We start from the raw sequence: 82,453 nt of genomic DNA on the forward strand, positions 1-82,453 counted from the left end.
GGAGCCGGGCTCGACGCGCGAGGGACTGAGAAGGTGCGCGGGACGAGTTCCGCCCTGCGCTGCCCGAGCCGTCGATGGGTAGTCCTACCCCTATGGCCGTTCTGCGCCGCTCCGTAGGATGGCCTCGACGGTGCACAACAGGAGGAGCCCATCGTGAACCTGGACATGGCGGACGCCAACCGGCTGATGGCAGAGCTGCGGCAGACTGCGGCGGAACTGCAGCACGAACTGCGTGCGCTGGGCGACGCGTCGAAGGAACTCACCCCGGTCACGGTGGAGGATGAGAAGAAGGCCGTCAAGCTGACACTGGCCGCCAGCGGCGCCGTCGAGACGCTGGCTCTCGACGAGGACTGGCGCGACAAGATCGGCGAGGAGACACTCGGGCTCGCCGTGAGCTCCTGCTATCAGCGCGCGATCGAGCAGCGCGCCGCGCAGTGGATGGAAGCGTACTCGGAGAACGCGGAGAAGGACGCCGCCGACCCGGACGCTGCCGTGCCGGAGCCCGAGCCCGTGGAACTGGGCGATCCGAGCTCCGCCTGGGGTGCGGAGGGCCGTGAGCAGCTGCGGGAGATGTTCGATGCCGCGAACGCCGAGCAGGAGAAGTTCCTTGCGCACCACAGGCGTCGGGCGCGCGAGGAGCGCGATGGCGTGAACTCCGCCAAGACCGTCACCGTCACGCGCGAAGGCGACACCATCACCTCGGTGACGCTCGATGAGCGGTGGGTGCGGAACACCAACGACTCGGTGATCGAGCGCGAGATCGTCAGCGCGCTCAACGGCGTGATGGCGATGGCCGCGCACGACCGAGAGAACAAGTACGAGGGGTTCCCGGCGATCGCGCAGCTCGCTGAGATCGGACACAACCCCCGTGAGCTGATGCGCCGCATGGGCGCCATCCGGTGAGACAGGGAGTCTGAGACATGGGCATTCTGGACGACGTCGTCGATCTGGTGAATCCGATCGACGAGATCCGAGACTTCAACGAGAACATCCAGGAGGGCGATGGGCTCGGCGCATTGGCCAACGTTCTGGATGCGGCCACCCCCGTCGACGAGGGCTACCGGATCGTGACAGGTGTGAACGAGGCCCTGCAGGATATCGATCTGCCCGTCGGCCCCGTCGCCCCCCCGTTCGGCCCCGGCGTCGTCCCGAAGGAACCGCACGGAGGCGGAGCGCCCCCGGCGACGCCCTCGACCGGCCAGCCAGCGGGCCAATCAGCCTTTCCGACGCCCCCGCCGCAGCCCGCGGCGTCGTCGTTCGTCGGCGACGGCGAGGTCGAGGTCGACACCTCGTACCTCCGCAGGGATGCCAGTCTCTGGGAAGCCGCGGGGGGCTCCTACGGCACCATCACAACGGCCGCGGAAGGCCTGACCATCGACCCCGCCGCCTTCTCCTTCATCGGCGGCCAGGCCGCGAACGCGTACGGCACATTTCAGGCCACCATGGTGGCCCTGCTGGGCACCGCGCCCGAAGCGCACAGCGGCTTCGCCGACTCCCTCCGGCTGACGGCCGACGAGTACGACGAGAACGACGAGGACATCGCGGGCGGACACAATCCGGACGCCGACAACGTCAACTGCGACGTCCCGGGTGGCGGCCCTGGTGGCGGCCCCAGCGGCGGGACCGGCGGCGGCAGCGGGACCGGCGGAGGCAGCGGCGGCGGGACCGGCGGCGAGAGCCCGCAGGTCGACGGCTCGATCGACGGCGACGCGGGCGACGCGGCCGAGGACGCCCGGCTGGATGCTGAGGCGGACCAGCTCGACACTCGCGCCAGCGCGCTCGACCGACAGGCCGATCAGGCCGACAGGCACGCCGAGCAGGCGCAGGAACAGGTCGACGCACTCGACGAGCAGATCGACGCGCTCCAGGAGCGTGCTGCCGAGCTCGACAGCAGCGCCACCGATCTCGAGCGTCGTGCGACCGAGCTCGATCTGAAGGCCGAACAGCAGCTGCAGGCCGGCGACTCCGCCGGGGCGCTGCAGAGCCGCACGGATTCGGCCGCACTGCGCGCGGAGGCCTCTGCGCAGCGTGCCGAGGCCGCGGAGATCCGCGAACAGATCGAAGAGCTCGAGGCCGACCGCGACGGTGCCGCCGAAGAGGTCGCGGATGCCCGTGAGGATGCCGCGGAACTGCGTGACAAGGCGGCAGACCTGCGCGAGCAGGCGGCCGAGCTGCGGGATCAGGCAGCCGGTGACGGCGCCGACGGCGAGGCGGCCGATTCCTCGGGCGACGCCGCAGACGGTTCCGACCCGACTGCGGACGGTGATGTCGAAGGAGAGCCGACCCCGCAGACCGACAGCGCTGACGGCACCGACGGCCAAACGGAGACGGACGGCGACGCTCCGACGGACGACTCAGACGGAGCCGCCGCGGACGCCGAGGGCGAGACCGGCGATCCCGACACGGCGACGGACAACCCGGACGGTGCGACGGACGGGTCCGCAGACGACGCAGACGGCGACGGATCGGGCCCGCGCGCCGAGGGAGATGCCCCTGGCGACGGTGCGTCGACCCCGCAGCCCGACGGCGACAGCGCCGGCCTCGGCGATGGGGAATCGACACCCGATGACCTCATCGGCGGCCCCGAGACGATCGACGGCCGACCGGACGTCGACATCCAACCGACTCCTGCCCAGCCGGACGTCGCTGGCCCGGCCGTGCCTTCGCAGCCCGCGTCAGCTCCCGCGTGGCAGTCCCGACTCAACAGCTGACCTCAGCTCTCTCGACGGAAAGCAGACGACATCATGACACCACGCGTCAGGCCCCCGCGCGTTCCGAACGGATCCTCCTCTCCTTCTGGTTCTCCCGGCCGCTCGGACAGCGCGTTCGGAAACACCGGTTCCTCGAGCCGCCCGCACGGGAGCGGCTCGGCCGGCAGCGGACGCGACAACGGACCGGATGTCGACAGGTCGAAGACGAAGTTCCAGGAGGTCGTCGACGGCGCGAACTCGGTCATCGACATCATCAACGGCGTCCTCGAACTCGCCAGCCACATCCCGCTCATCGGCGATCTGATCGACCGGATCAACGAGCTGATCCGCAGGATGTTCGAGAAGGTCAACGAGGCCATCCAGCAGACCACCGACGTCTTCGCCTTCGTCGGCAACCCGGCCGCGCTGCGGCAGGCCGGTCGGAGCTGGGTCGACAGCGTGGGCGCGCCCGCCACCGAGGCGACGGCGGCGATCATCCCCTCGGCACTGCCCAGCACAGGGAACTGGACGGGTGCGGCTCACGATGCGTACACCGCACGCGTCGATCTGCAGCAGCCCGCCGCGGAGGACGTCTACGGCAAGTGCGTGATGGTCGACGATGAGCTGAACAAGTTCGCCGACGCGATCGTGGACTTCTGGGTGTCGTTCTCGATCGCGACGATCACGACCGCGATCGGCGTCGGGCTCGGGATCGCCCAGATCGTCTCGGTCTGGGGCGCCCCCACCGGTGTCGCGACGATCATCGCCGAGGTCGGTTTCTTCATCCTGGACGTCATCAATCTCATCAGCATCATCCTGGCGGCCAACCAGGCGGCGTCCTCGTTCATGACGACCGTGACCAATGAGCTGAGCTCGGCCGCGGCGTTCCCCGGCGGCGCATGGCCGCGCCACACGGCCTGATGATGACCGCGCCCGACCAGCCGGAGTCGGCGGCCGAGCACGGAGGCTCTGTGGTGCTCGGCTTCGGCGAGCGCAGCGAACGCATCGCCGCGGGCACAGCGTTCGTCATCGGCCGCGGGGCCGACCTATCGATCGGCGACAACCCCTACGTGCACCGACGCTTCCTCGAAGTGGCGCAGCGCGACGGCGTCTGGTGGCTCACGAACATCGGATCGGCGCTCACGGCCTCCGTGTCCTCAGCCGAAGGCGCGGCCCAGTCGTGGCTGGCGCCCGGCCAGTCGATGCCGCTGGTGTTCCGCACGACGGCGGTGATGTTCACCGGCGGCTCGACGATGTACGAGTTCTCCCTGACGCTCGAGTCCCCGGTCTACGAGGAGCCGGCCGGATGGCGCGGCGCAGGCGATGCCGAGAACGCGGCGGAGCTGCTCTCGCCCATGCAGCGCATCCTGCTGACCGCACTTGCGGAGCCGCTGCTGCGCGATGGAGACGCCGGCTCGGCCAGGATGAGGACGACCGACGAGGTCGCAGCGCGGTTGGGGTGGACACCGGAGAAGCTCGAGCGGCGGCTGGGCCGCCTGTGCGACAAGCTCTCTCGAAAAGGCGTGCGCGGTCTGCGGCGGAGTGCCGATGCGCGGCTCGGCGACGCACAGCGCTCCCGCCTGGCGGAGATCGCCGTCGGCGCCCGGTTCGTGACCGTCGTGGATCTCGAGCTGCTCACGGCGTTCGCGACCGAGGACGTCGACGTTCCGGCGGCATGACCGGTCAGCATCAGGGAACGCGTCGCGCGCGCCTGGTATACACGTAGGGTCGCGCCGCGGGGAACTGCGCGCCGGCGCACACGGTGACGACGAGGAGGACACGGATGGGCACTCCGGCCGGATGGTACGACGACGGTTCAGGGCGACAGCGCTGGTGGGACGGCGAACGGTGGACCGATCAGTTCGCACCTCCCGGACATCACGGCGCCGGAGCCGACGGATCACCGACCGCCGCACACGGGGCACCATCAGCGCCGGCCGGCACGCCCTACGCCCACCCGGCGTCGCCGGGCCATGCACCGGAGACCGCCGGCCCACGGCGATCCTCGGTTCTGGGATTCGTTGGCCTGGGACTGGCGGTGCTCGGAACGGTGCTGGCCTTCATTCCGACAGCGGTGACGTTCCCGATCGGCCTCGTGCTGCTGCTGGCCGCCTTCGTGATGTCGCTGGTCGCGGTGTTCCAGAAGGGCACCACGAAGTGGCCGTCGGTCACGGGCATCATCCTGTCGGTCCTGGGCGGCATCCTCGGCAGCATCGTGTTCGCATCCGTGCTGTGGTGGGGGGTCACGGAGGCGCTGGACGACTACCAGCCGTCACAGGAGCCGGTGCCGACGGTGACCGAAGAGCCAACGGAGGAGCCGACCGAGGAACCGGAAGAGGCGCCGTCCGCGGGCGATGATGGCGAGGACGGGCGCCCGTCACCCGAAGCGATCGGCGAGGGACTCCAAGCAGTACTCCACAGCGCAGGCTTCGTCGAGTACGACGACGTGCCTGGGTTCTTCACATGTGTGGGCCAGCACTACTACGATTCGGACCTGTCCGATGAGGCTCTGCAAACCCTCGCAGCCAGCAACGACGTGACCGGGCCGGAGCGTGACCTCGCGACGCAGGTCGGATACGACGCCACGATAGGTTGCGATTCACGCTCGTAGTCACGTGCGATATGGGGACCGCTCCCCATGGACCGGGCCGAACACGCAGAATAGGATCGTCGCGTAAACCGATTCGGGAGGGACTGGCCGATGGGGAAAGACGAACTCGTCTACGATGAGGAGTTGGCCGACCGGCAGGTGGAACTCATCACCGAGTGCTACGACGAGTTGAACGCTTGTATAGACTCGGCTGCTTTCCTCGAGAAGGGGCAGACCCCTGAGGTCTGGACCGCAGACGGGAAAGCGGTTGAACTCACTGCCATGCTCAAGGAAAAGTATCGCGTTGCCGGCCCTTGGCTCAATGACCTGTGTACGCGCCTCGACGACGCGAAGACGAACCTCAGGACCGCCATTGCCGAGACCAAAGAGCTGAATGAGCAGCAGAAGGCCGACTACGATCGTCGGCTCAGCAAGCTGATGGGGCCGAACCCACTGAAATACCCGAAGGCGATCTGAGCGGAACCGGATCATGGGACAGCAACAAGAACGGCTCGAACGGCTTCAGCAGAACCGTTCTCATCTCTATCTCGACGTCGTCCGAAGTGTGCACGCCGACCAACGGAGGTCGATGGCAGACGCTGTGGACACGACGACGTTGGGGGTCAGCAAGGCGGCAGGCCTGAAGGGGTTCGAGGGCAAACTCGGTGAGTCCATCGAGGACACGCTGCTCAAGATCCGCGCAACCCTCGAGCGGTTCGCCGACTACCAGAAGGACCTCAGCATCTCGATCAACGCCGCAAACCAGGCGATGGACGACACCGCGAGCCGCGGCAAGGCCGTTCCCGACGTCGAGCTGACGCCGGAGCAGCAGAGCACGATCGGCACAGCAGCCGGGACAGACAGCCCCGTGCACGTTTCCCCGGGCGTGACGCTCACGCCCGACCAGGCGCGCCAGCACTATCTCGACCAGGCCGAGGCGGCTCGGGAAGAGGCCGCCCGCCAGCTCAACGCCCAGCTCGACCTGCGGCTCCAGGAGATCATCGATGGGCTGCCGAAGTCGGAGTACGACCCGGACGCGCGCGCATCGGGCGGCCCCGGCGCTGACGGCACCGGCGGATCTCCCTCCGTGTACGACCCGGGTACCAGTGGCGGCGGCTACCCCGGAGGCGGTTCGGGCGACAGTCCCACCGTCAACAGCCCGGGGATCGACGGCGGCGGCACCAGCCCCGGAGGCGGCTCCGGCGGAGGGTCCGGCGGCGGCACTCTCGTGAACGACCCCGGCTCCGGCGGGGGAGGCTCAGGAGGGAGCGGCTCCGATGGAGACGGCGGCTACGACGGCCCCAGTATCCACGATCCGGGCACGAACCCCCCGTGGCGACCCGACTACGTCGGCGATCCGCCGCTCGTCGGCGACCCGCCGCGCTTCGACGACCCTCGCATCGACGGCATCACCGGCGGCGTCATCCCCGGTACCGGTGGAGGAGGCGGCGCGGGTGGTGTCGGGGGCAGCGCCGTCGGAGGCGGCGTCGGCGGAAGCGTCGGCGGCATATCCGGAGGTGTCGCCGGCGGCATCGCCGGTGGCGTGGCCGGAGGAGCGGCGCGCCGCGTCGGCGGCACCGGCGTCGGCAGCATCGGCGGCATCGGCAGCGCGTCCGGCACGGCGGCTGACGTCGGCGGAAGCGCGAACGCTCAGTCAGGAGCAGCAGGCGGCCGCGGCATGATGGCCGGCGGCATGGGCGGTGCGGCCGGGGCCGGCAGCGACAAGAAGAACCGCAGGCGAGGCCAGGATCTGGCCGCCTTCGACGTCGGCGATGAGGGTGAGACGTCCCCCGACCTGGGCGACGCCGGCGCTGCCGGACGCGCCGAGTCCGAGGGCAGGGAAGAGCTCGGCTGGTAGCAGGGGTTTCCTGCCGAGGGCCTCTCCCGCCTGCAGTTCGAGCGGGAGAGGCCCTCGACTTCGCCGCCCGCGCGTCGGTGACGCCCGGTCAGACCGAGACGACACGCACGACGCAGTCGCCGAGTTCGAGCACGAGCCCCGGCACGAGGCCGAAGCGCTGGTGCGGCGTCATCGGACCCGTCCGGCCGTCACCTGTGCGCAGAGACGAGCCGTTGCCGGAGCCGAGATCCTCGAACCACGCCTCGCCGTCGACGATGCCGAACCGACCGTGCGTGCGGGACACGGACCGGTCCCCGTCGGGCACGGCGACGAGCGCGGCATCCGGCCGCTCGCCCTCGGGAACCCTGGGCGCACGGCCGATGTAGCCGATGCCGCGGATCGGCACGATCGTCCCGTCGTGGAACTGCAGGGCGACGGTCGTCGCTGCGTTCGGCACTGGCGCGGACGGCGCCGATTCCCGCTCCGCGGGCGGATCCGCGGCGGGCGAGGCCTGCCCGTGCGGAGCCACCTGCACGACGGGCTGCGGTGGGGACGGGGCCGCTGCGGTCGGCGCCGGGGCCTCCTCCTGCGCCGGAATCGGCGCAGCGTCCGGGTCCGCGATCCTGCGGTGCAGGAGCTCGGCGTCACCGCCGAGCATCAGCGCGTCCCCCGGGACGAGGAAGGTCGGCATATGCGGGGTGAGGGGTGTGATCCCTCCGTCGGGATGACGCACGGAGACGCCGTTCGTCGAGCCGAGATCCTGCACCCACAGCCGCTCCTCGTCTATGCCGAACGAGGCATGCGTGCGCGACAGCGAACGCGCACCGTCCGGAACACGCACCAAGATTGCATCCGGGATCGACTCCGGTGCACGCGGCGCGCGGCCGATGAAGCCGAGACCCGTCACGTGGATCACCGTGCCGTCGGCCAGTTCGAACACGGGAACCGTGTTCCCACCAGGAGCCGCGACGGGAGGAGCGGGCGCCTGTTCCTTCGGCACTGCGGGCGGCGGCGGAGGAGGTGCGCCGACGTCATCCGGCGCGTCCAGCGCACGCCCCGACCGGTCTCCGACCACGCGAGCGTCGAGCATCGGACCGTCGGGCATCGGCGCGTCCCCGAGATCCGCGGCGGCTCTCCCCGTGCTGCGGACATCCAGCACGCGCGCTCCGGCGACGCCGTCGAGCACGCCGGATGCCGCGAGCCCGACCGGCAGCAGCACCGGGATCACGTGCGCCAGCCCCATCAGTGCGCTGCGCGGAAGCATGCCTGCGGCGCCCACGCTGACGCCGGCGTCGCGTCGGACCGTGCGGATGCCCATGGCCAGGTTTCCCGGCGTCGCCCCCGTATGCCCCTCCCAGATCCAGCCGATCACCCACAGTTCGATCAGCGTCACCGCGAGCAGCGGAGACGACCCCGTCACCAGCCAGACGAGCGTGCCGATCGCTCCGACGATCGCGATGTCGATCAGATACGCACCCGCCCGCTTTCCAGCCGACGCGCGCCGACCCGGTGTCGAATCCTCGCGCGAGGGCGTCGGCCGCGCATGCGACGGGGCAGGCGGAGTGAGGGTCATGAGAAGACCTCCAGGATCTGTCCGGCTATCCCTGAGCCGTACAGGAGTGCGGCCGGGGCGAGCGCGAGGAGAACAGCTTGGACGATGTCGCCCGTGCGCGACCAGCCCAGGGAACGCCAGTCCTGGGCCAGCGGCACGGCCAAGCAGGCTGCGATTCCTCCGAGGAGCACCAGCCCGAGCGCGATCGGGAGAGGACCGACCTGCAGCGCGTTCAGCAGTGCCGCGGCCGCGGCCGCGCTCACGAGGCCTCCGGTCGCCATGGCGGCGCCGCGGGACAGGCCACCGCGCAGACTGCGCGATGTCAGCAGGAAGTAGCATCCGACGCCGAGCGTTCCGCCCAGCACGCACCACGTCTCGATCGTCCGGTCGGTGAAAGCGAGAAGTGCGCAGAGTGAGGACAGCAGGGCGATCGAGCACGCGGTCACCGCTCCCGCCTCGGAACGACGACGCGCCAGCAGGGTCTGATGTGCGGCACGGTCGGCGCGCACCGGAGAGGGTTCGGACGCGGGTCTGGCGCGGATGCCCTGAGCATCACGGATCACGAACGGGGTGTCGATCAGCTCGTCGGCTGCGACGTCGAGGGCCGCACCGCGCATGTAGTGGAAGATCGGGGCCGCGCAGGCGGCCTGCACCGCGGCGACGGCGGCAACCGGGATCTCGGAGAGGAACGCGGCCGCATTGAGCACGGCGAAGACCGCCCACAGCGCCGCGATGACACCCGTCGTGCTGGCCGCCACCTCTCCGCGCACCCTGGCGCTCGCGTGTCGCGCGCACGCGGCGGTCGCTCCCGCGACGGTTCCCGCCGCGATCATCGCGCCGGCGTCCGAGAACGGCGAGAGAGCCAGCGCACCCGCCGCTGCGGCCAACGCGGGGGCGAGGAAGGCGACGTAGATGGTCCGCTCGCACACGGGCTGCGCCAGCAGGATGACCGCACCGACTGCCAGCACGGAGACCGAGACGGCGACGGAAACCGGCGACGGCGCGGAGACCGTGCCGAACAGCATCCCGAGCGCGACCACCAGCAGCAGCGCCAGCACGGTCCAGCGGGGACGAGACAGCCCGGATCTGGCGGCCTCCCGGCCCGAGTCGGAGGAACGGGCAGACGGGACGGCCGTGCGGTCGAACAGCCAGATCACCCCGCCGTCCCCCGGTGAGACCGACACCTCGCTGTCGAGGTCGATGGCGGTTCCCGACGTGGTCGTTCCGACGTACCGCTTCAGGTCGACGCCGCCGACGGCGAGCAGCTCGGCCACGGTCGAATCGCCGCGGACGACGAGATCGTGTCGGCTGCGGGCGTCCGCGACAGTGAGCCGAATTGCCTTCGCTGACACTCCCAGCCCCTCGATGATCCTCGACACGACACCGTTTCGTACCCGCACCCTGCCACAATGGTAGGCGACTCGAGGAGGGCCCGTCGTGAGCAACACCAGTACCCGTCGCGCGCCGAAGCCCCCGGCCGGCGGGCAACTCACCCTGCAGCAGGCACCGGAGCTCCCCAAACCCGAGGGCGCCTCGAACACGCTGATGATGGCGCTGCCGATGGTCGGCAGCCTCGGAGCGGTCGCCGTTCTCTCGCTCTCTCAGGGCGGCGACTCCACCCGCACCTACATCATGGGCGGAATGTTCCTGTTCATGGCGCTGTCCATGGTGGGCGGGCAGATGTGGCGCCAGAAGTCGCAGCATTCCACGAACGTCGAGAACACTCGGCGCGAGTACCTCGCCTATCTGGCTGAGACCCGCGATGCCGTCAGGGAGGTCGCCTCTCGCCAGCGCAGGTACGAGGAGTGGATGCTCCCGATGCCCGAGACGCTGCCCTTCATCGTCGAAGAGGGCTCCCGAGTATGGGAGCGGACCAACAACGACAAGGACTTCCTGGTCGCCAGGATCGGCACGGCCAGCCAGCCTCTTGCGATGACGCTGGAGGAGGCCCCTATCCCCGCCCTGGCGCAGCTCGATCCCGTCAGCGCGTCGGCGGCGCACCGGTTCGTTCTCACCCACGACCAGGTGCCTGATCTGCCCTTCGGGCTGAACATCGGCGCCTGCGCGCGGCTCGAGGTCGCGGGCGAGACCGTGCGCGCTCGGGGGCTCGTGCGTGCCCTCGTCTCGCATCTGGCGACCTTCGCCGCCCCGGAGGACCTGCAGATCGCAGTGGTCGCATCACCTGCCGAACTGCCGTACTGGGAATGGGCGAAGTGGCTGCCGCACGCCCAGTCCGACACCGTCACGGATGCGGTGGGCGGTGCCCGCCGCATCGGGGCGTCGTGGTCCGACATCGAGGGCCTCGTCGTGGACGTCCGCTCCCGCGGCCCCGCAGGCGGAGTGAGCGGCACGGTGCCGCATCTCGTGGTGATCACGGACGGCGCCCGGTTCCCGGCCGACCATCCGATCCAGGCGGAGGGCGGCGTCGACGGCGTCACCGTGATCGACATCCCACGGGAGTGGGATGAGCTGACCGATCCGTTCACCGTTCGGCTCGCGATCGACGAGGATGAGGATGAGGGCCAGGGGATCACGGTCGCCCGCCGCGGCGCGGCTGCGGTGCGCGGGACACCGGATTTCCTCGGCATCGCCTCGGCAGAGGCCGTGGCGCGGCGACTGATCGGAATGGTCGAGGCCGCCGAGGAGGACGAGTCAGGCGGCGGTCCCCGCACGATCTCCGCAGAGCTGACCGACCTGCTCGGCCTGCCCGACGTGCGCGACTTCGATCCGGAGCTCGCATGGAAGCCCCGCTCAGCACGCGACAGGCTCAGGGTGCCGATCGGTCTCACCTCGACCGGGCATCCCATGATCCTCGATATCAAGGAGTCGGCCCAGCAGGGCATGGGGCCCCACGGCATGCTGATCGGTGCAACCGGCTCGGGCAAGTCCGAGGTGCTGCGCACCCTGGTGCTCTCACTGGCGATGACGCATTCGTCAGAGGCGCTGAACTTCGTGCTGATCGACTTCAAGGGCGGTGCGACGTTCGCCGGCATGGCCGAGATGCCGCACGTGTCGGCGGTGATCACCAACCTCGGCGACGACCTGACGCTCGTGGACCGCATGCAGGATGCCATCCAGGGCGAGATGACACGGCGCCAAGAACTGCTGCGCGACGCGGGGAACTTCGCCAACGTCGGAGACTACGAGGCTGCGCGCAAGGGCGGCAGGACCGACCTCGAGCCGTTGCCAGCACTGCTGATCGTGGCGGATGAGTTCTCGGAGCTTCTGGCGGCCAAGCCGGACTTCACCGAGCTGTTCGTCGCGATCGGCCGACTCGGCCGATCGCTGCAGGTGCACCTGCTGCTGTCGACGCAGCGGCTGGAAGAGGGAAAGCTCCGCGGCCTCGAATCGCACCTGTCGTACCGCATCGGTCTGAAGACGTTCTCGGGTGCGGACTCGCGCACCGTCATCGGCGTCCCAGACGCCTTCACCCTCCCGGGAGGCGGCGGCCACGGCATCCTGAAGTCGGACGCCGAGACGCTCACTCAGTTCCGTGCCGCCTATGTCTCCGCGCCGCCGAGGACCCGCAGGCGGAGAGCGGGAGCATCAGCACAGGCTCCCGGCCCTGAGAAGCCGATCCGCGCGATCGAGGCCAAGGCCTTCACGGCCGCGCCGGTCGCCGTGCCGGAGGAGCCCGCCCAGCCGGAGGAGCCGACGCCCGAGGTGCACAGCGGTGAGCCCGAGGAGAAGCGGGTGACCTTCGACATCGCGGTCTCCCTGATGAAGGGCAAGAGCCTGCCGGCCCATCAGGTGTGGCTGCCACCGCTCGACGTCCCACCGACGTTCGATGACATGCTCGGCGACCTCGCTGAGGATCCGCAGCTCGGACTGATCTCGCCGCGCTGGCGCAAGGCGGGACCGCTCACGCTGCCGCTGGGCATCGTGGATCGACCGCTCGAGCAGCGCCGCGACAGCCTGGTGATGAGCCTCATCGGCGCCGGCGGGCACCTCGCGATCGTCGGCGGCGCCCGCACCGGCAAGAGCACACTTGCACGCAGCGTGCTGACGGGCATCGCGCTCACGCATACGCCGCTCGAAGTGCAGTTCTACATCATGGACTTCGGCGGCGGCACCTTCGTGCCGTTCGGGAAGATGGCGCACGTCGCCGGCGTCGCAGGCAGGAATCAGCCCGACGTCCTCCGGCGCATGTTCCAGGAGATCGCCGGGATCGTGGACGACCGGGAGCGGTACTTCACCGAGCACGGCATCGACTCGATCGACACCTACCGACGTCTGCGCGCCCAGGGCAAAGCCGACGACGGATACGGCGACGTGTTCCTGATCATCGACGGCTGGCCTACGATCCGCTCCGAGTTCGACGACATGGAGTTCGAGATCCAGGCGCTGGCCGGGCGCGCCCTCACCTTCGGAGTGCACCTGATCGTCACGACTGCGCGCTGGATGGACTTCCGCAACGCCATCCGGGACACGTTCGGATCGAAGCTCGAGCTGCGCCTCGGCGACACCAGCGATTCGGAGATCGACCGCAAGGTCGCCGTGAACGTTCCGCAGGGGCGCCCGGGCCGGGGCCTCGCGCCGTCGAAGCACCATATGCTCACCGCGCTGCCCCGAGTGGACGGCTCCGGCGACCCCGACACCCTGAGCGAGGGCGTCGATGACCTGATCGACCGGGTGAACCGGGCGTGGAAGGGGCCGCAGGGCCCCAAGCTGCGCCTGCTCCCGGAGATGCTCGACCTCGACGACCTGCGCCACCAGGCTATCGGCACGCCGGCCGAGAAGCAGGTGCTCCTCGGCGTCGACGAGGCGAGACTCGCGCCCACGGCTTTCGACGTCCGGCGCAATCCTCATCTTTACCTGTTCGGCGACAGCGAGTCGGGAAAGTCCGGCTTCCTGCGCGGCTTCGCGCGCGAGGTGATGCGCACGATGTCTCCCTCTCAGGCGCAGTTCTTCGTCGTCGACTACCGCAGGGCGCTGCTCTCCGAGATCCCGGACGACTACCTCGCCGGGTACTACACCGTGGCGGAGCAGGCCGCGGAGGAGCTCTCCGGCCTCGTGGAGTACCTGCGCGGCCGCCTGCCCGGCCCCGACGTCACACCGCAGCAGCTGCGCGACCGGTCGTGGTGGTCGGGCGCCGAGGTCTTCATCCTGGTGGACGACTACGACCTGGTGAACACTCAGTCCGGCAATCCGATCGCTGTGCTGCAGCCTCTGCTGGCACAGGCCGCTGACGTCGGGCTGCACCTCACCCTCACCCGTCGTTCCGGCGGCGCCTCACGCGCCTCCTTCGAACCGGTGATGCAGACCCTGCGGGACCTCGCGACCCCCGGAATCCTGCTCTCGGGCAGCCCGGACGAGGGTCCGCTGATCGGCAACGTCAAGGCGACTCCCGCGCTTCCCGGCAGGGCGAAGGTGATCACCCGCGAGCGCGGTCTGGAGATCATGCAGCTCGCCCATACACCGCCGTCGCCGCTGTAGGCTCGTCACCTCGCAGAGGGGAGGGAAGCACGCGTGGGCAGAGCTACCCATAGGCATTCCCTGCTCCGATCCGTAGGGTGTTCTCTGTCGCCGGGCATCGGCGTCACGGCCCTCAGGGCTGAAAGTACTCGGGGCCGACCAGCCCTCATATCCAGGAGGTGACCGTGGGAGACGCAGTCTCAGCAGCGGATGGTGCCCTTCAGCGTGGCGCCAGCATCGTCAATGAGTCCAAGGGCAGCATCGTCCAGGAGCTGAACGCGATCCGTAGCAAGCTGTCGGGGATCAACGCTGCATGGCAGGGGTCGGGTTCGAACGCGTTCCAGCAGTCGTTCAGCGCCTGGCAGGACAAGTCGCGCCGGATCACGAACGCGCTCGACCAGTTCGAGCAGAACCTGATCGACTCGCAGACGTCATACACCAGCACCGACGACACGTCGGCACAGGCCCAGAAGAAGTTCCTCGGCCGCCTCGGCTGACACCGGAGGGAAGCGACACCATGAACTACAAGATGCAGTTCGGAGCCGTCGAGATGGCCGGCTCCGACCTCGGCACGAGCGCAGGCAACATCGACACCAAGCTGTCCGAGATGGAGGAGGCCCTCAAGCCGCTGCAGGCGGACTGGACGGGTGAGGCCTCGGAGGCATACCTCCGCGCCAAGGCACAGTGGAACAGCGCACTGGCCGAGATGAAGCAGATCCTCCAGGAGATGGGCCGCCAGGTCATGGAGGACGCGGCCAACGGCCAGGCCAGCGAGCGGAAGAACCAGAGCCGCTGGTAGGCAGCTCCTGCACCGCCGATATCGGCGGACGCACCCCGCGGGCCGTCGCACTCGATGATCTCGAGTGCGACGGCCCGTCTCGTTTCGGCGGTCAGGAGTTCCCGAGCGCCGTCACGGCGGCTGCCAGCGCCCGCGCGACCGGCGCGAGATCCGCGTCCAGGCCGCGCGGGAACGAGAACCGGATGGCCGTGCGCGCGGTGTCCGGGTCTATCCCGGCCGCCAGCAGCACGTGCGACGGCTCCGTGCTGCCGGCTCGGCATGCCGACCCGCTGGAGGCGAGCACGCCGCTGCGCTCCAACTCGAGCAGCACCGACTCGCCGTTGACCCCGTCGATCACGAAGCTCGCGATCGACGGCAGCCGCCGCTGGGGATGGCCCGTGAGCGAGGCATTTGGAATGCGCGAGAGCACCTCGGCGACGAACGCGTCACGAATGCGCGTCACGCGCGCAGCGGCCTCGTCCCGCTCCCGCTCCGCTAGCTCGGAGGCGACGCCCAGCGCGACGGCGCCTGCGACGTTCTCCGTGCCCGAGCGCCTGCCGCGCTCCTGACCGCCGCCGTGCAGCACCGGCTCCAGCGGAACCCGACCGCGCACCGCAAGGGCGCCGGTGCCTGGCAATCCGCCGAGCTTGTGCCCTGAGATGGCGATCGCGTCGGCTCCGATGCCCGCCAGCGGCAGCCATCCGGCCGCCTGCACCGCATCGACGTGCAGCGGAACCCCGCGCGCTCGGCACGCCTCCGCGAGCTCGGCGACCGGCTGCACCGTGCCGATCTCGTTGTTCGCCAGCCCGACGGCGACAAGCGCGGTGTCATCGCGGAGCGCGCCGGCGAGATCATCCGGATCGACCAGACCGTGCCCGTCGACGCGGACCTCGGTGACGTCGAAGTCGTGCACTCTGGCCAGGAAATGCGCCGTCTCGCGCACCGAGGAGTGCTCGATCGGTGTGGTCACCAGGTGCCGAGCCCCGCGCGCGCGGGCGGCCGCGACGCCGATTCCCTGCAATGCGAGGTTGTTCGCCTCGGTGCCGCCTGAGGTGAACACGACGTCCGTGCTGCGAACCCCCAATGCCCGAGCGACCCGGCCGCGCGCGGCCCCGAGCGCGGCCCGCGCCCGCTCCCCCGCCGCGTGCGTGCTCGACGGGTTTCCCGGCTCCCCCGTGAGGATCGGAGTGATCGCCTCGAGCACCTCGCGGCGCACGGATGTCGTCGCGGCGTGGTCGAGGAAGAGACTCACGATGCCTCGATGTCGAGCCCGAGATCGATCGCGCGCGCCGAGTGCGTGAGCGCACCGACCGAGATCACATCCACTCCGGTGCTGGCGATGTCTCCGACCGTGTCGAGCGTGACGCCGCCGGATGCTTCGACGATCGCCCTCCCGGCGATGTGCACGACGCCCGTGCGCAGGTCTTCCAGCGAGAAGTTGTCGAGCATGATCGTGCCCACGCCCGCGGCGAGCGCGTCGTCGATCTGGTCGAGCCGGTCCACCTCCACTTCCACGTGGATGGTGTGCGGCAGCGCGGCGGATGCCTGCCGGAGCGCCCCGGTCGTCGTCATGCCCGTGCGCTCGCGGATCACCGCGAGATGGTTGTCCTTGGCCATCACGGCGTCCGAGAGCGAGAAGCGGTGGTTGTGCCCGCCGCCGCAGCGCACGGCGTGACGCTCCAGTGCGCGCAGCCCCGGGGTGGTCTTGCGAGTGTCGGCGATGCGAGTTCCGGTTCCGGCCACCGCGGCGACGTAGCGGGAGGTCAGCGTCGCAACGCCGCACATCCGCTGCGTCAGGTTCAGCGCGACGCGCTCAGCGGTGAGCACGGCTCGGGCCCGACCAGTCACCCGCGCGAGCTGCGCGCCGGGCGCGAAGGCGTCACCGTCGGCGACGGTGAGCTCGACCCTCGCGTCCGGATCCAACTGCTCGAATGCCGAGGCGAACACCTCCCCTCCGCTGAACACCCCGGACTCACGTGCGACCAGCTGCGCATCGGCGACCGCGTCTGAGGGGATGAGCACCTCGCTGGTGATGTCGCCCCACGGAGCGTCCTCGTCGAGTGCCGCCGCGACGACGCGTTCGATCGCGCTCCCGGTCAGCATGCCGCCTCCAGCGCAGGCTCCGGCTGGCCGAGGTCTGCCGCATCGTCGGAGCGCCAGTGCGCGCCGACGGACTCGGTGCGTGCGGACGCCGCACGCACGATCTCGGCGGCGACGTCGAGCAGGTTGCGGTCCTCGTGCTCGCGCGCGGTGCGCGGCATCGGGAAGGCCGCACGCCACCGTGCGATCGCGACGGCCGCCTCAGCCAGGCCCTTCGCATCGCGCGAGAGCCCGGCGCAGCGCCACATCAGCTCTTGCAGCGCACCGCGGGAGAAAGGCTGCGCCATCTCGATCGGAAGAACGACGTTCCCCGCGTCGCGAGAGGCGGTGGTGCGGTGCGCCGGACGAACAGTCGGCGGGATCGAGATGCCGTCGCCACCCACCGTCGTCGTGTCATCGACGATGCGTCCATGCGGATCGCCTGCGCCCGTGGCGTCTGGCCCCCGCTGGTCCTGCTGCGGGATGCAGGACCCCCTGCCTGCATCATCCGGAGTCGGCAGCGGCGCGGCGACGGACTGGGCTCCGCTCGCGCCATCCGCTGAGGCAGCCGCCGCACGTCGCGCGAGCACCCCTGCGGAGACGGTGTCGCCGCGTCCGATCGCCGCCGCGGTCCTCCCCGCCCGCGCGCCGAACACCGCGCCTTCCAGCAGCGAGTTCGACGCGAGCCGGTTCGCACCGTGCACACCGGTGCGCGCGGTCTCGCCCGCGGCATACAGTCCTGGCACGGTGGTGCGCCCGTCGAGATCGGTGACCGCGCCGCCCATCGCGTAGTGCGCTGCGGGCGAGACCGGGATCGGTGCGCGCGACCAGTCCAGCCCGCGCTCGCGCACGACGCGGTCGATGGTGGGGAACCGACGCGCCAGGTGCGCCGCGCCGAGTGCGGTCGCATCCAGCAGCACGGGCCTGCCGTCCTGGCGCGCCATGGCGCGGGCGATCGCGCGGGCGACGACGTCGCGCGGGGCGAGCTCGCCGTCCGGGTGGGCTTCGAGTGCGAACCGTTCCCCCGCCTCGTCGAGCAGCACGGCGCCCTCGCCGCGCACCGCCTCGGACACCAAGAACGGCTCCCCGACCGCGAGCACCGTCGGGTGGAACTGCACGAACTCCATATCGCGCACCGCGGCGCCCGCTCGGAGCGCGATCGCGACGCCGTCGCCGGTCGCGACCTGCGGGTTGGTCGTCACCGCATACATCTGCCCGACACCACCGGTGGCGAGCACGACCGCATCTGCCGACTCCTCCGCGATCGACCCGCCGTCGATCATCCGGATGCCGACGACTCCGCCGCCCGAGACCACGACGTCCGCGGCGAACACCCCTTCGCGCACCCGCACGCCGCGCGCGCGACACTCCGCGAGCAGCCCACGCTGGATCTCCGCGCCGGTCGCATCGCCTCCTGCATGCAGGATGCGCGGTGCGGAGTGCACTGCCTCGCGCCCGAGCAGCCGCGCCCCGTCTGCGCCGCGGTCGAAGCCGACGCCCCGCACCTCCAGGGCCGCGATCGCGATGGGCCCGCCTGCGACGAGTGCCCGCACGGCTTCCGGGTCGGCCAGCCCGCCGGACGCGCGCAGCGTGTCCTCCGCGTGGGCCTCAGCGGAATCGTCTGAACTCACGACGGACGCGATGCCGCCCTGCGCATACCGCGTGTTCGACGCGTCGGATGCTGCCTTGGTCAGCACCTCGACGTCCGCCCCGCCCTCCCGCGCCTCCAGCGCCGCGGTCAGCCCCGCGATGCCGCTGCCCACAACGACGACGCGCGTCATCGCGGCAGCGCCTGCAGCATCCGGTCCAGTGCGACTCTGGCCGGTTCGGCGACATCGCCGGTCACGCTGATCCGGTTCACGGTCTCTCCTGCGACGAGCCGCTCCAGCACCCAGGCGAGGTAGCCGGGGTGGATGCGATACATCGTCGAGCACGGGCACACGACCGGGTCGAGGCAGAAGATGGTGTGCTGCGGGTGCTGCGCCTGCAGCCGGCGCACCAGGTTGATCTCGGTGCCGATCGCGAACGTGGTCGGCTCGGCGGCCGCCTCGATCGCGCGCCGGATGTGGTCGGTCGAGCCGGATTCGTCTGCGGCCTCGACCACGGGCAGCGGGCACTCGGGGTGCACGATCACGCGCACGCCGGGGTGCTCGTCGCGGGCCTGCGCGATCTGGTCGACCGTGAAGCGGCGGTGCACCGAGCAGAAGCCGTGCCACAGGATGACGCGCGAGCCGATGAGGTCGTCACGGCTGGAGCCGCCGAGTTCACGGTGAGGGTTCCACATCGGCATCTCGTCGAGCGGTACGCCCATAGCGCGGGCGGTGTTGCGCCCCAGATGCTGGTCAGGGAAGAACAGCACGCGGCGGCCGCGCTCGAATGCCCACTCGAGCACGGTGCGCGCGTTCGACGAGGTGCACACGATGCCGCCGTGCCGGCCGACGAAGCCCTTGATCGCGGCAGACGAGTTCATGTACGTGACGGGAACGACCGGCACGCGTCCGTGAGCATCCGGCTGGTCGAGCGGGCCGAGCACGTCGGAGAGCTGCTCCCAGCAGTCCTCGACCTCGTCGATGTCGGCCATATCGGCCATCGAACATCCGGATGCCAGGTTCGGCAGCACGACGTGCTGGTCGGGTCGGGAGAGCAGATCGGCCGTCTCGGCCATGAAGTGCACGCCGCAGAACACGATCGCCTCCGCCTCCGGATGCTGTGTAGCGGCCTTGGCGAGCTGGAACGAGTCTCCGACGTAGTCGGCATGCTCGATGATCTCGTCTCGCTGGTAGAAGTGGCCGAGCACGACGGCCTTCTCCCCGAGCGTCTGCTTCGCCGCCCGGATGCGCTCGGCCAGTTCGGCCTCGCCCGCCTCGCGGTACTCGCGCGGCAGCTCGCCCTGGCGCGGCGCGTCCGTCGGGATCACATCGCCCATCGACGATCCCGGCCCGTAGCCGGGGACCTGATCGAACGACCACGGTGCGTCGGCGAGGTCGTTCGAGCACACCGATCCGCTGGAGGACCCCTCGGCGATGAGCTCGATCTCGCGCGCGACCGAAGCGTCGAGCGGTGTGAGGGTGATCCTGGTGGCGGGCATGGCGACTCCTCATGGAGTTAGGGTCAGATCGACACGAAGTGTGCCCCCAGGTTAAGGTGCACCAGACCTTAACCACAAATCACCCGCGCCTGCGGCAGAAGCCAGGAGATCGCGCATCTCCTAGGAGGATCTGCGGGGTCTCCACCGAGGATCTGCGCATTCTCCGAGTTTCTGCGGTTGCCTGACCCGCCGAGGACCGCGGGGGTGCACGCCGCACCCCCGCGGTCGGTCAGCCGTACAGCTCGGGGCTGGTGCGGGCACCCACCTCCTGCTCGAACGCGTACGCGTAGCCGAGCAGGTCGGCCTCGGCGAAGTCGCGGCCGAGGAACTCGAGGTTGACCCCCGCGCCCGCGATCGTGCCGTCGGCCTCGATCGCCTGGCCCATCGGCACGGTGACCGCCGGCATGCCCGTGTTCGGGCTGAGACGCATGTTCCGTCCAAGCGGAGAGTACGGGTCAGTGCTGGGATACACCATCGTGTCGAGGTCGAGGTCATCGAGCAGGCCCGTCACGCTGACCTTGAACTCCGCGAGAGCCTGCGTGTGCGTGCCCTCCGGGCCCGCCCATTCGAGGTACTGCTGCTCGGTGATCTGCGCGCGCTGCTCGTAGGTGCGCTGACGGCTCGGAACGTACTTCCCCGACTCGAGCACCTGTTCCAGCGACCGTGCTTCGACGCCGGGATCGAGGTGCGCCTCGACGTAGGCGTCGAGGTCGTGACGGAACTCGTTCGTGCTGCCGCTGCCCTCGCCGAGCACGTCGGCGAACCAGCCCGGCTCGTCGATCTCCACGACGGTCGCTCCGCGCGCCTCGAGCGACTGCTTCGCCTCTTCCCACAGCCGCAGCGTTGTGGGGTTGCTGCCGAGCATCGAGGGGACGAACCCGACCCGGGTGCCATCGAGCGCCACGTCCTCGAGCTCCTCGGTGTACGACCGCGGCACCCGCCCCTCCTGTGCCGAGGTCACGGGGTCGGCCTCGTCGACGCCGACGACCGCGTCGAGCGCTGCCGCTGCGTCGACGACGCTGCGCCCCATCGGCCCGCCCGTGTCCTGCGACAGCGCGAGCGGCACGATGCCGTCGCGGCTGGCCAGGCCGATCGTCGGGCGCACACCGACCAGCTGGTTGTACGAGGAGGGAACCCGGATGGACCCTCCCGTGTCGGTGCCGAAGCCGATGCCCGCGAGGTTGGCGGCGATCGCCGCCCCCGTACCGCCGCTGGAGCCGCCAGCGGTCCGGTCGGTCGCATACGGGCTCGCGACCAGAAGCGACTCGCCCGCCGCCTGGCCGGCGGAGAACTCCGAGGCAAATCCGTATGCGAACTCGTCCATGCTCGCCTTGGCCAGCATCACCGCACCGTCGGAGCGCAGCCCCGACACCATGGCGGCGTCATCGGCGGTCCAGTTGTCGTCCCAGCAGCCGCAGCCGGCCGTGGTCGGCATGCCGACGGTGTCGTAGTTGTCCTTCACCGCGATGGGAACGCCCAGCAGCAGACTCGTCATACCGCTCTCGGCACGCTGCGCGTCCGCCGCCGCAGCGGCCTCGAGTGCCGTGTCGCTCACCGTGATGATCGAGTTCAGCGGCCTGCCGCCCTGCTCGACGACCTCACGGTCGTACTCGCCGATGCGATCGACGTAGGCCTGGGTGATCTCGACAGCGGTCGTGGCGCCCGCGTTCATCGCCGCCTGCATGTCGACCACGCTCGCCTCCACGAGCTCGAACGGGCCGTCGTCGTAGACCATGCGGCTCGAGATCTCCGCGAGGTCTGCGACCGTGATGACGCCGTCGTCGTCGACATCCGCTGCTGCGGCCTCACCCCATCCGGCGTCGCCCTCAGCGGTGCCGAGCAGCTCGCCGACCCGTTCGAGATCCGCCGTCGTGACCTGCTCGTCTCCCGTCAGGTCGAGCTCGGTGTAGTACGGCATCAGGATCGGGGCTGAGGCCTCGTCCGAGGTCGCCGCGGTGGCGATGCCGCCGGTCAGCGTTCCCGCCAGGATCGCCGGCACCGCCACGACAGCCGCGACCGCATATCGGCGCGCACTCGTCATCGTCTTCCTCTCCTCGCGCGTTCTGCTGCGCGTGTTCGCGTGCTCCGGCATCATCCGAGCCCCTCCCTGCGGCGGCGCACCATCACGATGCCCGCGACGATCGCCCCTGCCGCGAGTACGACGACGAAGCCAGCGCCGACGATCGTTCCGCCGGTGACGGCGAGCTCGCCGTCACCTTCGCCGCCGTCCGCTGCGGTGTCACCCGAGCCGTCCGTCGTCGTCGGGTCGTTCGTCCCGTCGGCTCCATCGGTCGCCGCCTGGTCGTCGCCGGAGTCATCCGATTCATCCGGGTTCGTCGGGTCGGCATCGGCGTCATCGGCGACCGAGATCGTCACGGGATCGACGGCCCCGAACGGCCCCTGCTCTCCCTCGGTGCCGATAAGGGCGCCGTCGTCGATCGACACAGTCGCCTCACCGGCGCGCAGCACCTCGAACGACACCGTCACCACGGTGACGTCGCCGGAGATGCCGGGTGAACTGCCGAGACGGGTGTAGGCGAGCTGCGCCGCCCCCGTCTCCTCGCTCACCGTGCCGTAGCCGCCGTCCAGGAACGCCGCTGAGTCCGTCACATACCTCAGCGCCTCGTCGTCGTAGCCCAGCTCGAACTGAGCGGCGTACACGTCGGCGGCGTCCGTCGCCGCGACGGCCACCTCGATCACGTCGCCGACCTCGCCCGTCTCCGGTGCGCTGAGTTCGACGGCTCCGACCTGCGCGGGCGCGGCGAGCGCCGGGGCGGCGCCCAACAGTACGGCGCCGACCGCGGTCACGACGCCGATCGCGGCAGCGGCGGCACGACGGCGCCGATCCTCTGGAAATGTGCATGCGCGCACAGCCCTTCCTCGATGTCCTCGCGGCACGGTTCCACACCGTCGGGGAGCGCCGCATGGATCAACTGTGGTGCGCCGAGATTTCGGAAGGGTTTCGCTGTGTGAGCAGTGTGTTTCGCGCAGCGCATCCCATCCAGGCGGCACCGCCATCGGGGCCGCCGCTGAAGAGCGACGCGGGCGCCCGCCATCTGCTGGGCCGACTCCGGCGATCCTCGCGTCGCGTGCCGGGGCGCCGTCGCGGGCTGCTATCCGCCGATCGGGCAGATCGCGTCGTCGGTGATCTGCTTGTCGTACCCCTCCGCCGACCAGGGCAGGCCGATCTCCGGCTGTTCGAATCCGTCGGCGGCGGGAGCACGCGAGGCGATCGCTGCGATCTGACGCCCCACCTTCGCCGCCGCGGAGTCGCTGCGGGAGTTGTTCAGCACGACCGCGACGGTCAGGCCCGATGACGGATCGGCCCACACGCTCGTGGCGTAGCCGAGCGTCGCCCCTTCCTGGCCGATGAGCGGACCCGCCTGATAGACACCGCCGCCGTACTGATACCAACTGGCACCGTCCGAGTAGACCGGGAGCGCGTGGTCGAAACGACCCTCGTCGTCCTCCGCGGCACCGAGCGCGAGGAGCTGTCCGTACCGTCCGAGGTCCTCGATCGTCGAGACCACCCCTGAGTCGGTGTAGCCGACGCTGCTCGACGCCTTCGAGAACTCCGTCGGAGCCGTGCAGCCGTTCTCGGCGTCTTCGGTGCTCGACCGGTACCCGGGAAGATAGTTCGTGCCGGGCGTCGCGGCCGTCGGGGACGGCAGGAAGGTGCTGCCGAGACCGTACGGCTCAGTCACGTACTCGTCGAGCAGATCTGCAGGCGCCTCGCCCGTCGCGTGGCGCAGCGCCTCGCCGAGCAGCAGGTAGCCGGCATCGGAATCGCGGAACTTCGCGCCCGGCGTTCCGCCAGCCGCGATGAGGCCCCGGGCGGCGAGCTCGCGCGGGTCCCACTCCCGCTCCGGCGTGCGCACCCAGTTGATCAGCACCTTCGCCTCGGAGCTGCCGATCCCGCTCGTGCTGTCGCACAGCTGCTGCAGGGTGATGTCCTCGGAACCCGCCAGGTTCTGCACGTACTGGGTGACCGAATCGGTGACCTCCAGCTGCCCGTCCGCCGCGAGGCCGTACAGCACGTCGCACGTCATCGCGCGGGTGACGTCGCCGATCCGGAAGGTCATGTCGGCGGTGACGTCTTCGCCGCCCTCGATCGCGGTCGACCCGAGGCCTGCGACGTACTCGCCGCCCCACGGCGCCCACACGCCGACGATCCCTCCGGTCGCGCCCGACGCCTGCATCGCCTTGGTGACGGCGGCATCGATCTGCTCGGTCATCTCCGCCGGAAGCTCGGCCGATGCCTGCTCCGGCAGCTCGACGACGTCCGCGCCACCGCTGCAACCGGTGAGGACCGCCCCGAACGCGACGATGGCCGCGATGGCGGCCGCGCCGCGCCGTGTCGTTCTGCCTCGCATCTCACTCCCTGTGCTGGAAACCCCAACGAGTCTATGCGGTCGCCCCTGAGCCGCCTGGGAGCGCACCCGACGCGCTCCGCGTCATCCGCTCACCCTCATCCGGTCGCCCTGCGTCTCCCACACCGCGCGCATGAATCGGCGCACGTCCTCGTCGACCCGGATGTCGCTCGGCCGGAGCGGCCGAGACAGATGCAGCCCGTCGAGCGAGGTCAGCCGCGACAGCGCCACGTAGGTCTGACCAGGCGCGAACGCGCCGGAGCCGAGATCGACGACGGCCCTGTCGTACGTCTTCCCCTGTGATTTGTGGATCGTCACGGCCCAGGCCAGCCGCAGCGGGAACTGCGTGAACTCGGCGACGACGTCGCGGCTGATCTTGCGCGTGTGCTGGTCGTACGCGTATCGGTACTTCTCCCACACCACTGGCTCGACGTCGAACTCCTCGCCGTCGACCTCGACCCGCACGGTGTCGCCGACGATCTTCGTGACCGTGCCGATCGTGCCGTTCACATAGCGCGGAGGCTCCCCGCCCGAACCGGCGTCGTTGCGCAGGAACATCACCTGGGCGCCGACTTTCAGCTTGAGCTTCTCGTCGGCCGGATACTGATCCCCTCGGCCGAAGTCGCCCGAGACGTCGGCTCTCGCGATCTGTTCGCGGCCGGGCAGCTGGGTGAGGTGGCGGGAGTTGATCGCGTTCACCCTGTCGTTGCGCGTGGCGAGGGTGATCACCGGGTCGCGGGGGTCGTCCGGCGGCGTGCGGGCGCCTGCGCTGTTGAGGGCGTCGGCTATCTCCTTCGTGACGCGACCGTAGCGCACGGCGTTGAGCATCGTCTTGAAGCCGTCGTCCGACTGCCTGTGGATGTGCGTGAGCTCCCTGATGTGCAGGTCGGCGCCGTGGCGTCCGACCTCGAGCACGCCGTCCTGCGCGGCGTGGCCCGCCCACACGTGCGCGTCGAAGAACCAGAACGAGCGGTAGTGGTCGTTGATGTAACGCGCTTCGTCGCCCCGGGGCGGCACAGGCGCGAGCTGGTACGGGTCGCCGAACATGATCACCTGCACGCCGCCGAACGGCTCGGCACGACGGGCGCGCGCCTGCCGCAGCGCACGGTCGATGCCGTCCATCAGATCGGCGTTGACCATCGACACCTCGTCGATCACCAGAGTGTCGATCGCGTTCAGGATCTTCCGCGTCGTGCCGTTCTGTTCGAGATCGGTGTCGGCGATCAGCCCGACCGGCAGACGGAAGAGCGAGTGGATCGTCTGGCCCTCGACGTTGAGCGCGGCGACGCCGGTCGGCGCGCAGACCGCGATCTGCTTGCCGGTGTTCGCGGTCAGGTGACGCAGCAGCGTCGACTTTCCCGTTCCGGCGCGACCCGTGATGAAGACGTGCTCCCGAGTGTCCTCGATCAGCCGGAACAGGCTCTCCTGCTCCGCGGACAGAGCGGGCGCGGTCATCCCTCCATGCTAGGGCGTCCCTCGGGCACCCTCACCGCACCTCACGTTTCGGCATCCTCCGGACGTCCCCAGGCGATATGGAAAACGCCGTCCCTAGACTGGTCGGCATGCATCAGGCCGACGTCTCCTCGTCCCGCGTCGGCGAGCCCCGCCGCTCGCGTGCGCTCGAGGTCGTCGGGTTCATCGTGGTCGGTGCGCTGCTGGTCGGGGCCATCGGGGCGGCTCTTGCATCGCTGTACCGCCAGTACTGGGGTCCGAGCGCGTTCGCCGAGCGATATGTGCACCTGATCGCCGACGGGCGCGCGGCTGACGCGCTCACCGTCAGCGGTGTCGGCGTCGACAGCGAGGAGCTCAAGTCGGCGGGGCTGCCGGGCTTCGCCCACGACGCCCTGCTGCGCTCCTCCACGGTTTCGAACGACGTCACCGGCATCCGGTCCGTGTCGGAGCTCGCTGCCGACGACGGCGTCGTCGACGTGACGCTCGAGTACCGGATGAACGGCGAGACCCATGAGACGACGTTCCGCGTGGCGCAGACCGGATGGAGCGGCCTCGTCCCGACATGGCAGTTCGCCGAGAGCCCCCTCGCCGTCATCGATGTCGACGTGCACGGGTCGTGGCGCTTCCAGGTGAACGGATTCGAGCTCGACAAGAGGCAGGTGTCGCCGGCCGGCCTCGAGGCGGAGCCCGACGACTCGATCGCGATGCTCGCGTTCGCACCCGGTGCGTACGACGTCGCCGTCGACACCGCGACCACAGAGGCGGACGCCGTGCACGTCGCCGTGACGGAGCCGCTGACCGCCACGAAGGCGGCAGTCGATGCCGCGCCGTCCGACGAGTTCCAGGACGTCATCGACGAGAAGGCCGAGTCGTGGCTGAGCGAGGAGTGCGGCTCGCGGAACGTGCTCCTGCCCGAGGACTGCCCGTACGGATACCGGCTCGACAATCTCATCGCTCCTGGCACGCAGCCGGAATGGACGATCGTCGAGTATCCCGAGATCGACCTCGTGCCGGACGGCCCGTGGTGGAGCATCCGACCCGCCGACGGCATCGCGCACATCGAGGTCGATGTGCAGTCGTACGTCGACGGCTCGATCAGCCACGTCTCCGAAGACGTCCCCTTCCAGATCGACGGCACGGTCGATCTGCTGGAAGACGGGTCAGCCCGGATCCAGATCGGCGCCCCGCTGCTCAGGTAGGCTCCCCGTCGCGAGCGGGCGGCTTCCGTCCGAGCGTGCTGCTTGTGTGCGTGCAGAACCGGCACGCTCGGCGCAGAGGGACACCTTCGGCACGGTGCGCGTCGCGGCGGCCTACCGGCCCTCACGTTCGGCATCGCGCTTCGCGATCGCCTCGAGCCTCGCGTTGTAGGCGGCGAGCTCCGCCTCACCAGTGCGGTCGGCGTGGCGGTCGGATCGGCGCTGCTGCTTCTCGTCGCTGCGGCTCCACTGGATGGCGACCACGATCGCCGTGATCACCGTCGGGATCTCTCCGATCGACCACGCGATGCCGCCGCCTGTGTACTGGTCCTCCATCGGTGTCGCACCCCAGGTGCGCCCCATCGCGCCGAACCACTCCGCCACCATCAGGCCGGACTGGCTCATGATCGCGATGCCGAAGAAGGCGTGCATCGCCATCGTCACGATCAGCGTCACGAGCCGCCCCGCATGCGGCATCCGGTACGGGATCGGGTCGATGCCCGTCAGCGACATCACGAACAGGTAGCCGGAGACGAGGAAGTGCACGACCATCCACTCATGGCCGAGATGGTCGTACAGCGCCCAGCGGAACAGGTCGGTGAAGTAGAACAGCCAGAGCGAGCCCACGAAGATGCCTGCGGCGACCAGCGGATGCGTGAGCACCTTGGCGACCGGGTTGTGCACGACCCAGAGGATCCACTCCCGGCCGCCGCGCGTGCCGTCATCGCGCTTGCGGATCGCGCGGGCGGCGAGCGTGACGGGGGCTCCCGGCACGAGCAGCAGCGGAATCGCCATCGCCAGCAGCATGTGCAGCATCATGTGCGCGCTGAACAGGTAGTGCCCGTAGGCGTTCAGCGCGCCGCTGGTGACCCAGATCAGCAGCAGCATGCCGATCACCCACAGCACCGTGCGGTAGATCGGCCACGCATCACCCCGACGGCGCAGACGCAGCACGCCGGCGAGATAGAAGGCGATGCCCAGCACACCGACGACGAGCCAGAGCGGGTCGATCTCCCATTCGGTCAGGAGCCGGATGGGCGTGAGCTCCGGCGGCAGGGCGGCCTCAGTCAGGAACTCCGCCGGGGTCTCCAGCGCCGGCGGCTGCTCGTTGAGCGGCGGCACGGAGCGGGCCAGCGCCGCGGCGGCACCGGATGCGACCCCCATCAGCGCGAGCTCGAGCGTCACCATGATCCAGAACGCACCGTTGCGCTGGGTGGCGATGAGCTTGGCACGGTACCAGGCGCCGAGCGCGCCCATCAGCAGCAGAGCGACGATCTTCACCAGCAGGATGAAGCCGTAGGTGGTGGTGAACAGCTGCTCGATGCGCGAGATCGATGCGAACGAGCGCAGGATGCCCGAGAACACCACCAGCAGGAACGCGATCAGCGCGAGTGACGAGTAGCGCTCGAGCACCGGTCGGACGCGGTCGACGCGGCTGTCCGCAGCCAGCCACGGCCGCACGATCACGACCAGGAACAGCCCACCGACCCACACGGCCGCGCCGACGATGTGAATGGCCAGCGCCGTCACGACGATGTTGTGGTCGGCGAGATCACCAGAGTGGCCCTGCGTCGCCATCGGGATCAGTGCGACTGCGGCGACGCCTGCGGTGATCAGCGTCGGAACCCAGCCGCGCACCGCGAACGCGAGCACGGTGAGTCCCGCGCCGAGGATCGTCGTGATCATCCAGGCCCTGCCGAGTTCGAGCTCGACGAGATAACGGCCGAACTGCGCCCCGAACTCCTGCCCGGCGCTGATCTGCGGCGTGAATGTGTCGAGGAAGGTCAGGAAGGTGACGGCGCCGGATGCGACGGTGAACACGGCGGCGCCGATCGACGCGGTATCGAGCGCGACGTCCCATTCGCGCTCACCCTGCCGCAGGGCGAACAGCGCCAGCACGAGAGAGCCCAGCATCACGGCGGCCGAGAGATTCACTCCGAGCTTCGCCAGCGGCAGGCTCCACCTCACGACTGGCCCCGCGTCCGCGAGCTCCGTGGCGTCGGTCGCGCCGCCGAACACCAGCGCCCACACGGCTACGGCAAGGGCCGAGACGATGAGAAGTGCCGGCCCGACGGCCCGCAGCACGCGCGGATTCACTCGACCAGCCTAGGCACCCGCACCTGCAAGCCGTCCGAACCGCAGCATCCGACGCACGTCGACGGTTCAGGTGCCCCGAATCGCGCGTCCCACGCCGCGCAACCGCAGTTCCGGGTACCGGAGCAGCCGGATGGCCGCAGGTGGCGCAGAACGGCACACCGGAAGGAGCGTGTCGGCCGCGCACAGCGGCGCCCCGCAGGCCGAAGCCTGCGGGGCGCCGCTGAAAGGAAGCCTGTTACTTGACGGCAGCCTTGAGCTTCGAGCCGGCGGTCACCTTGACGCGCTTGCCCGCCGGGATCTTGATCTCGGCGCCGGTCTGCGGGTTGCGACCCGTGCGAGCGGCCGTGTCGACCTGCTCGAAGGCGATCCAACCGGGGATCGAGACCTTCGCACCCTTGGCGACGGACTCCGAAACCGTGGTGAAGAAGGCGTCGAGCACGCCCGAAACCGCAGCCTGGCTCTGGCCGGTCGCGCTGGCGATGCTCGCAACGAGCTCGGTCTTGTTGATGGACTTGTCGGCCATGTCATCCTCCAGCGGCTCTCGGCGCCGCAGATGTGGTGGTTCGAGCCGAGGGCGATTGCCCCCGGTTGGTCTTTGGGACCGGTTTGACAGTACCAACGCACCGCGGAATTCCGCGGATTTTCGCTCGTTTTGGCCGTTTTCCCGTGGCGTGTCGCGCCTCGGTGTGACGATTGTGACGATTGTGACCGCTTCAGCTGGCCTCGTCGGGCTCCGGAATGCGGCGCAGGAAGACCACCGCGACGGCACCGACGACGAGCATGATCGCCGCACTCGAGTAGAGCATGACCAGCGTCCAGCCCGAATCGAGCATCGCGCCGCCCATGATCGGGGCGAGGATGGCGCCGACTCGACCGACGGCGAGGGCGGCGCCGACACCGGTGCCCCTGGCGGATGTCGAGTAGCGGGTGGGGGCGACCGAGTACATACCGGCGATGCAGCCGTTCACCAGCAGACCGACGAGCACGCCGAGCACCATCGCGATCGTCAGCAGCGCCGTCGACAGCACGAACACGATGATCGTGGCGGCCGAGATCAGCAGGAACGCCAGCAGCAGCTTCTCGCGCTCGACGCGGGCGGCGATGATTCCGTAGAGCACGGATCCGATCGTGCCGCCGATCGCCAGCGCCATCCCGATGTAGACGCCCTGCTCCTGGGTCATGCCCGCCTCGGTCATCAGACGGGGCGTCCAGGAGTTGACGAAGTAGAACCCGAACATGACGGTGAAGAACGCCACCCACAGCAGCACGGTGGCCACGATCACCTTGCGGCTGAACAGCTCGGACAGGCCGGACTTCCCGACAGACGGGGCGGACTCGTCGACCTGCTGCGCGAGCGTCGCCCGTGCCGGGTCGTATCCGACGCGCGCGGCGATGCGACCCAGCGCCCTGTCCGCGTACTTCGGCCGACGGGTGACGAGGAACTGCACCGACTCCGGAGTGATGAGCGCGAGGGCGATCACGATCAGCACGCTGACGCTGGCGCCGACGAAGAAGACCGCCCGCCAGCCGAACTCGGCCTGCAGCCCGTTGGCGGCGAGGCCGCCGAGGAAGGCGCCGACGCCGTAGCCGGCCGAGTACACGCCGATCGCAAGGCCGCGCCAGCGTGCGGACGAGTACTCGGACGTGATCACCGTGATGCTCGCGAGAATGCCGCCGACGCCGAGGCCGGTGAGCACGCGCCATACGCCGAGCTGCACGACGTCCTGGGACGACGCTGCGAGGAACATCCCGATCGTCGACAGCGCGGCCGATCCGACGACCGTCCAGCGCCTGCCCAGAACGTCGGCGAGCCTGCCGATGACGACCGCTCCGATGGCCATGCCGACCAGCGTCGCACTGATGACGGTGCCGAGCACCGACCCGGAGAGGCCGAATTCGTTCTCGACGTTGAGCGACACGAACGACATCGCGGCGACGTCGAAGCCGTCGTTGGCGTTGAGGAGCACGGCGCAGGCGACGATGGCCCACTGGTAGACGGACATCGGCGAATGCTCGAGATGAGAGCGCAGGTCGCGTGCGAAGGCTGTGGCGGTTGTCATGGGGGGCGAAGCCCTTCGTCGGGTGATCGGTCCGGAAGCTTCAATGCGTTCCCGGATCAGGATATACCTACACAGGTAGAGCTATGTCAATAGGTAAGCGCGAGACAGCAGAAAGGACCCGAGCACCGGCTGATCCGGGCTCGGGTCCTTGACGTCGGCTCGTGCTGAGCCTACGACTGAGTGCTTACCAGCTCGACTTGGTCACGCCGGGCAGCTCGCCGCGGTGCGCCATACCACGGAAGCGCACACGCGAGATGCCGAACTTCGTCAGCACACCGCGCGGGCGGCCGTCGATGACGTCGCGCGAGCGCACGCGCACCGGCGAAGCGTCGCGGGGAAGCTTCTGCAGGCCGACGCGGGCGGCCTCTCGCTCGTCGTCGCTCGCAGTCGGGTCGACGAGAGTCTTCTTCAGCTGAGCCCGCTTCTCGGCGTAGCGAGCCACGATCTCTGCGCGCTGCTTGTTGCGCGCGATTTTGCTCTTCTTGGCCATGATTAACGCTCCTCGCGGAACTCGACGTGCTTGCGGACGACCGGGTCGTACTTCTTGAGCACGAGACGGTCGGGGTTGTTGCGACGGTTCTTCTTGGTCACGTAGGTGTACCCCGTGCCCGCAGTCGAACGCATCTTGATGATCGGACGAATGTCCTGTGCCTTCTTCGCCATCAGAGCTTCACACCCTTCGCGATCAGGTCCTTCACGACCGAGTCGATGCCGCGGACGTCAATCACCTTGATGCCCTTGGCGGAGACATTCAGCGTGACCTTGCGGCCCAGCGACGGAACAAAGTACGTCTTCTTCTGCACATTCGGGTCGAAGCGGCGCTTCGTCTTCCGCTGCGAATGCGAGACGTTGTGACCGAAGCCTGGAACGGCGCCGGTCACCTGGCACACAGCTGCCATGGTTCTCTCCTTCAGTACCGTGGCTCCGGACGGAGCCACCCAAGATCTCTTGCCTGCGCACCCATCATCCGACCCTGATCGGGCTGTGTCCGGATGAGGATGAGCGGACTGCACACAGGAGTGCGCACAGCCAAACATCGATCTTAGCACGTCCGGCATCTGCTCGCGAACCCCGCACGGGGATGCCCTCTGCGACGCGCACACGCAGAAGGCGGGGGAGAGCCGAAGCCCTCCCCCGCCGGGTCCCGCAGCTGCGGGAAGGTGATGTCAGAGCACTCCGCCGAGGATGCTGCCGATCAGGCCGAGGATCGTCTCGAGAAGACCACTGATGATGTCCATGAAGTTTCCTTCCTCAGGCGGCGGGCCGTTCCCACCGTCCCGAACCACCATATTGGGGTACAGGCATTCTTTGGAAGACCTTTGTGAGAACTTTCTGTGACAGCGCAGTGACGACCGGCCGCTGGGGCCGGTCAGCGGCTAAGGCCCGGCGGCGCACCAGGAGACGTCGAAGCCGGGCAGCGTCGCGACCTGCTCTCCCGAGTCGATGTCGTAGACGAGCGTGTCGACCTGGGCAGGCATCGGCAGCGACATGGTGTCGTACGGATTGGATGCCAGATCCGCAGCCACGGTCGCGGCGACATAGCGCGCGCTCGGCGACAGGCAGGTCTGCAGCAGCGCCTCCGGCATGTCGACGGTGAGCACCTCGCGGGCCGCGCCGTCCGCAGCGACGAAGGTCACCTGCTGCGAAGTCGGCACCCCGTCGTCGCCGAGCACCGTGTACTGTCGCACCGAGTCGACTCCGCCCGCATCGCCCGCCGCCGAGGGCATCGGAAGCACGTTTCCGAGCAGACCGGGTTCGGGGTCAGGCGCGACGAGCGGCTTCTCGTCGCCCGTGGCGAGGTCGATCCACACCATGCCGTCTTCGAGTCGCTCCACGATCGCCGTGTAGGTGCCGCGCGCGACGGCATCGATGTCGATCGCCGACCCGAGCACGCCGGGCTCTGAGTCGGAACCCGGTTCGACGAGCACCAGCTCACCGGTGAAGTCGATCAGCAGGATGGCAGACGAATCGGGCACGAACTGCCACTTGTCGACACTGGGGACCTCTCCCGCGACGGCAACCGCAACGGGCTCATCGCCCGGTGCGCGCAGCGACGCCGTGAACAGCTGCGCCTCCCGCTCCGGCGCCTCGCCCTGACTCGCCGGCAGATCGGTGTAGGTGTAGCCGATGCGACCACCGCGCTCCGAGAGCTGCAGGTTCCGGATCGTGCCGTCACCCGGCAGGGCGAACTCCTCAGCGCCTGAGCCGTCGTCGTTCATCCGGATGAGGGACGCGCTGCCGTCCGGATCGCGGATGGATGCGACGATCATGCCGGCCGCCGAGCGGAAGTCGTCGATCTCCGGCGAGGCGAACACCGTTTCGCGGTCGGCACCGTCGAGCTCGGTGCGGTAGATCGCGTCGTCGCCCTCCGTGCGCTCGAGCAGGAGCACACTGGTCGGCGGGGTGCGGAAGTCGGTTTCGAGCGTCGCGGCAGGGCCCCCGCCCACCGCACGCACGCCGGGCACTGAGATCCGGTACTCGGTGTCGTCGTCGAGTGGGGCGGTGAAGCGCACGCCGATCTCCCGCCCCGCCGCGTCGACGGTGAAGGGCACGGCAGGCGTCACCTCCACCTGATCGTGCGAGACCTCCGCGAGCGCCTGGTTCGCGGTCAGGATGACCCTGCTGCCAGACGATTCCGCTGCAGCCTGGGGGTCGACGACCACGCTGCTCACGCGAGGGCCCTGGGTGAGGCTGACGACGGATCCGGCCGCCACCGCCGCGACGAGCACGCCGACCACGACGGCGAACGCCGCGGCGAACCGGCGCCGGCCCTTTCGCATGCGTGCCTCTCGGCGCCCGGCCGAACGCTCAGTACTCATACGGCTCATCCGGCTCATCTATCGGTGTGATCTCATCCGGGTCGACGGTGAGTGCGCCCTGACCGGTCGCCGTCACCGTGCCGGTGACCTCCACCCACTGCCCCTGCTCGAAGCTCTCATCCGCGTCGATGGGCACATAGGCGGGCTGGGCGTCGATCACGCAGTGTGTGATGACCAGGCGCCCCAAGCGGAACCCGTCATCGCCCGGGGTGACGAAACCGGTCAGCGTGACGGGCGCACCGTCGAAGGTGTCGGGGTTGGTCGACCGGGCGAACGCAGCGGCCCAGCCGCCGACGCCGAAGGAATCGGTGTCGACGGAGGCGGCGAACGTCACCTCGTCGGCCCCGGCGAACAGGGGCGCCGTTCCCGTGTCGCGCTCCAGTGCCAGCTCGACCGACAGAGAGCGCGGCGGAAGCAGCACGGCCCCCGCGACCACCGCCGTCGCCACGACGCCTCCTGCGATCGCCGCGACCCTTGCCCCTTTCTCGCGCGCGCTGGGTGCGGCATGCTCATGATCATCCGGATCGCCGTGGTCGTGGCCGTGGTCGGCCTCAGCCCCCAGCGGCAGCGCGAAGGAGCATACGGCGCCGACGAGGGCGATCAGCGCCATCGCGACCGCGAACGGCGTCTGCGCGGGATTGATGAACAGCGCGAGACGGTCGGTCACGACGAGCACCAGGGTGAACACCGCGAGCGCCGAGGTGAGCCCGACGCCGAGCCAGCGCACGCCGATGGAGCCGATGCGTTCAGACGACAAGGTTCACCCCGATTCCGATCGCGACGGCCGCGAGGATGACCACGGCGACGATGCCGGCGATCACGCGAGTCGTGTACGTCGTGCGCATCAGCGCCATCATCTTCAGGTCGACGACCGGCCCCACCAGCAGGAAGGCGACGAGGGAGCCGGGCGAGAAGGTCGCGGCGAACGAGAGCGCGAAGAAGGCGTCGACGTTCGAGCAGATCGCAACCGTGATGGCCAGCAGCACCATGGCGACGATCGACAGCACGGGGTTCGAGCCGATCGCGACGAGCAGGCTGCGCGGCACCAGCACCTGCACGGCGCCCGCGATGGCCGACCCGATCACGAGGGCTGGCATCACGGCCCGCAGCTCGACGACGAACTGGGCGATCGTGCGCGCCGCGCGGGAGCCGTGGTCGTGCGATGCGGTCTCGCAGGTCTGGGCGAAGCGGCCGGTGAGCAGCGCCTGCGGATCCGGATGCCTGCTGTACAGCCAGCCGACGAGGTTGGCGATCAGGTAGCCGCCGGCCAGCCTGGCGATCAGGATGCCGTCGTCGAAGCCGAAGGCCTGATGCGTGGTGATGATCACGATCGGGTTCACGATCGGCGCCGCCACGAGGAACGCAAGGGTGTCGGCAGGACCGACGCCCCGCATCATCAGTCCGCGCGCGAACGGGACGTTGCCGCACTCGCACACCGGGATGACCATTCCGACAAGTGAGAGCACCGCTCGGCGGGCCCATGCCGCACGGGGCATGATGCGTTCGATCACCCCTGACGGCACCCACACCTGCATCACGATCGAGAGCACGACGCCGAGCATGACGAACGGCAGCGCCTCGATCAGCACGCTGAGCGAGAGGGTCAGCCCGTCCTGCAGCCTGGTCGGCAGCGGGTCGGAGAAGATGCCGGGCGCGAACACCGAGATCCCGACGAGGCAGGCGACGGCGACGATGCCGACGACCGGGCCCTGCCAACGACGCGTGCGGGAACGCTCGGCGAGCTGGGTCATCGAGTGTCGCGCGCCGCGGCGCATGCCGCGCACAGGCCGAAGATGTCGATGACATGCTCGGCCTCGCTGAAGCCGTTCTTCGCCGCCGTGTCACGGGCCCATCGCTCCACAGCCCTCGCCTCGATCTCCACGGCCGTGCCGCAGGAGCGGCAGATCAGGTGGTGATGGTGCCCGCTGCTCTCACACGCGCGGTAGAGCGCCTCGCCCTCCGGGCTCTGCAGCGAGTCGGCTTCGCCGCTGGCGGTGAGCCCTGCCAGCGTGCGGTACACGGTGGCCAGGCCGATGCCCGTCTCGGCGTCGCGCAGCACCTGGTGCAGCGTCTGCGCGCTCACGAAACCCTCAACCTCGCCGAGCGCGCTCCGCACGCGCTCGCGCTGCCACGTGTTCCTCTGAGCCATGGAGAGAGTCTACGGCGCCCAGCTCAGATGCGGCTGGTGCCAGCGGCGCATGCCCGCCGAACGTGCACCTTCGTGCTGAAGCGGCCAGCTTGTGTGCGGACGCAAGAGGCACGCTCGAGAGCAAAGGGCACGTTCGCAAGCGTCGGGACCAGCGAGGGGTGGCGGAGGTCATCGAGATAATGCGGATTTGTTGACAGATCACCGGAATCAGGGTGGTGCGACCGGTGCAAATAATGCGCATTATCTCGTTGACTACGCACTCGTCGCCCCGCAGACTTCTGTCTCATCGCCCCAGCGCTCACAGATCGAGGAGGATCGGATGCCGCGCCATCGTTTCACTCAGGCCGATGTCGCCGCGATGGCCGGCGTCAGCCAGTCAACGGTGAGCTTCGTACTCAACGGCAGCGCCCCGGCCGGTGTGCGCATCTCGGAAGAGACCCGCAGCCGCGTGCTCGACGCCATCCGGATCACCGGCTACTCCGCGAACCCCGTCGCCAAGCGCCTCGCGGGCGGCCGCAACCAGATCCTCGGCGTCTTCACCTATGAGGCGACGTTTCCCCACGGCGGCCGTGACTTCTACGGCGCCTTCCTCGTGGGCATCGAGCACGCGGCGGAGAAGCTCGGCGTCGACATGCTGCTGTTCACCTCCGCGCGGGTCGTCGACGGGCGGCGGCAGCTCGCTCGCGACGGCTGGCAGCGCCTCGGCATCGCCGACGGCTGTCTGCTGCTCGGCCAGCATGAGGACCGCGGCGAGCTGCAGCATCTGCTCGACACCAACTATCCGTTCGTGTTCATCGGAAAGCGGGTCAGCGAGGGGCGGAAGCTGCCGTACGTCGGCGCCGACTACATCACCGCCACCTCGCGCCAGGTGGAACGGATGCTCGCGGCAGGGCACACCCGCATCGGGTATGCCGGGCCGCAGTCGGCCGACCAGCCCACGCTCGACCGCGTCGAGGGATACCGGAACGCGATGCGCGCCCATGGCCTGCCGCTGCGCTTCGTCGACGTGCACGACGTCACGGGTGCCGCGGAGGAGATCGCCGAGCGCCGCCTCACCGCGATCCTGGTCGCCCCGGAGAACTACCCGGAGGAGCTCGCAGACGAGCTCCTGGCGCGGGGACTGAACGTACCGCAGGACGTGTCGATGCTGCTGCTCGGGCAACCGCTGCACCCTCGGCACGGCGGTCGCAACTGGTCGGGCTTCGCGATCCCGCGCGAGGAGATGGGCGCACGCGCCCTCGTGCTGCTGTCTCGGATCGTCGACCAGGAGTCCCCCACGCCCCGCTCTCCCGATGGGCGGATGCAGAATGCGCCGGCACTCGATGACGACGACTTCCACCAGATGCTCGACTGCCCCGACGTCGACGGCGAGACCCTCGCCGTGGCGACCACCTCAGACAACGAAGAAGGAACCATTCGTGACCACGCGTGAACTGACCACCGACATCCTCGTCGTCGGAGCCGGGCTCGGCGGCGTCGCCGCCGCACTCGCCGCCGCAGACCGCGGTGCGAGCGTCATCCTGACCGAGGAGTTCCCGTGGATCGGAGGGCAGCTGACATCGCAGGCGGTGCCGCCTGACGAGCACCCGTGGGTGGAGGAGTTCGGCGTCACTGCCCGCTACCGCGCGCTGCGCGACGGCATCAGGGACGTGTACCGCCGCCGCTATCCCCTCACGGATGCCGCCCGCAGCAGGGCCGACCTCAACCCCGGCGCCGGATGGGTCTCGAAGCTCTGCCACGAGCCTCGCGTGGCCGTCGGCGTTCTGGAGGAGATGCTCGCGCCGCACCGGTCGTCGGGACGCATCCGATTGCTCGAGCGAACCCACGCGATTGCGGCGACGACGGACGGCGACCGCGTGACGGGCGTCACCCTCGAATCGGTCACCGACGGCGAGCACGTCACGGTCACCGCCGACTGGGTGATCGATGCCACAGAGACGGGCGAACTGCTGCCGCTGACCGGCACGGAGTACGTCACCGGGTTCGAGTCACGTGCCGAGACGGGCGAGCCGAACGCACCGGAGACCGCCCAGCCGGACAACGTTCAGGCGCTGAGCGTGTGCTTCGTGGTCGAGCACGTCGACGGCGATCACACCATCGAGCGGCCTGCCGACTACGACTTCTGGCGGGAGTACGCGCCCGATGCGTGGCAGGGCGAGCGGATGCTGTCGTGGACGGCTCCGAACCCGCGCACGCTCGAGATGAGCACCCGCGAGTTCGACCCGAATCCCGGCGACGACGTGCTCGCCGTCGACGCCGACCAGTCCCGCAGCGCGGGCGATCACAACCTGTGGCTGTTCCGCCGAATCGCCGCGCGCGACCTGTTCGCGGACGGGTTCTACGCCAGCGACATCTGCCTGGTGAACTGGCCGAGCATCGACTACTTCGTCGCGCCGGCGCTCGACGTGCCGCGCGAGACGGAGCTCGAACGCTACGACGCCGCCAGACGGCTCAGCCTCTCGATGCTCTACTGGATGCAGACCGAGGCGCCTCGCCCCGACGGCGGCGCCGGATTCCCCGGCCTGCGGCTGCGACCGGATGTGATGGGTTCGGACGACGGGCTCGCGCAGGCACCGTACCACCGCGAGTCCCGCCGGATCAGGGCCCTGACGACGATCACCGAGAACGACGTCTCCTACGCCGTGCGCGGCGACGCGGGCGCGACGCGCTACGAGGAGTCGGTCGGGGTAGGCATGTACCGGATCGATCTGCATCCCTCCACCGGCGGCGACACGTACATCGACGTGGCGTCCACGCCGTTCGAGATCCCGCTCGGCGCGCTCATCCCGCAGCGGGTGACCAACCTGCTGGCCGCGAACAAGAACATCGGCACCACGCACATCACGAACGGCTGCTACCGGCTGCACCCCGTCGAGTGGAACATCGGCGAAGCGGCCGGGCACCTCGCGGCGTTCTGCGCGGCGGAGGGCACCGCGCCGCACACCGTGCACTCCGACCCCGCACAGCTGACCGCCTATCAGGGCGAACTCGACGCGGCGGGCGTCGAGCGGCACTGGCCTGACGGTCGCGTGTACCCCTACTGAGTCCCACGCACACCCGAGAACTCTCAACGAAGAGGAGAACATCATGATCCATCCGCAATCGCGCCGCAGGCGCGCGCCGCTCGCGGTCGCAGGCGGCGTCGCGGCTGCCGCGCTCACACTGGCCGGCTGCAGCAGCTCCCCCACCGAGACGCAGACTCCCGACGAGCCGGTGGAGCTGCGCATGACCGTGTGGACGGCGGACGAGACGCAGCTCGGCCTGTTCCAGGACATCGCAGACTCCTACGTCGCCGAGAACCCGGATCTCGTATCGGAGGTGACCTTCGAGGCCATTCCGTTCGAGGAGTACACCACGTCGCTGACCACGCAGCTCGCCGGAGGCAACGCACCGGATCTGGGCTGGATCCTGGAGAGCTACGCTCCGGAGTTCGTGCAGAGCGGGGCGCTGGTCGACCTCGCGCCCACGCTGCAGGAGACCGATGGGTACGCCTACGACGACCTGTTGGAGTCGTCGCTCGCTCTCTGGCAGCAGGACGACGGCCTGTTCGCCTATCCGTTCTCGAACAGCCCGTTCGCGATGTTCGTGAACACCGACCAGCTCTCGGCCGCCGGCCAGGACGATCCGGCAGACCTGGTCGCATCCGGGGAGTGGACCTTCGACGCGGCCCGCGACATGTCCGCCGCTGCCGCTGCCGCCTCCGGCAAGCAGGGCCTCGTCGTGCGCGACTTCGACTACCAGGCGTGGGAGAACCTCGCCACGGTGTGGAACGGCTGGGGCGCTGCCCCGTGGAGCGAGGACGGCGCGCAGTGCACGCTCGCCGACCAGGAGATGGTCGACGCGATGACGTGGATCCACGATGCGACCTTCGATGACGACGCGATGCCGCAGCCCGGCACCACCGCGGACTTCTTCGCAGGTGACGCCGCGATGACAATCACGCAGATCAGCCGCGCATCCGCGCTGGACGACTCCTTCGGATGGAGCCTCGTGCCGATGCCCGCGGGACCTGCAGGCCAGCAGAACGTGATCGGCCAGGCCGGTATCGGCGTGTTCGCCAATGCCGAGCACCCCGCCATCGCCGCGGACTTCCTCGCGCACTTCACCAACCCTGAGAACGCCGAGAAGCTGGCGACGTACTTCCCGCCGCCGCGCGAGTCGCTGCTGAACTCCGAGACGCTCGCAGCGGCGAACCCGAAGCTCGGCGAGGACCAACTGCAGGCGGTCGTCGTCGACGGCATCCAGGACGCCGTGACCAAGCCGACGCACGCGAACTTCGCGAAGCTGCAGGACACCGTGCGCTCCGAGCTCGACGCGATGTGGAGCGCGGATGCCGACGTCGAGGGCGTCCTCAGCGACACCTGCGATGCGATCGCGCCCCTGTTGGAGGGCTGATACCGGATGACCACCACAGCCGCACCCGGAGCGGTCGAAGCCGTGGGGCGGGGAGGCGCGGGGCGCGCTTCCCGCCCCGCGGGTGGGCGCAGACGCGTGTCCGCGGCCAGACGGAGCGACTGGATCGTGGGGTACACGATGGTCGCACCAGCCGTGCTCGGCGCGTTAGCCTTCGTCATCGCACCGCTGGTCGCCGTGTTCTGGTTCTCGCTGCACGACTGGAACGTGCTGGCGAACACCTTCGTCTTCTCGGGCGCCGAGAACTACGAGCGGATGCTGACCGACCAGGGGCTGCACGACTCCCTGCTGGCGAGCCTCTGGTTCTCCATCGGGCTCGTCGTGCTCAACATCACGCTCGCCCTGTTCCTCGCGGTGCTGCTGAACCAGAAGCTGCCTGGCACGACGACTTTCCGCACCTTCTTCTTCTCCCCCGTCGTCGTGTCGCTGGTGGCTTGGACGATCGTATGGAGCTTCCTGCTGCAGGCAGACGGAGGCGTGAACAGCTTCCTCGCCCTCATCGGCGCAGAAGGGCCGAACTGGCTGCGGCACGACGTCACGGCGATGATCTCGGTGATCGTGGTGCAGGTGTTCAAGAACGTCGGCATGAACATGATCCTGTTCCTGGCCGCCCTGCAGGGCGTGCCGGAGGAGATCATGGAGGCCGCGCGCATCGATGGCGCACGCGCGTGGCGCCGGTTCCGCTCGATCACCCTTCCGATGATCAGCCCGACGATCCTGCTCACGTCGATCCTGACCATCGTCGGATCGCTCGAGGTGTTCGCGCAGATCGCGGTGCTCACCGGCGGCGGACCGGGCAACTCGACCACCGTGCTCGTCTACTACCTGTATCAGCAGGCGTTCCGCTTCAACGACTTCGGCTACGCCAGCGGCGTCTCCGTCCTGCTGTTCCTGATCGTCCTGGTGCTGACCCTGATCCAGTGGCAGACGCGAAAGAGGTGGGTCTTCCATGAGAACTGACGCTCCGCTGGCCGACGTCGATCCGGCCGACACCACATCCGTCGTCACCGGCTCGACCGCCCCGCCTCGCCCGGCGCGTGCGGGGAGCTCCCGCACCAAGCGGAGATGGACCACCGTCGGTCTCGTCGCCCTGCTGGCCGTGCTGAGCATCCCGTTCGTCTTCCCGACGTGGTGGATGGCGACCTCCAGTCTGAAGCCGATGAGCGAGATCCTGCGCAGCGTTCCGACGCTGTGGCCGGAGAACCCGAGCTTCGATGCGTACGGCGAGGTGTTCCGGCTGCAGCCGTTCGCGCAGCAGTACTGGAACAGCCTCTACATCGCCGTCATCGTGACCGTCGGCACCATATTGGTCGCGGCGATGGCGGGCTACGCGTTCGCCCGCATCCGGTTCCCCGGCGCGAATGCGCTGTTCCTGATCGTGCTGATCGGCCTGCTCGTTCCGAGCGAGGTGACGATCGTGCCGCTGTTCCGGCTGGTCAACGGCTTGGGCCTGATCGACACGCACTGGCCGCTGATCATCATCCCGATCTTCGGTGCTCCCGCCGTGCTGAGCGTGTTCATCATGCGGCAGTTCTTCATCAGTCTGCCGGGCGAGTTGGAGGAGGCTGGCCGGATGGACGGCCTCGGCAGGTGGGGAATCTTCTGGCGGATCGCGTTCCCGCTGTCGCGCCCCGCGCTCGCGGCCGTGGCGATCTTCACCTTCCTGAAGTCGTGGAACCTCTATCTCGAACCGATCGTCTACCTGTCGAGCAAGGAGATGTTCACTCTGCCGCAGGCGCTCACGCAGTACGTCGACGCCTACGGCGGCCCGATGTGGAACGTGCAGCTGGCCGCGACGACCCTCACGGTCGTTCCTGTGCTGGTGGTGTTCCTCTTCGCCCAGAAGCAGTTCGTGCAGGGCCTCGCCCAGACCGGTCTGAAGGGCTGAGTCGCGGCTCTCCATGCGGGCACCGGATACGAGGTGCCCGGTACTCGTCACGCCCGGATCCGGGCGCCCACCGAAAAGGAGCAGGAATGAGATCCACCATCAGACGTCTGCGCAGAGCCGCGCTGACGGTCACCGCAGTCGCCGCGGCGGCGACCGTCGCCTCGACCGGAGTGCTGCCGGCCTCCGCGACAACGGCGGCCCCGGCATCCGGCGCCGTCACCGCCTCAGAAGTGGCTCCGCCGCCCGATGACTGGCCAGAGTTCGGCTACCAGGGCATCGTCACCGACAAGCCCGAGATGGACTTCGGTGCGAACGAGTACATCTTCCCGAGCGTGTTCCATGCCGGCGCGCATCTCGAGGATCCGCTCGGCGAGTGGTATCTGTACACGGCGCCGCACGATGATCCCGGCGGCATCATCCTGATGTACGCCGACAGCCCGGAAGGGCCGTGGACGGAGCACCAGGGCAACCCGCTGATCTCGCGCGTCTGGGAGCCGCACTACAACCTCGAAGACGGCAGGCCGGGCGCGCGACATGTCTCGTCACCCGACGCGTTCTGGAACGCCGAGGAGGGGAAGCTGTTCCTCTACTTCCACGGCGACAACTCCGTCACCCGGTACGCCACCAGCGACGACGGCGTCACCTTCGAATACGGCGGCGAGGCGGTCACCAATGCGATGGGCGATGCACCCGGAACGCCGAAGGTCACGGAGTCCAGCTACGCGCGCGTCTTCGACCACCCCGATCCGGACTCGGAGTACGAGTACGCGATGTTCTACATGGCCAATGACGACGCACCTGTCGACGGCGGGCTCCGGGGCATCCGTCGCATCCGCCTCGCAGAGTCGGTGGATGCCCGCACCTGGGTCGTCGACCCGGCACCCGTCGTGGAGCCGGGGGTCGAAGAGGGCGCGAACGTGTCGGCTGCGAACATCTGGGAACACGACGGACAGCTCTACGTCATCTACCACGCCTCGAGCGGGAAGAGCTACGCACGGACGATCGACCCGACGCTGCGGGACGTCGGCGATCTGCCGATCGTGTTGCATGAGGCCAGCGGTCTGGGCACCGACGTCGGCCGTGTGGCCGCGCCGGAGATCGTCGAGGACGGCGACGAGACCTATCTCTTCTACGAGTCGGGCGATCGCCTGGGCGGCACGATCGCCTGGGCGAAGGACGGTGCCGACACCGTCGTCGAGCCGCCGTTCGGCGGGTTCCCCGCCGACGAGGACAACCCGGTGTTCGCCACCTGCGCGGCGCCGGGCTCCGACGAGTTCGAGAGCGCGCTCGGCGACGATTGGCAGCGCACGATCCGTGAAGAGCTCGCCCGTCACGAGACGACGGATGGCGCCCTGACCATTCCCACATACGAGGGCGGCGTCGCCGCCGCCCCGCTGCTGCAGCAGCCCCTCCCCACCGGCGCATGGCAGGTGACCACCACGGTGAGCCTCGACCCGAGCCAGAAGTACCAGCAGGCGGGCCTGCTGCTGTATGCCTCCGACACCGACTACGTCAAACTCGACATGGGCCGGGCCGGGCCCGGCCGGGTGACCGAGCTGGTGTCGGCAGGAAGCCCCTCGTTCACGACGCAGCAGCGCTACGACGGCTCCGAGTTGTGGTTGCGGCTGACCAGCGACGGGAAGCAGATCGAGGGCTCGGTGTCGTCCGACGGCACGACGTTCGATCGTTTGGGATCGCCGTTCGGTGCCGAGACCTCACCTGGCGTCCCCCGCTTCACGCACATCGGCCCGTTCGCCTTCCGCGGCTCGGCGACGACCGCCGAGATCACGGCGAGCTTCGACTGGCTTCGGTTCTCCCCCGACGCGGAAGCCTACGAGGAGTGCATGACCGACCCCGGCGATCCTGACGATCCGGGCACCGACCCCAGCGATCCTGACGGCCCTGGCACCGACACTGACGATACGGCTCCGACGGCGGCGCTGACGCACGCGCAGCGGATGCCCGGCCAGCAGCAGTCGGTCACCGGCAACGGCTTCGCACCCGGCGAGACCGTGACAGGAGTGATGAACTCGGATCCGTTGGAGCTGGGCGAGGAGACGGCCGACGCCGATGGCACGGTCTCGTTCGCCTGGACGATTCCGAGTGACACGGCTGCAGGGATGCACACCGTCACGCTCGCCGGCACCGATTCCGGGACGGTGAGCGCCGACTTCCGCGTGGTCGCGACCGGAGCTGTTGAGGAGGGTCGGTCAGAACCGACGGGACCCGGCGATCTCGCCGCCACCGGCACAGACCCGGCTCCCGTCTTGACGACCGCCCTGCTGCTGCTCACCCTCGGCGCCGCAGCCATGGCAGCAGGCCTCGTCCGTCGCCGCCGCAACGGCTGACACCGTCGAACGCACCCTTTTGACCGAGCGTGCCGCTTGCGTGCGTATGCAAGCGGCACGCTCGGTCACATGTGGCACGCTCGCGGCGCGGGGAACGCGCGGCTCAGGCCGTGACGGGCTGCTCGGCGCGGTGGCGGTTCCGGATGGCGCGGTCGCGGCGCCAGGCGACGACACGGCACACGACGTAGATCAGGAACGAGATCGTCGTGATGTAGGGGCTCACGGGGAGCGTGCCCGCGATGGCCAGCATGATGCCGCCGACGGCGGAGACGAAGCCGAACAGCGCTGACAGCAGCGGCACCGCGAGCGGACCGTGCATGACCTTCATCGCGGCAGCAGCGGGCGTGACCAGCAGCGCCATCACCAGCAGCGCGCCGATGATGTGCACGGCGACCGAGACGACCAGGCCCATCAGCAGCATGAAGATCATGCTGATCGCCGTCGACGGGACGCCGCGCGCCGCGGCGGAGGCCGGGTCGAGCGAGTCGAAGCGCAGCGGGTTCCACACCAGCATCAGCACCACGAGCACGGCGGCGGAGATGCCGATCAGCCACCCGAGATCAGGCGTCGTCACCGACACGATCTGTCCGGTGAGCAGGCTGAAGCGGTTGGCGCTGCGCCCTTCGTACAGCGACAGACACAGGATGCCGATGCCGAGGCCGAAGGGCATCAGCACGCCGACGATCGAGTTGCGGTCTCTGGCCTTGGACCCCAGCAGTCCGATCAGCAGAGCAGCTGCGACGGCACCGACCAGTGATCCCGCCACGACGGATGCTCCGGCGAGCAGAGCGATCGCCGCCCCCGCGAATGCCAGCTCGCTGACGCCGTGCACGGCGAAGGCCATGTCGCGCTGCATGATGAACACACCGATCAGCCCGCCTACGATGCCGAGCACGCCGGCGGCGATGATCGCGTTCGAGACGAGCTGGAGCAGGGCGCCGTAGTTCTCGAAGGACAGCACATCGCCCCACTCCAGCGACGGAACAACGCGACTGATCATGCCTCGTCCTCGTGGTTGTGCTCGGCCGCGAACTCGTGATCGTGGTGCGCATCCGCATCCGGAATGCCGACGACCACCAGACGATCGCCAGCCTGCATCACGAACACCGGAGCGCCGTACAGATCGGTGAGCACGTCGCTGCGCAGCACCTCCTTCGGGGTGCCGAGCGTGAAGCGCCCGCCTGCGATGTACAGGATGCGGTCGACATGATCGAGGATCGGGTTGACGTCGTGCGTGACGAACACCACGCTCGCCCCGCGCTCGCGCCGCTCCCGATTGATGATCGAAGTGACCGCACGCTGATTGGCGAGGTCGAGGCTCGACAGCGGCTCGTCGCACAGCAGCAGGTCGGGGCTGTCGGCGAGCGCCTGACCGATGCGCAGGCGCTGCTGCTCTCCTCCGGAGAGACGGCCGACCGGGCTGTCGGCGTAGCCTGTGGCGCCGACGGCATCGAGCAGCTCATCGACGCGCGCCCGCGTTCCCCGCCGCGGGATCGGAAGCCCGAACCTGGCCCCGTTCACGCCGAGGGCCACGAGGTCGCGGCCGCGCAGGTTCGTCTCGAGCGGGAACGGGCGCTGCTGCGGAACGTATCCGACGCGCGGATTGCCGCGGCGCACCCGCTCGCCCGAGACGCGGATCTCGCCCTCGCTGAGGCGCTGCAGGCCGAGGATGGCGCGCAGCAGCGTGGTCTTGCCCGACCCCGATGGACCGAGCACGGCGATGAACTCGCCGGGGTCGACCTGCAGATCGAGGCCCGCCCACAACTCGCGCCCTCGGAGCTCCAACCCGGCCCCTCGCACGTCGAGGACGGGGGCGCGTGAAGACATGAGAACGATTCTACCTCTGATCCTGATAACAGTTTTCATCCGAATGCAGGCCGCCGGATGCCCCTGTGCGGGAAGGTCATCCGGCGGCCCGTACTGGTCGTCAGTCGTCGAGTGCGGCGGCGAGCGCGTCGATGTTGGCCTGCATCCAGACCACGAAGCTCTCGCCCTCCGGCAGCGTTTCGGCGTACTCCACGATCGGCACACCGCCGGATTCAGCAGCGTCCTGCACGGCCGAGGTCTCGGGCCCGGCGGTCTGCGGGTTCAGCACCAGCACATCGACGTCACCGTCCTCCAGCGCCGTCGTCGCCTTGAGCAGCGTGGCGGGCGCCACCTCCTGGCCATGCTCGACGGCCTCGGCGAACCCGTCGGCCGTGACATCCTCGAGGCCCGCCGCCGCGGTGAGGTACCCGCCGACCGGCTCGGTGAACGCAGCCGTCTGCCCCTCGTGGTCAGCGGCGATGGTCTCGAGCTCGCCTTCGAGGCCCTCGAGCTGAGCGATCAGCTCGTCGGCGTTCGCCGAGAACGCATCCGCTTCATCCGGGATCAGCTCGCCCGCCTCCTCGGCGATCGCCTCGACGACGTGGATCACCGTGTGCGGGTCGTACCAGACATGCTCGTTGAAGCCCTCGACGTGGTTGTGATCGTGCTCGCCGTGCGCTTCGTCGTCCGCATGGTCGTGGTGATCGTCGGCGTGATCATGCTCAGCTCCAGCATGATCCTCGTCGTCGCCTTCGGCGTGACCGTCCCCGCCCGGGTAGTCGTGGTTGTGCTCGACGGCCATGATCGAGTGCTCGACCTCGCCTGATTCGACGAGCTCCTCCATGTAGTGGTCGTAGCCGCCGCCGTTGAAGATCGCCAGATCGGCTTCGGTCACCGCGAGCTGATCCTGCGCCGTCGCCTCGTAGTCGTGCGGGTCGACCGTCGGCGAGTCGACGATCGCACTGACATCTGCGGCATCGCCCACGATGCTGGACGCCAGGTCGGCGTAGACGCTGGTGGACGCGACGATCGAGATGCCGCTCGCGCTCTCGCTCGCTTCCGAATCACCGGATGCTGCGCAGCCGGCGAGCGCAAGCCCGGAGACGGCGACGAGGGAGAGGACAGGGAGAGTGCGACGTGTCATGCCCCCATCATACGCCTATCGATAATCGTTCTCCTAATCAGACCGACGACACCCGCACGGCACGATGACCGCCCGCGAGCCGAATTCGAGGCCGTCGCACTCCGAACTGCACAGCAACCTAACCCTGCCGCCCCTTGAAGCGCGGGTTCTGCTTGTTGATGACATAGACGCGGGCGCTCGACGACGCATGCATGACCGGCACCGAGTTCGCAGCAGGCCCGGCCGTCCGGCGTACGATCTCCGACCCTTTCCCGACCTGGGCGACGGCGTAGGGCACATCGATCTCGTCGACGCGCTCGACCTCGCCCGTGTTCTCCACAGCCCGATTCCGCGGATGCGGGAATGTCGGCGGCTCGCCGTAGCCTCGACGGTATGACGAACATCCTCCTCACCGACGCGCATGTGGATGCGCTGTTCACCGAGGAGGACGCGGACGACGGGCGCGCACTCGCATCGCGCGTGCCGGTGCGGGTGCTGCGCGCGGAGACGGGGCGCGAGTTCTCGGCGGCGCTTGTCGCTGTCGGCGCACTGAACGTCGAGGTAGAGATGCACGCCTCAGGCGGCGTCGAGCTGTGGTGCGGGCACTGCGGCGCCGGAGGGTGCGCGCACGGCGCCGCGGCGGTCGCGGTGCTCGCCGAGCACGACGAACCGTTCGGCGTCGGCGCCGTCGGCCGGCCGGAGCACCCGCGCCGTGCGCCGGAGGGCGAGCCGTGGGAGCGCACGCTGCGCGGTGTGCTCCCACCGCCGACCGACCCTGGCCGGGCGGACCCACCTGGCGAGCTGGCGCTGCTGTTCGACATCAGGGGCCATGAGCCCGACGCACCGAAGGGGCGAGGCATCGCGATCCGTCCGGCGATCCGCGGGTCCAGCGGTGCCTGGGTGCGCGGCGGCATCTCGTGGGCGCACATCGCCGAGTCCGACGATCCCGACCCGCGCTGGCGCGCACTGGCCGACATCGAGGGCATCCATTCCGGCCGGCACAACTTCGCCGCATCAGCCGATCGACTGCGCAGGGCCACCGCGCACGGCATGCTGCCTGCGTCTTCATGGAACTCCCCCACGTGGGTCAGGCTCGATGCCGCGCCGTCGCGCGGACTGTGGGATGCGCTGCAGGCGGCGTACGACGCCGGCGTCGAGTTCGTCTCGGCCTCCGGAGGGCAGGAGCCCGTCGCAGTGTCACAGGTCGCCTCCCGCGCCGTGATCGACCTGCGCATCGTCGGCGGTCGCCTCTGGGCCGATCCGACGATCATCGACCGGAGCGACCCGGATGAGCGCAGCCGTTTCCTTCCGATCGGCGCGCCCACCGTCGCGGTCGCTCGCAGCGCGGGCCGCGATGACGCCATCGCGGAGCTGCTCCCGCTCGAGCAGCCCACGACGCCGGAGTTCGACCGCCTGTACGCGTCCGGCCATCTCACGATCCCCGCCGCGCGCATCCCGGACTTCGAGCGCGATTTCCTGCCGCAGCTGCGCGAGGTCGCTCCGCTCGTCTCGAGCGACGGCACCTTCGACGTTCCCGAGCCGCCGCTGCCCGAGCTCGTGCTCGCCGTCAGGCATGCGGATCCGATGGCCCGGCTGTTCTGGGAGTGGGAGTACGCACCGGACGAGCGGCGCAATCGTGCCGCCGAGCGCGACCTGATGGATCGCGTCGAGCAGGCGGCTGGCGCCTTCGCGCACCTGCTCGCGCGCAGGCGGGCCGACCGTGTGTTCCCCGCGCGCGACCTCGACCGCGACGAGACCGTCGAGTTCCTCGCGCACGTGCTGCCGGCCATCCGGGGCGTCGAGGGCCTGCGCATCGAGGCGCATGACGAGGTTCCCGCCTACTCGTTCGCCACGGAGGAGCCGCAGATCTCGATCGGCGCCGACCCGTCGGGTGAGGACTGGTTCGAGCTGAACATCGTGGTCACGATCCAGGGCGAGCCGGTCTCCAGCAGCGCGCTGCTCACGGCGCTCTCGCGCGGGCAGACGTACTTCCGGCTGCTCAGCGGCACGGTGTTCCCGCTGACCGATGAGCGCTTCGCCCGACTGCGCGATGTGCTCACCGAGGCGAAGGCCCTCACCGACAGCCCACCGGAGCATCCGCAGCTGCCGCGCACCCAGCTCGACCTGTGGCAGGAACTGGCGGAGGTCGGCCTGCTCGACCGGCAGACCGCCGATTGGTTCGCCGCGATGCGCGAGCTGGGCGACGATCGGGTCGAGCGGCGCGACCCGCCGGCGAGCTTCCGAGCGACGCTGCGCGACTACCAGCTCGACGGGTTCAGCTGGCTCGACTTCCTGCGCAGGCACCGCCTCGGCGGTCTGCTCGCCGACGACATGGGTCTCGGCAAGACGGTGCAGGTGCTCGCCGCGCTCGAGAAGGCCCGCATCGACGAGCCGGGAGCACGCTTCCTCGTCGTGGCACCGACGAGCGTGGTCGGGCACTGGGTCGCCGAGGCCGAACGCTTCGTCCCCGAGCTGACCGCCGCCGCGATCGGGGAGACCAGCGGCAAGCGCGGCACACCTGTCACCGAGGCGATGGGCGACGCAGCGCTCGTCGTCACGAGCTATGCGATCCTGCGTCTCGACGCCGAGCAGTTCCACGATGCGGGGTTCCGCATCGTGGTGCTCGATGAGGCGCAGCAGGTGAAGAACTCATCGTCGAAGGGCTATGCGGCCGCCCGGATGCTCGGCGCGGCCACGACGTTCGTGGTCACGGGCACGCCGCTGGAGAACAACCTCCTCGAGCTGTTCGCCCTCACCACGCTGGCAGCTCCCGGCCTGTTCGGCACGCGATCCCACTTTCGCGAGCACTTCCAGCGATCGATCGAGCGCGATCACGACGACGACAGACTCCAGCGGCTGCGCGCCAGAGTGCGACCCTTCCTGCTGCGCCGCACCAAGGAGGAGGTCGCACCCGAGCTGCCGCCGAAGACGGAGCAGGTGCTCGAGATCCCGCTGCACCCCACGCACCAGCGCGCCTACGAGCGTCGCTTCCGCCGCGAGCAGCAGAAGCTGCTCGGCCTGCTCGACGACGTGAACCAGAATCAGGTGCAGATCCTCGCATCGCTCACGCGGCTGCGCCGCGAGGCGCTGCACCCCGGTTTCGGCGGCGGCTCCGGCCCGTCCGCCAAGCTCGAGGCCCTCGGCGAGCTGCTCGAAGAGATCGTCGCCGACGGGCACAGGGCTCTGGTGTTCAGCCAGTTCACCGAGTTCCTCGGGCTGGCGGCCGAGGTCGCCGACGACCGCGGCATCCGCTACTCCTACCTCGACGGATCCACGACCCAGCGGAACAGACAGCGGATGGTCGACCGCTTCGAGAACGGCGACGACCCGGCGTTCTTCATCTCGCTGAAGGCGGGCGGCACCGGCCTGAACCTCACCGCGGCCGACTACTGCATCCTGCTCGACCCGTGGTGGAACCCCGCCGCGGAGGAGCAGGCCATCGACCGCACCCATCGCATCGGCCAGTCCCGCCCCGTCATGGTCTACCGGCTCATCGCCGCCGGCACCATCGAGCAGAAGGTGCTCGATCTGCAGTCCAAGAAGCGCCGCCTGTTCGACGATGTCCTCTCCGGCACGGGAGCGACCCCCTTCACCGCCGAGGACTACCGCGAGCTGCTCGGCTGAGTCCGATCAGTCCAGCAGCAGGGCGGGCTCCTCGAGCACGGCGGCGATGTCGGCCAGGAAGCGGCTGATCTTGTCGCCGTCGACGATGCGGTGGTCGAAGGAGCCCGACACCGTCGTGACCCATGCCGGGCGCACCTCGCCGTCGACGACCCACGGCTTCTGACGGATCGCGCCCATCGCGACGATGCCCGCCTCGCCCTGGTTGATGATCGGGGTGCCCGCGTCCATGCCGAAGACGCCGATGTTGGTGATCGTGATGGTGCCGGCCTGCTGATCGGCCGGGGTCGTCTTGCCCTCCCGCGCCGTGAGCGTCAGATTCTGCAGCGCCACGGCGAGCTCACGCAGGCTGAGCTCGTGCGCGTTCTTGATGTTCGGCACGATGAGCCCCCGCGGCGTGGCCGCCGCGATGCCCAGATTCACGTAGCCGCGCACCTGGATCTCGGCACCCGATTCGGTATCGACCCACGCCGAGTTCACCTCGGGTGTGCGCTGCACCGCCCAGATCAGCGCCTTCGCGAACACCAGCAGCGGCGATACCCGCACATCGGCGAACTGCGGCTGCGCCTTCAGCCGCTTCACGAAGTCCATCGTGCGGCTCGCATCGACGTCCGTCCACACCGACACGTGCGGCGCCGTGTACGCCGACTTCACGACCCCTGATGCGGTCGCCTTGCGGACGCCCTTGACCGGGATCGCCTCATAGCGGTCGTCGGCAGGCTTCGCGGCGATCGGAATCGAGCGCTCGCGCTCCGCCGGCCACTCCGGCGTCTCGATGTTGCGGAACACCTTCGCCTGATCAGCGTGCCCCACGACGTCGTCGCGCGTGACCTCTCCGGAGGGACCGGACGGGTTCACGTCGTTCAGGTCGACGCCGAGGTCGCGCGCGAGTTTGCGCACTGGGGGCTTCGCGACGACGCCGACTGCCGATGCGACCGGGCTCTCGCGCTTCGTCTTGCGCCTGCGGGTCTGCACGTCGGCACCCGATCCGTACCCGACCAGCACCGAGCCCGAACCGGAGTCGTCCGCTGGGGCAGCGGCGTCCGGGGCCTTCTCCTCGGGCTCACCTGCGCCTGCGACATGCAGGATCGGGGTGCCCACCTCGACGGTGTCGCCCTCGCCCACCAGCAGCTCCGAGACCTCACCGGCGTACGGCGACGGCAGCTCGACGAGCGACTTGGCGGTCTCGATCTCGGCGACGACGTCGTTGACGGCGATGGTGTCGCCGGGCGCCACGTGCCACTGCACGATCTCGGCCTCGGTCAGCCCTTCACCGACATCCGGAAGGTTGTACGTCTGCATGCGCAGATCCTCTCGTCGTGGCTAGTACGCCATCGCGCGGTCGACGGCTTCGAGAATGCGGTCGGCGTCCGGCAGGTACGCACCCTCCAGCTTGGCGGGTGGGAACGGAGTATCGAAACCCGAAACGCGCAGAACCGGCGCCTCGAGCGAATAGAAGGCGCGCTCGGTCACGGTCGCGGCGACTTCGCTGCCCAGGCTCGTGAAGCCAGGAGCCTCTTGGGCGTAGACCATCCGGCCCGTCGAGCGCACCGATGTCAGGATCGGGTCGTAGTCGACGGGCGACAGCGACCGCACGTCGACGACCTCGCAGCTGACGCCCTCGCCCTCGGCGAGCGCCGCAGCCTGCAACAGGGTCGCCACCATCGCGCCGTGGCCGACGAGAGTGACATCGGTGCCCTTGCGCACCACGCGGCTCGCGTGCAGCGACAGCGCGCGCTCGGCTGCGTCGACCTCGCCCTTCTGCCAGTAGCGCGACTTCGGCTCGAGGAAGATCACCGGGTCGGACGAGCGGATCGCATCCTGGATCATCCAGTACGCGTCGTTCGGTGTCGACGGGCTCACCACGCGCAGCCCCGGCGTATGCGTGAAGTACGCTTCAGGGCTCTCCTGATGGTGCTCGACCGCTCCGATGTGCCCGCCGTACGGGATCCGGATGACCACGGGCAGGCTGAGCCTGCTCTCGTAGCGGTTGGTGAGCTTGGCCAGCTGCGTCGTGATCTGGTCGAAGCCGGGGAACACGAAACCGTCGAACTGGATCTCGACGACGGGACGATACCCGCCCATCGCAAGCCCGATCGCCGTGCCGACGATGCCGGACTCGGCCAGCGGTGTGTCGAGCACACGCTTCTCGCCGAACTCGGCGTGCAGGCCCTCGGTGACGCGGAAGACGCCGCCGAGCGGGCCGATGTCCTCACCCATCATCAGGACGCGCTCGTCGTCGGTCATCGCCTTCCGAAGACCGGCGTTCAGCGCCTTCACGAACGGCATGGTGCCCGTTTCGATCGCGCTCACGCCTCGCCTCCCTCGAACGACGCCTCGTAGTCGGCGAGCCAGCGGGCCTGTTCGTCCATCAGCGGATGCGGGTCCGAGTACACGTGCTGGAACATCGTCTCCTTCGCGGGGGGTTCGAGCTCGACTGTGCGGACTCGCACGTCGTCGGCATAGGCGGCGGCCTCGGCGTCGACCTCGTCGAAGAAGGCGTCAGCCGCACCGCGCGAGGCGAGGTAGGCGCGCATCCGGTCGATGGGGTCGCGGGCGATCCACGACTCCTCTTCGCTCCTGGTGCGGTACTTGGTCGGGTCGTCGCTCGTGGTGTGCGCGCCGAGCCGGTAGGTCACGGCCTCGATCGCGCGCGGCCCGCTCCCCGCCCGTGCCTCGTCGAGTGCCGTGCGGGTGACCGCGTAGCTGGCGAGCACATCGTTGCCGTCGATCCGCAGCGGCTCCATGCCGTAGCCGGCAGCGCGCTGCGCCAGCGGAACGCGCGACTGCACCTCGACCGGCACGGAGATCGCCCACTGGTTGTTCTGCAGGAAGAACACCTGCGGCGTGCGGTAGCTTGCGGCGAACACCATCGCCTCGTGCACGTCGCCCTGACTCGATGCCCCGTCCCCGTAATAGACCATCACGGCCTGATCGGACTCGGGATCGCCCGTACCGACGGCGCCGTCGAGGGTCTTCGCCATCGCAAGCCCCGTGGCGTGCAGCGTCTGCGAGCCGAGCACGAGCGTGTAGTTGCGCACATTGCCGTTGGCGGGGTCCGTCGGATCCCAGCCGCCGTGGCTGACGCCGCGCATGAGCCGGATGATCCCGATCGGGTCGACGCCGCGGACGGTCGCGACGACGTGCTCGCGGTACGACGGGAAGAGTGTGTCCTGCGCCCTCGCCGCGCGCACGGAACCGACCTGCGCGGCCTCCTGACCCCGCGACGGCGGCCACAGGGCGAGCTGGCCCTGCCGCTGCAGCATGGTGGCCTGGGTATCGAAGGCGCGCACCACCACCATGTCGCGGTAGAACTGCTCGAGTTCGGCGTCGCCGAGTGCCTCGATCAGGGGAAGGTACCGCTCGGCCTGCTCCGTCGGCGCGACCCGGCCGCTCGCGTCGAGGACGCGAATGAGGCCGTCGTCTGGTCCGGTGTCGTCATGCGCTGAAGTCACTCCTCCACGCTATGTCCGCGGGACCGAAACGACGGTGTGACATCCTCGACAACGCATTTCCTGATCCATAGGCGCCGATCCACACACCTATGCGCGACCGCGCATGGTGACCGGGTGTCGCGAGGGCGTCAGTCGCGGAGCCGTCGGGCGACGTCGATCACCCGGTCGATCGACTCCGCCTCGCCGACCGAGATCCGGATGCCGTCGGGGAACGCGCGCACCATCAGCGCGGCCTCGTCGAAGGCCGCGGCGACGGCGGGGTCCGCCGTGTCAAGCCAGGCGAAGTTGCCCTGCGCATCCGGGACAGGCCACCCGGCATCCCGCAGACCGGCGACGAGCCGCTCCCGGCGCGCGGCGATCTCGGCGACGCGCTCGAGCAGCTCGTCCTCGTGCTCGAGGCTCGCGAGCGCGGCGGTCTCCGCCTGCGCCGTCACCGACAGCGGGATGATCGTCGCCCGTGCCGCGTCGAGCACGCGCGCATGGCCGATCGCATAGCCGATGCGCAGGGCGGCGAGGCCGTACGCCTTCGAGAAGGTGCGCAGCACCACCACGTTCGGATTCCGCTCGAACACGCGCTCGGCGAGGCCGCCGACCGCCGCATCGTCGGTGACGAATTCGGCGTAGGCCTCGTCGAGCAGAATCAGCACATCCTTCGGCACCCTCTCGACGAAGCGCTCGAATTCGTCAGAGGTGATGATCGATCCGGTGGGATTGTTCGGCGTGCACAGCAGCACGACGCGAGTGCGATCGGTGACGGCCTCGGCCATCGCGTCGAGGTCGTGCCGACCGTCCGGCAGGTTCGGCACCTGCACGCCCTTCGCCCCGGCCACGAGGACGAGGCCGGGGTACGCCTCGAACGAGCGCCATGCGTGCACGACCTCGTCGCCTGCGCCCGCAGCGGCCTGGATGAATGCGGCCAGCAGCGAGACGCTGCCCGCGCCGGCGAGCACCTGCTCGCGCTCGACGCCGTGCCGTTCGGCGAGCGCCGCGCACAGTCGCCCCGCCGTCGCGTCCGGATAGCGGTTGATCGCCGAGGCGCCGCGCAGCGCCTCGAGCACGCCGGGCAGCGGTTCGAACGCGTTCTCGTTGCTCGACAGCTTGAACCCGCTCGGGTCGGCCTGGCGCCCCTGCCGGTACGGCGGAAGCTGTTCGATCTCGGGGCGGAGGCGGGGAAGAACGGGCTCGGTCACGCATTCAAGCCTACGACGCCAGCGTGTCTGGCAGTTCCCCGGATGCGCCTGCGCGATGACCGTGCGACATTGGTGTGATGGGATTCATCATCCGTATCGTCGTCAATGCGTTCGCCCTGTGGGTGGTGAGCCTGATCGGGTTCCTGCGCGTCACTGTGACCCCGTTCGGTGACGGGGGCACCGTCGAGCTGCTGCTCACGCTGGCGGCTGTCGCCGCCATCTTCGCGATCGTGAACACGGTGGTCGGCACCGTGATCAAGATCGTCGCGTTCCCGATCTACCTGCTCACGCTCGGGCTGATCACCTTCGTCGTGAACGGCTTCCTGCTCTGGCTGACGGCATGGATCACGAGCGGGTTCGGCTGGGGCCTGGCCGTGGAGGACTTCTGGCGAGGCGTCGCCGCCGCCATCCTGATCTCGATCATCAACGCCGTCTTCGGCGTCATCCTGCGCCCGCAGCGCAAGAAGAAGCGCTGAGCGGCGCGCCCGCGCCGAGCGGCGCTGGTCACTTCTTCACGGGTCGCTGAGCGCTGAACTCGACGAAGGTCGCATCCTCGGCGGTGCCGAGCCTCGCGAACAGCTCGTCGAGGGCGTCGAGTCGCGGGTCGCTGCTGGCGTCGATCTCTCCGGCGGTCTCGGCGTAGGCATCGAGGCGGTGGGCCGGCAGGACGAGGTCGTGGATGCCGCCGACAGGGTCGAAGTCCTTCTCGACCACGACGCCGTCCGCGGGGTTGCCGCCGTCGGCGAGCATCGGCACGACGTCGTCCGTGTGCCGCACCGACACCTGCAGCAGGTCGTCTGCCCCAGCGAGGTCGACGGGCGAACCGAAGCTGACCAGGCTCTTCACGTCGAAGCCGCCCTCGGCGGCGAGCCTCGCTCCGACCATGGCGCCCTGGCTGAAGCCGAGCTCGTGCACGGTCTCGCCCTCGCGCACCCCCGCGTCGGCGAGGGCCTGCTCGAGGGCGCTGTACGACGCGGAACGCCTGCCCAGGTACAGATCGAGATTCGAACCCCAGTCCCATGCGTCGGGCCCGCCGCCTTTGGTGCCGGCGAGGTAGACCACGTGCTCCCTGCCGCCCTCTGGCAGCTCATAGGTCTCCACTCGGATGCGCGCGTCGGTATCGCCATCCGGAATCCGCTTCGCCGCCTCCGCAAGCGTGACGGGCGCCTGCGTCGCCTCCGACTGCTGCATCGGCTTCACGTGCACGGGATCCCCCTTCCCGATCAACCTGGCTCCCATCGGCACGACACCGACCCCCATCGCCGCGATGAGCCCCCTCGCGTCGCCCATGGCATCGCGCATGTCGGGCTCCGGCAGCCCCGTCCACACCGGGGGCAGCAGCCCGTTCGCCGCGCTCCCCCACTCGTCGGCCGCCGCCTGCCCCGTGTGTGCGCGCCACGCGTTCCAGTGCCGGTTCGCCTGCGTGAGAGCCGCCGGATTGCCCTCGGCGAGTTCCTGCCACCTGGTGCGGATCCCGTCGAGAGCCGCGTCCCGTTCGGCAGTCGCCTGCGGTCCGAGCCTCACCCCGCCTGCGACCGGCGCGCCGGGCAGGGCGGTGCACGTGATCATGGTCCAGCGGAATCGCAGCTCGACGAACTCGTACGCGTCGGCCGCGTCGCGAAGATGACGCGCAAGCAGGTCGAGACGCCCTGCCGCACCGATCGCGTCGCTGTGCACATCCATCGCCCTGCCATCGGCAGCATCCGGCACGGCGCCGATCACGATCGCCGCCTCCTGTGCCAGCGCCGCGATCTCCCTCATCCGTTCCGACGCCTCGGAGACACCGGATGCCGCCGAACGGAGCGAGTCGGGATCGACGGCGATGACGGAGCCGCTCGAGACCTCGATCGTCACGAGGAGCCCTCCTCCGTCTGCGCCATCAGGCTGTGCATCACCTGCGTCGCCAGCTCGCCGACGGCGGAGATCTCGCTGATTCGGTTCCACACCTGGGCGTGGAAGTGCCCGGCGGCCTCGGACTCCCACTGCACGCTGCTCGCCGTCGCGAGCAGTGCGAGGCTGATCGCGTCGCACTCGCTCCGCACCGCGGCGAGGCGCGTCGTCGCGTAGGTGAGCGGAGAGAAGGATGTCTGCAGCATGTCTTCAGCGTTCCGGCATCCGGCCCCGGCGACCAGCCCCGACGGGCGGTTGGGGACGGATATGCACCGGCATCGGGGGCTGTGGGGGAAACGACGCTTGCGAAGTAGAATCGCTTCCGCGGCGCACGCCCGCTTCCGCACCGACCTGGAGGACATCCTGAGCGCTTTCCCGACCCAGCCCCTGAGCCCGCTCGATGGCCGCTACCAGGCGGCCGTCTCGCCCCTGGGGGAGTTCCTCTCCGAAGCGGGCCTGAACCGCGCTCGCGTCGAGGTCGAGGTCGAGTGGATCATCGCCCTGACGAACCGCTCGCTGTTCGGCACGCAGCCCCTCGACGAGGCGACGCAGTTCAAGCTGCGCGAGCTGTATACCGCATTCGACCAGGAGTCGATCGACTGGCTCGCGGCCAAGGAGGCCGTCACCAGGCACGACGTGAAAGCCGTCGAGTATCTGGTGCGCGACAGGCTCTCGCGCCTCGGGCTCGACTCCATCGCCGAGCTCACCCACTTCGGCTGCACGAGTGAGGACATCAACTCGCTCGCGTACGCGCTCACGGTCAAGCGTGCGGTGACCGACGTGTGGCTGCCCGCACTGCGCGCCATGCTGGACAAACTGCGCGCCCTCTCGCTCGAGCTCGCCGACGCTCCGATGCTGTCGCGCACCCACGGCCAGCCCGCCACGCCCTCCACGATGGGCAAGGAGCTGGGCGTGTTCGTGTGGCGCGTGGAGCGCGTGGTGCGCCGGATCGAGAACGTCGAGTACCTCGGCAAGTTCTCCGGCGCGACCGGCACCTGGTCGGCGCACACCGTCGCCTCCCCCGAAACCGACTGGCCCGCCGTCTCACGCGGGTTCGTCGAAGGTCTCGGGCTCGACTTCAACCCGGTCACGACACAGATCGAGTCGCACGACTGGCAGGTCGAGCTGTACGACGCGGCCAAGCACGCCGGCGGCATCCTGCACAACCTCGCCCAGGACGTCTGGACGTACATCTCGCTCGGCTACTTCACGCAGATCCCCGTCGCCGGTGCGACCGGATCGTCGACGATGCCGCACAAGATCAACCCGATCAAGTTCGAGAACGCCGAGGCGAACTTCGAGATCGCCGGCGGCCTGTTCGCCACGCTCGCGCAGACGCTCGTGACCTCGCGCCTGCAGCGCGACCTGACCGATTCGACGACGCAGCGCAACATCGGCGTCGCGTTCGGCCACTCCCTGCTCGCGCTGAGCAACCTGTCGGGCGGGCTCGACCAGATCGCGCTCTCGCGCGAGACGCTGCTGGCCGACCTCGACGGCAACTGGGAGATCCTCGGCGAGGCGATCCAGACGGTCGTTCGCGCCGAGGTGGTGGCGGGTCGCAGCCGGATCTCCGACCCCTATGCGCTGCTGAAGGAGCTCACCCGCGGCCACCGCGTCGGCGGCGCCGAGCTGGCCGAGTTCGTCAGCGGCCTCGACATCGGCGATGACGCAAGGGAGCGCCTGCTCGCACTCACCCCCGACACCTACACCGGCCTGGCCGAGCAGATCACCCGCACACACCTCTGACGGCACCGCTCAGGCGTGCCGGATCGCGCCAGGCTTCAGGCAGTGGCGCACTTCGGCGCTCCGGATCAGCCGCGGGCGTCGGAGAAGGACACGTCGCCGCACCGGAGCGGCCGTCTGCAGAGGAGAACGCCGCCATGGCCGTGCCCGCGGGCCGCAGGGTCAGTCGTCGTCGAGGATGACGCCTTCGTCGAGAAGCGCCAGATCGGCACGGGTGACGAGGTTCGACGAGACGGCGTACTCGACCAGGCGCGCGCGGCGGTTGGTGGCGAGCTTGCCAGGACCTCCTCGCAGACCCTGCACGCCCATCCGGTCGAGCTTGTCGCAGACGTTGTCGAGCTTGCGGTTGAACTTGCTCATCGTCCAGCCGAGCCGCTCTGCGGCGAGCGTCGACGACGGCAGCTCGCTCATGCTGACGCCGTCGCGGCGCAGCATCGGCTCCGCGAGCGCGACGATCAGCTGCTTCTGCAGCGGGGTGAAGCTGACGGGCATGACCGTGGTCTCGCCGCTGGTCTGATTCTTCACCTGCGACGAGACGGAGAACTGCGGCTCCGACGCGTGCATGCTGATCTCGTAGGTCGTCGGCCCCGCCGTGAACACGATCGTCGACTGCTCGAAGACGACCGGGATGCTCGCCCCTGGCGACAGCCACGACTGCACGGCTCCGCCCGCGCTCGACACGGTCGCCGACAGTCGCGAGCCCACATTCGACAGCCACCACAGGCTGTCGCGGAAGTTCAGCTCGAGGAACACCCGGTGCAGATACTGGTTGTCGTCGATCTCGAGGTCGGCATCGCGCCCGATCGTGAAGGAGGTGTCCGGCTGCACCTCGACCCACTCGCCCGCGAACTCGATGCGCAGCGGCCGGGCTCGGCCCGGTTCGGCAGGCACAGTGGACCGCTCGATTTCTCCGGTATCGTTCGACATGTCTCCCCCTGAACGCACTCCGCCCGTCGGCGGAATCGGTTGAGACCTGCGAACGCAGGTCTCGCCAAGGGGCATTCTATCCGCGCGCGCAGTATACTAAGCGTCCCGCGAACGGTGGCGCGTCGGCCGCTACTTCTCCGGCGTGCTCAGCCCGTCCGCATCCCGGGCCTCGTCCTCATCCGGCACCTGATCGTCGTGGCCGAGGAGCACGGGGCGGTCCACGTCCTTCTCGACATCGGCCGGATCGACCGCGAGCAGCAGCAGCGACACGCACAGCAGCACCACGATGAAGGCGATGCCGGCGACGATGCCGGCCACCGACCACGCGCGCAGCCGGTGCTCGACGGGGACGGATTCGAATGCGCCCATCGCCATAGCCGTGATGATGCCGGCGAACGCCGCACACACGAATGCGATGCCCAGCAGCTGGGCGGGGCGCATCAGGTCGCGGCGGCGGGTCTTGTCGGTCACGCGTGGTCCTTCTCGTGGTGCGTAGAGGTGGGATTCTCGGCCTCGACGGCCGGTTCGACGCGGCGCGGGGTGAACCCGGCGATCGCGAGGTAGACCGCGAGGATCGCGGTGTACCCGCCGAAGAGGCCGACCATGATGATCTGCCCCGAGAGGGTGAAGCTCTGCCCTGCCTCCTCGATGAAGTAGTCGAGGCTGTAGTTCGGCGAGACGAACGCTACGGCGACGGCGAGCACGACGCCGAGTACGCCGACGAACATGGCGTCGCGGGCGATCAGCCGGTCGCGCCCCGCCCTGCGGTCGGCGAAGCCGACGAAGAACTCGGCGATGCCCGTCGCCGCCGCCCACACGATCAGCAGCACGAACAGCAGCAGAACGGATCGCAGCGGCTGGATCGACGCCACCATGCCCGCCGCGAGATCGAGCCCGGCCAGCAGGAGGAAACCCGGCCTGCGGGTGCGGTCACCCACGAGGAACGCGGCGAGTGCGAGCACGAGTGCCGTGGTGACGACGAAGCCGGAGAACACGGTCAGCCCGATCACGTACGACTTATCGGACGAGAACGTCACCATCGCGGCCGCTGCGGCCGCCATCAGCGCGCGCACCAGCTGAACGTGCCGCGAAGTGAACGGCGCGGCGGGTGCGGAAGACATGGGCGACCTCGGGAAGCAGGGGCGTGTACTCCCCCATTCTAGTGACGCCGACTGAGCGTCCCCGGGAAGCTCACCTGACGCGTTCTGCTGCATATCGGTCACCGAAGGGACATCTGGTGTCAGGTGAACCCGCGGCGACAGCCGCCTCATCCTTTCGAACGAGACCGGAGTTCATCCATGCGGCGGATGTGGCCGTGCGGATCTTCCGGTGGACTGTAGTCATGATCGACGCGCTCCGCACCTTCACCGAAACCCTCCCCGACGCCGTCCAGTGGCTCGGGCTCATCCTCCTCGGCGCCATTCCGTTCGTCGAAAGCTACTTCTCGTCGCTCATCGGCGTCGTCATCGGCGTGCACCCGGTGATCGCGGTCGCCGCCGCGGTCGTCGGCAATGTCGTCTCGATGCTGATCTTCGTCGTCACGGCCCATGGCATCCGGACGGCGGCCACCAAGAACCGCGAGCAGAAGGAGCTCTCGCCGCGGCGCGAGAAGCTCAAGGCGCGGTTCGACCGCTACGGCGTCGCGGGAGTCAGCCTGCTCGGTCAGGCCGTGCTTCCCAGCCAGATCACGTCGGCCCTCATCGTCAGCTTCGGCGCCCCGCGCAACAAGGTGATCTTCTGGCAGATCATCTCGATCATTCTGTGGGGCGTGCTGTTCGCAGTGCTCGCCTCGCTCGGCATCGAGGTCGCCGGGCGGTTCTAGAGCACACGCACAAGGCCCCGGATGCGAGAAGCGCGCCGGACGGGAATGCCCTGTCCGGCGCGCTTCTCGTGCGGTGGTGCGTCAGCTCAGCGGCGGCACCTGGCCGTGCGGAGGCTGGGTCTGATGCGACTGCTGCCCCGGCTGGACGTACGGGTTCGCCTGCGGAACCTGGCCGGACTGCGCGTAGCCGTCCGCCTGCGGAGCCTGGCCGTACTGCTGCTGCACCTGGGCGGCGAGCTCTGCGGCCTTCTGTTTGTCCTTCCCGCGCCCCGCGATCAGCAGCGGGATGCCGATCAGCAGCAGCGGGAACGGCCCGTACACCTGGAGGACGCCGAGCCACTCTGGCAGCCCTTCGAAGCGCGTGTCGAAGAACACCGGCAGGAACAGCTGCAGATTGGACATACCGATGGTCTGGATCACCGATGCGATGTTGCGCACGAGCAGGATCACGGCGATCGCGATCAGGATGACGCCGATATTCGTCAGGATGCTGCTGTTGCTCTTCTGCCGAGCCATGGTGGTCACTCCCCGGGTGCGGCACGCGACCGTGCCGATCGAAAATGCGCCGCACCTTTCAGCGCGCTCGCAGGAACGCCACGATCCTATGAGATCTCCCGCGTCGTGTGCAGGGGCAGAACTCCCCGGGTGGCTCTCGATCCACGGCGCGGAACCGGTTCTCGGTAGTGTGAGATCCGCATCCGAACACAGGGGGTCTCATGTCGGTTGGTCTGCTCGCCGTCGTCGACGACATTCTCAGCGCCGCGCTGAAGGCATCGGCGAAGTCGGCGGGCGTCGTGATCGACGACGCCGCCGTGACGCCGCAGTACGTGCGCGGCATCCGCCCCGCACGTGAGCTGCCCGTCGTCGGCTGGATCACCGTCGGCTCGCTGGTGAACAAGTTCGTGGTCATCATCCCGCTCGCCCTGCTGCTCACCGCCTTCGCCCCGTGGGTGCTGCCGTATCTGCTGATCGTCGGCGGCAGCTATCTGTGCTTCGAGGGTGCGGAGAAGGTGCTCGAGTGGTTCGGGCTGCATCACGGTCACGCTGAGGAGGGTGCGCGCAATGAGCGCCAGCTGATCCTCGGGGCGGTGCGCACCGATCTCATCCTGTCGACTGAGATCATGCTGATCTCTCTGTCGAACCTCGACCCTGGGCTCAGCCTGTGGATGACGGTGCTCGTGCTCGCCGTGATCGCGCTGATGATGACGGGCATCGTCTACGGCGCCGTGGCGCTGCTGGTGAAGATCGACGACGTCGGCATCGCCATGGCCGGAGGCGACACGCGCCGCTGGCGACACCTCGGCACCCGCATCGTGCTGTCGATGCCGGCGGTGTTCCGCGTGATCAGCGTGATCGGCACGATCGCGATGCTCTGGGTCGGCGGTCACCTGCTGCTCGGCAACCTCGGCGAGGTCGGACTGACGTTCTTCTCCGACCTGCTGCACGGCATCGCCCACGCGCTCGAGCCGGCGGGGGCCGTCGTCGCGTGGACCGGCGAGACGCTCGCCTCTGGCCTCGCCGGGCTCGCGTGGGGACTGTTCATCGTGGCCGCAGTGCTCGCCATCGGCCGGATGATCGGCAAGCGGCCGTCGTTCAGCGAGGGCGGCGAGTCGCCGACGAAGCAGAGCGCATAGCGCGCTCCGGCTCACAGCCTCGCGAGCGCACCCCCTTTATGCCGATTGTGCCGCCGCTCACACGGGTCCACTCGCTCCGAAGGGGTACGCTCCGCGAGTGCGCCGGATGGTCGCTTGCTACGCGCGATCGTGCAGCGTGATGGTGTACCCGTTCGGGTCGGTGAAGGCGAAGGTGCGACCGAACGGGCCGTCGACAGGTTCCGACACGATGGAGTGCCCGTCGGCGACCAGCGCATCGTGGATCTCCTGCACGTTCGTCGCGTGCAGCCAGAGCGCGACTCCGATGCCCGGCTGCGGTGCAGCGGCGAGATCCGTTCCGGGAACGACCTCGCGCAGGGCGAACGCGATCGGCTTCGTGTCGAAGACGACAGCGTGCGGCGGCCCGGCCGGCGAACGGACCAGGCCGAGGTAGTTCGCGTAGAACGCATGCGTCGCGTCGAGGTCGCTCGCCTGCAGCGAGACGAAGTCGGGACCGGTGACAGCCATGATGAAACCCTTCCGATATTTGTCAGTTTTCTGACACAGAAATACTATGTCAGAATGCTGACATGAGTCAACCCGGCAACGGCGTCGATCTGGACAAGTCACTGGGCTACCTGCTCAAGGAGGCGGCGAGCGCACTTCGCACGCGCATGGACGAGGTGCTGCGGCCGCTGGGCATGAGCGTGACGCACTATGCGTGTCTGGAGCTGCTCTCGCAGCGCCCCGGCCTGTCGAACTCCGAGCTCGCGCGAGGTGCGTTCGTGACACGGCAGTCGATGAACGTGCTGCTGCGCAGCCTCGAGAGCGAGGGGCACGTGACCCGACCGGCACAGGCCGCTGTCGGGAAGGTGCTCCCAGCCCGTCTCACCCCGCTCGGCCGGCAACAGCTCGAGAAGGCGAGCCGCGCCGTCCGCGCCGTCGAGGACGATATGCTGGCCGACCTGACCGCGGGCGATCAGGCGGATGCGCTCCGGATCCTGCAGAGCATGGTCCGATCGCTGCGCGGCGGCGATCACGCGTAGTCGGGCAGAGCACGGGACGCTCACGATCTGACGCGGCCCACCGGATCGCCGCCCAGGCCGAGCCGAACTATGCGGCTTCCGCGCTGAGGGGCTGGCGCGGCCACGACGAGATCCTGCTGCGCAAGCTGGTGCACCGGCGCGCGGCGGACTGAGGCTCTGCCCTTCGCGCTCGGCGGGATGTGCCGGGTTGGGTGCCGCTCAGTCGAACCAGGCATCATGGAGAGCGTGAGCAGAGCAGCGCCTGGACGACCCCGCCTTCGGCCGGGGCGGGCGGAAGTCGAACCGCGCCAGGAGATCCTCGAGGCCGCCGCCTCCCTCTTCGCCGAACACGGCTATGCGGCGACCAGCACACGGCAGATCGCCGATCGTGTCGGAGTCAAGCAGGCCAGCCTCTACTACCACTTCAAGGACAAAGAGCAGATCCTGCTCGAGCTGCTCACCGCGACTGTGAAGCCCACGCTCGATCGAGCGGCCGAGCATCTCGCCCGCGAGGATCCCCGGACGGCTCTGCATGACCTCGCATCCGCGGATGTCGAGACGCTGCTCGCCGAGCCGCACAACATCGGCACCATGTATCTCTCGCCGGAGATCAGCGGCACGGTGTTCGCCCCGTTCCGGGCGATGCGCGAGGAGCTGACGCGCATCTACGGCTCCCTCGCGCAGCGCGTCAATCCGGAGCTCGACGCACACTTCGCCGGCAGCTGCTGCATTCAGCTGGTCGAGCTCGTCATCCGCTTCCGTCAGGACGGTGAGGACCTCGGCGATCTTCCCGAACGGATCGCCGCGGCGTGCCTGCGGCTGGTCGAGCCGCAGGATCCCGCTACACGCGCACGCTGACGGCCTCCGTCGGCTGCTCCTGCTCGCGCCGCAGACCCTCGACCACCTCGCGCTCGTCCTCGACCTCGGCCGCCCGATCGAGCGTGAGCAGCACGCCGGTCTGGCTGATCCGGATCGCGAGCAGCGCACCGATCGCCACGATCGGGATCATCGCCGCGCGCGTCCAGCGCAGCAGCGGGTCACGGTCGCTGGTTTCGCTCCGACGCACGCGGAACACGTTCCGGACGGCGACGGCCGAGGTCGCGAGGATCGCACCGGATGCGTCGGCACGCACGCACGAGCCGCTGCCATCCGGTGACGGTCACGCACAGGAGCGCCTCACCGAGCACGACGCGGGAGAAATGCAGCGATCTCGGGTCCATGGGCTCCGGCATGGCGGTCTCCTTGTGGTGGATCGGGGGGGCGGTGACGGCCGGTCAGAGGGTGTCGCGGTAGGCGCGCCATCCGCCGTGCGCGGTGATCTCCGCGGCTCCGGACAGCGCCTCAGGGGTCGCCAGGAAGCCGGGCACGCGACCGCCGTGCGACAGCTGCACGGAGCCGATGGCGAGCGGCCGCGGCACGACGGACACCACTTCTGCGAAGCCCGCGGCCGGAAGCTCCCAGAGCTCACCGGCGATCCGCGCGCCCTCCCCGCTCGTCTCGTCGAGAACGAGTCCCGGCTTGGGCGGTTCGGTCGGCAGCGCGTACAGCCGATACCTCTCATCCGACTCCGCCTCACCGATGCACACGCCTCCCGCGGCGACCAGCTGACTGTTCAGCGGCTCACCGGTCAGGTGCGCCCCGACGACGAAGAGTCTGCGCGGCGCGTCGTCGATTCGACGAGCGATCTCGGCGATCGCCTGGTCGGCGAAGGCCGGGCCGGTGAGCATGACGCCGAAGGGAAGACCGTCGACGAAGCCCGCGGGGACCGCGAGCGACGCCTTGTCCAGCAGGTTCGCGAAGTTCGTGTACTTTCCCATCCGACTGTTCGCAGCGATGGGTTCGGCGGCGACCTCGTCGAGCGTGGGATGCCACGTCGTGGTCGGCGTCAGCAGCGCGGCGCAGCCGTCCAGAGCAGCATCACCGCGCAGTCGGAGCTCGTCGAGCCGCTGCATGTCGTCGAACAGCGCGTGCGCCGTCGGCTCTGCGCCGTCGAGGATGATCCGAGCGACCGTGACGTCCAGGTCGGTGCCGATCAGATCCGCGTGCGCGGCGATGTGGGCGCCGACGGCGCTGTACCGCTCGGCGACGAACGCGCCGCCGTAGAGCAGCTGCGCAGCCTCCAGCAGCGGCGACACGTCGCGCTCCACGATCACGAAGCCGGCATGCGCTGCACGCGCGACCGCCGACTCGAACGCCTCCCTCCATCCCGCCGCCAGCCCGTCGAGCTGCTCGGGAAGCGGCACGGCGATCGTGGCGGAGGCGGGAGACGCCGCCGACGGCACCGCCTCACGAGCCAGCGGGTCGATCCCGTCTGGCTCCTCCATCAGCTCGGTCGCCTGCCGCGCCAGCGTGAGGGCGCGGGCGAAGACCGTGACGGTGTCCAGGGTCCGGCACGCCGGCACGACGCCGGTGGCCGGAACGGTGCCCTTGGTGGGTTTCACGCCGACGATGCCGTTGAGCGCGGCCGGCACCCGTCCGGATCCGGCGGTGTCGGTGCCGAGCGCGAGATCGACGACACCGAGAGCCACGGCAACGGCCGATCCGGATGAGGATCCGCCGGAGATCCGTGTCGGGTCCCAGGCGTTGCGGACCGCACCGTACGGCGATCTCGTGCCGACCAGGCCGGTGGCGAACTGATCGAGGTTGGTCTTGCCCACCACGATCGCGCCTGCCGCGCGAAGCCGCGCGACGGCGGTGGCGTCGGCGTCCGGCCGGTAGGCGTACGATTCCGACCCGGCCGTGGTCGGCAGCCCCGCCACATCGATGTTGTCCTTCACCGCGACCAGCCGCCCCGCAAGCGGAAGGGCGTCACCGGCCGCGCAGCGGCGATCGATCTCATCCGCCTCGCGGTGCAGTTCTTCGGCGCCGCGAAGCGCGATCCAGATCTCGGGTCGGTCGATCTGCTCGATCCGGTTCAGGGCGTTGTCAACGGCGTGACGAGCAGGAGAGGCGTTCATGTTCAGGCTCCGATCGCAGCGAGGATCTGGCCGGGGGCGACCTGCTGCCCCGGCGCGACATAAAGTTCGACGATGCGACCGTCGACGGGCGCGAGCACCTTCGACTCCATCTTCATCGCCTCGACGGACAGGATCGGGTCACCGGCGGTGACCGCACGACCCGGCTCAACCGACACCTGCCACACCGTCGAGGCGAGCGGCGCGTAGACCGCCTCAGCCCCATCCGGGATCACGACCTCCTCAGATGTCGGAACAGGCGCGGGGTCGTCGGTCCTGTCGAACTCTCCGGCCAGTCGCCACCGCTCCTTCTCCGCCTCGAACGCGGCCGCCTGGTGACCGCGGAACTCGTCGATGGAGGTCGCGTTCGCATCGAGGAAGCGGTTGTACTCGGCGATGGAGAAGGTGCCGTCCTCGGTCGCGAACTCACCGCGCCCCGCGTCGGTCTCCGCACGCAGCTCGAGCAGCTCGTCCGCGGTGACCGGGTACCACTCGATGCGATCGAAGAAGCGCAGCGCCCACGGATTCTCCTGGAACAGACCGCCGCGGCGGAAGCGGTTCCAGATCTGCACCGTGCGGCCCACGAACTGATAGCCGCCTGGGCCCTCCATGCCGTAGATGCACATGTAGGCGCCGCCGATGCCGACCGAGTTCTCGGCTGTCCACGTCCGTGCGGGGTTGTACTTGGTCGTCACCAGCCGGTGCCGCGGGTCCAGCGGCGTCGCCACCGGCGCGCCCAGGTACACGTCGCCGAGGCCCATGACGAGGTAGCTCGCGTCGAACACGGTGCGATAGACGTCGTCGGCCGAGTCGAGTCCGTTGATCCGGCGGATGAACTCGATGTTCCACGGAGTCCACGGGGCGTCGTCGCGCACGCCGTTCATATACCGCTCGATCGCCAGTCGCGTGGCCGGGTCGTCCCAGCTCAGCGGCAGCCGCACGGTGCGCGAAGGCACCACCAGCTCGTTCGTCGGCGGCACCTCGTGCTCGAGCTCCCGCAGGATCTCCGCCATCCGCGATGCGGTGATCTTCTCCGGATCGGTGTGCACCTGGAGCGACCGGATGCCCGGAGTGACATCGAGTATGCCGTCCGGAGCATGCTCGACGAGCGTCTGCTGCAGTGCGTGCACGCGCATCCTCATCGCCAGGTCCAGCTGCATCGGGCCGTATTCGACGAGGACGCTGCTGTCTCCGTCACGACGATAGGTCGCATCCGGTCGCTCATCCGTGGCATCGGATCGGGCGAGCACCCCGTCGTCGCCGTCGCCGCCCGAGGTGATCACGGTGAGGCTGGCGCGGTGTGCGTTCAGCACGACGGCATCGGCCTCCCTGACCGGGACGAAGCGCACGATGTCGCCCGGACGCAGCTGACCGAGCTTCCAACGGTCTCCGCTCGCGACGACGGCGGGGCAGACGAAACCGCCGAGGGACGGGCCGTCCGGACCGAGGATGATCGGAGTGTCCCCGGTGAAGTCGATCGCACCGACAGCGTATGCCGTGTCGTGAATATTCGACGGGTGCAGACCGGCCTCGCCGCCGTCGGTGCGTGCCCAGCCGGGCTTCGGTCCGATGAGACGAACGCCGGTGCGCGCCGAGTTGAGGTGCACCTCGTAGTCGGTCGAGTAGAAGGTGTCCATGTCCTGTCTGGTGAAGAACTCCGGTGCGCCGTGAGGACCCTCGGTCACTGCGATCTGCCATGCACCGGTGAGCGCCGGCCTGCGGTGCACCGGCGTCGGCCGCACCGGGCCCGCGTCGGGTTCGGCTGCCGCGCCGATCCGGAGCACGTCGCCGGCCAGCAGCGCACGCCCGCCGTGCCCTCCGAAGCCGCCGAGCGTGAACGTCGACGCGCTGCCGAGGTACGCGGGCACGTCGACGCCGCCGCGGACGGCGAGATAGCTTCGCAGGCCGGGCCCGCGTATCGCTCCCACAGCGACGACGGCTCCGGCCGCCACCTCGATCGGCTCCCACAGGTTCGCGCGCACCCCATCGACGGTGATGTCGACCTCGGCACCGCACACCGCGATCACCGCAGCGTGCGAGAAGCACAGCGTCGGACCGGTGAGCGTGATCTCGAGCCCCGGCACCGCTGCATCGTTGCCGACGGCCAGGTTCGCCTCTGCGAAGGAGACGTCGTCGAAGGGGCCACTGGGCGGCACACCGATCTGCCAGTAGCCGACACGGCCGGGCAGATCCTGCACCGTGGTCATCGTGCCGGGCGCGGTGATGTCGATGCGCGGCTCCGGGTCGTGAGTCGCATCGAGCGTGGATGTACTGTGCGATGCCTCGCGCAATGGCACATCCTCGGCGAGCTGCCGCAGCAGCCCGAGGTTGGTGACGATGCCGTCGACGCGACTGGCGTCGAGCGCTTCGGCGAGCAGATCGAGGGCGGACGAACGATCCGACGCGCGGGCGATCACCTTCGCGAGCATCGGGTCGTAGTGCGCCGTGACATCCGTGCCGGTCTCGACCCATCCGTCGATCCGGATCCCGTCGATCGGGGCCGAGCCGTATCCGGGGAAGACCGCTCGGGTGACGAGCCCCGTCGACGGCAGTGCGTTCTTCGCCGGGTCCTCGGCGTACACGCGCGATTCGAACGCGACTCCGTTCGGCTCCCAGCGCCTCGTGAACACGTCGTCCGCCAGCCCGGATGCGCCGTTGCCGGCCAGGCGCAGCATCATCTCGACGAGGTCGACGCCGAACACCTCCTCGGTCACGGGATGCTCGACCTGGAGGCGCGTGTTGACCTCGAGGAAGGCGGGCTCCTCGCGCACGGGGTCGTAGACGAACTCGACCGTGCCGGCGCTGCGGTAGTCGACGGACTCGGCCAGCCGACGAGCGGAGCGGTGCAGCAGCGCGCGCACCTCGTCGGGAAGGGCGGGCGCAGGCGCCTCTTCGATCACCTTCTGATTCCGGCGCTGCAGAGAGCAGTCGCGGTCGCCGAACACCGCGATCCGCCCCTCGCCGTCGCCGAAGATCTGCACCTCGACATGCCTGGCCTGGCTCACGAACCGCTCCAGGAAGATCCCGGCCGAGCCGAAGTTGGCCGACGCGAGCGCGGCGACGCGACCGAACGCCTCGCGCACCTCGCCGGGAGTGAAGCACGCCTGCATGCCGATCCCGCCGCCGCCGCCTGTCGCCTTCAGCATCACCGGCAGCCCGATCCGCTCGGCCTCCGCCACGGCCTCGTCCTCGTCGGCGAGCAGGCCTGTGCCCTGCAGCATCGGCACGCCCGCCCGTGCGGCGAGTTCGCGAGCCGTGTGCTTCTCGCCGAAGTCGGCGATCTGCCGCGCCGAAGGCCCGACGAATCGCAAGCCGGCGGATTCGACCGCCTCGGCGAAGGACAGGCTCTCGGAGAGGAATCCGTACCCCGGATGGATCAGGCCAGCGCCGGTGCGCACTGCGGCATCGATCACGGTCTCCGCACGCAGGTACGACTCGGCTGGCGGCGCGGCTCCGAGCCTGACGGCCTCATCCGCTTCGCGGACGTGCGCGGCGGCGCGGTCGGCGTCGGAGTACACTGCGACGGTCCGCATGCCGAGTCCCTTCGCGGACCGGATGATCCGACGCGCGATCTCGCCGCGGTTCGCGATCAGAACCGTGTTCATCGACGGCTCGTTCATGCTGCGGCCTCATCCGTCCCGGCGGAGGCAGGCCGGGAGACCACCATCCGCAGCGGTGTGGGGTTGAAGTCGTTGCACGGGTTGTTCATCTGGGGGCAGTTGGAGACGATGACGAGCACGTCGCGCTCGGCGCGCAGCGCGACGCGCTTGCCCGGCGCGCTCATACCGTCGACTATGCCGAGGCTGCCGTCTGCTTCGACGGGCACGTTCATGAACCAGTTGATGTTCGACACCAGGTCGCGCGCGCCCAGATCGTGCTTGGCGCCCTCCGTGAGGAAGTTCTCACGGCAGCCGTGCTCGTACGCCACGTGGTGGCCGTAGCGGAGCGTGTTCGATTCCTTCGAGCACGCTCCGCCGATCGTGTCGTGCCGGTCGATCTCATTGGCGACGACGGTCATCAGCGGCAGCGACTCATTCGAGCGCAGCACGGTGCCGACCCGGATGTAGGCGTTCTGCTGTGCGACGAGAGTGTCCGGTGCGCTGTAGCGATGCGCGTGGTCGTGGGCATCGAAGGCGAGGAAGTCGGCGGATTGGTTTCCACCGACGTCGACGATCGTCAGCACGGTGCCGGCGGAGACGACCGCCGACCACGAGGCGTTCGACCCCACGCGCTCGTCGAGCAGAGTCTCTCCTTCGACGGCACCGCCCGTCCAGGAGAGCACGGAGTCCGCGGCCGCGACCGCTCCGACGGGAACCGTGCTGCCGAGTTCGCCTCGGTCCGTCGAGAATGTCCTGGTGGTGCTCACAGTCCCCGCGCCTCCGCGTAGTCGATGGTGTTCAGGTAGGCCCGGTGGGACTCGGGCGATGCGTCGAACTGCGGTGACCCTTGCCCCGTGGGTTCACCGCGCCACGCGTGCACCCGGAGCGGGCCGACGATGTAGTCGGTCCGGGGGTCGATGGGATGCGCCACGTTCGCGATGAGCACGATCAGCGGCAGCTCTGCGATGAGTGTGACGGCGCCACCTGGACCGCCAGACCCCTGCCATTCGAACCCGCCGTCCGGTCCGACCCGCACGCCCTGGAAGAACGAGATGCTCGGCGGGAGATCACCCGGCCCGAGCCCGCGCTTGGCTGCCGCCTTGACGAACAGTGAGCGCCCGGACGGCGACGGCCCCTCGGGGCGAGCATCGCCGTACTTCGCAGCGTTGAGGGCATCCGTCGACGTGCCGCACAGCGCATCGTGTCTGCCGGTCGTGTCGTCTGCGACCGTCGCCAGCACGCGACCATCACCCGAGAGCAGCGGGTGCCCCGTCGAGAGGTACGCCTGCCAGGGGATCTTCACGGTGTCCGCGACGTTCAGCCGTTCCCACGGTTCGAGCGCATTGAAGAGCAGCACATGCGCATTGGCGTCGCCCGTGACGTCATCGAGCCGCACCCGCGTGCCTCGGGCGATCACTCTGTGCGTGTAGCCGCCGGGTGCGACGGTCTCCGCCCAGGTCAGTCCTGCGGGGTCGACGCCCTCCGGCGCGAACGGCGAAGACACGGCTGGCAGGTGCGGCATCCAGTCGCTCACGAGGGCGCCCCGCGCCCGTGCATCCGCCCGAGAGTTCGCCACAGTGTCCGTCACGCGCTCCGATGCCGCGGTCATCGTCGTGCGCCTTCCGGGACTCGTACGCACATGGTGCTCCCATACTCGACCTATATCTATCGTTCGATAGATATAGGTCGAGTATGGCGTCGCCCGATGTCCCCGGTGTTACCCCACGTTTCAGCTGCGTAACGCTCTCCTCCGCCCCGCGAGCGGTCCCTTCTGCGCCGAGCGTGCCCCTTGCGTGCGCACGGAAACGGCACTCGATCCGAAGGGGTGCGCTCGGCGAAACGAGGGTTGCACCTCAAGCGGCTTGAGGCGCCAGGGTGGGTGACATGACGAACACAGACGACGCACTGCTGCTCATCGGCGACGTCGCGCGCCGCACAGGACTCAGCGTCAGCGCCATCCGGTACTACTCGGATGAGGGGCTGGTCGCGCCGACGGATGAGACGGATGCGGGGCACCGGCTCTACGACCTCGACGCCGTGGCGCGATTCGAGTACATCCGCACCCTGCGCGACCTCGACGCCGGTCTCGCGCAGGTTCGCGAGGCCCTCGACGGGACGACCTCGCTGTCGGACGTTCTCGCCGCCCATCTCGACGTGCTCGAAGGTCGCGCCGCGCTGCTCCAGGAACAGCGAGCGGTGCTGCGCGCCCTCGTCCGGAACCGGAGCGGGCTGGAACGCGCACGCGTGCTGCGGCGACTCGCGACGATGTCCGACGTCGACCGCCGACGACTGATCGATGACTTCTGGGAGAGCGTCGCGTCGGGCCTGCCCGCCGGGATTCCGGATCACGCGAGCGCGCTTCGCCCCCAGCTGCCGGCGGACCCGACTGCGGAGCAGCTCGACGCGTGGATCACGCTGTCCGAACTGCTCGCGAGTGAGCAGTTCCGCGATCAGACCAGGGAGTACATGCTCGAGACGTACGGCTCGGATGTCGGCAGAGAGATGTCGAAGCCTGCGGTGCAGGAGTTCATCGCGTCGACGGGCGGCGGCCTCATGGCCAAGCTGATGGCAGCGCGCGAAGCCGGGCTGCCATCCGACGACCCCGCCGCAACGGCGCTCGCCGACGAGTTCGTCAGACAGGCGGCCGCACCGAGCGGCACCTCCGTCGACGACGTTCTGCGCACGCGCCTTGCGGACCGATACCGCGATGTCGCGCCGCTCACCGAGGGCGCACTCGACCACGACGGCTATCGCGCCACCCACGGCCGCTACCTCGAGCTCACCGCGCTCATCAACGGTCAGCCGCACCCAGATGCTGCACTGGCGGAAGTGCTCGACGACACCGGAGCCGAAGAGGAGCAGGGCGTCGGCCCGTGGCTGGCAGCGGCGATCATGGGCACGGTCGGTCTGTAGGAACCGCTCAGAGATGTCCACGACCCCTCCTCCTACACACGGATGTCCCCCGGAAATGTCCACAACACGACACGCTGGGCACGGCACCGTTTGTCCACTTCGTGGTCGACCGCCGAGGTGGCTCGCTTCAGGAGTTCTGACTCTTCGCAAGCGCCGCGCCAGCATCGTCGAGCAGCTGCTGGACCCGTGCCTGGTTCTTAAACACGTTGCCCGGATAAGCGTTATCCGGAAAGACGGCCGTCAAAGCAGCCAGGAGCAGCGTCGCCTGCGATTCCACACTTGACAGCACTTCGGCGAAGTCCGTCGAAGGATACGCGAGCTTCTTCGCGCCGACTCTTTGCATGATTAGGTGGGCGATCACGCGGCGCGCGTGAATCGCCACCCCTGCTTCAACCCCGTCAGCATCGGCCTGATGCGAGTCGAGAACCCGATCGACTTCTGCTGTGATGGCGACTGCGCGATAGAGCAGCAGTGGGTCGGTCGTCGCATTGAACAAAGCTGCGTAGACCGGCCCTTCCGAGAAGAGGCGAGATACTTCGCGCTTGGCGATGATTGCGTAGTTGATCTTCGGGTTTGCGCAAGCGAGAGCCACTGCCGCGTCGCGGATCTCGATGACCTTGCTGCGATCGCTCGAGCGCGGAATCTCGGCGGAGCGAACGATGTACTCGTAGCCGAGGACCTGGAGTTCGCGCGCGAGGCGATGCTGCTGCTCATCCAGGAATGCGAAGTCCTGGCTAGACACCTCGTTCTGAGTGTTCGCGTAGCGGGTGATGCTCTGGCCGAGTCCCTCTTCGCTCTCGGGCACCTCAATGCAACGCACGATCACGTTCGCGGTCCCGAGGTTCGCTTCAGACTCGGTCCCGCGAACCGCCCCGAGGGTGGAGACCGTCTGTGCACCGTTGACGATGCTTGCGCCGCTCAGCTTGAAGTAGCCGACATCGCGGCTAAGGCTGCCGCCAAGCGCCAACTCGATTCGACGTGCGAGGATCGTAATTCCGTTGTTGTAGTAGGCGAAGTTCTCCGGCTCATTCCGAATCGTCTGCAGGATCCCATCGTTGATGTCGGAACGCGGAATCACAACGCGGATGTTCTCAGCGAAGAGATCAGCGCCGTGCTCGCTGAACCAATCGGCTACCTGCGCTGCGCTGACCCTGCCGTAGAACATCTTCTGCGGCTCAGCTGACTTGCCCCAGTCGAGAATATTAAGCTCAATGTCAACTGACGGCCGGTCGCGCTCCGCGATTGCGTTGAAGAGTTCGGACTGCCCGAGGTGCTTGTGATGCGCCATCGGTTCCGTACCGGGGAGGTCGTTGAGGGACTCGAGAAGCTCGACGATTGGTTGCGAGACCTCGTCGCTGAGCGGTTCGGATGCAGTCGTCACCGTCACGAGGCGGATGCGAGCTCCGGGCGTCTTGAGGAGCGACTGGATTGCCATCCGCATACCCCCGCTCGCATGGACGGGTTCGTTGTCGACTCGCATGCCGAGCAATGAACGGACACCCTGAAGAAACTTCAGGACATCACCGAGCGCCATCGAGCCTGTTCCGTCCTGTCGCCACTTGGACTGGACGAATACGACTTCCTTCGCGGTAGTGTTCACGCCCACCGCATCGATCCCCCGGTCCTCGCCACCATCCGTCACCTCGACCGTGGAAGCCGATTCGTCCGCGTCGCCAGGTATCAACTCGATGGCCCAGCGGGCGAGGAGTCGTGAAAGGTTATTCACGTCGTCGAGGCTGGCAATCCAATGCTCTGCTTCATACAACCCGCGGACGTAGGTCTCGATCTGACTGACGTGGAACCTGCTCAACTGACCCTCACTCTCGCCGTCCCGAATTGACCGACGACGCTCCCTTCGGATGGAAGGCACACGCTTCAGCGCAAGCCCGCGGTCAACTGCGACCCGCCCGAGGAGCTGTCGCTCTTGAATTCTATTGGGCACGTGGCGAATGTTCGTCGGGGTCGGCGACAAGTACGTAGCCGGCTTCGCAAACGGGCGACCCTTTCTCACAGGGATGCACTCGCCCACGGGGGGCTTGGTTTCAGCGCACCCTGCGCGGGAGCGCAGTCGCCTCATCGGCCCGTAGAAGGATGGCCAGATCAGGTTGCCATACGGAGTAGGCCATACCCACTTCAGCCATGCGCGCATCATCGAGCTCGCTGGCCGGCCGTTCACAACACTCGACGAGATGGATGCCGAGATCATCCTACGGTGGAACGAGACCGTCGGTCCCAACGATATCGTCCTGCACCTCGGCGATCTCGCGCTCGGACCGATCGCCGATTCACTCCCGCTCACCGCGCAGCTACACGGCCGTCGCTTCCTCGTTCCCGGCAACCACGATCGTGTATCGACGGCGACGCAGACCAACCGGGCCATTGAGCGGTTCGCCCCGCTGTACGAGGAGGCCGGCTGGACGATCTTCCCCGAAGTCGTGTCCGGCACCCGCGCGGGGAGCCGCATGCTCGCGTCGCACTACCCCTACTCCAGAGACACCCAAGGCGAGGATCGCCACGTTGCGCATCGGCCTATCGACCACGGGCTCCCTCTGCTGCACGGCCACACGCACGATCGCGAGAACGGCCCGGTTGGGCACCAGTTCCACGTCGGGGTTGATGCCTTCGCATTCGCACCAATCCAGATGACTCTCGTCGACGCCTGACTCGAAGACCTCCGCCGCGAAGAGGAGGAAATCGCGGCCATTGTCCGGGTCCGCTCCACCGCCGGCCCGAGCACACCGCTGTCCGAGGTGGCGGAGCGGCTCGGCATCATCCTCGACGAGGAGTAACACGCGAGACCTCAGCCACTGTTGTGAATCGCACATAAGACAAGGACTTGTGTGAATAGGATTCACTTGCACCCGGTCGCAATCTGCCCTACAGTAAGTCAAACCCCGATTAGGAAGTGGGGATCCGATTCACAGACAGATTGGCTGATAGCATGTACACATTAACGGAGGCGCGCAACCGTCGCCTCGTCCTCGTAGACATCGAGAACATCGTGGGAGGTGGAATCTCAATGGCAACCCAAGTTCGTGCTGCCCAGACCGCGATCGAGATGGTCGTCAGCCCTCGCGCCGACGACCAGCTTGTGCTCGCGTGCGGGCGCTTCAGTGTCGGCATCGTCGGCTTCGAGTGGGCAGGCCCTCACCGCCTCAGGTTCCGCAGCGGAGTCGACGGCGCTGATCTGGAACTCCTCGATGTCCTCGAGACCGAGCACGTCGGGGAGAGGTTCGCTGAGGTAGTGCTGGTGTCGGGGGATGGGATCTTTGCGGGCACCATCTCCCGCTTGGCCATGACGAGTGGAACCGAGGTCACCGTTGTGACGCGGCCGGATGCGTGTTCGCGCCGTCTTCGAATGGCAGCGAAAAGCGTCCTTCATATCGACTTCGATCCGAGTGCATCCATGGAGGCAGCGTGAACATGCCCGCGCACGAGGGGCTCCTCGCCCCGAGCGACATCGCCGACCTCGCCGGCGTCTCGCGCGCCGCTGTCAGCAACTGGCGGAAGCGAATGAGCGACTTTCCGGAACCTGCGGAGGGCAGTGCCAGCAAGCCGCTTTTCGCTGCGAAGGATGTCGAGGCCTGGCTCACGGCTCATCCCGACAAGCGGAAGCCGGATAACTCCGCGGACTCGAGCACGAGGGCGTGGGAGTCACGCCTCTGGGGTGTCGCGAATCTCTTCCGGGGACATGTCGACGTGCATGACTTCGGAGGCCTCGTCCTCCGTACCGCGGTCGAGTTTCTTGATGGACAACCATCTCTCGCGTCGCGCAACGTCAGTCAACGATCAGTGGACGAACTGCGCGATGCACTCGAAAGTATCCCGCGAGAGGATCTCCCCGCAGCGATCGATGGACTACTCGAACGCACGTCCCGCGCTCTTGGTAAGGCTGGTGGCGAGACCGGGTTCGTGGGATCACGCACCAGCACACTGCTCGCGTCCCTTTCGGCCGATGTCGACAGTGGAACCTTGTATGACCCCGCGTGCGGCATCGGCGTTGCGCTGTTGCAAGCCCTCGATTTGGGGGCAACTCCAGATCGCCTCGTTGGCGACGAGATCAGCGCGACCGCAGCGGAGATCACCCTCGGCCGCGCTGCGTTGCGCGGTGTAGACCTCAAGCTGCGCATCACCGACGTGCTCCGGAGCGACCCTGATCCCGACCTGCGCGCGGACGTGATCATTGCCGAGCCTCCGTATGGTCTGCGAGTAGACCCCGAGACCAGCCTGCTCGACCCCCGCCTGAGATTCGGGATCCCGCCGCGTTCCAGTAGCGACTCCTACTGGCTACAGCATGTAGTGGCGCACCTCGCGCCGAGCGGGGTCGGCTACGTCCTCACGTCACCTGGAACACTATTCCGCGGCGGCGCAGAGGCGAAGATCCGGAGAAACCTCCTACTCGGTGGATGGGTGCGAGCAGTAGTGGCACTCACCGGCAAGATGCTGCCACAGACGTCGATCGCACCGGTTCTCTGGGTTCTTGGCGAATCGAAGCCGTCTGCGCGCGGGAGCGTGCTCCTCATCGATGCGTCCAAGGTCGACGCACCTGAGGGCGAGGTTGCCAGGTGGCTCGCAGACGAGGCTTCGCTCGCCGACGTGCCCCACGCGCGTGTGCCCATTGACGAACTGGCGGCCGGCAACGCCGATCTCAGCCCTGCGCGATGGATGCTGGCAGAAGAGGTCGACAGCGCGCGATTGGTGGCGGACTTCGATCGGGCATCCGCCAGGCTACTCCAGGCCTCCACTGATCTGCCCGCCACGGTGCGGCACCTAGAGCCGCCGCGCATCGCCAGCGAACCGCCGGTGCTGACTGTCGCGGCGCTCGTCGAAGCGGGCGCGATCGAAGTCGCCCCAGCAAGGCCGCCGCGACAAGGAGACCCCGAGTTCGAGGATCGACGCGTCGATGCCACCGCGGTGCGGACTCGCAACTTGGTGCAGGTCACGCCCATCGCGTCCGACGAGCATGGGCCGCTCACCCAGCCCTGCGACGTGCTGCTGACAACCGTGGACAAGGTTCGAGCGCTCGTCGATGACGAGGGCGGCCACTTGCCTGTCGGGAGCATCTTCCGCATCCGGATCGTCGATCGCACAAAGCTAGATCCTCATTACCTTGCCGACGTTCTCGCTGGCGAGTGGAACTCGCGGTTCGCGGCAGGCAGCGGCATCCAGCGCATCCCAGTGCGAGAGATTGAGATTCCGGTCCCCTCGCTGCCCGAGCAGCGGGCCATCCACGCCACCATCGACAGGGCACGCGAAGCGAAGCGACTTGCGAAGCAAGCCGCCGAGGCCGCCGATAGCCTGACGACAGCGATTCTTAACGCTGTCCGTCATAGCGCCTCCCTGACCAGCAACACCACCGAAGGAACCACCCAATGACGGAACAGCTCACGCTGACCGAGCTGGAACAATACCTCGCGCGCGCCGCCGACCTCCTCCGTGGCAGCATCGACCAGGCTGACTTCAAGGCTTACATCTTCCCGTTGATGTTCTTCAAGCGGATCAGCGACGTCTATCTCGAGGAGTTCGAGCAGGCACTCGAGGAGTCTGGCGGCGACCACGAGTTCGCCGCGTTCGCCGAGAATCACCGCTTCGCGGTCCCTGATGGCAATCTCTGGTCGGACGTGCGCGACAAGACGGAGAACATCGGTACCGCTCTGCAGACCGCGTTCCGCGAGATCGAGAAGGCAAACCCCGAGACCCTTTACGGCATCTTCGGCAACGCCAACTGGACCAACAAGGGCAAGCTTCCCGACCGCAAGCTCGCCGACCTCATCGAGCACTTCTCCACCAAGACGCTCAGCAACGCGAACGTCGCGCCGGACGTCTTCGGCAACGCCTACGAGTACCTCATCAAGCGGTTCGCCGACCAGTCGAACAAGAAGGCCGGCGAGTACTACACCCCGCGTTCCGTGGTGCGACTGCTCGTGAACATCCTCGACCCCCAGGAGGGCGAGAGCGTCTACGATCCCGCATCCGGGACGGGCGGCATGCTGATCGAGGTCATCGAGCACGTGAAGGATGCCGGCGGGAGCCCGAAGACGTTGTGGGGCAAGCTTTACGGTCAGGAGAAGGTGCTCGCGACCTCGGCGATCGCGCGCATGAACCTTCTCCTTCATGGCGTTGAGGACTTCAAGGTCGTCCGAGAGGACACCCTGCGCAATCCCGCGTTCTACACGGGCAACCGGCTCGCGCGATTCGACAACGTCGTTGCGAACCCGCCGTTCTCCCTGAAGGCGTGGGGCGACGTCGAGTGGGCGTCCGACCGGTGGGGCCGGAACCAACTCGGTGGAGTCCCGCCGAAGGGCTACGCGGATTGGGCGTGGGTGCAGCACATGCTCACGTCGGCCAACCCGAACACGGGCCGGGTAGCAGTCGTGCTGCCCCAGGGTGCGCTCTTCCGCCAAGGGGCCGAGGCGCGCATCCGCACCCACATCCTGAAGGCGAAGAAGATCGAAGCCGTCATCGGTCTTGCCCCGAACCTGTTCTACGGCACGGGCCTCGCAGCCTGTGTGCTGATCCTGCGCCACCAGAGACCCGCCGACCAAGAGGACAAGGTGCTGTTCATCAACGGCGAAGACCTCATGAAGAAGGGCCGCAACCAGAACACCCTCGAACCCGAGCACGCGGACGAGCTGTTCGACGCCTACCGCGGGTTCGCCGACATCCCGGGCCGGGCTCACGTCGCCGACCTCGCCGAGATCGAGGGCCACGGCTTCAACCTCAACATCCCGCTGTACGTGACTTCGGCAGAGGCGGGCGAGAAGATCACGCTCGCCGACGCGCTGGCGAACCTGGAGGCCGCGCACGAGCGAGCGAAAGAGACGCGCGCGGCCCTCGAAGCAGAGCTCGCGAAGTGGGGCTTGAGCGCATGACCGGCCGGATCAGCCAGCGCGAGCTCGAGAACTACCTCTGGGGCGCCGCCGTCATCCTTCGCGGACTCATCGACGCTGGCGACTACAAGCAGTACATCTTCCCGCTGGTGTTCCTTATGCGCATCTCGGACGTGTACGACGAAGAGCGCGCCGCGGCCCTCGACACGTACGGTGACGAAGAGTTCGCCGATCTGCCCGAGAATCATCGCTTCGCGATTCCGGACGGATGCCACTGGCGCGACGTTCGCGCGGTTACCGTGAACATCGGCGCGACGGTGTTGCGGGCGATGCGGGCGATCGAGTCCGCCAACCCCGACACCCTGCCCGGGGTCTTCGGCGACGGGGACTGGGGCAACAAGAACCTACTGCCCGACTCCACGCTCGCTGACCTGATCGAACACTTATCGACGCAGACCCTGTCGATCGCGAATTTGCCCGAGGATGAACTGGGCAACGGCTACGAGTACCTCATCAAGAAGTTTGCCGACGACTCCGGGCACACCGCGCAGGAGTTCTATACAAACCGCACCCTCGTCCACCTGATGACCCTCATGCTCGAGCCCCAGCCCGGCGAGTCGGTGTACGACCCGACATGCGGTACCGGCGGTATGCTCATCTCTACGGCGGCCGAGGTGAAGCGCCAGGGAAAGGAGTGGCGCAACCTCAAGCTCTACGGGCAAGAGCTCAACTACGGAACCTCGGCGATCGCCCGCATGAACCTCTTCCTGCACGGCATCGCCGACGGACAGGTCGCCCACGGCGACACGCTCGCCCGACCCGCATTCCTGAGCGAGAAGGGTGGCCTGCGCACGTTCGACGTCGTACTCGCCAACCCGCCGTACTCGATCAAGGCCTGGAACCGGGATGCCTTCGCGAAAGACCCATACGGCCGCAACATGTGGGGCGTGCCGCCGCAGGGACGCGCCGACTACGCGTTCTTCCAGCACATCGCCAAGAGCCTCGACCCCAAGACCGGCCGCGCGGCGATCCTATTCCCGCACGGTGTGCTGTTCCGTCGCGAAGAGGCCGCGCTGCGCGAAGCGCTTGTGAAGTCGGACTTGATCGAGTGCGTGCTCGGACTCGGCGCGGGACTCTTCTAC

Annotated in this window: 73 protein-coding genes (1 of these 73 running past the window's edge); 31 read left to right on the forward strand and 42 right to left on the reverse strand. The window is 68.7% G+C overall.

The window, feature by feature from the left end; all coding sequences use genetic code 11:
• The 8 genes from DZG09_RS01580 to DZG09_RS16955 all read left to right on the forward strand — a co-directional run.
• On the forward strand, window positions 1–29 hold the 3' end of the coding sequence (locus DZG09_RS01580) for a S8 family serine peptidase (RefSeq protein WP_162893101.1). The gene continues 1,261 nt to the left of window position 1, outside the view; the window shows 29 of its 1,290 coding nt (coding positions 1,262–1,290); its start codon lies off the left edge, out of view; it ends in the stop codon at window positions 27–29.
• 124 nt (window positions 30–153) lie between these two features.
• A complete protein-coding gene (locus DZG09_RS01585; protein ID WP_119695987.1) occupies window positions 154–903 on the forward strand; it encodes a hypothetical protein in 750 nt (249 codons plus the stop codon).
• 17 nt (window positions 904–920) lie between these two features.
• Window positions 921–2,711 (forward strand): type VII secretion target, encoded by a 1,791-nt coding sequence (locus DZG09_RS01590; RefSeq protein WP_119695988.1) that lies wholly within the window; start codon window positions 921–923, stop codon window positions 2,709–2,711.
• Between the two features lie 33 nt (window positions 2,712–2,744).
• Window positions 2,745–3,611 (forward strand): hypothetical protein, encoded by an 867-nt coding sequence (locus tag DZG09_RS01595; RefSeq protein ID WP_119695989.1) that lies wholly within the window; start codon window positions 2,745–2,747, stop codon window positions 3,609–3,611.
• Window positions 3,590–4,369, forward strand: a complete 780-nt coding sequence (locus DZG09_RS01600; protein WP_119695990.1) for an FHA domain-containing protein — start codon at window positions 3,590–3,592, stop codon at window positions 4,367–4,369. Before DZG09_RS01595 ends, DZG09_RS01600 begins: the two co-directional genes overlap by 22 nt.
• A 104-nt stretch (window positions 4,370–4,473) precedes the next feature.
• Window positions 4,474–5,301 (forward strand): DUF2510 domain-containing protein, encoded by an 828-nt coding sequence (locus DZG09_RS16830; protein ID WP_119695991.1) that lies wholly within the window; start codon window positions 4,474–4,476, stop codon window positions 5,299–5,301.
• Between the two features lie 90 nt (window positions 5,302–5,391).
• Window positions 5,392–5,757, forward strand: coding sequence for a hypothetical protein (locus DZG09_RS01610; protein ID WP_119695992.1), 366 nt, complete (start codon window positions 5,392–5,394; stop codon window positions 5,755–5,757).
• Between the two features lie 112 nt (window positions 5,758–5,869).
• Entirely contained in the window at window positions 5,870–7,138 is a 1,269-nt protein-coding gene (locus DZG09_RS16955; protein ID WP_119695993.1) for a hypothetical protein, read from the forward strand.
• Between the two features lie 88 nt (window positions 7,139–7,226).
• Here the strand turns inward: DZG09_RS16955 and DZG09_RS01620 are convergent, their stop codons facing one another.
• Together DZG09_RS01620 and DZG09_RS16485 are read right to left on the reverse strand one after the other, a co-directional pair.
• The gene (locus DZG09_RS01620) at window positions 7,227–8,690 is read right to left on the reverse strand and encodes an FHA domain-containing protein (RefSeq protein ID WP_162893102.1); all 1,464 of its coding nucleotides are present in this window, start codon (window positions 8,688–8,690) and stop codon (window positions 7,227–7,229) included.
• Window positions 8,687–10,021, reverse strand: a complete 1,335-nt coding sequence (locus DZG09_RS16485; RefSeq protein ID WP_162893103.1) for a hypothetical protein — start codon at window positions 10,019–10,021, stop codon at window positions 8,687–8,689. The genes DZG09_RS01620 and DZG09_RS16485 overlap by 4 nt, the downstream gene beginning before the upstream one ends.
• A gap of 85 nt (window positions 10,022–10,106) precedes the next feature.
• Here DZG09_RS16485 and eccCa point away from each other — a divergent pair, with 85 nt between their 5' ends.
• The 3 genes from eccCa to DZG09_RS01635 all read left to right on the forward strand — a co-directional run bounded on the left by eccCa (window position 10,107) and on the right by DZG09_RS01635 (window position 14,883).
• A complete protein-coding gene (gene eccCa, locus DZG09_RS01625; RefSeq protein WP_119695995.1) occupies window positions 10,107–14,105 on the forward strand; it encodes a type VII secretion protein EccCa in 3,999 nt (1,332 codons plus the stop codon).
• Window positions 14,106–14,269: 164 nt separating this feature from the next.
• The gene (locus DZG09_RS01630; protein WP_162893104.1) at window positions 14,270–14,581 is read left to right on the forward strand and encodes a WXG100 family type VII secretion target; all 312 of its coding nucleotides are present in this window, start codon (window positions 14,270–14,272) and stop codon (window positions 14,579–14,581) included.
• Window positions 14,582–14,601: 20 nt separating this feature from the next.
• The gene (locus DZG09_RS01635) at window positions 14,602–14,883 is read left to right on the forward strand and encodes a WXG100 family type VII secretion target (protein ID WP_119695997.1); all 282 of its coding nucleotides are present in this window, start codon (window positions 14,602–14,604) and stop codon (window positions 14,881–14,883) included.
• Between the two features lie 91 nt (window positions 14,884–14,974).
• On the opposite strand, the gene DZG09_RS01640 is transcribed toward DZG09_RS01635, so the two are convergent.
• The 8 genes from DZG09_RS01640 to DZG09_RS01680 all read right to left on the reverse strand — a co-directional run bounded on the left by DZG09_RS01640 (window position 14,975) and on the right by DZG09_RS01680 (window position 25,854).
• Complete coding sequence (locus DZG09_RS01640) at window positions 14,975–16,117, reverse strand: cysteine desulfurase family protein (RefSeq protein ID WP_119697317.1); 1,143 nt, start codon at window positions 16,115–16,117, stop codon at window positions 14,975–14,977.
• Window positions 16,111–16,965 carry a carboxylating nicotinate-nucleotide diphosphorylase gene (nadC, locus tag DZG09_RS01645; protein ID WP_119695998.1) on the reverse strand — a complete coding sequence of 285 codons (855 nt, stop codon included), beginning with the start codon at window positions 16,963–16,965 and terminating at the stop codon, window positions 16,111–16,113. The genes DZG09_RS01640 and nadC overlap by 7 nt, the downstream gene beginning before the upstream one ends.
• Entirely contained in the window at window positions 16,959–18,722 is a 1,764-nt protein-coding gene (nadB, locus tag DZG09_RS01655; RefSeq protein ID WP_162893105.1) for an L-aspartate oxidase, read from the reverse strand. Before nadB ends, nadC begins: the two co-directional genes overlap by 7 nt.
• Entirely contained in the window at window positions 18,719–20,029 is a 1,311-nt protein-coding gene (gene nadA / locus DZG09_RS01660; RefSeq protein WP_119695999.1) for a quinolinate synthase NadA, read from the reverse strand. Before nadA ends, nadB begins: the two co-directional genes overlap by 4 nt.
• Before the next feature lie 229 nt (window positions 20,030–20,258).
• A complete protein-coding gene (locus tag DZG09_RS01665) occupies window positions 20,259–22,070 on the reverse strand; it encodes an amidase family protein (RefSeq protein WP_240423603.1) in 1,812 nt (603 codons plus the stop codon).
• Between the two features lie 50 nt (window positions 22,071–22,120).
• Window positions 22,121–22,900, reverse strand: coding sequence for a cohesin domain-containing protein (locus DZG09_RS01670; protein ID WP_162893106.1), 780 nt, complete (start codon window positions 22,898–22,900; stop codon window positions 22,121–22,123).
• A gap of 242 nt (window positions 22,901–23,142) precedes the next feature.
• Window positions 23,143–24,402: a serine hydrolase domain-containing protein gene (locus DZG09_RS01675; RefSeq protein WP_119696001.1), complete on the reverse strand. Its 1,260-nt coding sequence runs from the start codon at window positions 24,400–24,402 to the stop codon at window positions 23,143–23,145.
• Between the two features lie 81 nt (window positions 24,403–24,483).
• Window positions 24,484–25,854: an ATP-dependent DNA helicase gene (locus DZG09_RS01680; protein WP_119696002.1), complete on the reverse strand. Its 1,371-nt coding sequence runs from the start codon at window positions 25,852–25,854 to the stop codon at window positions 24,484–24,486.
• 107 nt (window positions 25,855–25,961) lie between these two features.
• Here DZG09_RS01680 and DZG09_RS01685 point away from each other — a divergent pair, with 107 nt between their 5' ends.
• Window positions 25,962–27,050, forward strand: coding sequence for a hypothetical protein (locus DZG09_RS01685; protein ID WP_119696003.1), 1,089 nt, complete (start codon window positions 25,962–25,964; stop codon window positions 27,048–27,050).
• 111 nt (window positions 27,051–27,161) lie between these two features.
• On the opposite strand, the gene DZG09_RS01690 is transcribed toward DZG09_RS01685, so the two are convergent.
• The 11 genes from DZG09_RS01690 to DZG09_RS01735 all read right to left on the reverse strand — a co-directional run bounded on the left by DZG09_RS01690 (window position 27,162) and on the right by DZG09_RS01735 (window position 36,172).
• On the reverse strand, window positions 27,162–29,144 hold the full coding sequence (locus DZG09_RS01690) for a bifunctional copper resistance protein CopD/cytochrome c oxidase assembly protein (RefSeq protein WP_119696004.1): 1,983 nt from the start codon (window positions 29,142–29,144) through the stop codon (window positions 27,162–27,164).
• 235 nt (window positions 29,145–29,379) lie between these two features.
• On the reverse strand, window positions 29,380–29,667 hold the full coding sequence (locus tag DZG09_RS01695; RefSeq protein ID WP_087053765.1) for an HU family DNA-binding protein: 288 nt from the start codon (window positions 29,665–29,667) through the stop codon (window positions 29,380–29,382).
• Window positions 29,668–29,857: 190 nt separating this feature from the next.
• Window positions 29,858–31,204 carry an MFS transporter gene (locus DZG09_RS01700; RefSeq protein WP_119696005.1) on the reverse strand — a complete coding sequence of 449 codons (1,347 nt, stop codon included), beginning with the start codon at window positions 31,202–31,204 and terminating at the stop codon, window positions 29,858–29,860.
• 184 nt (window positions 31,205–31,388) lie between these two features.
• Window positions 31,389–31,694 carry a 30S ribosomal protein S14 gene (gene rpsN / locus DZG09_RS01705; protein ID WP_087053763.1) on the reverse strand — a complete coding sequence of 102 codons (306 nt, stop codon included), beginning with the start codon at window positions 31,692–31,694 and terminating at the stop codon, window positions 31,389–31,391.
• Between the two features lie 2 nt (window positions 31,695–31,696).
• Entirely contained in the window at window positions 31,697–31,867 is a 171-nt protein-coding gene (gene rpmG / locus DZG09_RS01710) for a 50S ribosomal protein L33 (protein ID WP_087053762.1), read from the reverse strand.
• Window positions 31,867–32,103, reverse strand: a complete 237-nt coding sequence (gene rpmB / locus DZG09_RS01715; RefSeq protein ID WP_087053761.1) for a 50S ribosomal protein L28 — start codon at window positions 32,101–32,103, stop codon at window positions 31,867–31,869. The genes rpmG and rpmB overlap by 1 nt, the downstream gene beginning before the upstream one ends.
• Before the next feature lie 267 nt (window positions 32,104–32,370).
• Entirely contained in the window at window positions 32,371–32,493 is a 123-nt protein-coding gene (locus DZG09_RS16960; protein WP_276116027.1) for a hypothetical protein, read from the reverse strand.
• Between the two features lie 87 nt (window positions 32,494–32,580).
• Window positions 32,581–34,023: an Ig-like domain-containing domain gene (locus DZG09_RS01720; RefSeq protein WP_205529022.1), complete on the reverse strand. Its 1,443-nt coding sequence runs from the start codon at window positions 34,021–34,023 to the stop codon at window positions 32,581–32,583.
• Complete coding sequence (locus DZG09_RS01725; RefSeq protein WP_119696007.1) at window positions 34,013–34,780, reverse strand: TIGR03943 family putative permease subunit; 768 nt, start codon at window positions 34,778–34,780, stop codon at window positions 34,013–34,015. Before DZG09_RS01725 ends, DZG09_RS01720 begins: the two co-directional genes overlap by 11 nt.
• Window positions 34,770–35,774, reverse strand: coding sequence for a permease (locus DZG09_RS01730; RefSeq protein WP_119697320.1), 1,005 nt, complete (start codon window positions 35,772–35,774; stop codon window positions 34,770–34,772). Before DZG09_RS01730 ends, DZG09_RS01725 begins: the two co-directional genes overlap by 11 nt.
• Window positions 35,771–36,172 carry a Fur family transcriptional regulator gene (locus tag DZG09_RS01735; protein ID WP_119696008.1) on the reverse strand — a complete coding sequence of 134 codons (402 nt, stop codon included), beginning with the start codon at window positions 36,170–36,172 and terminating at the stop codon, window positions 35,771–35,773. Before DZG09_RS01735 ends, DZG09_RS01730 begins: the two co-directional genes overlap by 4 nt.
• Before the next feature lie 319 nt (window positions 36,173–36,491).
• Between DZG09_RS01735 and DZG09_RS01740 the strand changes: the two genes are divergently transcribed.
• The 6 genes from DZG09_RS01740 to DZG09_RS01765 all read left to right on the forward strand — a co-directional run bounded on the left by DZG09_RS01740 (window position 36,492) and on the right by DZG09_RS01765 (window position 44,821).
• Window positions 36,492–37,604: a LacI family DNA-binding transcriptional regulator gene (locus tag DZG09_RS01740; RefSeq protein ID WP_119696009.1), complete on the forward strand. Its 1,113-nt coding sequence runs from the start codon at window positions 36,492–36,494 to the stop codon at window positions 37,602–37,604.
• On the forward strand, window positions 37,591–39,216 hold the full coding sequence (locus DZG09_RS01745; protein WP_240423605.1) for an FAD-dependent oxidoreductase: 1,626 nt from the start codon (window positions 37,591–37,593) through the stop codon (window positions 39,214–39,216). Before DZG09_RS01740 ends, DZG09_RS01745 begins: the two co-directional genes overlap by 14 nt.
• A 43-nt stretch (window positions 39,217–39,259) precedes the next feature.
• Complete coding sequence (locus DZG09_RS01750) at window positions 39,260–40,567, forward strand: ABC transporter substrate-binding protein (protein WP_119696010.1); 1,308 nt, start codon at window positions 39,260–39,262, stop codon at window positions 40,565–40,567.
• A 6-nt stretch (window positions 40,568–40,573) separates the two neighbouring features.
• Complete coding sequence (locus DZG09_RS01755; protein WP_119696011.1) at window positions 40,574–41,545, forward strand: carbohydrate ABC transporter permease; 972 nt, start codon at window positions 40,574–40,576, stop codon at window positions 41,543–41,545.
• Entirely contained in the window at window positions 41,535–42,473 is a 939-nt protein-coding gene (locus DZG09_RS01760) for a carbohydrate ABC transporter permease (protein WP_119696012.1), read from the forward strand. The genes DZG09_RS01755 and DZG09_RS01760 overlap by 11 nt, the downstream gene beginning before the upstream one ends.
• An 86-nt stretch (window positions 42,474–42,559) precedes the next feature.
• The gene (locus DZG09_RS01765; protein WP_119696013.1) at window positions 42,560–44,821 is read left to right on the forward strand and encodes a beta-xylosidase family glycoside hydrolase; all 2,262 of its coding nucleotides are present in this window, start codon (window positions 42,560–42,562) and stop codon (window positions 44,819–44,821) included.
• Between the two features lie 103 nt (window positions 44,822–44,924).
• Here DZG09_RS01765 and DZG09_RS01770 read toward each other — a convergent pair whose 3' ends face one another.
• The 4 genes from DZG09_RS01770 to DZG09_RS01785 form a co-directional block, all read right to left on the reverse strand.
• Window positions 44,925–45,821, reverse strand: a complete 897-nt coding sequence (locus tag DZG09_RS01770) for a metal ABC transporter permease (RefSeq protein ID WP_119696014.1) — start codon at window positions 45,819–45,821, stop codon at window positions 44,925–44,927.
• Window positions 45,818–46,648, reverse strand: coding sequence for a metal ABC transporter ATP-binding protein (locus DZG09_RS01775; protein ID WP_119696015.1), 831 nt, complete (start codon window positions 46,646–46,648; stop codon window positions 45,818–45,820). The genes DZG09_RS01770 and DZG09_RS01775 overlap by 4 nt, the downstream gene beginning before the upstream one ends.
• Window positions 46,649–46,748: 100 nt before the next feature.
• On the reverse strand, window positions 46,749–47,771 hold the full coding sequence (locus DZG09_RS01780; protein WP_119696016.1) for a metal ABC transporter solute-binding protein, Zn/Mn family: 1,023 nt from the start codon (window positions 47,769–47,771) through the stop codon (window positions 46,749–46,751).
• A 118-nt stretch (window positions 47,772–47,889) separates the two neighbouring features.
• Window positions 47,890–48,090, reverse strand: a complete 201-nt coding sequence (locus tag DZG09_RS01785) for a ribosomal protein bL36 (protein WP_119696017.1) — start codon at window positions 48,088–48,090, stop codon at window positions 47,890–47,892.
• A 53-nt stretch (window positions 48,091–48,143) separates the two neighbouring features.
• On the opposite strand from DZG09_RS01785, the gene DZG09_RS01790 reads away from it, so the two are divergent.
• Window positions 48,144–51,374: a DEAD/DEAH box helicase gene (locus DZG09_RS01790; RefSeq protein WP_162893107.1), complete on the forward strand. Its 3,231-nt coding sequence runs from the start codon at window positions 48,144–48,146 to the stop codon at window positions 51,372–51,374.
• Between the two features lie 6 nt (window positions 51,375–51,380).
• On the opposite strand, the gene DZG09_RS01795 is transcribed toward DZG09_RS01790, so the two are convergent.
• From DZG09_RS01795 to DZG09_RS01810, 4 genes are all read right to left on the reverse strand, one after another.
• Window positions 51,381–52,679, reverse strand: a complete 1,299-nt coding sequence (locus DZG09_RS01795) for a dihydrolipoamide acetyltransferase family protein (RefSeq protein WP_119696019.1) — start codon at window positions 52,677–52,679, stop codon at window positions 51,381–51,383.
• 15 nt (window positions 52,680–52,694) lie between these two features.
• A complete protein-coding gene (locus DZG09_RS01800; RefSeq protein ID WP_119697322.1) occupies window positions 52,695–53,660 on the reverse strand; it encodes an alpha-ketoacid dehydrogenase subunit beta in 966 nt (321 codons plus the stop codon).
• A gap of 20 nt (window positions 53,661–53,680) precedes the next feature.
• On the reverse strand, window positions 53,681–54,826 hold the full coding sequence (locus DZG09_RS01805; protein WP_240423607.1) for a thiamine pyrophosphate-dependent enzyme: 1,146 nt from the start codon (window positions 54,824–54,826) through the stop codon (window positions 53,681–53,683).
• Between the two features lie 128 nt (window positions 54,827–54,954).
• The gene (locus tag DZG09_RS01810) at window positions 54,955–56,016 is read right to left on the reverse strand and encodes a histidinol-phosphate transaminase (RefSeq protein WP_119696020.1); all 1,062 of its coding nucleotides are present in this window, start codon (window positions 56,014–56,016) and stop codon (window positions 54,955–54,957) included.
• A 77-nt stretch (window positions 56,017–56,093) separates the two neighbouring features.
• Between DZG09_RS01810 and DZG09_RS01815 the strand changes: the two genes are divergently transcribed.
• Entirely contained in the window at window positions 56,094–56,492 is a 399-nt protein-coding gene (locus tag DZG09_RS01815) for a phage holin family protein (RefSeq protein ID WP_119696021.1), read from the forward strand.
• Between the two features lie 28 nt (window positions 56,493–56,520).
• Here DZG09_RS01815 and DZG09_RS01820 read toward each other — a convergent pair whose 3' ends face one another.
• Window positions 56,521–57,870 (reverse strand): S1 domain-containing protein, encoded by a 1,350-nt coding sequence (locus tag DZG09_RS01820; RefSeq protein ID WP_119696022.1) that lies wholly within the window; start codon window positions 57,868–57,870, stop codon window positions 56,521–56,523.
• Window positions 57,867–58,112 (reverse strand): hypothetical protein, encoded by a 246-nt coding sequence (locus DZG09_RS01825; RefSeq protein WP_119696023.1) that lies wholly within the window; start codon window positions 58,110–58,112, stop codon window positions 57,867–57,869. Before DZG09_RS01825 ends, DZG09_RS01820 begins: the two co-directional genes overlap by 4 nt.
• Before the next feature lie 157 nt (window positions 58,113–58,269).
• On the opposite strand from DZG09_RS01825, the gene purB reads away from it, so the two are divergent.
• Window positions 58,270–59,652 carry an adenylosuccinate lyase gene (gene purB / locus DZG09_RS01830; RefSeq protein WP_205529115.1) on the forward strand — a complete coding sequence of 461 codons (1,383 nt, stop codon included), beginning with the start codon at window positions 58,270–58,272 and terminating at the stop codon, window positions 59,650–59,652.
• Between the two features lie 159 nt (window positions 59,653–59,811).
• On the opposite strand, the gene DZG09_RS01835 is transcribed toward purB, so the two are convergent.
• The 3 genes from DZG09_RS01835 to DZG09_RS01845 all read right to left on the reverse strand — a co-directional run bounded on the left by DZG09_RS01835 (window position 59,812) and on the right by DZG09_RS01845 (window position 61,697).
• On the reverse strand, window positions 59,812–60,576 hold the full coding sequence (locus tag DZG09_RS01835; protein WP_240423609.1) for an FHA domain-containing protein: 765 nt from the start codon (window positions 60,574–60,576) through the stop codon (window positions 59,812–59,814).
• Window positions 60,577–60,705: 129 nt separating this feature from the next.
• Entirely contained in the window at window positions 60,706–61,047 is a 342-nt protein-coding gene (locus DZG09_RS01840) for an amino acid transporter (RefSeq protein ID WP_240423611.1), read from the reverse strand.
• The gene (locus tag DZG09_RS01845) at window positions 61,044–61,697 is read right to left on the reverse strand and encodes an acyl-CoA synthetase (protein WP_119696025.1); all 654 of its coding nucleotides are present in this window, start codon (window positions 61,695–61,697) and stop codon (window positions 61,044–61,046) included. The genes DZG09_RS01840 and DZG09_RS01845 overlap by 4 nt, the downstream gene beginning before the upstream one ends.
• Before the next feature lie 221 nt (window positions 61,698–61,918).
• On the opposite strand from DZG09_RS01845, the gene DZG09_RS01850 reads away from it, so the two are divergent.
• A complete protein-coding gene (locus tag DZG09_RS01850) occupies window positions 61,919–62,398 on the forward strand; it encodes a small multi-drug export protein (RefSeq protein ID WP_119696026.1) in 480 nt (159 codons plus the stop codon).
• A gap of 81 nt (window positions 62,399–62,479) precedes the next feature.
• On the opposite strand, the gene DZG09_RS01855 is transcribed toward DZG09_RS01850, so the two are convergent.
• Window positions 62,480–62,914 carry a hypothetical protein gene (locus DZG09_RS01855; protein WP_119696027.1) on the reverse strand — a complete coding sequence of 145 codons (435 nt, stop codon included), beginning with the start codon at window positions 62,912–62,914 and terminating at the stop codon, window positions 62,480–62,482.
• Window positions 62,915–63,114: 200 nt separating this feature from the next.
• Between DZG09_RS01855 and DZG09_RS01860 the strand changes: the two genes are divergently transcribed.
• Window positions 63,115–64,032, forward strand: a complete 918-nt coding sequence (locus DZG09_RS01860) for a DUF808 family protein (RefSeq protein ID WP_119696028.1) — start codon at window positions 63,115–63,117, stop codon at window positions 64,030–64,032.
• 117 nt (window positions 64,033–64,149) lie between these two features.
• On the opposite strand, the gene DZG09_RS01865 is transcribed toward DZG09_RS01860, so the two are convergent.
• On the reverse strand, window positions 64,150–64,518 hold the full coding sequence (locus DZG09_RS01865) for a VOC family protein (RefSeq protein ID WP_119696029.1): 369 nt from the start codon (window positions 64,516–64,518) through the stop codon (window positions 64,150–64,152).
• Between the two features lie 62 nt (window positions 64,519–64,580).
• Between DZG09_RS01865 and DZG09_RS01870 the strand changes: the two genes are divergently transcribed.
• Together DZG09_RS01870 and DZG09_RS01875 are read left to right on the forward strand one after the other, a co-directional pair.
• Window positions 64,581–65,036, forward strand: coding sequence for a MarR family winged helix-turn-helix transcriptional regulator (locus tag DZG09_RS01870; RefSeq protein WP_119696030.1), 456 nt, complete (start codon window positions 64,581–64,583; stop codon window positions 65,034–65,036).
• Between the two features lie 216 nt (window positions 65,037–65,252).
• Window positions 65,253–65,873, forward strand: a complete 621-nt coding sequence (locus DZG09_RS01875; protein ID WP_119696031.1) for a TetR/AcrR family transcriptional regulator — start codon at window positions 65,253–65,255, stop codon at window positions 65,871–65,873.
• Here DZG09_RS01875 and DZG09_RS01880 read toward each other — a convergent pair.
• From DZG09_RS01880 to DZG09_RS01900, 5 genes are all read right to left on the reverse strand, one after another.
• Window positions 65,857–66,147, reverse strand: a complete 291-nt coding sequence (locus tag DZG09_RS01880; protein ID WP_119696032.1) for a hypothetical protein — start codon at window positions 66,145–66,147, stop codon at window positions 65,857–65,859. The genes DZG09_RS01875 and DZG09_RS01880 overlap by 17 nt on opposite strands.
• Before the next feature lie 142 nt (window positions 66,148–66,289).
• A complete protein-coding gene (locus DZG09_RS01885; RefSeq protein ID WP_119696033.1) occupies window positions 66,290–67,972 on the reverse strand; it encodes an allophanate hydrolase in 1,683 nt (560 codons plus the stop codon).
• A gap of 2 nt (window positions 67,973–67,974) precedes the next feature.
• Window positions 67,975–71,589, reverse strand: a complete 3,615-nt coding sequence (gene uca, locus DZG09_RS01890) for an urea carboxylase (protein ID WP_119696034.1) — start codon at window positions 71,587–71,589, stop codon at window positions 67,975–67,977.
• Window positions 71,586–72,251: an urea amidolyase associated protein UAAP2 gene (locus DZG09_RS01895; RefSeq protein WP_240423823.1), complete on the reverse strand. Its 666-nt coding sequence runs from the start codon at window positions 72,249–72,251 to the stop codon at window positions 71,586–71,588. Before DZG09_RS01895 ends, uca begins: the two co-directional genes overlap by 4 nt.
• 80 nt (window positions 72,252–72,331) lie before the next feature.
• On the reverse strand, window positions 72,332–73,177 hold the full coding sequence (locus DZG09_RS01900; RefSeq protein WP_119696036.1) for an urea amidolyase associated protein UAAP1: 846 nt from the start codon (window positions 73,175–73,177) through the stop codon (window positions 72,332–72,334).
• A gap of 275 nt (window positions 73,178–73,452) precedes the next feature.
• Between DZG09_RS01900 and DZG09_RS01905 the strand changes: the two genes are divergently transcribed.
• Window positions 73,453–74,481: a MerR family transcriptional regulator gene (locus DZG09_RS01905; RefSeq protein ID WP_162893108.1), complete on the forward strand. Its 1,029-nt coding sequence runs from the start codon at window positions 73,453–73,455 to the stop codon at window positions 74,479–74,481.
• Between the two features lie 127 nt (window positions 74,482–74,608).
• On the opposite strand, the gene DZG09_RS01910 is transcribed toward DZG09_RS01905, so the two are convergent.
• The gene (locus DZG09_RS01910; protein ID WP_240423617.1) at window positions 74,609–76,291 is read right to left on the reverse strand and encodes an AIPR family protein; all 1,683 of its coding nucleotides are present in this window, start codon (window positions 76,289–76,291) and stop codon (window positions 74,609–74,611) included.
• Between the two features lie 379 nt (window positions 76,292–76,670).
• Here DZG09_RS01910 and DZG09_RS01915 point away from each other — a divergent pair, with 379 nt between their 5' ends.
• The 5 genes from DZG09_RS01915 to DZG09_RS01935 form a co-directional block, all read left to right on the forward strand.
• Window positions 76,671–77,144 (forward strand): metallophosphoesterase family protein, encoded by a 474-nt coding sequence (locus DZG09_RS01915; protein WP_119696039.1) that lies wholly within the window; start codon window positions 76,671–76,673, stop codon window positions 77,142–77,144.
• 278 nt (window positions 77,145–77,422) lie between these two features.
• Complete coding sequence (locus DZG09_RS01920) at window positions 77,423–77,902, forward strand: NYN domain-containing protein (RefSeq protein WP_162893109.1); 480 nt, start codon at window positions 77,423–77,425, stop codon at window positions 77,900–77,902.
• A gap of 2 nt (window positions 77,903–77,904) precedes the next feature.
• On the forward strand, window positions 77,905–79,857 hold the full coding sequence (locus DZG09_RS01925) for an N-6 DNA methylase (protein ID WP_119696041.1): 1,953 nt from the start codon (window positions 77,905–77,907) through the stop codon (window positions 79,855–79,857).
• Entirely contained in the window at window positions 79,854–81,353 is a 1,500-nt protein-coding gene (locus tag DZG09_RS01930; protein ID WP_119696042.1) for a type I restriction-modification system subunit M, read from the forward strand. The genes DZG09_RS01925 and DZG09_RS01930 overlap by 4 nt, the downstream gene beginning before the upstream one ends.
• Window positions 81,350–82,453: type I restriction-modification system subunit M (locus DZG09_RS01935; protein WP_162893246.1), on the forward strand; the 1,104-nt coding region annotated here is incomplete at its 3' end. The genes DZG09_RS01930 and DZG09_RS01935, both read left to right, overlap by 4 nt.

It is taken from the genome of Microbacterium halotolerans (genome assembly GCF_003569805.1).
Taxonomy (GTDB): Bacteria; Actinomycetota; Actinomycetes; order Actinomycetales; family Microbacteriaceae; genus Microbacterium; species Microbacterium halotolerans.

Coding starts and splice junctions, on each gene's coding strand:
- DZG09_RS01590 (WP_119695988.1), top strand. CDS start 921: ATGGGCATTCTGGACGACGTCGTCGATCTGGTGAATCCGATCGACGAG.
- DZG09_RS01595 (WP_119695989.1), top strand. CDS start 2,745: ATGACACCACGCGTCAGGCCCCCGCGCGTTCCGAACGGATCCTCCTCT.
- DZG09_RS01600 (WP_119695990.1), top strand. CDS start 3,590: ATGGCCGCGCCACACGGCCTGATGATGACCGCGCCCGACCAGCCGGAG.
- DZG09_RS16830 (WP_119695991.1), top strand. CDS start 4,474: ATGGGCACTCCGGCCGGATGGTACGACGACGGTTCAGGGCGACAGCGC.
- DZG09_RS01610 (WP_119695992.1), top strand. CDS start 5,392: ATGGGGAAAGACGAACTCGTCTACGATGAGGAGTTGGCCGACCGGCAG.
- DZG09_RS16955 (WP_119695993.1), top strand. CDS start 5,870: ATGGCAGACGCTGTGGACACGACGACGTTGGGGGTCAGCAAGGCGGCA.
- DZG09_RS01620 (WP_162893102.1), bottom strand. CDS start 8,690: ATGACCCTCACTCCGCCTGCCCCGTCGCATGCGCGGCCGACGCCCTCG.
- DZG09_RS01635 (WP_119695997.1), top strand. CDS start 14,602: ATGAACTACAAGATGCAGTTCGGAGCCGTCGAGATGGCCGGCTCCGAC.
- nadC (WP_119695998.1), bottom strand. CDS start 16,965: ATGCTGACCGGGAGCGCGATCGAACGCGTCGTCGCGGCGGCACTCGAC.
- nadB (WP_162893105.1), bottom strand. CDS start 18,722: ATGACGCGCGTCGTCGTTGTGGGCAGCGGCATCGCGGGGCTGACCGCG.
- nadA (WP_119695999.1), bottom strand. CDS start 20,029: ATGCCCGCCACCAGGATCACCCTCACACCGCTCGACGCTTCGGTCGCG.
- DZG09_RS01665 (WP_240423603.1), bottom strand. CDS start 22,070: ATGACGAGTGCGCGCCGATATGCGGTCGCGGCTGTCGTGGCGGTGCCG.
- DZG09_RS01675 (WP_119696001.1), bottom strand. CDS start 24,402: ATGCGAGGCAGAACGACACGGCGCGGCGCGGCCGCCATCGCGGCCATC.
- DZG09_RS01680 (WP_119696002.1), bottom strand. CDS start 25,854: ATGACCGCGCCCGCTCTGTCCGCGGAGCAGGAGAGCCTGTTCCGGCTG.
- DZG09_RS01685 (WP_119696003.1), top strand. CDS start 25,962: ATGCATCAGGCCGACGTCTCCTCGTCCCGCGTCGGCGAGCCCCGCCGC.
- DZG09_RS01695 (WP_087053765.1), bottom strand. CDS start 29,667: ATGGCCGACAAGTCCATCAACAAGACCGAGCTCGTTGCGAGCATCGCC.
- DZG09_RS01700 (WP_119696005.1), bottom strand. CDS start 31,204: ATGACAACCGCCACAGCCTTCGCACGCGACCTGCGCTCTCATCTCGAG.
- rpsN (WP_087053763.1), bottom strand. CDS start 31,694: ATGGCCAAGAAGAGCAAAATCGCGCGCAACAAGCAGCGCGCAGAGATC.
- rpmG (WP_087053762.1), bottom strand. CDS start 31,867: ATGGCGAAGAAGGCACAGGACATTCGTCCGATCATCAAGATGCGTTCG.
- rpmB (WP_087053761.1), bottom strand. CDS start 32,103: ATGGCAGCTGTGTGCCAGGTGACCGGCGCCGTTCCAGGCTTCGGTCAC.
- DZG09_RS16960 (WP_276116027.1), bottom strand. CDS start 32,493: ATGGTGGTTCGGGACGGTGGGAACGGCCCGCCGCCTGAGGAAGGAAAC.
- DZG09_RS01720 (WP_205529022.1), bottom strand. CDS start 34,023: ATGAGTACTGAGCGTTCGGCCGGGCGCCGAGAGGCACGCATGCGAAAG.
- DZG09_RS01730 (WP_119697320.1), bottom strand. CDS start 35,774: ATGACCCAGCTCGCCGAGCGTTCCCGCACGCGTCGTTGGCAGGGCCCG.
- DZG09_RS01735 (WP_119696008.1), bottom strand. CDS start 36,172: ATGGCTCAGAGGAACACGTGGCAGCGCGAGCGCGTGCGGAGCGCGCTC.
- DZG09_RS01740 (WP_119696009.1), top strand. CDS start 36,492: ATGCCGCGCCATCGTTTCACTCAGGCCGATGTCGCCGCGATGGCCGGC.
- DZG09_RS01750 (WP_119696010.1), top strand. CDS start 39,260: ATGATCCATCCGCAATCGCGCCGCAGGCGCGCGCCGCTCGCGGTCGCA.
- DZG09_RS01755 (WP_119696011.1), top strand. CDS start 40,574: ATGACCACCACAGCCGCACCCGGAGCGGTCGAAGCCGTGGGGCGGGGA.
- DZG09_RS01760 (WP_119696012.1), top strand. CDS start 41,535: ATGAGAACTGACGCTCCGCTGGCCGACGTCGATCCGGCCGACACCACA.
- DZG09_RS01765 (WP_119696013.1), top strand. CDS start 42,560: ATGAGATCCACCATCAGACGTCTGCGCAGAGCCGCGCTGACGGTCACC.
- DZG09_RS01770 (WP_119696014.1), bottom strand. CDS start 45,821: ATGATCAGTCGCGTTGTTCCGTCGCTGGAGTGGGGCGATGTGCTGTCC.
- DZG09_RS01775 (WP_119696015.1), bottom strand. CDS start 46,648: ATGTCTTCACGCGCCCCCGTCCTCGACGTGCGAGGGGCCGGGTTGGAG.
- DZG09_RS01780 (WP_119696016.1), bottom strand. CDS start 47,771: ATGACACGTCGCACTCTCCCTGTCCTCTCCCTCGTCGCCGTCTCCGGG.
- DZG09_RS01790 (WP_162893107.1), top strand. CDS start 48,144: ATGACGAACATCCTCCTCACCGACGCGCATGTGGATGCGCTGTTCACC.
- DZG09_RS01800 (WP_119697322.1), bottom strand. CDS start 53,660: ATGCCGTTCGTGAAGGCGCTGAACGCCGGTCTTCGGAAGGCGATGACC.
- DZG09_RS01815 (WP_119696021.1), top strand. CDS start 56,094: ATGGGATTCATCATCCGTATCGTCGTCAATGCGTTCGCCCTGTGGGTG.
- DZG09_RS01825 (WP_119696023.1), bottom strand. CDS start 58,112: ATGCTGCAGACATCCTTCTCTCCGCTCACCTACGCGACGACGCGCCTC.
- DZG09_RS01835 (WP_240423609.1), bottom strand. CDS start 60,576: ATGTCGAACGATACCGGAGAAATCGAGCGGTCCACTGTGCCTGCCGAA.
- DZG09_RS01845 (WP_119696025.1), bottom strand. CDS start 61,697: ATGTCTTCCGCACCCGCCGCGCCGTTCACTTCGCGGCACGTTCAGCTG.
- DZG09_RS01850 (WP_119696026.1), top strand. CDS start 61,919: ATGATCGACGCGCTCCGCACCTTCACCGAAACCCTCCCCGACGCCGTC.
- DZG09_RS01855 (WP_119696027.1), bottom strand. CDS start 62,914: ATGGCTCGGCAGAAGAGCAACAGCAGCATCCTGACGAATATCGGCGTC.
- DZG09_RS01860 (WP_119696028.1), top strand. CDS start 63,115: ATGTCGGTTGGTCTGCTCGCCGTCGTCGACGACATTCTCAGCGCCGCG.
- DZG09_RS01865 (WP_119696029.1), bottom strand. CDS start 64,518: ATGGCTGTCACCGGTCCCGACTTCGTCTCGCTGCAGGCGAGCGACCTC.
- DZG09_RS01870 (WP_119696030.1), top strand. CDS start 64,581: ATGAGTCAACCCGGCAACGGCGTCGATCTGGACAAGTCACTGGGCTAC.
- DZG09_RS01875 (WP_119696031.1), top strand. CDS start 65,253: ATGGAGAGCGTGAGCAGAGCAGCGCCTGGACGACCCCGCCTTCGGCCG.
- DZG09_RS01885 (WP_119696033.1), bottom strand. CDS start 67,972: ATGAACGCCTCTCCTGCTCGTCACGCCGTTGACAACGCCCTGAACCGG.
- uca (WP_119696034.1), bottom strand. CDS start 71,589: ATGAACGAGCCGTCGATGAACACGGTTCTGATCGCGAACCGCGGCGAG.
- DZG09_RS01900 (WP_119696036.1), bottom strand. CDS start 73,177: ATGACCGCGGCATCGGAGCGCGTGACGGACACTGTGGCGAACTCTCGG.
- DZG09_RS01905 (WP_162893108.1), top strand. CDS start 73,453: ATGACGAACACAGACGACGCACTGCTGCTCATCGGCGACGTCGCGCGC.
- DZG09_RS01915 (WP_119696039.1), top strand. CDS start 76,671: ATGGATGCCGAGATCATCCTACGGTGGAACGAGACCGTCGGTCCCAAC.
- DZG09_RS01920 (WP_162893109.1), top strand. CDS start 77,423: ATGTACACATTAACGGAGGCGCGCAACCGTCGCCTCGTCCTCGTAGAC.
- DZG09_RS01925 (WP_119696041.1), top strand. CDS start 77,905: ATGCCCGCGCACGAGGGGCTCCTCGCCCCGAGCGACATCGCCGACCTC.
- DZG09_RS01930 (WP_119696042.1), top strand. CDS start 79,854: ATGACGGAACAGCTCACGCTGACCGAGCTGGAACAATACCTCGCGCGC.